The sequence below is a fragment of the Enterococcus sp. AZ196 genome, assembly GCF_050498845.1.
Taxonomy (GTDB): Bacteria; Bacillota; Bacilli; order Lactobacillales; family Enterococcaceae; genus Enterococcus_A; species Enterococcus_A murrayae.
Map to the genome: position 1 here is coordinate 487,672 of NZ_JBIPAM010000001.1, position 115,343 is coordinate 603,014.

Genomic DNA, 115,343 nt, shown 5'->3' on the forward strand with positions numbered 1-115,343 from the left:
TGCGGATATTGTTTTTGATCATTTTATGGGAGCTGACGAAACAGAGGTTGTTTCAGCGGTGTCCTACCAATTTGATGATCGTACTAAACCGAGTTCAGGTGAAGAGGAAATCGAAGCTTGGACAAAGTTTACTTTTCCTGGTCGAAAGGGAAAATATAACGATTATCAATGGAATTGGAAAAATTTCTCTGGGGTTGACTACGACGCTCGCGAAAAGGATCATGCGATTTTTAACTTTGCTGACAAAGGATGGGAGCCGAAGGTTGATGATGAAAATGGAAACTTTGACTATTTAATGGGCTGTAATCTGGATATGGAGAACCCTGAAACAATTGAACAATTAGACAAATGGGGAAGATGGTATCAAGAATTGACGGATGTTGACGGATATCGCTTGGATGCGGTGAAGCACATACGATTTGATTTGTTTGTAGATTGGTTGCTTCATCGTCGTGAGGAAAAAGGCGAAGAACTTTTTGTTGTCGGTGAGTATTGGACCGATGAGCTGCAAAAGCTGCAGGAATATTTGGATTCATCAGGTAATTTGATTTCGCTCTTTGATGTGCCTTTGCATTTTAATCTATTCCAAGCAGCTTCGACAATGGGAAACTATGATATGCGAGAGATTTTTTCTGGTACCTTGATTGAAACTCGCCCTGATTGGGCTGTAACCTTTGTCGATAATCATGATACACAACATGGACAAAGTTTAGAGTCATGGATAGAAGGCTGGTTTAAATTGCATGCATATAGTCTAATCTTATTGAGAAATGAGGGAACACCAGTTGTTTTCTGGGGAGACCTCTATGGGACAGAAAATGCTGAAGCAGTCGGAGACGGGCTGCTTGCTCTGATCAAATTACGAGAAGAGCTAAACTTTGGCAGTCAAGCAGATTATTTTGACGATTCAGATGTGATCGGCTGGACATTGACTGGCGATTTTGACGATGATGAGTCTGGAGCAGCGATCATTATGACCAATGCTAAAGGCGGAACGAAAGAAATGACTGTAAGCGCGGTTCATGAGGGAGAGACGTTTATTGACATACTTGGAAATAATGAAGCAAAAATAATTTTGGATGAAAATGGTCAAGGTGTATTTCCGGTGAATGATGGACAAGTATCGGTCTACATAAATGAAAAATTAGTGGAAAGAATACGTAATTGACCTAAAAGTCTTTTTGAAAAAAACTTAACAAAATGAAAGCAAACGATCAAATGACTATCAATTGCGATGGTCATTTGATCGTTTTACTTTCTACTTATTCTTTTGTATCTTTTTTTTTCTTTAATCAATTAAGGTCTTCTTTAGTATATTTTTATCAGTCTTTTATTGCTTTGTCTTGTTTTTTTGCGATTGCAGCATCAGAACGTTCACGAATCTGTACCTTGATTTTTTGTGTGTAGCCTTCATCTGTCAAAATCATTAGTAGATCACCGACCTTCATTATTGTGTCTCCATGAGTCAGTATCTCTGCAGATCCACGTCGAATTGAAATTAGCAGCATCTCTTTCGGCCAATTGAAATCCCGAACCATTGTGCCGTCCAACGTACTTTCTGCTGTAACAGGAAATTCGATGATGGTCTTATTTCCTGTTATATTGGGAATATGTCCCTTGAGCAAGCGTTCCAGTAATGATTCATATATGGGATTTCCGCCTAACAAATCGTTAATGACATATGCTGTTAAAGAACAAACTGCTAGCGGCATTAAATGAGTAATATTACCGACCATTTCAGTTACTAAAATAATGGCAGTCAAAGGCGCTTTTCCAATAGCCGTGAAATAACCAGCCATCGCAAAAATCGCAAAATCCCGAATCAATACAGAATCTAAACCAAACCATTGATGTAAAATGGTTCCATAAATTCCACCGATCAATGCACCTAAAGTTAGAATTGGCAAAAAGATTCCACCTGGAAGATTTGCACCATAAGATACCATCGAAAAGACAAAGCGTAAGATAAATAAAAAAATCAATACTGTTAAGGGAAAGCTATTTTCACCAATGGCCAAAACGATTTGGTTTCCCCCGCCCAAATAAAACGGGAAAAAGAAAGCAATTGGGATAATCAAAAGAAATGGAATAATCCCATAAAGATGGTCTGGTAAATGAGTTTTTTTATAAATTATCGGTAGTGACAGAAGAACAATCTGATATATATAACCTAGAAAGCCCAAAATAATTCCTAGCAAAACGAGTAAACCATAATATTTCAAGGGTAGCGAAGGAACATTTGCAATAAATAAAACAGGCTTTAGTCCAAAAAAATTTAATGAAACCAAGTTAGCAGTTAGTGCCGAGGTTAGAGAAGTCAGCCAAATTAAAGGAGAAAAATGATGATGTACTTCTTCGATTACAAATAGCAAACCAGCAATTGGCGCATTGAAGGCTGCGCCTAGTCCAGCCGCTGCACCGCTAGAAATGAAAATTTTCTTTTCAGAGGTAGAGGCACTAGTATATTCACTGAAGCCTTGTCCCACCATCGCTCCTAATTGAATAGATGGCCCTTCTCGACCTAGAAATAATCCTGAACCGACTGACATTATCCCACCGATGAACTTTTTCCAAAGAATGGAGAACCAATTGAGCCTGATTTCGCCTTGTAAGGCCCCTTCAACCTGCGGTATTCCACTGCCTTTAATATCTGGCTCTGATTTGATTAATGCCCCAACGACAAAAGCCGTTGTCAACATTATCAAGCCCCATGGTATTAACCAAAAAGGATTCTCTCGGAACCATAAATAAAGGGTTACTATATGTTCTGACATTTCTTCAATCAGTAAACGGAAGAGGCTGACGATAATACCCGCAATCGCTCCGATTAAGACACCTTTCAAAATAAAAATAACTTTCGTGCCATCTAGACGTTTGATTTCGTGTTCGTTTTTCATGTTTTCCCTCCATACCATTATTAAATTTAGCGCGAATTTGCGAGAAAAACAAGGTTGAATCCATGAATTCGTTTTTTTAAAATGTTGCTAGTGTCGCGAAAGTTTCTGAGATGCTATAATAAAAAAGATTGAATAAAGAAAGGACGTTTTGCATGCCAAACAAACAGGAGTTGTTAGCAGGACTAAACCCTAAGCAAAAAGAAGCAGTGCTCCATACCGAAGGCCCATTATTGATTATGGCGGGAGCAGGAAGTGGAAAGACACGAGTTTTAACACACCGTATTGCTTATTTAATAGAAGAAAAAAATGTGAATCCATGGAATATATTAGCGATCACTTTTACAAATAAAGCAGCACGTGAAATGAAAGAACGAGTCAATGCGATTCTAGGTCAAGGAGGCGAGAGTGTATGGGTCTCGACCTTTCACTCAATGTGTGTGCGAATTTTGCGTCGTGATGTAGATGCGATTGGCTATGACCGGAATTTTACGATTTTAGACGGTTCCGATCAACTAACATTGATGAAACGAATTTTAAAGGATTTAAATATTGACCCCAAAAAATATGATCCACGTTCGATTTTAGGATCAATCAGCAACGCAAAAAATGAACTGCTGACGCCCGAAACATATGCTGAACGACAAGGCTCCTTCTTTGAAGAAATAGTAGCGCATTGCTATGATGCCTATCAAAAAGCTTTACGGAACAATCAGAGTATGGACTTTGATGATTTGATCATGAATACGATTCGCTTGTTCGAAGAAAATGAGGAAGTATTGACCTATTATCAAAATAAGTTTCATTACTTGCACGTAGATGAATATCAAGATACGAACCATGCTCAATATACTTTGGTAAATATGTTGGCAGCACGGTTTCGTAATTTATGTGTCGTTGGAGATGCTGATCAAAGTATTTATGGTTGGCGTGGTGCCGATATGCAGAATATTTTAGATTTTGAAAAAGATTATAATGATGCAACAGTCATTTTATTAGAACAAAACTATCGCTCAACGAAAAGTATTTTGGATGCGGCAAATCAGGTAATTAAAAATAACAGCAATCGGCGAGATAAAAATCTATGGACAGATAATCAAGCGGGTGAACAAATCACCTATTATCGTGCTGATAGTGAACGAGATGAAGCGCAGTTTATCGTCAGCAAGATCAAAGAGAAAATTCAAAGTGATAATCGCAGCTATAATGATTTTGCTGTACTGTATCGAACTAATGCCCAATCACGTGTAATAGAAGATACATTGGTAAAATCAAACGTTCCTTATACGATGGTAGGAGGTCATAAATTCTACGACCGTAAGGAAATCAAAGATATTATTGCCTATTTGAATATCATCAATAATCCAAGAGATGGTGTTAGTTTTGAGCGGATAATCAATACTCCAAAACGTGGAATTGGTGCCGCTTCTGTTGAAAAACTAAGGAACTTTGCTGCATTACATGATTGGTCGATGGTAGAAGCCGCTCAAAATATCGATTTGGCGAATATTTCTGGTAAAGCAGGTCGCATGATCGGTGAGTTCGGAATAATGATCGCTCAGTTCCAGGAGATGGTTGCATATCTGCCGATTACTGATTTAGTTGATCAAGTATTAGAGCGAACGGGCTACTTAGATGAATTGAAAAATCAACGAACGTTAGAAGCAGAATCTCGTTTGGAAAATTTAGAGGAGTTTCGAACAGTTACGCAAGAATTCGATAAGCGCAATGAGGCGCAAGATGAAGCAGATGTACCAGAAGAAAAGTTGTCAATATTTTTAAATGACTTGGCCTTAGTATCCGATCTAGATGATTATCAAGAAGAAAGTGCACAAGTGACTTTGATGACTCTGCATGCTGCAAAGGGACTAGAATTTCCAATTGTTTTCCTAATTGGTATGGAAGAAAAAATTTTCCCACTTTCACGTTCACTAATGGAAGAGTCAGAATTGGAAGAAGAGCGTCGCTTAGCATATGTTGGGATTACTCGTGCCGAGGAAAACTTGTATTTGACGAATGCATTTTCTCGAACGCTTTATGGGAAAACACAATACAACCAGCCTTCTCGCTTTGTAGCTGAAATCGATGACAGTTTGCTGAATCCTGTTGGGATCCAGCCACAACCAAAAGCGGCTGCTTTTAATAATCCATTTAATAATAACTCGATGAAACCAAAATATCAGCATGCTACTCGTGAACCATTGATGAACAAAACGGCTTCTGGCGGTGAAAATGAAAGCTGGAATCCCGGTGACAAAGTTCAACATAAGAAATGGGGAGTTGGGACAGTCGTGAAAGTCAGCGGCAGTGCCAAGGATGTCGAATTGGATATTGCATTTCCACAACAAGGTGTTAAACGATTACTCGCAGCTTTTGCTCCAATCGAAAAAATCTAAAGCTGTGTATACAAAATAATTAGGAGGGATTTTCTTGGAACCAATGACCTTTCAAACAGCGGAAAAACGTTCTGCAGAACTCCGCGAAGAACTGAATCAATATGCCTATGAATATTATGTGCAAGATCAACCCTCAGTGGAAGATTTTGTTTACGATAAAAAGTATCAAGAATTAGTTGAAATTGAGACGGAATACCCTGATCTAATCACGCCTGAATCGCCCACTCAAAGAGTAGGAGGGAAGGTATTAGAAGGTTTTGAAAAAGTTGTGCACGATATTCCTTTATATAGTTTGAACGATGTTTTCAGCAAAGAGGAACTAATTGCTTTTGATGAACGAGTAAAAAAAGCTTTAGGGTATTCTGTTTCGTATTGCTGCGAATTAAAAATCGACGGGTTATCAATCTCTTTAAAATATGAAGACGGACTTTTCATACAAGGAGCGACTCGGGGTGATGGAACAGTTGGCGAGAATATTACAGAGAATTTAAAAACAGTCAAATCAATTCCCTTGCGGTTAAAGGAACCATTGTCAATTGAAGTTCGTGGTGAGTGTTATATGCCAAAGGCCTCCTTTGTCAAATTGAATCAACAACGAGAGGAAGAAGGCAAAGAAGTTTTTGCCAATCCTCGAAATGCGGCAGCTGGAAGTTTACGACAATTGGACACTCGTGTTGCTGCGCAACGGAACTTGAGTACTTTTTTATATACGTTGGCTGATTTTGGTCCGCTGGAATCAACAACCCAAGATCATGCTTTAAATGAAATGTCTCGTCTAGGCTTCCGGACCAACCCTGAACATCGTGTATGCGATACGATCGATGAAGTTTGGGAATACATTGAACACTTCCACGAAATGAGAGATCAGCTTGACTATGAGATTGACGGTATTGTAATTAAAGTGAATGAGTTTAAATTGCAGGATGATTTAGGTTTTACCGTGAAGGCACCGCGCTGGGCAACAGCTTACAAATTTCCTCCGGAGGAAGCTCAAACAACTTTATTAGATATTGATTGGACAATCGGCCGTACCGGGGTATTGACACCAACTGCAATCATGGAACCAGTTCGTTTAGCTGGTACAACAGTTGGGCGAGCAAGTCTTCACAATAGTGACTATATTGAGAAAAAAGATATCCGCCTGAAGGATACGATATTAGTATATAAAGCAGGAGATATTATTCCAGAAGTCGCACAAGTAATTCTAGAAAAACGTCCAGCAGATAGTCAACCATACCCGATCCCTACACACTGCCCAATCTGCGACAGTGAATTGGTTCATTTGGATGAAGAAGTCGCGTTACGTTGTATCAACCCAAAGTGTCCTGCGCAAATTAAAGAAGGTCTTAGTCATTTTGTTTCTCGTAATGCAATGAACATTGAAGGGTTAGGACCACGTGTATTAGCTCAGATGTTTGATAAAGGGTTAGTTTCAGATGTGGCTGATCTTTATGCGTTAGATAAAGATCAATTATTGACTTTGGATAAGATAAAAGACAAATCAGCCGAAAATATTTTACAAGCAATTGATGCCAGTCGTGATAATTCGGTTGAACGACTGATTTTTGGATTAGGTATTAGACATGTCGGGGCGAAAGCTGCAGGGATTTTAGCAGAGCATTTTGGCAGTCTGGAAGCGATGAGTAAGGGGACTAAAGAGGAAATTGTTGATCTAAATACTATTGGAGAAACGATTGCTGACAGTGTCGTGACCTATTTTGAAAATGAAGAAGTACATGAACTGATGCAGGAATTAGCCGAACGAGGAGTAAATCTTGAGTATAAGGGAATTCGTGCGAATCAATTAGCAGAAGTTGTCTCTCCCTTTAAAGATAAAACTGTCGTGCTGACTGGTAAGCTAGTCGATTATACTCGTGAGGAAGCTAAGGAAAAAATCCAAAATCTCGGTGGAAAAGTAACCGGCAGTGTTTCCAAAAAGACGGATATTGTGGTTGCTGGCGAGGAGGCTGGAAGTAAACTGGCTAAAGCACAAAGTTTAGGAGTTGAAGTCTGGGACGAAAAGCAAATGATTCGAGCAATAGAAGAAAGTCATACAGAGTGAGGTATTTTGTCTAGATGACTGTTGACGGTTCTATTAACGAACGAGTATTATAAATAGGCGTCAGGTCTATTAGAATAGGTCCATTTTAAATTTGTTTGAATAGAACAATTTTTCAAAAAATTTCAAGAAAAAAACGTGAATTCTAACAGAGATATGATAAAATGATTGAAAATTGACAAAAGAAAGAGGGATATTATGGCAATCAATGAAGAACAAGTGAAACATGTCGCGAAACTTGCGAAGCTTTCTTTTTCTGATGATGAATTGACCGGGTTTACTGATCAATTAGGCAAAATAATCGACATGGTCGAGCAACTTGGAGAAGTTGATACAGAAGGTGTGCCATTTACTTCCAATGTATTAGAAACAATCAATGTCATGCGTGAGGATGTAGCCGATGAGGGCTGGTCACGCGACGAGTTAATGAAAAACGTTCCGGAAAGCGAAGATGGCTTTATTAAAGTTCCGGCAATCATTGACAATGGAGAGGCTGGTGCATAATGGAAAAGTTATATGATAAATCGATTGAAGAATTACACGGTCTGCTAGTATCAAGAGAAATTACGGCGACGGATTTAACAGCAGCTACTTTTGACCGCATCAAAGAAACTGAAAAAGAAGTTGATGCTTTTATTACTTTAAACGAAGAAAAAGCATTAAAGAGCGCGAAAGCTATCGATGCAAAAGGAATCAATGAAGAAAATGCGTTGGCTGGAATTCCAATCGGGATAAAAGACAACATTGTAACACAAGGAATTTTAACGACGGCAGCATCTAAAATTTTATCGAATTTCGAGCCGATCTATGATGCGACAGTTATGGAAAAAGTCTATAGTTCAGATTTAATTCCAGTAGGTAAGTTAAATATGGACGAATTTGCAATGGGAAGTTCAAGTGAAACTTCCTATTTCAAGAAAACTAAAAATGCTTGGGATCAAACGAAGGTTCCTGGCGGTTCTTCAGGCGGCTCTGCAGCGGCTGTTGCTGCTGGTGAAGTTCCAATTTCTTTAGGTAGCGATACGGGCGGAAGTATTCGCCAGCCTGCAGCATTCAATGGCGTTGTAGGGCTAAAACCAACTTATGGTCGTGTCTCACGCTTTGGTTTAATTGCGTTCGCTTCATCGCTGGACCAAATTGGACCTTTTACTCGTACGGTTAAGGACAATGCATTAGCTTTGAATGCTATCAGCGGCTACGATCCAAAGGATGGTACCTCAGCAGGTGTTTCTGTACCAGATTTTGCGGCTGGTTTAACTGGTGATATCAAAGGCATGAGGATTGCTTTGCCGAAAGAGTTTATGGCTGAAGGAATTGAACCTGGAGTCAAAGCGGCAATTGTTAAAGCGGTCGAAACATTCAAAGCTTTAGGTGCAACAGTTGAAGAAGTCAGCTTGCCGCATTCAAAATATGGTGTTGAAGTGTATTACATTATCGCTTCATCTGAAGCAAGTTCAAACTTACAGCGTTTCGATGGGATTCGCTATGGTTTCCGTTCAGAAGATGTACAAAATCTAGAAGATGTTTATGTAAATACTCGTACAGAAGGATTTGGCGATGAAGTAAAACGTCGGATTATGTTAGGAACGTTTTCACTTTCTGCAGGGTACTACGACGCTTATTTCAAGAAAGCAGGACAAGTTCGTACACTGATTAAACGAGATTTTGATAAAGTTTTTGCTGATTACGATTTGATTATTGGACCAACATCACCAACTGTTGCTTTTGGTATTGGAGAAAATATCGATGATCCTATCACAATGTATTTAAATGATATTTTAACGATTCCTGTAAACTTAGCTGGTTTACCAGGTATGTCTGTTCCTGCAGGATTTTCGGAAGGACTTCCAGTCGGCTTGCAAATCATTGGAAAACATTTTGATGAATCAACCATGTATAAAGCAGCTTATGCTTTTGAACAAGCAACTGATTTCCACAAGCAAAAACCTGTGATTTTAGGGGGGGACAAATAATGAACTTAGAAACTGTCATCGGACTTGAAGTCCATGTGGAGCTGAAAACAAACTCTAAAATCTTTTCACCTGCGCCCGCTCACTTCGGTGCGGAAGCCAATACCAATACAAACATTATCGACTGGGGTTATCCAGGGGTATTGCCAGTTATGAATAAAGCAGCGATTGAATTTGGGATGAAAGCAGCATTGGCCTTGAACTGTGAGGTCTCAAAAAACATGCACTTTGACCGTAAAAATTATTTTTATCCGGATAATCCGAAAGCCTATCAAATTTCACAATTTGATGAACCAATCGGACACGATGGCTGGATCGAAATTGATGTCAATGGTAAAAAGAAAAAAATTCGAATTGAACGTGTTCACTTAGAAGAAGATGCCGGTAAGAACATGCACGGTATCGGCGGCTATTCATATGTCGACTTGAACCGTCAAGGGACCCCATTGATCGAAATCGTATCGGAAGCCGATATGCGTTCCCCTGAAGAAGCCAATGCCTATCTAGAAGCACTGCGTTCAATTATCCAGTTCACAGGTGTTAGTGACGTGAAGATGGAGGAAGGCTCGATGCGTTGTGATGCTAATATCTCTTTGCGCCCTTATGGACAAGAAGAATTTGGGACGAAAACCGAATTGAAAAACTTGAACTCTATCAGTTTCGTTAAAAAAGGTTTGGCCTTTGAAGTTCAACGTCAAACGAAGGTTCTTTTGTCTGGCGGAACGATCCAACAAGAAACCCGTCGTTACGACGAAGGGACAAACAAAACAATCTTGATGCGTGTTAAAGAAGGTTCAAGTGACTACCGTTACTTCCCAGAGCCAGATATCCCTCGTTTTGAAATCGATGAACCATGGATCGAAAAGGTTCGTGAATCACTGCCTGAAATGCCTGCTTCACGCCGCGAACGCTACGTGAATGAGCTTGGGTTACCAGAATATGATGCAATGGTCTTGACTATGAGTCTTGAAATGTCTGACTTCTTTGAAGAAACCTTAAAAGAAGGTGCAGACGCAAAACAAGCATCGAACTGGCTGATGGGTGAAGTATCAGCCTACTTAAACAGTGAGAAATTAGAACTAGCAGAAACTAAATTAACACCTAACAATTTAGCTGGCATGATCAAATTGATCGCTGACGGTACGATCAGTTCTAAGATCGCTAAGAAGGTCTTCCGCGAATTGATCCAAAACGGCGGAGATGCGAAAACGGTCGTTGAAGCGAAAGGATTAGTTCAATTATCTGATCCAGCTCAATTGCTGCCGATGATCAATGAAGTACTTGATAACAATGATCAATCTGTTGAAGATTTCAAAAATGGTAAAGAACGGGCAGTAGGCTTTTTAGTTGGACAAATTATGAAAGCAACTAAAGGGAAAGCGAATCCTGGAGTAGTAAATAAGTTACTTCAAGAGGAATTAGCGAAACGATAAGAATATCGATTCCAATATGAGCTTTCACTCGATTGAAGGAATGACACATAACGTGAAATAAGACTTTTTTTCGTGAGAAAATTAGTACCTTAATATGAACAAGGAGCTCGACCATGAGAAAAGCACGACTGATTTATAATCCAGTATCTGGAAAAGAGATCATGCGTAATAATTTGGCAGATATTTTAGATGCCATTGAAAGAGCAGGTTATGAAGCAAGTGCATTTGCTACGACTCCTGAACCTGATTCAGCAAAAAATGAAGCGACCCGCGCGGCTAAGGCCGGTTTTGATCTAGTTGTTGCCGCTGGCGGGGATGGAACAATCAATGAAGTTGTTAACGGTATCGCTGGGCTAACAGACCGGCCTAAAATGGCGATTATTCCAGCAGGTACGACAAACGATTATGCTCGTGCATTGAAAGTTCCGCGTAATAATGTTAAAGCAGCTGCTGAGGTTATTCAAAAGCAGCAGACTGTCAAAATGGATATCGGAAAAGCAGCAGATACCTATTTTATAAATATTGCTGCTGGCGGATCATTGACCGAATTGACTTACGAGGTACCTTCTGAGTTAAAAAGCATTTTTGGTTACTTGGCTTATCTAGCTAAAGGTGCAGAAATGCTTCCTCGGATAAAGCCGACTAAAATGCGTTTGGTTTATGAAGGCGGCGAGTATGAGGGCAATGCATCAATGTTTTTCTTAGGCCTAACAAATTCCATTGGCGGCTTTGAGACCATTGCTCCTGATGCTAAATTAGATGATGGGAAATTTTCATTGATTGTTGTCAAAACTGCGAATCTTTTTGAAATTGTTCGTTTGATAACGCTAGTATTGAATGGTGGAAAGCATGTCAATGATTCAAAAGTTTTGTATATTAAGACAAGCTTTTTGGATGCTAGCCTACTAGATACAGATAAAAAAATGATGATTAATTTAGATGGTGAATACGGCGGCGATGCACCGATGCGCTTTGAAAATCTGCACCAGCATATTGAATTTTATGCGAATACTGATGAAATCAATGATGATGCTATTTTAGGTCCGGATGATCAAAAACGCGAAGCTGGAATCGAACTTGTTAAGGAATATGAAAAAATTCAAGACGAAGATTCAGAAGAGTAAACATTGGAACGTTTCTGTCACAAGACAGAAACGTTTTTTAGTGGAATGAAGGCAAATGAATTTATCAGTATTGATTCTTACGGAAGTCTTAAGGCTAAAGCCTTTGTGCAGTCTTGCTTTTTCTATTAGAATTCATTAGAATAAGTAAATCAGCCTTGAAGGAGAATGAAATGACCACAGTAGAAAAAAATCAAACTTATACCGTTATGATCGATGATTTATCACATGAAGGATTAGGAGTCGCTCATATTGAGGGGTATCCGCTGTTTATTGAAAATGCTTTGCCAACAGAAGAAGTATCGGTCAAAGCAGTTAAAATCGGAAAGAAATTTGGATATGGAAAAGTGATTGAACGTTTCAATAGAAATCCTGAACGTCAGGAAGTGGCGGATCTAGATCTTTTAAGAAGTGGGATTGCACCTTTAAGCCATATGACCTATGATTATCAATTACGTTTTAAGCAACAGCAAGTTGAAAAGGTCCTGAAAACGATTGCGAAATTGCCGGAATTACCAGTATTACCAACTTTAGGAATGAAAAATCCTATTGAGTATCGAAATAAAGCTCAGATTCCAGTTCAAAAAGTTGATAATCAATTGATGACAGGTTTTTATCGTAAAAATTCGCATAATTTATTACCAATTGAAAATTATTTAATTCAGGATCCTAAAATTGATCAAGCAATCATCGCAGTTAGAGATATCTTGCAGCGATTTAATGTTAAAGCCTACAATGAACGCGAAAACACAGGCTTTATCCGACATATCATAATTCGTCGTGGACATTACAGTCATGAGATGATGGTGATTCTGGTGACTAGAACTGAACGATTCTTTAAAGGAATTGAAATCGCTGAGATAATCAAAGCCGAATTACCAGAAGTAGTCTCGGTAATCCAAAATATCAATCCAGAACAGACTAATGTCATCATGGGTAGAGAAGAAAAAATATTATATGGGAAACCGACCATCAACGATACATTGTTAGGTAAGACCTATCAGATCTCGTCTCAGTCATTTTATCAAGTTAATACTGAGCAGACTGAACGATTGTATCAGACTGCTATCGAATTTGCTGAGTTGAGTAAAGAAGATGTTGTTGTCGATGCTTATTGCGGAATTGGGACGATTGGATTGTCATTTGCAGAAAAAGTTAAGCATGTTTATGGAGTTGAAATAGTACCACAAGCAATTGAGGATGCCAAAGTAAATGCCAAAACAAATAATGTTGAGAATGCCAATTACGAAATCGGAAAAGCAGAAAAAATTATGTCTCGTTGGGCTCGTGAAGGAATTGAACCTAGTGTGATTTTTGTTGATCCGCCAAGAAAAGGGCTGGATGAAAAATTTATTGAAGCTTCTGTTGCTGTAAATCCTAATAAAATCATTTATATTTCATGTAACCCAGCCACATTAGCCAGAGATCTGAGAAGATATGAAGATCTTGGATATCACGCTGTGAAGGTTCAGCCAGTGGATCTGTTTCCGCAAACCTATCATGTTGAATCAGTGACTTTACTGATAAAGGCGGTGTAAGAATGAATCAAAAAGAGAAGATGTTAGAATTAATCAAGAAGAAGCAAAGTGGTGGACGTTCAAAAAAAATGGAGACGCCCAAAAATGATCGTAAGAACATGCGAAAAGGTCCAAAGATTTTTAATAAATAGAATTTAGAGAGGAGCAATCTAATTGAGAAGTATTTGGATGCAACGGCTAACTAAATTTTATCAAAAATATACGTATTCGATGCGCGGACGCTATGGTAGAGCGGATCACATCAATAAGGCGTTACTGATTGTATGGGCAGTGATGATGATTTTTGATCGTTTTCTTCCGTTTTATATCGGTAACATTTTAGCATTGGCAGCTTTTGCACTAGTACTTTATCGTTTTTGTTCGAAGAAGATATATCCGCGAAGTAATGAAAATCAACGATTTATTCAATGGATTGCTCAAGTGAAGAACTTTTTTAAGGGAAAACAGGGGACGTATCGTTATTTCAAATGTCCTGAGTGTAAGCAAAAGATGCGAGCGCCAAAGGGACGAGGAAAGATTAGAGTGACTTGTAAAAATTGTCATACACAATTCGTGAAAAAGGTCTAGTTTTTAAAACTAGGCTTTTTCTGATATTCTTACAATTAGAAGGTGAGAAGATGAAGCTAATTTTAGTACGTCATGGTGAGAGTGAAGCTAATTTTCAGAATTACTGGACTGGATGGCTAGATGTAGATTTAACAGAAAAAGGAATTGAACAGGCTAAAAATGCCGGTAAAAAAATAAAAGCTGCTGGTTTATTATTGGATGTTGCTTATGAGTCTGTTCTGAAGCGTTCAATTAAAACGGCAAAAATTATTTTGCAGGAAGCAGAGGCAAGTTTTGTTCCTGAATATAAAACTTGGCGCTTAAATGAACGACATTACGGTGCTTTAGTTGGAAAAAATAAAGATGTGATTGCACAGGACTTTGGAGCTGATCAAGTTAAAAAATGGCGAAGAAGCTTTGATGAGGTGCCGCCATTAGTAAAAGCGAACCATCTAGATCGTCGGTATGATTTGTTTGATTCCTCATTGATACCTAGAGGGGAAAGCCTGCATATGACCTCGCAGCGTGTTATTCCTCTATGGCAGGATGAGCTGGTACCAAATATGAGGGATGGAAAAACAGTATTAGTTTGTGGTCACGGAAATAGTCTGCGTGCTTTGGTTCAATTTCTTGAGGGGGTTCCAACACAGCAGGTTGATAAAATTGATATTCCTAATGCGACGCCGATGATTTATACATTTAATTCGCAGTTAGAAATTGTTCAAAAAGAGGTTTTATAAAATTATTATGTTTACTTCAGAAAGGTTCAACATGAATTATATTTGGGATTTTGATGGAACATTGTATGATACTTATCCAATTATGCTAAAGGCTTTAATGAAAACATTTAAAGAGTTTGGCATTAAAAAAAATGAAGCAACAGTTTATAGAAAAATAAAAGAAGAGTCGATTCGGCAAATGATTATTGATTGGCAGTTACCTGTGCCGGATTTTGACAACCATTATCATGCACATGAGTTGATAGATAACAAAGCCTCTTATCCTTTTGAAGAGGCCAAGGAGACTCTAAAAAAACTGCAAGAAAAAGACGGACAGCACTTTATTCTAACTCATCAAACAGTAGACTCTACTTGGAATTTGCTAAAAAGAGATGCTCTTGACTCTTTAATCGTAAGTATTATTGGAAGTGATTCAAATTATCCAAGGAAACCAGACCCATCTGCGATTAATTATTTTATTGAGGAGTATCACTTGGACCCACAAAAAACTGTGATGATTGGAGATCGTAAGTTAGATATTGAAGCAGGAAACAACGCTGGCGTTCAAACCGTTTTCTTTGATGTAGATTATTTTAAGCAAGATATTAAGGCAACTTATTTTATAAATAATTTAAAAGAAATGGTACAAATTTTTTGAGCAGAAAGCTATAATTGAGGTAAGGGTATAGTTAGTCGAATAGCTAAAAATTAAGCAAATATTTTACTATATGATTAATTATTTTAAATAAGGAGGTGCGAAATGGAATTACAACGCGATCAGGAAGTCGTAGAATCATTCAATTATGGACTTCCTCCGAAAGACCAAGTAGTAAAACAGAAATTGTTGATCAATTTCAGTCCGTTGGAAGCAGTGGATCCGGGATATCCAGCTGAAAATAGTATCATGGGTGTGCGGATTGAGTTCGTACTCCCTTTTGAAGAGTTTATTATCGGCGGTGTATTGTCACAAGTTATTCATGTGATCGGCCGACAAGTTAAACAGCAAAATGATTTAACAGAGGCTGAGGCGAATGAGATGATTCGTCCGATTTTGAGATTGATTGAACGAATGGTTTATGAGATTACAGAGATTGCATTAGATAAACCTGGAGTAAAGATTAATTTTTCTTCTAATACTATTTAAAATAATAAGTTACCTCTATTTTGAAGGACGTATAATTCACGAAATTAGCGGCTGTTCGATATAGAGGTTTTTTGTATCCATTCATGAAAGTTTCTATGTAACAATGCAAATTATAAGACAGATTATTTTATCTGCGTTATAATTTACAGGTCACTAAAATTTAGGAATCGCGCAGCTATATTTTAGGGTATTTTACTGAAGAGTGAATACCGGGAACCTTTACTTCCTTTGACAGACTTGTCATTATAGAAAGTTATTTTAAGGAGGAATACAATGACAACTCTGTTCACTGTATTAGTGATCTTAGTATTCGTTGGATTGCTTGTGGCTTTTTACCAAATGCAAAAAAAGCATGTGAAATTTTCTAACCGTGTTTTTGCGGGATTAGGTGCCGGAATTATTTTTGGCGGAATTTTACAATTACTTTTAGGTAACGGTAGTAAAGTCATTTCTCAAGCAATGGAATGGATCGGGATCGTTGGTAATGGTTATATTTCTTTATTACAAATGCTCGTTATGCCTTTAGTATTTATTTCAATCGTGGGTGCTTTTACCAAAATGAAATCGAGCAAGAAGCTTGGGAAAATTAGTGCGAATGTTTTAGTTACATTATTAGCTACAACGGCAATTGCTGCTTTAATCGGGATTTTAGCCGTAATGGTCTTTGGGTTGGATGGTGCAACCTTTACTAAGGGAGCAGCTGAAACGGCTCGAATCAAAGAATTAGCAGATCGTCAAACAATGGTTCAGAATTTCTCAATTCCGCAACAAATTCTGTCATTCATTCCCACAAATGTTTTTGCTGACTTTGCTGGAACACGTCCGACAAGTACAATTGGGGTGGTTATTTTTGCGGCTTTTGTAGGCATCGCCTATTTAGGAGTACGTCGTAAGGCACCGAAAGAAGCAGAATTTTTTGCGAATCTAATTGAAAGCTTGTATAAAATTGTCATGCGCATCGTAACTTTAGTATTGCGTTTGACGCCGTATGGTGTTTTCGCTTTGATGACAAATGTATTGGCGACAAGTGATTTTGAAGCAATTGTTAACTTAGGTAAGTTCATTTTAGCTTCTTATAGTGCATTGATTGTTGTGCTCTTAGTACATTCTCTGATTCTTTTAGGAGTCAAGGTAAATCCAATCAATTTCTTTAAAAAGGCATTTCCAGCCTTAAGCTTTGCGTTTACTTCACGTTCAAGTGCAGGAACTTTGCCAATGAATATTGAAACACAGACGAAAGCATTAGGGGTTGATGAAGCTACTGCGAATTTTGCCGGGAGTTTCGGTATTTCGATTGGGCAAAACGGTTGTGCCGGTGTGTATCCAGCGATGCTGGCAACGATTGTGGCACCAACGGTAGGAATCAATGTATTTGATTTGAAATTTATTGTTATGTTAATTGCTATTGTAACAATTAGTTCATTTGGTGTCGCTGGTGTAGGAGGAGGAGCGACTTTCGCTTCATTAATCGTGCTTGGTGCGATGAACTTACCGGTAGCAATTGTTGGTTTAGTTATTTCCGTTGAGCCAATGATCGACATGGCTCGTACAGCTGTGAATGTTAGCGGCAGTATGGTAGCTGGTGTAGTAACCAGCGAGCGGATCCATGAACTGAATCGTGATATCCTACATGATGAAAATGCTTCGATCGAAGTGAATTCTTAATTATTTGAAAGGCTTGGCTAGCGCGACCAAGTCTTTTTTGATACACTTTTTCTGATATTATTAAGGAAGAGGCAGAGTAATAGCTAATGTACATGTTGCCAATTTTTTAAAATCCCTAACAGAAATAAGGAGAGAATAAGTTGTTTAACGAACAAGTAAAAGTAATTTTGTATGCAAATGATGTGAAAAAAGCTAGTTTATTTTGGCAAAGTTTAGGTTTTGAGGTACTCAGTTTTGAAGAAGTAGATGGTTCACAGGTTGCAGAGGTTGCCATGAGTAAGAATAGTACGACACATTTAGTAATTTATGACCGCGAGTTTATTGAACAAAATGATGATGAAGCTACTGAACCTTCACCAGCTTTAATTTTTGGAAGCGATGACGTCGTAGCTTTGTACAAAAAACTGCAAAAAGTTGATGTCCAGTTGGGAGATTTGGCGCAGATCGGTGAAGAGTATGTATTTAATTTCGTTGATACTGATGGAAATTACTTTGTGGTTTCAGGTAAGTAGGCAAAGTCCTTATTGAAAGGGATGAAAAGAGATGGAGCAGGTTTTTGTGATTGGTGATATTCATGGGGAAATAGATATGTTCCGAGAAATTTTACAGAAGTTTCAGCCTGAAAAGCAACAGTTGATATTGATTGGGGACCTGAATGATCGTGGTCTTAAAAGTAAGGATTGCTGGTTATTAGGTATGGAGGTAGTAGATAAGTATCAAGCAGTTTATTTACGTGGGAATCATGAACAATACTTTTTAGATTTCATTGACAATCCTGAAGACTGGTTTCCTAGCTATCTATATAATGGTGGAAAAGAAACTATCGAAAGTTTGCTGCATAAAGGAGCTACAGATGAATATTCACCAACTGAAATTGTGATGATGATTAGGAGTCGGTACAAGAAGTTGCTAGAGTTTTTACATGAACGCCCATTCTATTACGAATGGGGTAAGTATCTTTTTGTCCATGCGGGCGTAAATTTGACTAAGGATTGGCAAAAGTCCTCATTGCAAGATTTTTTATGGATTCGTGAAGCCTTCCATGAAGGAGAAAATAAGACCGGTAAAACGATCGTTTTTGGTCACACCATAACTCCTATGCTGTATGGTGACATGCAAACCACCGCTCTATGGAGATCTGATGGGAAAATTGGAATTGATGGAGGAGCAGTTTTTGGAGGTACTTTGCATGGTGTTGTCTTTGACAAAGAAGGGGTCGTCCACGATTACGAGATACCAAATCTTAATGGTCCTTGGCAGCCGGATTTTTAATAAGGAAAGAGATTCATATTGAATCTCTTTTTTTTATTCTTCTTGCACAAACATTCACATAGTGGCATAGTATGAAAAAGGATTTGAGTTTATTTAAGTAATAATTTAATAAGATACTGAAAGGTGGCAGCTATGTCAGATATTGTAAAGGGACATTTGTCCGCGAGCTTAACGGTTATGATTTGGGCATTGACTTTTATTTCCACTAAAATACTGTTAAAGGATTTTTTACCAATTGAGATTTTATTTATTCGTTTTCTAATTGGCTTTTTTGTTTTAACACTTGCCTCAAGAAAATTGATGACGTTCAGAGGTTGGCGGGAAGAAGGCTATTATATCATTGCTGGTCTATTTGGTGTTTTTCTATATTATTATTTGGAAAATGTCGCTTTGACATTTACTCTGGCAATGAATGTTGGGATTATTGGTTCAGTTAGTCCATTTATGACGGCGTTAATTAGTCGATTTATTTTAAAACAGGGGAAAATTCCACGAGTCTTTGTTTTCGGATTTATATGTTCAATGCTAGGGGTATCTTTGATTAGTCTTTCTGGTACGCTGAACGTCAATCCTATTGGAGATGGCTTAGCATTGATTGCCACTGTTTGTTGGGCCTCGTATTCTTTATTAGTGAATAAAATCAGTGGATTTGGTTACAGTATGATCGTCACGACACAACGACTTTTTTTCTATGGCTTAATGTTTATGATTCCAGTTCTATTTTTTTCAGTAGAAACTTTTGACTTTTCACGCTTTATGATAGCTGAAAATGTTGGGAATTTGCTTTTTTTAGGTGTCGGTGCATCGGCGCTTTGCTTTGTTACATGGAATTTTTCGGTAAAAAATCTCGGAGCAGTCCGTGCAGCTGTGTACATCTATTCAATACCGATGCTGACTACTATAGCTTCAGTAATGATCCTAGGTGAAACACTGACGATCAAGACCATTTTCGGAATATTGCTGACATTAGCTGGTTTGGTTCTGTCGGAGTTGCCTAATTTTTTACGGCAAAGAAAAAAATTAAGGCAATAGGAGAACCTGATTGCTCATTGACGTGATTTGTTTCAAATGAACAGCAGAAGCAATCTTTGTAGAAGTATGATAGAATAGATAGGATTTTGGATGAAATGAGGGAATGAAATGGCAGAAGGATTAAACCAAGAAATCATTCAACTATTGAATAAGGAATTAACGGATTATCGTCCACAACAGATCAAAGTCGTTTTGAATTTGCTTAATGAAGGCAATACCGTACCGTTTATTGCTCGCTATCGTAAAGAAATGACTGGGACTTTAGACGAAGTACAAATTCGTGAGATTGAAGAACGTTACAACTACTTGGAAAATTTGGAGAAGCGCAAGCAAGAAGTTTTGCGTCTAATTGATGAGCAAGGGAAATTGACTGAAGAGCTGGCACAAAAAATCCAACAAGCAGTTAAAGTACAAAAGGTTGAAGATTTATATCGACCTTATAAACAAAAACGTCGGACGAAAGCAACAATCGCTAAGGAAAATGGTTTAGAGCCATTGGCAGAATATTTAATGAGCTTTCCACAATCAGGAGATGTTTACGCGAAAGCTGCAGAGTTTATTACTGAAAATATTATGAGTGCAGAAGAGGCATTACTGGGAGCCCATGAAATCGTAGCTGAACAAATCAGTGACAATCCAGATTTTAGAACATGGATTCGAACGTTTACTAAGAATAAGGGTGTTTACCAAAGTAGGGTAAAAGACGCGGATAAAGATGAAAAAGGCGTTTATGAAATGTATTATGAGTTTTCTGAGCCGATTAATAAGATGGTTTCTCACCGTGTTTTAGCGTCTAATCGCGGGGAAAAAGAAGACGTCTTAAAGGTAACAATCGTTGTTGAAGAAAATAAAATTTTTGATTACTTAGAACGCCAACTGGTAGTAAACAATCGTTCAATCACAGTTGAATTTGTACGGGAAGCATACAAGGATAGCTATAAGCGTTTTATAGGTCCTGCGATCGAAAGAGAAATCCGCAATGAATTGACGGAAAATGCGGATGAACAAGCTATTAACATTTTTGGTGAAAATTTGCGGAATTTGTTATTGCAACCTCCTTTGAAGGGAAAAGTCGTGTTAGGCTTTGATCCTGCATATCGAACAGGATGCAAATTGGCTGTGGTTGATGAAACCGGTAAAGTGTTGGCCATTGAAGTGATCTATCCCCATAAGCCGGCTCCACAGGCAAAACGGCAAGCTTCCGGACCTGCATTACAGGCATTGATTAAAAAATACGGTGTTGAAATGGTAGCAATTGGAAATGGAACAGCCAGCCGTGAATCTGAATTGTTTGTGGCAGAACAATTAAAGCAGGTTCAACAAGAAGTCTTCTATGTGATTGTCAATGAAGCTGGAGCCTCAGTCTATTCAGCCAGTGATATCGCCCGGACAGAATTTCCTGATTTGCAAGTTGAAGAACGGAGTGCGGTGAGCATCGCCAGACGACTACAGGATCCATTATCAGAACTGGTAAAAATTGATCCAAAAGCTGTTGGGGTTGGTCAGTATCAACATGATGTCTCACAAAAGCGTTTGTCTGAGAGATTAGATTTTGTAGTGGAAACAGCAGTTAACCAAGTTGGCGTAAATGTTAATACTGCAAGTCCACAATTATTACAATATGCATCTGGTCTAAACAAAACAACAGCACAAAATATCGTGAATTATCGTGAAGAGAACGGTGCATTTTCTTCACGTCCGCAGTTAAAAAAAGTTCCGCGCTTAGGACCAAAAGCTTATGAACAAGCGATTGGCTTCTTGCGAATTCCAGGAGCTAAAAATATTCTAGATACAACTGCGATTCACCCAGAAAGTTACGGTAGCGCAAAAGAAATCTTGGCATTAGCTGGCGTTGACTTGAAGTCATTAGGCTCTTCGGAAGCGACAGAAAAAATCAAAGCATTACAACTGGATCAATTACAAAGAGAGCTTGAGGTCGGTAAAGAAACGATCGAGGACATCTTGCAAGCATTGCTTCAGCCTGGTCGTGATATGCGTGATGAAATGTCTGCTCCATTATTAAGACAAGATGTGCTAACGATGGAGGATTTAAAACCAGGCATGGAATTGCAGGGAACTGTTCGAAATGTGATCGATTTTGGTGCTTTTGTTGATATTGGTGTAAAACAAGATGGCTTGGTTCATATTTCCAAATTGAGTAAAAAATTTGTCAAACATCCAACTGATGCCGTATCTGTTGGAGATGTAGTAACGGTTTGGGTAGAAGCTGTTGATGTGAAAAAAGGCCGTATCAGTCTGACCATGATTCAAAGTGAAAGAAATGACTAATCAAGAGTTACAGGCTTTAGTCGAAAAGGTTTCTCAGGAATCTTTTCGACAGCCGTTTTGTCATAGAGCTACCTTTAACAACCGTCTTAGAACAACTGGCGGTAGATACCATTTGAAAAGCCATGATCTAGATTTTAATCAGCTAGTATTTGAAAAATATGGCAAGGATGAACTGATCAAAGTGATCAAGCATGAGTTGTGTCACTATCACTTGCACTTGGCAGGCCGTGGCTACCAGCATAAAGATTTAGAATTTAAGCAGCTATTGAAAAAAACTGGGGGTTCTCGTTACACACCGCCATTAGCAACAGCAACTTATCAAGTTTATCAATGCCAAAAATGTCATCAAGAAGTCAGTCGGCGGCGAAAAATCGATACGAAACGTTACGTGTGCGGAAACTGTCAAGGAAAACTAAAATTTTTGAAGACGATTGAATCCTAAGCAGAACCGAGTAGTATGGAGAATAAAAGATTGCTATTTTTGTGGATTTATATGATAATGTGAACCGCAAACAATTATGTACATACAAGGAAGAGGATTAAATGAATAATAAGGATACACTTTATCATTTTGTTGGAATCAAGGGCTCTGGAATGAGCTCGTTAGCTTTGGTTTTACATGAAAAGGGCTATGATGTACAAGGTTCTGACGTCGAAAAATATTTTTTTACACAACGAGACCTAGAAAAAGCCGGCATTACGATTTTGCCGTTTAGCGAAGATAATATTAAAGAGGGCATGACAATCATTCAAGGGAATGCTTTTCCTGATACTCATGAAGAAATTGCTCGGGCGAAGGAATTAGGCTTAGAAATTATACGTTACCATGATTTCATTGGTCAGTTTATCCAGCCTTATACCAGTATTGCTGTGACGGGATCACATGGCAAGACAAGTACCACAGGATTACTGGCCCATGTTTTAAATGGATTAGCACCAACCAGTTATTTAATTGGAGATGGTACAGGCCATGGTGTTCCTGATGCGAAGTTCTTCGCATTTGAAGCGTGTGAGTATCAGCGTCACTTTTTAGCTTATGCGCCAGATTATTCAATCATGACGAACATCGACTTTGACCACCCAGACTATTTCAAGAGTATTGATGATGTATTCGAAGCATTTCAAACGTTGGCTTCACAAGTTAAAAAGGGCATCTTCGCTTATGGCGATGATGAATATTTGCGTAAGTTAAAAGCTGATGTGCCGATTTATTATTATGGGCTATCTGAAAATGATGATATCCAAGCCCGTAACATCGTTCGTACTACGAATGGTTCCGCTTTTGATGTGTATCATAATGAGAAATTCATCGGCCGATTTGCTGTTCCTTCATTTGGTAAACACAATATCTTAAATGCGTTATCAGTAATCGCAGTCGCTTATTTTGAAGGATTAGATATGGATATGGTCAAAGAAGAGATGTTGACGTTCTCTGGAGTAAAACGACGCTTTACTGAAAAGAAGGTTGCTGACATGATCATCGTTGATGATTATGCGCATCATCCGGCTGAAATCAAAGCGACAATTGATGCTGCCCGGCAAAAATATCCTGAGAAGGAACTGATTGCGGTCTTCCAACCTCATACCTTTACTCGGACGATTGCTTTGATGGATGAGTTTGCTGAGGCTTTAGATCGCGCTGACAAAGTTTATCTTTGTGATATTTTCTCGTCGGCTCGTGAGACAGCTGGCGATGTAAAAATTGAAGATCTAGGAGATAAAATTCAAAAAGGCGGACAAGTGATTAAAGAAGAAAACATGTCGCCATTATTAGACCACGAAAATGCAGTAGTGATCTTTATGGGCGCTGGTGATGTTCAAAAATTCGAACGTGCTTACGAAAATCTCCTAAGCAATACTACACGCAACGTATTATAGATAAGAAAAGAAGGGTTCTGACAAAAATGTCCGAACCCTTCTTTAATGAATGATTACTAAGGTTCTGGGACTCAAACATTGATTTAGAAATCTTTATCAGAAAGTATGTACAAACTTGTGTTTTACTTGCTTTCTGATAAAATAATGAGTAGAACACATTACGGAGGGAATGACTTTGTATAATATGAAGGCTCGGAAAATAGGCAAAACGATTGACGAAATTGAGGAAGGTGACTCGTTATCGTTAACGGAATCGATCGAAGATAATCAGATTCTTTTATATTTAGGTTTGACAAATGATGCCAATCCTTTGTACATTCAGCATGATTATGCGAAAGAAACTGAGTATGAACAACCACTTGTGCCATCTATTATGTTGATGGGTATCATAACAAGTGCGATTTCTAAACATTTACCAGGACCGGGTTCTCACGTTGTGAACTTCTCGATCAATTTTATTGATCCGGTTTTTCACTATGAAACATTGACCTTTGAGTTTGAAGTAATTAAAGTGGATAAAATGAAGGATGTCGTTACTATCTCTGTTGAAGCAGTAGAAGCTACTGATAACGAAGAAAAGCGCATCTTGGATGCTGTGGTAATGGTCAAACCGCCACAGACGCAAATAGGAGATGATTTAGATGAATAATCAAGAAACACGTGTATATGGCTTGAATCGCTTTTATGGTAAGATTTATGCTTTTCTCGCTTTAGGTATCGGAATCAGTGCAGTAATTTCTTACCTGTCTTTAAATGCTTGGAGCTATCAAGTCGCTAACTTTATTAATAATTTCCCGCTAGGCTTTTGGGGAATCTGGATTGCAGAAATCGCACTAGTGGTTTTTCTAGGTGTGAAAGCCCAAAAGAATCCAACGTTGGCAATCGGTGGATTTATTGTATACTCTGCACTAAATGGCTTAACCTTAGCTGTTACTTTAGCTATATATGATTTGGGAACAATTACTCAAGCATTTGTCACTGCGTCGGCAACATTTTTAGTAATGTCGCTTGTGGGATCATTTACTAAACGCGATTTATCTGGAATCGGGCGCGCAGCACTAAGCTGTTTGTTGGGAATTATCATCGCGATGCTGTTGAATGTTTTCGTGCTACACAGTAGTGCAGTTGATTTTTTTATTTCCATTTTAATGGTAGTAATTATGTCAGGAATTACAGCCTATGATAACCAAATGATTCGGAAGATCTATCTTGGATCAAATGGAGAGGTTGGAAATGGTGTTGCTGTCTTCATGGCACTACAACTTTATCTAGACTTCATCAACCTGTTCATTTCATTCTTACGAATTTTTGGAAACAGCAAATAGAGGCGGATACTCGCCTCTATTTTTTCTGTTCTGTCTTTAGAACAAGAATACTGGGAAAATCAGCTCCATTCTTTTCATTTCACTTCATAGTTTGTTAAAATGAAGCGGGGAAGCGTGATCAGTAGATAGTACCTTTGTTTGTTTTTTTAGTAATCAAGCAGACTGTTAACACGATGAGAAATAAATACATTAATAGGAATTAGGAGTCGAAGACATGAGTGAGAATAAATTATTATTAGTAGACGGAAATAGTGTGGCTTTTCGTGCCTTTTTTGCCCTGCATAATTCTTTAGAGCGTTTTAAAAATAAGAATGGCTTACACACAAATGCGATTTATGCTTTTAACAATATGTTTGAAAATGTAATGGACCGGGAAAAGCCAACCCATGTCTTAGTAGCTTTCGATGCAGGAAATACCACTTTTCGGACTGCGATGTATTCTGAATATAAGGGCGGCCGTTCTAAAACACCAGGCGAATTCCGCGAACAGATGCCCTATTTACGTGAATTATTAGTTGGCTTGGGTGTGAAACACTACGAACTAGACAACTATGAAGCGGATGATATCATTGGTACATTGGCGCATCGTGCGGCTGAAGAAGGTTTTGAGGTTGTCGTATTATCTGGTGATCGCGACTTGACACAATTAGCAACAGATAAAATAAAAGTAGATATCACAGTAAAAGGTGTTAGTGAAATTGAATCATACACACCTGAACATGTGGCTGAGAAATATGATGGATTGACGCCAAATCAGATCATTGATATGAAAGGACTTGCTGGGGATACATCCGATAACTATCCGGGTGTCACAAAAGTTGGCGAAAAAACAGCAATCAAATTATTGAAGCAATTTGGCAGCGTCGAGGGCGTTTATGAAAATATTGATGAGCTGAAGAAAAGTAAAATGAAAGAAAACTTAATCAATGACAAGGATCAAGCTTTTCTTTCAAAAGAACTGGCAACCATCAAGTTAGATGCACCTGTCGATCTTTCGATTGATGAGCTAGTTTATAGTGGAAAAGATTTAGATAAGCTGATTCCCTTTTTTAAAGAAATGGATTTCAAAGGCTTCTTAAGCAAACTGAATGTTGAAGAAGAGGAAGTCGAATTGGAAGATATCAAGTTTGAAGTAGTTACAGACTTCAGGAAAGAAATGTTTGATGCCGATTCAGCTTTATACGTTGAGATGTTAGAAGATAATTATCATTTTTCTGATATTGTAGGTGTCGCATGGGGAACAAAAGATAAAATCTATGTAACAAATGAATTAGCTTTATTTGAAAGTATTGATTTCAAAAAATGGCTAGAGTCAGCGAACGGAAAAAAAGTCTATGATGCGAAACGTACGTATGTTGCATTAAATCGCTATATTACCAGAACCGAAGGGATTAACTTTGATGTCTTATTGGCCGCTTATCTGTTAGATACTAATGATAATAGCAACGATATCGCTGGTGTGGCACAATACTATGGTTATTCTGAAATTCAAACAGACGAACAGGTTTATGGAAAAGGGGTTAAAAAAGGTCTGCCAGAGGATGACGATGTTTTCTTTGGACATTTAGCTCGTAAAATCAAAGCGATTCATTTCTTGAATGACAAATTAGTAAATGAACTAGAGGAAAAGAAACAGGACAAGCTGTTCTACCAGATGGAACTACCGTTGTCACGCATCCTGGCGGAAATGGAGATTGCTGGAATCACTGTAGATGCCACGCGGTTACAAGCGATGCGTGGAGAGTTTTCAAAACGTCTGCAGGATATCGAGAAAAAAATCTATCAGGAAGCTGGCGAGGAGTTCAACATCAACTCACCTAAGCAGCTAGGTGTGATTTTATTTGAAAAAATGCAGTTGCCAGTAATTAAAAAAACAAAGACGGGTTATTCAACTGCTGTGGATGTTTTAGAGCAATTACGAGAGCAAGCACCAATCGTGGACCACATTTTGAATTATCGACAAATCGCTAAAATTCAATCAACATATGTAGAAGGATTATTGAAGGTTATTCAAAGCGATAATAAAATTCATACGCGGTATATCCAAACATTGACACAAACAGGTCGTTTGAGTTCTGTTGATCCTAACTTGCAAAATATTCCTATTCGTTTGGAAGAAGGGCGCAAAATTCGACAAGCTTTTGTTCCACGAGATGAGAACTGGTTGATCTATTCTTCAGATTACTCTCAAATCGAGTTGCGTGTTTTGGCACATATATCGGGAGATGAGCATTTGAAACAGGCGTTCCGTGATGGAATGGATATCCATACAAGTACTGCTATGCGTGTTTTTAATGTTTCAGAAGATGAGGTAACGCCGAATATGCGCCGGAATGCCAAGGCTGTTAATTTTGGGATCGTTTATGGTATCTCTGATTATGGACTTTCGCAAAACTTAGGAATCACACGTAAAGCGGCACAAGAGTATATTGACACTTATTTTGAAAATTATCCAGATGTGAAACGATATATGGAAGAAAGCGTACGTGAGGCAAAGGATAAGGGTTACTCTGCTACCTTATACAATCGTCGCCGCTACCTGCCAGATATCAATGCTCGCAATTTCAATCTACGTTCATTTGCGGAACGAACTGCTATTAATACACCGATTCAAGGAAGTGCGGCAGACATTTTGAAATTAGCGATGATTGAAATGGCAAAACGCTTGAAGGAGGAGAAGCTTCAAGCGACTATGCTGCTGCAAGTTCATGATGAACTTGTCTTTGAGGTCCCGGAGAGTGAGTTAGAACAATTAGATCAATTAGTTAAAGAAGTAATGGAAAACACAGTCCAACTAGACGTTCCATTATTGACGGATAGTAATTGGGGAAAAACTTGGTACGAAGCAAAATAAAGTAAAGGCTGGAAGAGATTCCAGCTTTTTTGCAAGTGTACCTGCCAGACTGAAGACATTCAAAATACTGTTAACATAAACTAGTTATCACCTCACATTTGTTCTGTTTTTGAATGAAGTCGTTGGTAATTTGTTGTATTTAGGAAATAATTAATAAGAGTTAGGATGATAGAGATGCCAGAATTGCCAGAAGTTGAGACAGTCAGAAAAGGCTTGATATCTTTGGTTAAGGGGAAAACGATCGCCAAAGTAGATGTATATTGGCCGCGAATTATTGAGTTTCCTGAAATCGAAATTTTTCAGCAGCAATTGATTGGTGAGACCATTGAAACTGTTGATCGACGCGGGAAATATTTGATTTTTCATTTTACTCATTATGAAATGGTTTCACACTTACGAATGGAAGGGAAATATGAATATTTTGATCAACCAAGACCATTGGATAAACATAGTCATGTGCGCTTCATTTTTACAGATGGAACAGAGCTAATTTATCACGATGTGCGAAAATTTGGACGTATGGCCTTATTAAAAAAAGGTATGGCGAAAGAGTATAAGGGTTTATTGCAATTGGGTCCTGAACCAATCGATGAAGATTTTGATTTGTTGAATTTCAAACAACAGTTAAAAAAATCTTCAACGATGATTAAGCCATTATTATTGAATCAAAAAATTGTGGCAGGTTTAGGAAATATTTATGTCGATGAAGTTTTATGGTTAGCAAAAATTCATCCGGAGCAGCCTGCTGATACGTTGAGTGCGCAAACAGTTCGTCGCCTTCGAGTAGCAATCATTGAAGTGATTGCTAAGGCTAAAGAAGCTGGGGGAACGACGATCCGAACGTACTTAAATGCATTAGGAGAGGCCGGCCATTTTCAACAAGAGCTGCATGTATATGGTCAAACGGGCATTCCTTGCTCACGCTGCGGAACTCCTATCATAAAAATCAAAGTCGCCCAAAGAGGGACGCATCTTTGTCCTCATTGCCAAAAATTAAAGAAGGTGTAAGAATGAGTTTTGTTTTAGGTGTTACTGGAGGTATTGCCAGTGGAAAATCAACAGTTGTAGATTTTTTCAAAGCAAAAGGGTTTCCGATCGTTGACGGTGACATTGTGGCACGTAAAGTGGTGGAGCCTGAGACAGAAGGATTAATGGCATTGAAAAATACTTTTGGTCAGACCATCATTGATGAAAATGGTCAATTAAATCGAAAAAAACTAGGCAGTATCATTTTTCATGATGAGAAAAAAAGAGCATTGCTAAATAAAACACTTGATCCATTTATTCGAGGTGAAATCCAACGTCAAACAGAAGAAGCAAAACTATCAAGTGATTTGGTAATCGTAGATATTCCTCTCTTGTATGAAGGAAATTATGAGACGATGATGGATAAGGTAGCGGTTGTTTATGTCACGCCAGAAATTCAACTAAATCGTTTGATGGCAAGAAATCACTTGAATGAAGAGGAAGCGATGGAGCGCATCAAAAGCCAGCTTTCTTTGAAAAAAAAGAAAGAACGGGCAGATATTATTATTGATAATTGCCATTCTCAAGAAAAAACGCGCCAGCAGGTTCTTGATTGGTTGCAAAAAAATAAATTTGTTTCTTAAAGATTTCTGCGTCGTAGCATTACGACGCTTTTTTTAGCCAGCTGGTTATGGTAAACTCATGTTATATAAACAAATATACCTTTTGTTTCTGCCAGCTTTTATTTAAAAAAAGTTATTCTATATAACAAAATAGATTTCACGTTTAATAGGTGAATTTAGTTAATATTAAGAAAGTGTGGGTGAAATTATGCGTTGTCCAAGATGTAATCATAATAATTCTCGAGTAATTGATAGTCGACAAACAGACGATGGGCGAGCGATTCGCCGTAGAAGAGAGTGTGAGAGCTGTGGTTTCCGATTTACGACCTTTGAACGTATCGAAGCTGCTCCTTTATTAGTTGTTAAGCGAAACGGTGATCGTGAAGAATTTAGTCGTGATAAAATTTTACGTGGCTTGATTCGATCTGCAGAAAAGCGTCCAGTAGCAATGGAGCAGATGGAGCAAATCGTGGATCATGTTGAAAATCGTGTACGTAGTATGGGAGAAAATGAAATCCCGACCAGTCAAATCGGAGAATTTGTCATGGAGGACTTGATGGAGGTCGATGAGATTGCCTATATTCGTTTTGCCAGCGTATATCGACAGTTCAAGGACATGTCAGTATTTTTAAAGGAATTACAGGAGATCGTTGACAAAGCAAAGTCAACGGATGAAGAGTAGGAGGCATTTTAGTGGCAGAAGAGCTAAAACCCAGTACCTTTTATACGGTCTATGGTGAGCCACAGCTTGATCAAAGTAAACAAAATGCTTTACTGTACCTATATCAGCCGATCGTTGGAAGTGTTGCACTAAGCTTATATCTAACCTTAGTAAGTGATATCACATTGGAAGGCAAAAGTCCCAGTCTGATGCACACAGATTTGTTAGCAGCAGTTGATACAGGACTGATGAATTTAGTAAAAGCACGTGAGCATCTTGAAGGGATTGGATTGCTGGAAACTTATGAGAAGACAGATGATGAAATCGGCATGAGCTTGATTTATCAATTACGTCTGCCGCTTGGACCAGAAAAATTCTTTCAAGATCCATTGATGGCTTACCTGCTGATGGATAAAGTCGGGAAACGTCGGTATGAGCGATTGGTTGAACGCTATAAGCCAAAGAATTTTGACAGAGAATCAATAAAAAAAATCACAAAACGTTTTCGGGATGTTTATCGATTGGATGAAACTGCGTTTACCAGCTATAGTGAGGCTTTAGAACAAACACAGGAAGAGTTTGCCGACAGATCAGATTTTGATTGGTCATTATTTACTCAACAGTTAAAACGATTCAGTCTGGTTTTGACCTTTGAGGAACGTGAGAAGCTGCAAACATTTCAGACCCTATATGGCTTAAATGAGTTAGATCTAGCAGAATTCGTGGCTAAAGCCAGTGCTGGCGAAAGAGCAGGGTTAAACTTCAATTATTTGCGTCAGCTGATCAATAAAGAAAAACGACCAAAGGTTTCTGCGGCCCCAAAACAAGCGTTGACAGAAAACCCTTCAAACGCCAGCAATTTTTCACCTCAGGAGTTAGAAATTATCGCACAGAGTAAAAAAATTGCACCAGTCACTTTTTTACGTGCGATTAAACGGGAAAAGGGCGGTTTCGAGACAAATACAGAAGTTCGCTTATTAGAAGAGCTGATCGGTCGAAATCTATTGCCAAAAAGCGTGATCAATATTATCATCAATTATATTTTGGTGATCCAAAACCAAGCTGTAATCAACGCGAACTATTTAAATGCTATTGCCAATGACTGGGCGCAAAAGAAAATCAGCACACCAGAAGCGGCAATCACTCATGTGCGAGAAAACAATCAAAAATTAGTACGCAAGCCTCAAGCATCTCGTCCCAATTATCAAAAACGAGGGACTGGACGTAAAGAAGCTTTGCCTGAACATATCAAACAACCGCCAAAAGAAATGAAACTTACACCAGAAAAAGAGGCAGAACTGAACCGTAAGTTAGCAGAATATTTAAATAAAGAAGGTGACGATTGATGGAAGATGTAGGAAAAGAATTGAATCGCATCATTAAGAGCCGCGGGGTCGATGGTCGTTACCGCCAAATGATGGAAGAGATTTTGGCTGACCCAGATGTTCGGCAATTTATTGAAGAGCACAAAGCAAAGTTAACGCAAGAAGATATCGAGAAATCTTTTGCAAAGTTGTATGAGTTTGTTCAAGAGAAGAAAAAATATTTAGCCTCAGATCCTACCATGATCGCACCTGGTTACGAGCCGCAATTGAGTTTGAATTTTCATTTTATCGATGTAACTTATGTTCCAACGGACGAGCTATTGCGATTGAAGCGTGAAGAAGAGATTCGCAATCGCGTGAATTCTTTAGACATGCCTAAGGATATTCGGAAAGCTTCTATTAGGACTTTTGAAGTAACTTCTGGTCGCAGCGAAGCATTAGAGGCATCGTTGGATTTTATCAATCAATATGAAGCAAGTCCAAAAATGTTTCATAAGGCCTTGTTTCTTGTTGGCGATTTCGGTGTTGGGAAAACTTATTTATTAGGTGCTGTTGCGCATGAGCTAGCTGTTAAGGGATTTGAAACGACGCTGTTGCATTTTCCAACCTTTGCTGGAGAAATGAAACAAGCGATATCGAATGACAAGGTTGGACCTAAACTGGATGAGGTCAAACGTGCACCGATTTTGATGATTGATGATATCGGAGCTGACTCTATGAGTGCTTGGATTCGTGATGAGGTTCTAGGCGTGATCTTGCAGCATCGGATGCAGGAACAATTACCGACATTCTTTTCTTCTAATTTCAATATGGATCAACTGGAACAGCATTTATCCGTTACACAACGTGGTGACGAGGAACCATTGAAAGCCAAACGGATCATGGAACGTGTCCGTTACTTGAGTAAAGAAATTTGGGTGATTGGTGAAAATCGCCGAAATGGTTAAAAAACGAAAAGTTTCTTAGAAAAAGGAAAACGCCCTATTAAAAAGCGCTATCATTTAGCTCTTTTTTAGGGGCGCTTTTTTTAAGGAGTGTTATAATCAATTTTAGGATGTGAAAAAATGAACGCCAAAGATTTATCGCTTCGTCTACAAAAAGCTGCGGAGTTTGTACCGCAGGACGCTCGTCTAGCTGATATTGGCTCTGACCATGCGTATTTGCCGGTGGCTCTGATATTGCAAAACAGAATTTCTTATGGGATTGCTGGTGAAGTCGTGGAAGGTCCCTATAAATCTGCCAAGAAACAAGTTGCTAAAAATGGCTTAGAAAATAAAATCGATGTTCGTTTAGCTGATGGACTTGAAGCTGTGGAGTTAGCAGATGAGGTGTCAGCCATTACTATTTGCGGTATGGGCGGCGTGTTGATTCGTGATATTTTACAACGAGGCAAAGAAAAAAATCGGTTATCAGGCAAAGAGCGCCTGATCCTGCAGCCGAATGTTGGTGAACGCCAATTACGCCAATGGTTGGTTAACGAGAAGTATACCATCACTGATGAAGCAATCATTGAAGAAAACAATAAGATCTATGAAATCATTGTAGCTGACAAGTATTCAGAGGTGCTTGATTATTCTGCTAAAGAGCTCTTGTTTGGCCCACACTTATTGATTGAAAAAAGCCCTGTCTTTATTGAAAAATGGCAGCATAAGTTAAATAAGAGTAAAAAAATACTAACTAGTCTGCATCAAAGTGATCAAGATGTCACAGAAAAAATTCAAGAAGTCGCACTAGAAATCGAATGGATCAAGGAGGTACTTGCAGATGCAGGGAAATGAATTTATCCAACGCTTTAAACAATATTGTCCTGAATGGTTAGCTGAAGAGGGCGATCCAGTTGGGCTTCATATCGGAACTTTGAACAAGAAGGTCGATCGAATAATGATGAGTTTAGATGTTCGACCGGCAGTTGTAGAAGAAGCGATTGCTAAAAAGATTGATTTATTGATCGTTAAGCATCCACCAATATTTCGACCAGTTTCACGATTAACGACCGACGATGTTCAAACGAAAATGTATGCTGATTTAATCAAGCACGACATTGCGGTCTATGCTGCTCATACTAATATGGATATTATCCACAACGGATTGAATGATTGGTTTTGTGAAGAATTAGATGTTTTTGATACAGATTACCTAATTCATACCCATACCATCAAAATGAAAAAAATAGCTGTTTATGTGCCGCAAAATGATGCGAAAAAAATGCGTAATGCATTAGCTGAAGCAGGTGCAGGAGAGCAAGGAAATTATACTGCTACTTCTTTCACTGTAAATGGTACCGGCCGATTCACACCGAATGGTGAAGCAAATCCAACCATTGGATCGTTGAATAGACCAGAACAGGTTCAGGAAAGCAAGGTTGAGATGATTTTCCCAGAAACGAAGCAGGCAGCTGTTGTTGCGGCGATGCTAGCAGCTCATCCGTATGAAGAGCCGGCATATGACATTTACCCGCTTGATAATCTAGCTGAAAATTATGGAATTGGCCGTGTCGGCGAGTTGAAAGAAGCAATGACGACTGAAGAATTTATAGTAAAAGTGAAAAAAACTTTCGATTTGGAAGGTTTGCGGGTCGTTTACCCTCATATTGTAAAGGAAAATATTAAGCGTGTGGCAATTTGTGGAGGAAGCGGAGAGAAGTTTTATCGCGAGGCTTTAGCCGCAAATGCTGATGTTTATATTACCGGAGATGTCTATTATCATACTGCTCATGATATGCAGGAAACAGGCATGTTAGTCATTGACCCGGGACACTATATTGAGTCATTGTGCAAAGAAAAAATGGTGACTCTTTTTAACCAATGGAAAAATGAAGAAGGCTGGAATGTTGATTTCTTTGTGTCTGAGACTTCCACGAACCCTTTCTCATTTAAATAAATAGCATTAAAGGAGAGAGTAAGATGTACGAAAATTTATTACCGCGTTTTTTAGACTATGTTAAGACAGAAACTCGTTCTGATGCGACAAGCACCACAACCCCCACAACTCAAACACAGGTAGCATTTGCTCATGAGCTGATGAAAGAATTAGAACAAATCGGCATGAAAGATATTTCTTATAATGAAAAAAATGGCTACGTGATTGCAACTTTGCCAAGCAACCTTGACAAAGAAGCGCGGACTATCGGATTCATCTCTCACATGGATACTGCAGATTTCAATGCGACAGGGGTCAATCCTCAAATCGTTGAAAATTATGATGGTGAATCAACGATTAAATTGGATGAAGCTGGGAAATATACATTAAACGTAAAAGATTTTCCTAACTTAAAGAATTATGCTGGTCAAACATTGATTACAACGGACGGTTCGACACTACTAGGCTCTGATGATAAATCTGGGATTGCTGAAATTATGACAGCGATGGAATACTTGATCAAGCATCCCGAAATCAAGCATGGTGAAGTGCGTGTCGGCTTTGGTCCCGATGAGGAAATCGGAATCGGTGCGGATAAGTTTGATGTGAAGCAATTCAATACAGATTTTGCATACACAATGGATGGCGGACCGATCGGTGAACTACAATACGAAACATTCAGCGCAGCTCAAGCCGAAATTACGATGCACGGTAAGAATGTTCATCCAGGTACAGCCAAAAATACGATGATCAATGCTTTACAAATGGCAATCGATTTCCATAATCAATTACCAGAGGCTGATCGGCCAGAGAAAACAGACGGCCGTGAAGGGTTCTTCCATTTATTAGCTCTAAATGGAAATGTCGAAGAAGCGAAAATGACTTACATTATTCGAGATCATGACCGCGCTAAATTTGAAGAACGCAAACAAATGATTACTGAGCTTCAAGCAAAAATGAACAGTCAATTTGATCAAGAGCGTGTGGAAATCAACATGTATGATCAATACTACAATATGGGTGAGATTATTGAAAAGGACATGAGTGTCATCGATCTAGCCAAAGGTGCGATGGAAGAAGTTGGTGTAACACCAATTATCGAGCCAATCCGCGGAGGTACTGACGGATCTAAAATCTCATTCATGGGTATTCCAACGCCAAATATTTTTGCTGGAGCAGAAAATATGCATGGACGCTTTGAATTTGTTTCATTGCAAACAATGGAAAAAGCCGTTGATGTAATCGTGAAAATTATTGAAAACAATGCTAAATAGTTTTTTTCTGAAAAAGCTTTGAGGAAACTTGAAGCTTTTTCTTTTTTTGCTCATTCGCATGTGGTAGGCTATAGCAATAAAGAAAAAATGAGTCTATAGACAATATCAGTTCCGTTTTCCCCAGTTTATTTAAGATGTGGAAAATGAGTACAATGAACTAGGAGTTAAAAAAAAATGAACCTTTCGATCAATCGTAAATTGATTCTAAATATCTTGTTGTTTATAGTAATGATCGGTGTGATTATCTTTGTCATCCGCGACTCGTTAAGTGATATTTTTACTGAGCTTGGGAGAACCTCCTTGCCAGTACTCTTAGGGGTTACAGGATTAGGCGTAATCAGTCAGATTATTGAGGGATATACCATAAAAAATATTGCCGGGGAGTTTAATCCCAAATTTACTGTACGAGATGGCTTTTTTGCTTCGGCATATGCGACCTTTTATCGAGTAATTACTTTTGGAACAGGCTCAATCGTATCTGAGGTGATCTACTATCATAAGAAAGATCTGAGATACTCAGAAGGAACAGGCACCAGCGCTTTGCGAATGGTCACGTATAAAATAGCATTGATGATTTGGGCATTGTTTTTTTTGATCGTAAAAGGCAATGCGATCCAAGAACATATCGCTAATGGTATCTTTTTAGTTCTCGCAGGAATACTCGTGACCTTGCTGATCATTTCGACTTTATTGGTCCTAAGCTTGAATATCAATGCTCAGGTTTTACTGGTGATTATTTGTAATCGGCTGTTCAAAAGACAAAAGCTGCGAGATATTGTTGATCAGGTGAACAATCAGGTCTACTCTTTGCGGGGAGCGATCAAAACGTTCATTCGGGATCGTAATGCGGTTATCCGTGTTTTCTGCTCCAATATGGCAAAATTGGTTGTGTGGTATTCGTTGCCGTTTTTTATTTTGATAAAAGATTACCCTGAAATCGATCTTTGGTTAACGGTTGCATTGATTAGCTTTACGGTGATTCTTGGGGGAGTTTTACCGGCACCAGGAGGAATCGGCGGGTTTGAATTTGTCTATGTACTATTGTTTCGACATGTTGTAGGAAAAGTCGATGCCGTATCATCCCTGCTTCTTTACCGCTATGCGACGTATCTATTGCCATTTTTGATTGGAATGATCTATGTTCTATTTAACAAGCAGCGTCAAATAAACCATGAAATTAAAGAGGCTAAAAAGGAAGTTAACGACTGATTTCGTTAACTTCCTTTTTTAATAATGTACAACCAGCTTTCCGATCATTTTATTTTCTTCGATAAACTGATGCGCTTGATAAAAGACCTCTGGGGAAAAGCCAGGAATAATTTTGGTCAAAGTGCTTTTAATCTTTTTTTCCAACAGCAATTGAACGAGCAATTCTAATATTACTCCTTGTGAGGCAACATTATAGTCAAAGTCCGTCTTAGCGAACATATACTCCCAATCAAAGCTTCCGGATTTATTTTTCAATTTGGCCAAATTCAAATCTTTACTTGATCCGACTATTGAACCAAGATGACCAAAGGGTTCAAGCAGATCGCTCATCTCTTCGAAGTAGCGGTCTGTAGAATGAAGAATCAAAATGTAAGGTAATGATTTATAGCCGATTTTTTTAAGTTGTTTAGTCAAATCCTTATGGTGATCGATGATATGATCAGCCCCCATTTTCTCAGACCATTCTTTGCTTTCTTTACGTGAAGCAGTCGTAATTACAGTTAGGCCAGCCCATTTAGCTAATTGAGTGGCTACTGAACCGACACCGCCAGCCCCATTGATAATCAAAATCGTTCCTTCATTTTGCTTTTCTTCAGGGATCAATCTCATTTTTTCAAACAACATTTCATAAGCAGTAATAAAAGTTAAAGGCATTGCAGCCGCTTCATCAGTTGAAATTCCGTTTGGTAATTTTGCAACGATTCGAGAATCAACGATTTGGTTCTCACTGTAACTTCCAAATCTTTTCGTTGTACCAGCAAAAAAGACTCGATCACCAATCTCCATATTTTTCACTTCACTGCCTAGCTGAGTAACAATACCGACGCTATCAAATCCTAAGATATGCGGTTGAGGAGTCCCTTTGCCGCTTTGTCTTAGTTTTGTGTCTACTGGATTGATTGAGACAGCCAAATTTTTAATGACTAAATCAAATTTATTTAATTTTGGAAGCATCACTTCATATGTTTCAAAATGGTTTCCTTCCGAAAGTGGAAACCCCTTTTCAAATCCGATCACGCGAGAAATCATCAAATCACTCTCCTTGTCCATACTAAATCACTCATTTTCTTGGTGAAAGATGAGCTTGATTTTCACGTCTTATCATTTTCTAGTCAGCATTTGGCTCATTAAAAAGAGTCAGATGAAAAGCTAATAGGCTAACTAGTACCTTATTAGTAATGAGAGAATTGTAGCATTATTTCGAATTTCTTCATAATAATAAACGTCGAATTTGCTGAGTTTAATGTTTGACCTTTACTGACCAATGTTATATACTGATACTTGTAAAAATTAATTATGTCGGAGGTATGTTTATGAATATCGAAAAAATGACGACAACTTTACAAGAAGCGGTTGCTGAAGCTCAGCAAATTGCGGTTACAAGACATCATCAAGAAATTGATATTGCTCACTTATGGAAAATTTTTTTACAGCCAAATCATTTTGGCCGAAATTTTTATACCGACGTGGGAATTGACGTTGAACAGTTTGAGCGAGAAGTGGATAGGGTATTAGATGAGTATCCCACTGTTAGTGGCGGTAATGTTCAATATGGTCAAAATCTTAGCCAAAATCTATTTAACCTTTTGAGTGAAGCAGACAAATTACGAGAAAAATTTCAGGATGATTTTTTATCTACAGAAATTGTCATTTTAGCGTTGATGAAATTAAAAAATTATTCATTGACGAAGTATTTGATTCAGCAAGGGTTGAGTGAAAAACAACTACAGAAAAATATTGAAGAAATGCGAGGAGGGGATCGAGTGACCTCACAAAATCAAGAAGAAACTTATAAAGCATTGGAGAAATACGGCGTTGATTTAGTTCAGCAAGTTAAAAATGGCAAGCAGGATCCGATTATTGGTCGTGATGAAGAAATTCGTGATGTTATCCGAATTCTTTCTCGAAAAACAAAAAATAATCCAGTGTTAATTGGTGAGCCGGGTGTTGGTAAAACTGCCATTGTGGAGGGATTGGCACAACGGATTGTACGCAAAGATGTTCCTGAAAATCTAAAGGATAAAACTGTTTTTTCTTTGGATATGGGATCATTGATTGCTGGAGCAAAATTTCGAGGTGAGTTTGAAGAACGTTTAAAGGCAGTTTTAAAAGAAGTCAAAAAATCAGACGGCAGAATTTTATTGTTTATCGATGAAATTCATAACATTGTTGGCGCTGGAAAAACAGAAGGCAGCATGGATGCCGGAAATATCCTTAAACCAATGTTGGCTCGTGGCGAGTTGCATTTGATTGGCGCTACGACTTTAGATGAATACCGTCAATATATGGAAAAAGACAAAGCACTGGAACGTCGATTCCAAAAGGTTTTAGTGAAAGAACCGACGGTCGAAGATACGATCAGCATTTTACGTGGGTTGAAGGAGCGATTTGAGATCCACCATGGTGTAAATATCCATGACAATGCTTTAGTAGCTGCAGCGACGTTATCAGATCGTTACATTACAGATCGTTTCTTACCTGATAAGGCGATCGATTTAGTTGATGAAGCTAGTGCCAGTATTCGAGTGGAAATGAACTCGATGCCAACAGAACTTGATCAAGTAACTCGCCGGTTGATGCAATTAGAAATTGAAGAAGCCGCTTTAAAAAAAGAGAGCGATGATGCAAGCAAAAAACGTTTAGAAAACCTGCAAGAAGAACTGGCTGATCTTCGCGAAGAAACTAATGCAATGAAATTACAATGGGAAACTGAAAAAGAAGAAGTCAATGTCGTTTCCAATAAACGAGCGGAAATCGATCAAGCTAAACACGAGTTAGAGGATGCAGAAAACAATTATGACCTCGAACAAGCAGCTGTACTGCGTCATGGCACGATTCCAAATTTGGAGAAAGAGTTAGCTGAGCTTGAAGAAAAAAATCAAAAAAATGACATCAAAATGGTTCAGGAAGCGGTAACTGAAAATGAAATTGCGCAAGTAGTCGGCAGATTAACCGGAATTCCGGTAACCAAATTGGTAGAAGGTGAACGAGAAAAGTTATTGAGTTTGAACAGCACCTTGCACAAACGTGTGATTGGTCAGGATGAAGCAGTGGACGCTGTAAGTGATGCGGTCTTACGGTCACGTGCAGGTCTGCAGGATCCTAATCGTCCCTTAGGATCATTCTTATTCTTAGGACCGACGGGTGTTGGAAAAACCGAACTCGCTAAAGCATTAGCAGAAAATCTATTTGATTCCGAAGATCACATGGTACGCATCGACATGAGTGAGTATATGGAGAAGCACTCAGTATCACGACTTGTTGGGGCACCTCCAGGCTATGTTGGCTATGAGGAAGGCGGACAACTGACAGAAGCCGTTCGAAGAAATCCATATACGATTATCTTACTTGATGAAATTGAAAAAGCGCATCCGGATGTTTTCAATATTTTACTGCAAGTGTTGGATGATGGACGCTTGACAGATTCTAAAGGTCGTTTAGTTGATTTCAAGAATACAGTATTGATCATGACTAGTAATATCGGGTCACAAGTATTACTGGATGGTGTAACAGTTGATGGGAAAATTCCTGAGACAACAAAAGAACAGGTGTTAAGTATGTTGCGAGGTCATTTCAAGCCGGAATTTTTGAACCGAATTGATGATACCATCTTATTTACACCGTTGAGTTTGGATAATGTAAAAGGCATTGTCGAGAAAATTGTGCAACACTTGTCTCATCGTTTAGAGGAACAAGAAATTCAATTAGAGATTACAGAGGATGCTAAAAGTTGGATTGCTGAAAAAGCCTATGAACCACAATATGGTGCGCGTCCACTGAAACGATTCATTACACGGGAAGTGGAAACACCTCTAGCAAAAGAAATTATTGCTGGACGAGTAATGCCGAAAACCAGCGTTTCTATCGAATTACTAGATGATCAATTGGTTTTTCAGAATCAGCCAATTAATGAATAAATTAATTATGTAAATAAAATATAATCTAAAATCAAGAGTGGAATGACAGAAATATTTTTCTGGTTGTTTCACTCTTTTTGAAATTCTCAAGAAAATAAACCTTCGAGAAAAAATCAAGTCTTTTTAAAGTGAAACATAACAACTTTTTCATTACGCATGTTACGAAGTAATGACAAATTAGTGAATTTGTGGTGTTTAAATTGTTTGTTAATTGTTAATGGATTATACTTTTAAAGTAAGTAAAAATGAAGAGCTCTGTAGAGGTTTCTTGGAGGTATATAATGAACCAATTTAAGACCCGCATCGAAAAATACAATTATTTAAAAACGCAGCAAAAGGAAAAACGAATAAAGACGGCTAAAAAAACTGTCCCTTTGTTAGGAACGGCGATGATTCTTTCGCCAGCTGTTTTGACTATGAATACAGTAAGAGCCAGTGCGGCTGAAACTGCTCAGGTTCAAAATCAATCTGCATTTATCGAACAATTAGGCGCTTCTGCAATGCAGGTTTCAGCGTCAAGTGATCTTTATGCATCAATCATGGTCGCTCAGGCTTTAGTTGAAACTGGTTTTGGTACCTCTCAATTATCAGCAGCACCTTATTATAATTTATTTGGTGTAAAAGAATATAGTGGCGGACCATCAGTAACTATGAGTACACAGGAGTATCTAAATGGACAATGGGTAACAATGAACGAACCATTTGCCGTTTACAGCAGTTATGCGGAATCATTTCAGGCTCATGCTAGTTTGTTAGCTAGCTCTTATTATGCGGGCGCGTGGAAAAGTCACACAAATAGTTATCAAGACGCAGCGGTTTATCTAACGGGTCGTTATGCTACAGACCCTGGATATGCCAGTAAATTAATCTCATTAATCCAAAACTATAACCTGTCTCGTTTTGATACACCAGGAGCAGGTACAGCAGTTCAATCGACTGAGGAGACTCAAACTGTTTCTGAACAAACTACAACTGTGCAGCAAACAGCTCAAGCGAGCGGCCAATCTTACACTGTTCAATCCGGTGATTCGATCTGGGGCATCGCCGAGAAATTCGGTATCAGTGTCGATCAATTACTAGCGGATAACGGTTGGAGCTCAGATTCAACAATCATGCCAGGCGATACGATTGTCATTTAACTTCTTAAAGATGGAGCGATTTGCTCCGTCTTTTTGTTGATGCAATTTTTCGCAGATACAAGAGCGGCTGTCAGCTTTTTATATTAATTGGTATAATAAGAACTACGCTTCACTCTAGATGGAAGAAGAAAAACTTAAGAAATGGCTATCTATCCATTTTTAAAGTCGAAATTCTCGCATCTTTTCTCATTATTCGTTAATATAACTTACATAAGGTAAGGAATGGAGCGAGGTAAAATGACAAAAATCTACAATTCAATTTTGGATACAATTGGCGAAACACCCATCGTAAAACTAGGACGTATAACAACAGATGATATGGCACAAGTGTATGTTAAGGTGGAATCATTTAATCCTGGCAGCAGTGTAAAGGATCGAATTGCATTAGCGATGATTGAGGATGCAGAAAAAAACGGCAAGTTAAAAGCTGGGATGATGATTATTGAACCAACGTCTGGAAATACAGGAATTGGTCTAGCAATGGTTGGAGCAGCAAAAGGCTACTCTGTGACTTTAGTAATGCCAGAAACTATGAGTATCGAGCGTCGTAAGTTAATGCAGGCTTATGGTGCCAATCTTGTTTTAACGCCTGGAGCAGAGGGAATGAAGGGCGCTATTGCGAAAGCAAAGGAACTAGCAGAAGAAAAGAATGGGTTCATACCATCGCAATTTGATAACCCGATTAATCCGAAAGTTCATGAAAAGACGACAGCCAAAGAAATCGTAAACGCATTTGAAAAGAATGGGTTAGATGCTTTTGTGGCTGGGGTAGGTACTGGCGGTACTATCACAGGTGTCGGAAATGAATTGAAGCGCATGTATTCGGACATCAAGATTTATGCGGTAGAACCAGAGGAATCACCTGTCTTAGAAGGCGGTCAACCGGGGCCGCATAAGATCCAAGGAATTGGCGCGGGATTTGTGCCAAGCATTCTAAATACTGAGGTATATGATCAGGTTTTACCGGTAAACAGCAGCGATGCAATGGAAACTGCTAGAGAAATTGCAAAAAAAGAAGGGATTCTAGTAGGAGTATCTTCAGGTGCTGCCTTATTTGCAGCGATGGAGGTAGCAAAAAAGATGGGTCCAGATCAAAAGGTATTGGTTTTATTGCCTGATAATGGGGAGCGCTACTTATCCACTGAGTTATTTCAATTTAACCAATAAGTTTATGAAAAATTTTAATTTTTGAATCCAACTAGTATTTCCCCTCAGATAATAGTATCATTTTAATATAGAATCCAATTAGGAGGGGCTTATATGGTAAATGAGGCAGTCGATCGAGCGGTCAAAGAATTGAAGGCCGGTGGAGTCCGAATTACGCCACAACGTTATGCCATTTTAGAGTATTTGATCCAGTACCGTAATCATCCAACAGCTGATGAAATTTTTCGTTCACTAGAAAGCCGCTTCCCAAATATGAGTGTGGCTACCGTGTACAACAATTTGAGGAAATTCGTTGAGATTGGTATCGTGCAAGAAATGAACTATGGCGATGCGGCAAGTCGATTCGATTTCACGAATCAGCAGCATTATCATGCAATTTGTACGGAGTGTGGAAAAATCGTTGACTTTTTCTATCCCGGACTGGAAGATGTTGAAATGGCATCAAGCAAATTGACAGGTTATCAGATTAATAAGCATCGCTTAGAGGTGTATGGCTTGTGTCCTGATTGTCAAAAAAAGGCTGAGGAATAATTCCTCGGCCTTTTTCATTTAACATAACAAAAAGTATATTTTTATTAATGAGAATGATCACATAATTTTGTGGCAGCGTTTGCTCATTTTTTTATTAAAAGAACTTTTTTAAGAGAAGCAAAAAATATAAAATGAAAATACTCTTATCTGATAATGCTGTTATGACAGTGTTATCAGATATTTTTTTTCAATTAAATGAAGAGACTATCAAGATAAATGAGATATCAATAACACTTAGAGCGTGTTCGTTGCTTATAAAAAGCATTGTGATATATTAAACTTGTTCCGAAGTTAAAGAACTTTGATAATAATTTTATAGGAGTGATTTACTGTGAAAATTGGCGTAATTAAAGATCCAAAACAAGGTGAGGCACGTGTAGGCATGACACCTGAAAATGTTAAAATCTTAGTAGAGGCAGGAAATGAAGTACTAGTTGATAACAATGCTGGGGCTGGTTCTGGTTTTACTAATGATCAATATATAGAAGCAGGCGGTAAAATTGTTGATACAGATACTGCATGGACTGCCGATCTGATCGTGAAAGTGAAAGAACCAATGGAAAGCGAATATCACTATTTCAAAAAAGGACAAATTATTTGGGGCTTTTTACATTTGGCAGCGAATAAAGCGTGTGTGGAAAAAATGATGGAAGTCGGCGTAACAGCTTTGTCAGGTGAAAATATTTCCATCAATGGTGTCTTAGAACTATTAAAACCAATGAGTGCTATCGCTGGACGCCGTGCAGTAAACTTGGGTCAGTATTATTTAGAAAAACAACATGGCGGCGAAGGAATCTTACTTCCAGGAATCGCTGGTGTCGAAGCCGGGACAGTCGTTATCTTAGGGGGCGGAAATGCAGCTGAAAATGCAGCAGATATGGCAGTTGGTATTGGCTGTCACGTAATCATTCTTGAAGTAAATGAAAATCGAATCAAACAACTTCAGGATCGCTACAAAGAGCATAACGTTGATGTGCTTATTTCAAATACTGAAAACTTAGAGAAAAAAATCAAAGAAGCAGATGTTTTCATTTCCACCGTTTTAATTCCGGGGGCTAAACCACCGAAATTGGTCAAGGAATACATGGTTGAATCAATGAAGCCTGGATCTGTGATTGTTGACATTGCCATCGACCAAGGTGGGACAGTTGAAACGATTGATAAACCAACCAATCATGCAGATCCTGTATTTATCAAACATGATGTCATTCATTATGCTGTTCCTAATATGCCGGGAGCTACACCAAGAACAGCGACGATTGCGTTGGCAAAAGGAAATATTTCATTTCTTAAAGACGTCAGTGTAAAAGGACTAGAGGATGCGTTGAGATCTGACAAGTCATTATTATCTGGTTTAAGCGTTTATAATGGAAAGGTCGTTTCTAAAGCATTAGCAGATTCAATCGATGTTGAATTTACTGAAATAGGAGATGTTCTCTAATGACCGATACAATGACAAAGTTACCTGTATCCATTGAAGATATCCATGAAGCTAAAAATGTTGTCAAACAATATGGTCGTGTAACTCCATTGATTCAATCGATGTTTCTAACTGCTAAAACGGGTGGACAAGTATTTTTGAAATTGGAGAATATGCAATTAACAGGTTCATTCAAATTTCGAGGAGCCTTTAACAAAATCGCCCATTTAACTCAAGCAGAAAAAGATAAAGGCGTCATCGCTGTTTCAGCCGGCAACCATGCTCAGGGAGTGGCGTTAACATCAAAATTATTAGGAATTCAAAGTACGATCGTAATGCCGGAAACTGCGCCAAAGGCTAAAGTAGAAGCAACTGAAGGTTATGGTTCAAAAGTAATTCTGCATGGAGCTGGGTTTGATGACGCAAAAGCTTATTGTGAGAAGATCGTTGAAGAAACTGGCGTGACCTATATTCCTCCATACGATGACGAATTTGTAATGGCCGGGCAAGGAACGATTGGTTTGGAAATCTTAGATTCAATCTGGGATGTCGATACTGTTATCGTACCCGTTGGCGGCGGTGGATTGATCGCTGGAATCGCCGTGGCAATGAAGACATTCAATCCAAATATCAATATTATTGGTGTTCAAGCAGATAACATCCATGGAATGACAGCATCATTTCGCGCTGGACATAAAGTGGGCTATAAAAAAGCTGCGACGATTGCAGATGGTTGTGCGGTAGAATTTCCTGGAAATCTTACTTTCGAAGTTGTAGAAAATTTGGTAGACGACATGGTAACTGTCTCTGAACAAGAAATCGAGCTTGCCATGAAGGATCTGATTCAACGGACAAAAATCGTGGTTGAGGGAGCTGGCGCTTTAGCGACGGCAGCGATTCTTTCAGGTAAAGTGAACCAATATGTTAATGGTAAAAAAGTCGTCGCTGTTGTATCTGGCGGAAATGTTGACTTAAATCGTATTACTGATGTCATTGGTCATTTTTCAGTTGCAAATGAATTAAAATAGATTGACAAAAAAATAATGATTCGAAAGTCTTTTTGAAAAATACTTAATAAAAAGAAAGCGAACGCTCGTATTACCATCAATCACGATAGTATATGAGCGTTCAATTTTTATTTATCCCATTTCATTGTTTCTTTCGATTAATGTAATTTCTTTTTTGAGTGAGCATTCTTATTTGATTGTAGCTCGAGAGCTGAATGTTCAATAAACGTTAGGCGTCGTAATCCTTTTTGAATAGATAAACACCGCTAACTATAGAGACGATTAAAGCCAATAGAACAACCATAATCGAACCAATCTCAGAGTCACGCCATAATAATCCACCCGTATTGATCCCCCAAAGGCTGAAAATCAAAGTTGGCAATGCAAGCAAAAGTGAGGCTGTATTGAGAAATTTCATCAGCTGATTCAAACGATTGTCCATCATACTGTCAATTAATCCACTGATGGAGCTTAGCATTTCACGATAAATCTGAACAGATGTTGTAGCCTGTTTGGTTTGCAGTTCGATCTCGATAGCCAAATCACGGTCAGATGCGACTAGGCTAGAATCTAGAAGCTGCGTAATCGTTTTGCGCTGTTCTTTTAAAAGATTATCGATGTACACTAAATTTTTTTCAGTATTTGTGGTTTTCTCTAAAATAGACTTGTTTGAGCCAGTTGATGTCACCTGACTGATTTCTTCAATCGTTTTACGCTGCTTTTTCAAAAAAATTAGATAATGCTCGTTAATGATTTGCAAAGTGTGCAGAATCAAGCCTGCTTTAGTAAAAATTTCAGATTTGTAATTGTCTAAGACTTCATCCATCAACTGTCCTTTACTGACAGTGATTAACACATCTTCTGTTAGAAAAACGGTGACGGCTGACGATAATGATTCTGGCTCATCAATAGATTGGATATTGATAAAGAGCATTAGACAAAGCGTTTTTTCATTTTCTATTTGATATCTCTTAAAAAAAGAAACATTGGAGTATTTTTCCCCTAAAGAAAAGAAATTTTCAGGCAATTCATAGGATTGATGCAACTGCTCCTTTTCATCCGCAGTAGGATTGGAAACGGATACCCAAATTCCGCTATGATTCCTGTTTTGTACACCTTCATTTGAAATAGAAAAGAATTCAATCAACGACAAGAACCTCCTTATCTTCACGTAGTAATATATACAATCATCTCAAATAGGCAAGTAATTGCCAAATTTTTTGAATCATGAAATTTGTGAAAAAGGAAGTCTTGTCTATATAGTAAGCAAAGGTTCACTGAAAGTGAGACAATCATTTAATTCAGCTATAATTCTTCTCATTTGGAATAATTCTAGTTTACAGACAATTTCTATCTGATATAATAGGCTTCATATTTCATAAACTCTAATGAAAATTTTCATTGGAAGTAAACTTATATATCGTCATAATATGGATGACAGTTTCTACCTTGTGCCGTAAACGCAGGACTATAAGTAAAAATCGTACGGTTACGTATCTTTTTTGCTTTGCAGATAAGGTGCGTTTTTTGTATTAATCAAAAAACGACAAGAAATAAAAAGGAGAAGAGTATAATGAAAGAATTGACAGATCGTATCAAGGATAATGGCCGTGTTTTAGGTGAAGGTGTACTAAAAGTTGATGAATTTATCACACACCAAGTAGATCCTGATCTGATGGACATTATGGGTAAGCGTCTAGCAGAAGTGTTTGCCGACAAAAATATTACTAAAGTAGTGACTATCGAAGCTTCAGGAATCGCACCTGCAGTTTACGCAGCGCAAGCTTTAAAGGTGCCTATGATCTTTGCTCGTAAGTCCAAAAGTCTTACAATGGATGAAGAATTATTGACGGCTTCTGTCTATTCCTTTACTAAACAGGTGACAAGTACTATTTCTATTTCTCGTAAATTCCTTTCTGCAGAAGATAATGTCTTATTAGTCGATGACTTTTTAGCAAACGGTCAAGCCGCAAAGGGATTGATTGAACTATGTCAACAAGCTGGTGCTAATGTTGCCGGGATTGGAATCTTAATTGAAAAATCTTTCCAAGATGGACGTCAGCTGATTGAAGACATGGACATTCCAGTCGTTTCCCTAGCAAGAATCTCTTCCTTACATGACGGTAAAGTGACATTTATCGAGGAGGACGCATAGAGTGACAAGTGAGACAGGAAATGGAAAATCAGCAGTATTAGGTTTGCAGCATCTTTTAGCAATGTATGCAGGCGCAGTAGCAGTACCATTATTGATTGGAACAGGCTTGGGATTCAACGAGACCCAAATGACGTATTTGATTTCCATCGATATTTTTATGTGCGGTATTGCAACACTCTTGCAATTGACAGTCAATAAATTCTTCGGAATTGGCTTGCCGGTTGTTTTGGGTTGCGCCATTCAAGCAGTGGCTCCTCTGATCTTGATTGGACAAACTCAAGGGGTTGGAACTGTGTATGGATCAATTATTGCCGCAGGAATATTTGTTGTTTTAATTTCAGGCTTCTTTTCTAAGGTAGAAAAATTATTTCCGCCGATTGTTACGGGGACAGTAATCACTACAATTGGATTGACACTGATTCCAGTTGCTACCACAAAAATGGGTGGAGGCGATGCAGCTGCTAAAACCTTTGGAGATACTACGAATTTATTATTAGCTTTTGTAACAATCTTTTTAATCTTAGCCGTTCAAGTATTTGGCCGAGGGTTTGTTCGCTCAATCGCAGTTTTGGTTGGATTAGTTGGCGGAACTGTTCTTGCAGCTATTTTAGGAAAAGTTGACTTAGCTGCGATTGGACACGCGCCGTTGTTCCATGTCCCTCAACCGTTTTATTTCGGAACACCCAAATTTGAACCATTCTCTATTTTGTTAATGATCATTATTTCTATCGTGAGCATGGTAGAATCGACTGGTGTTTATTTTGCATTAGGCGATATTGTGGGTAAGAAAGTAAAAGAAGACGATTTGAAGCGAGGCTATCGTGCAGAAGGTTTAGCTGTGATTTTGGGTGGGATATTTAACACGTTTCCATATACCGGCTTTTCACAAAACGTGGGTCTTGTACAATTATCGGGAATAAAAACGCGTCGACCAATCTATTTTTCAGCAATTTTTTTGATTATTCTAGGGCTATTTCCAAAAGTAGGTGCCTTGGCTCAAATTATTCCTGAACCTGTTTTGGGCGGAGGCATGCTGGTAATGTTCGGCATGGTGGCTGTGCAAGGAATGAAGATGTTGTCAAAAGTTGATTTTAATGATGAAAAAAATCTGTTGATTATTGCAATTTCAATCGGCTTTGGCCTTGGTTTTAACGCAATGCCAACGCTGTTTGCCAAGTTGCCAGAAACACTTCAGATGTTTACTGGAAATGGTATTGTAATGAGCAGTTTGTCAGCTATTATCCTGAATCTTTTGTTTCATGGATATAAAAAAGAACTAAAATAAAAAAGGAAGTGCGGCTTGGTTAGCCGCGCTTTTTTCATTGCAATAAACACGAACGTTAAGTTAGAATTATCTGTTAATATTCGAATTATGCTTTGACTTAGCAGAGTCGGCTTGCTAAAATAAGTTTGATTAAGGGTATACAGATTAACGATTGGCTTGATTAAAAAAATTAAGTCTTTTATAGAAGAAGGGAGCATTTTATGAATCCAGAAGTAGCAATTATCATGGGGAGTACTTCCGATTGGGAAACAATGAAACATGCATGTCAAAGTCTTGATGAATTGGGTGTTGCTTATGAAAAACGAGTCGTTTCGGCCCATCGAACACCAGACCTAATGTTCGACTTTGCTGAAAAGGCTCGCGGAAGAGGAATCAAAGTCATTATTGCAGGAGCTGGCGGTGCAGCACACTTGCCAGGAATGGTAGCAGCAAAAACTACTCTGCCAGTAATTGGAGTTCCTGTTCAATCCAAGGCATTGAATGGACTGGATTCTTTATTATCTATTGTACAAATGCCCGGAGGAGTTCCAGTGGCTACCACAGCAATCGGAAAAGCTGGTGCAACTAACGCAGGATTACTTGCGGCACAGATGCTTTCCATGTATGATAAAAAAGTAGCTGAACGCTTAGAAGAAAAGCGCCAGCAAATGACACAATCTGTATTGGAAAGTAGTGAGCAACTTGGTTAAATCGTTAAAACCAGGCTCTACGATTGGTATCGTAGGCGGAGGACAATTGGGCCGTATGATGGCTATCAGCGCTAAGGAAATGGGTTTTCGTACGGGAGTGATCGATCCGACAGAAGATTGTCCAGCTGCGCAAGTTTCGGATTGGCACATTGTGGCTGATTACGATGATCAAATGGCTTTGGAAGAAATGGCCCGCAGATCACAAGTAATTACTTATGAGTTTGAAAATGTTGATGTTGATACGATCAACCATATCCAGCATATCGCGAACATACCTCAAGGCACCGACTTGTTGGCCATCAGTCAAGATCGATTGATGGAAAAATCTTTTTTAGAAAACAACAATATCGTAATCGCTCCTTACGCGACGATTATCAGCCCAACGGATATTCAAGATGCAATCGAAGGTATCGGCTATCCATGTGTATTGAAAACAACCCGTGGAGGGTACGATGGTCATGGACAATATGTCTTGAAAAGCACAGCGGATTTAGCGCCTTCTATGAATTTACTGCGTCAAGGAACGTGTGTTTTAGAGGCGTGGATTCCTTTTGAAAAAGAATTGTCTGTTCAAGTGGCCGGCAATAATATTGGAGATTACGTAACATTTCCAGTAGTGGAAAACATTCATCGCAATAATATCCTTCATGAGACAATTGCTCCAGCAGGAATCGATGCTGCAGTAGCAAAAGAAGCAGCTCGTATCGCGAAGGTAATCGCTCAAGGAGTCGATTTAGTTGGAACACTTTGTGTAGAATTTTTCTTAACAAAAGCAGGTGCATTGTATGTGAATGAAATTGCTCCACGTCCGCACAACTCAGGACATTATACGATTGAAGCTTGTAATATGAGTCAATTTGATGCGCATATTCGCGGAATTTGCGGGTGGCCGTTGAGTGAGCCCAAATTATTGTCAAATGCTGTAATGATCAATGTCTTAGGTGAAAATCTTTTGAAGACGTACGAATTGATTGATTTATGGCCAGACTGGCATTTCCACTATTACGGAAAAGCAATGCCAAAAAAGGGTCGAAAGATGGGCCACGTGACTATTTTGACAGAAAGCATCCAACGAACGTTAGACGACGTCAAGAAAACCGAAACTTGGGATTAGCGAAAAATGTCAAGCTCGCTTTTCCTGTTGAATGGCGAAAAAATTGTACTGATATATAAAAGAAATTTTTCTTTTTCAAAATTTCTATATTAAAGGAGAATACGATGATACCTCGATATACAAGAGCTGAAATGGGCAATATTTGGAGCGATGAAAATCGTTATAAAGCATGGTTAGAAGTTGAAATCTTAGCAGATGAAGCTTGGGCAGAATTAGGTGAGATTCCTAAAGCTGACGTGGAAAAGATTCGTGCGAACGCTGGATTTGATATGGATCGTATTTTAGAGATCGAACAATCAACGAAACATGACGTGGTGGCCTTCACCAGAGCTGTTTCTGAAACTTTAGGAGAAGAAAGAAAATGGGTCCATTATGGACTGACTAGTACCGATGTGGTAGATACTGCCTATGGCTACTTGTATAAACAAGCGAATGATATTTTGCGTCAAGACTTGCAAGATTTTCTAGTGATTATCGGTGAAAAGGCCAAAGAACATAAAAATACAGTGATGATGGGACGAACTCATGGTGTTCATGCAGAGCCGACAACGTTTGGTTTGAAACTGGCCACTTGGTATTCAGAGATGAAACGGAATATTCAACGTTTTGAACATGCTGCTAAAGGAGTAGAAGCAGGCAAAATCTCAGGAGCAGTTGGCACATTTGCTAACATCCCTCCTTTTGTTGAAGAATACGTTTGTGAAAAACTGGGGATTCGTCCGCAAGAAGTTTCTACACAAGTGTTGCCTAGAGATCTACATGCAGAATATTTTTCAAGTCTGGCTTTGATTGCAACTTCGGTCGAACGTTTTGCTACAGAAATTCGAGGGTTGCAAAAATCAGAAACTCGTGAAGTTGAGGAATATTTCGCTAAAGGTCAAAAAGGATCCTCTGCAATGCCTCACAAACGCAATCCAATTGGTTCCGAGAATATGACGGGATTAGCTCGTGTGGTACGCGGTCACTTGATTACCGCTTTTGAAGATGTAGCTTTGTGGCATGAACGTGATATTTCTCATTCATCCGCTGAACGGATCATTACCCCCGATACTACAATTTTAGTGGATTATATGCTGCATCGTTTCAGCAACATTGTTAAGAATTTGACAGTCTTCCCAGAAAATATGAAGCGCAATATGCAAGCGACCTTTGGGTTGATATACAGTCAACGTGTAATGTTAAAGTTGATCAATAAAGGTATGACTCGCGAAGAAGCCTATGATTTGGTACAGCCTAAAACAGCTTATGCTTGGGATAACCAAACACAATTTCGACCTTTGCTTGAAGAAGACGAAAGAATCACTAGCGTTTTGTCATCAGCTGACTTGGATGACGCATTTGACTATAACTATCATTTGAAAAATGTTGATAACGTTTTTGAACGTGTTGGTATCAAATAGAAAAACCTCTTGCCAGAAGGCAAGAGGTTTTTTCTTATGCGTAAGAATAAACATCCACGAAACAACTTTCAGTAAGCTGCTCCAGTAAGCAATTAATCAATCGATAATCGTAGCTCTGTGAATTTAACAGAATTTCGATTCGATAAGAATTTTTCAGAAAAGAATGCTCTTTCAGCTGACGAATAATTAGATCATCTTGAGCCGTATTAGAAAAACGCAATGATTGCATTGCCTGAGACTGTTTCGGATGTAGCAGTTTTTTTAAATTACGATAGGAGTAAAAACTTGTGTCGCGGTTAAGATTGTGGGTTGTATCTAATCCTAATAAGGCATTTAGTAAACGTTGTCTATCGGTTTCATTCATTGAATTTAGAAAATTTTGAGCTGCTGCCGATGCTTCTAACATAATCAATTCCCCCATATATTTCGTTCGAATTAAATATAGCACCATTTCTATAAAATGTAAACGCTGTCTTTAGCGGCGTAGATTTTAATACAAATGACAATTACAATAAACACGAACATTAGAGAGAGTCTTTCATTATAATATCCGATAAAATGTTGAAATATTTTTTTTCTGTTGTTACACTGAAGGTGAATTTGAAAAACGAACGATTTTTGAAGTATTTTTTAGAATGTTCATTAAAAAGGAGCGTTATGACGTGGAAAAAGGAACTTTATTGTATGAGGGGAAAGCAAAACAATTATTCCAGACAGATGATCCAGAAGTTATTTGGGTGGAATATTTGAATCAAGCGACTGCTCTAAATGGTGCAAAGAAAGATCAAATTAGCGGTAAAGGCGAACTTAACAATCAAATCACAGGATTGATTTTTGATTTCTTAGAAAGTAAAGGAATTAGCAATCATTTTATCAAACAGCTTTCCACAAATGAACAGCTGATCCAAACAGTCGATATTATTCCTTTAGAGGTAGTGGTGCGAAATATCGCTGCAGGCAGTTTTTCAAAACGTTTAGCCATTCCAGAAGGGACCCCTTTGAAAACACCCATTGTTGAGTTTTATTATAAGAAGGATGAACTGGATGATCCAATGGTTGTTGATGATCATATCCGAACATTAGAGCTTGCAACGACAGATGAAATTACTCAATTACGTCAAATGGCCTTGGAAGTAGATGATGCGTTGATCGAATTGTTTGATTCAATTGATATCAGACTAGTTGATTTTAAGTTGGAATTTGGCCGTCAAAAGGACGGTACGATTTTATTGGCAGACGAAGTTTCGCCAGATACTTGCCGTTTATGGGACAAAAAAACCAATGAGCATTTAGATAAAGATATTTACCGTCGTGATCTGGGCGACATTATTCCGGTGTATCAAGAAGTTTTAAATAGATTAGAAAAGCGAGGAGAATAAGCATGTATTTTGTAAAAGTTTATGTAACGTATAAGGATTCTGTATTGGACCCGCAAGGAGAAGCAGTGAAAGGTGCTGTTCACCGTTTAGGCTATGATGAAATCGAGAATGTTCGCATCGGAAAATATTTTGAAATTAAGGTGGCTAATAGCGATCGTCCAGTTGAGGAAATGATTGAAGAGGTTTGTGACAAATTATTAGCCAACGTCAATATGGAAACCTATCGTTACGAAATTTTAACATCGGAGGAAGTTTAACATGAAATTTGCGGTCATTGTGTTTCCTGGCTCAAATTGTGATTTAGATATGTACTGGGCGATGAAAGAAATCATGGGAGCTGATTGTGAATATGTTCGATACGACGCAGACAGTCTAGATGGTTTTGACGGGGTGTTACTGCCTGGCGGATTTTCTTATGGTGATTATTTACGTTGTGGAGCAATTGCGCGCTTTGCCAATATCATGTCCGAAGTCATTCGTTTTGCTGAAGAGGGGAAGCCAGTTTTTGGCACATGTAATGGATTTCAGATTTTGACGGAAGCCGGATTATTACCGGGGGCATTACGTCGGAATGAGTCATTAAAATTTATCAGTAAAATCACACCGCTAAAAGTTGTGAATAATCAAACAAAATTTACTTCTGAATATACGTTGAATGAGGTAATTCAAATTCCTGTCGCTCACGGTGAAGGAAATTATTATTGTGATGATGAAACACTAGCTGATTTAAAAGCTAATAATCAGATCGTTTTTACTTATGAAGGTGAAAATATTAACGGCAGCGTGGAAGGCATTGCGGGTATTACAAATAAAGCAGGAAATGTTTTAGGAATGATGCCTCATCCGGAACGAGCAATGGAAAAATTGTTAGGGTCTGATGATGGCAAAAAGTTTTTCGCTTCTATCTTAAATAATTTTGGAAAGGTGACTGCAAACTAATGATGAAAGTAGAACCAACGGCTCAAGAAATCAAAGATCAGCGTGTTTACGCTGGATGGGGTTTGACCGATGAAGAATATCGTTTGATTTCAGAAGACATTCTTGGTCGCCTGCCAAATTATACAGAAACAGGACTTTTCTCAGTAATGTGGAGTGAACATTGTTCATACAAAAATTCAAAACCAGTATTACGCAAATTCCCAACGGATGGGCCACAAGTTTTACAAGGTCCTGGTGAAGGCGCTGGAATCGTTGATATCGGTGATGGCCAAGCAGTCGTTTTCAAGGCAGAAAGTCATAATCACCCTTCAGCTGTAGAACCTTATGAAGGAGCGGCTACAGGAGTTGGCGGAATCATTCGCGATATTTTTAGTATGGGAGCACGCCCGATTGCTGTTTTAGACTCTTTACGTTTTGGCGAGTTGAATACTCCCAGAACTAAGTATTTATTAGAAGAAATCGTAGCGGGAATCAGCGGTTACGGAAATTGTATCGGGATCCCGACAGTTGGTGGTGAAGTAGCATTTGACCCGTGTTATGAAGGAAATCCTTTAGTCAATGCTATGTGTGTCGGCTTGATGGACCACAAGGACATTCAAAAGGGTCAGGCTAAGGGTGTTGGAAACTCCATTATGTATGTTGGTGCAAAAACTGGTCGTGACGGGATTCATGGTGCGACCTTTGCTTCTGAAGAGTTCGTTGAAGGAGAAGAACAACAGCGTTCTGCCGTTCAAGTGGGCGACCCATTCATGGAAAAATTATTGTTAGAAGCTTGTCTTGAATTGATTCTGGATCATTCTGATATTTTGGTGGGTATTCAAGATATGGGAGCAGCTGGCTTGGTTTCGTCTAGTTCGGAGATGGCTTCTAAAGCTGGATCTGGTTTGAAGCTATATTTGGATGATGTTCCTCAACGTGAAACGAACATGACTCCTTATGAAATGATGTTATCAGAATCACAAGAGCGTATGTTGATTTGTGTTGAACAAGGGCATGAAGCCGAAGTAGTTGAGTTGTTCAAACGCTATGAATTAGATGCGGTGACTATCGGTGAAGTTACGGACGATGGTATGTATCGTTTGTACCATCATGGAGAAGAGGTAGCGAATTTACCAGTTGATGCACTCGCTGAAGATGCTCCAGTATATGAAAATGAGAAGAAGGAACCAGCCCGTATCCAAGAATTTGCGGCTATGTCAGATTTTACGCCTGAAATAAAGGATGCATCTGAGACCTTACTAGCATTATTGCAACAACCAACAATCGCTTCAAAAAGAATGATTTACGAAACCTATGATTCACAAGTTCGTACAAACACTGTCGTCCGACCGGGAAGTGATGCAGCGGTGATGCGTGTTCGTGGAACGAATAAGGCATTGGCAATGACAACTGACTGTAATGCTCGTTATCTCTATTTGAATCCAGAGATCGGCGGACAAATCGCAGTGGCAGAAGCAGCACGAAACATTGTTGCATCAGGAGGCCAGCCTTTAGCGATCACGGATTGTTTAAATTATGGTTCGCCTGAAAAACCAGAGGGATTCTGGGAATTGTGGACTTCAGCAGATGGTATTTCTGAGGCCTGTCGTACGCTAAATACACCAGTTATTTCTGGAAATGTTTCAATGTATAACGAAACAAATGGTAAAGCGATCTACCCAACACCAATGATCGGGATGGTGGGTCTGATCGAAGACTTGACTCATATTACGACACAAGAGTTCAAGCAAGCTGGTGATTTAATTTATGTAGTCGGAAAAACGCATGCTGACTTCAATGGTTCTGAGATTCAAAAAATGCAAAAAGGTTTGATTGAAGGAAAACTGATGAATTTCGATTTAACCGTTGAAAAGGAGAATCAAGATTTGGTTCTTTCAGCAATTAAGGCAGGGTTAGTGACCAGTGCTCACGACTGCGCAGAAGGTGGACTAGCTGTCGCTATTGCAGAATCAGCATTCAATAATCAACTAGGCGTTGAGATTAATATAGAGATGCCGATTGAAAATCTATTTGCTGAGACACAATCTCGTTTTGTACTATCTATTACACCTGAAAATCAAGCTGCTTTCGAAGCTTTAGCTGGCGAAAAAGTAGTGAGAATCGGGAAAACGACGAACACTGGAGAAATTAAATTAACTGCTACTGGCGGTGAGATTATAGTTGCAACTAAAAAGGCAGAAGAATTATGGGAGGAAGCCATTCCATGTCTAATGAAGTAAAAAGTTTAAATGAAGAATGTGGCGTATTTGGCATCTGGGGACACCCGGATGCTGCTCGCGTCACTTATTTTGGCTTGCATAGCTTGCAACATCGGGGGCAAGAAGGAGCTGGGATCGTCAGTAATGACGGCGGAAAATTGTTCAGTACTCGAGGCTTAGGTTTATTATCGGAGGTCTTCAAGAACGAACGACAATTAAATCAATTGACCGGTCAAGCAGCGATTGGTCACGTTCGTTATGCTACAGCTGGAACCAGCAGCGTTGATAACATCCAGCCTTTTTTGTTCAATTTTTACGATGGCGATTTTGCTTTAGCACATAACGGAAATTTGACGAACGCTAAAAGTTTACGTAGAGAGCTAGAGATTGATGGAGCTATTTTCCATTCCAACTCTGATACAGAGATTTTGATGCATCTGATTCGTCGCAGCCAAAAAGAAACGCTATGTGATCGAATGAAAGAAGCGTTGAACACTGTCAAAGGTGGATTTGCTTATCTTATGCTGACAGAAGAATCAATGGTAGCGGCTCTTGATCCGAATGGGTTCCGGCCATTATCAATTGGTCAAATGGTCAATGGTGCTTATGTAGTAGCTTCAGAGACGTGTGCGCTAGAGGTTGTTGGCGCAAAATTTATTCAAGATGTAAATCCTGGGGAAATCATTACTATCAATGATGAAAGATTAAAGGTCGAGCATTTTACTGAAGAGACACAGCATGCGATTTGTTCAATGGAATATATCTATTTTGCACGGCCAGATTCTAATATCGCAGGAGTAAATGTGCATAGTGCGCGTAAAAATATGGGGCGTATTTTATCACAAGAAGCGTCAATTGAAGCAGACATGGTCGTGGGTGTTCCTAATTCTTCGCTTTCAGCCGCTAGTGGTTATGCCGAGGAATCTGGTATCCCCTATGAAATGGGATTAGTAAAAAACCAATATGTTGCGAGAACCTTTATTCAACCGACGCAAGAACTACGCGAACAAGGTGTACGTATGAAGCTTTCTGCAGTTCGTGGAGTAGTTGAAGGAAAACGTGTCATTATGGTAGATGATTCAATCGTGCGGGGGACAACAAGCCGCCGAATCGTAAATCTATTAAAAGAAGCTGGAGCAAAAGAAGTTCATGTCCGGATAGCTTCACCTCCTTTGCGTTATCCATGTTTTTATGGTATCGACATTCAAACGCGTAAAGAATTGATTGCAGCTAACCATTCAATCGAAGAGATTCGTGAGATGATTGGAGCAGATTCGTTGTCCTTTTTGAGTGAAGATGGATTGATCAATGCAATTGGATTAGACTTTGATGCACCGTATTCAGGATTGTGCATGGCTTATTTTAATGGCGATTATCCAACACCGCTGTATGATTACGAGGCGCATTATCAGGCAACACTAAAAGAAAAAACTTCATTTTATTAGAAGGTAGAATAATAGCACAAGCTGTGTTTTAACAGAATAATGTATAGCATGAGACTTAATAAATCAATAGGAATGAGGAACGAATCGAGTGGGAAATGCATATTCCAAAGCTGGCGTCGATGTAGAGGCCGGTTATGAAGTAGTTGAACGCATTAAAAAACATGTGAAAAGAACCGAACGTTTGGGTGTTATGGGAGCAATCGGGGGATTTGGCGGCTGTTTTGATCTGAGTCAATTTCAATTGAAAGAGCCTGTTTTGGTTTCTGGAACTGACGGCGTAGGAACCAAATTAATGGTTGCGATCCAAGCGGATAAGCACGATACGATTGGAATCGATTGTGTCGCAATGTGTGTAAATGACATTGTAGCGCAAGGAGCAGAACCGCTTTACTTTTTAGACTATATTGCAACAGGTAAAAATGTACCAGCGCGTCTAGAGCAAGTAGTCGCAGGAGTTGCTGAAGGCTGTGTCCAAGCAGGAGCTGCTCTGATCGGTGGAGAGACAGCGGAAATGCCCGGTATGTATGGTGTTGATGACTATGATTTAGCTGGCTTTACAGTTGGGATCGCTGAAAAAAGTCAGATAATCACTGGAGAGAAAATCAAAGCTGGTGACGTACTGGTTGGGTTACCTTCATCAGGAATCCATTCGAACGGTTATTCTCTAGTTCGTAAAATATTTTTCGAAACAAATAATTTTTCGAATGATGAACAGTTACCTGAGTTAGCAGGAAAACTTAGTGATGAGATTTTGACTCCAACAAAGATTTATGTCGACGCTTTAATGCCATTGATTAAAAAGGAACTAGTTAATGGAATTGCTCATGTGACCGGTGGAGGTTTTGTTGAAAATTTACCACGGATGCTGCCAGAAGGTTTAGCTTGTGAGATCGACTTGGGTACGTGGCCAATCTTACCGATCTTTGATGCATTAGCTAAGTATGGCGAAATTCCAGAAATGGAGATGTATGAGATTTTCAATATGGGGATTGGTATGGTTTTAGCAGTATCACCAGAAAAATTGGCAGATTTGCAAGCTGATTTGAACGAACGGAATGAAGCCTCATACATTATTGGAAAAGTGATTGATAAGCAAGAATCGCCAATTGTTTTCAATGGGGCAAACGCATGAGGATTGCGGTTTTAGCTTCAGGCAATGGGTCAAACTTTGAAGTGATCGCTCAGGCGGTTAAAGACAAAAAGATCGATGCAGAATTAGTACTATTGTTTTCAGATCATCGTGATGCCTATGCACTGAAACGGGCAGAAAAATTTGAGATAACCTGCGAAAGTTTTGAGTTGAAAGAATTTACAAACAAGAAAAATTATGAAACTGCGTTACTATCCCTATTAAAAAAATATGAGGTGGAACTTGTCGTTTTAGCGGGCTATATGCGGATTATTGGGAAAGATTTGCTAGCGGCATTTCCTAATCGTATTGTCAATATTCATCCTGCACTGCTGCCGAATTTCCCAGGGTTGCATGGAATCAAGGATGCATACGAAGCTGGTGTTGAGGAAACAGGTGTTACGATTCATTATGTTGATAGTGGTGTAGATACTGGTCCGATTATTGCACAAGGCAGAGTACAGGTGTCAAAGGATGATAGTCTAAGCGATTTGGAAACCAAGATCCATCAGGTGGAGCATGAGCTTTATCCAAAGGTTCTTGCGGAAATCGTAAGAGAAGTTAATTCAGAAGTCTAAAAATATTATTTTGTCCAACTTTACCAACTACTCTTTATAGATTGTTGTAGTGAAAAGAATACTAGAGAATTAATCTATTGCCAAGAATAGGCATGTAGACCATTCTTTCACAGTTTATTAAAGCTTGAATAAAGCAATAGATAGTGCAAATTTAGAAGAGTTATGTTCGATTGGATGATACACACGGCGAGCATCAAACTTATTTTTTCGATTTTTGAAGAAGTAAATAGTGAAGAACGAGATAGGAGTGTCAGGATGACAAGAGCATTAATCAGTGTTTCAGATAAAACAGGAGTTGTAGAATTTACTAAAGGGTTAGTTCAGGTGGGAATCGAGATCATTTCTACTGGCGGAACTAAAAAAGTCTTGGATGAAGCAGGCATTCCAACATTAAGTATCGATGAGGTAACAGGTTTCCCTGAAATGATGGATGGTCGAGTTAAAACTCTACACCCGAAAATTCATGGTGGGTTATTGGGTCGACGTGACTTAACAGCCCACATGGATGCGATGAACGAACACAATATACAGCCAATCGATTTCGTCTGTGTGAATTTATATCCTTTCAAAGAAACGATTTCCAAACCAGAAGTGACTGAGGAAGATGCAATTGAGAATATTGATATCGGCGGACCTAGTATGCTGCGCTCTGCTGCTAAAAACTTCAGCTCGGTAACTGTAATAGTAGACCCTGAAGATTACGCACTTGTTTTAGCAGAAGTAAAGGAAAATCAAGCGACCTCTTTGGAAACACGCAAACGCTTAGCTGCAAAAGTATTTCGTCATACAGCAGCATATGACGCGTTGATCGCGGATTATTTAACAAAGAGCGTTTGTGAGGTCGAACCAGAAAAATTAACATTAACTTATGATTTGAAACAGACCTTGCGCTACGGTGAAAATAGTCATCAAACAGCAGCGTTTTACCAAAATGCTTTGCCTGTGTCTTATTCGATTGCGAGTGCTCATCAACTTCATGGAAAAGAACTGTCATACAATAATATCAAGGATGCGGATGCAGCGATTCGTATCGCTCGTGAATTTACTGAACCAACAGTCGTGGCACTGAAGCATATGAATCCATGCGGGATTGGAAGTGGACGCACGATTTCGGAAGCCTACCAGTTTGCCTATGAAGCAGATCCAACATCGATTTTTGGTGGGATTTTAGTTGCGAACCGTGAAATTGATCTGGAAACAGCGGAAGAAATGCATAAATTATTCTTAGAAATCATCATCGCACCAAGCTTCAGTAAAGAGGCGTTTGATGTGTTATCTGATAAGAAAAACTTACGCTTGATGACTTTAGATTTTAGTGACCAAGCAAGTAATCAGCCAGAAGTTGTTTCTGTACTTGGGGGGTTACTAGTTCAGGATCAAGATGTCGTTGAAGAAATACCTGAAGAATGGGAAGTTGTAACAGATCGGAAACCGTCAGCAGACGAACTAAAAGCTCTAGCATTTGCTTGGAAAGCAGTAAAACACGTAAAATCCAATGCAATTGTTGTAGCAAATGAACATCAAACTGTGGGAGTTGGTGCAGGACAGATGAATCGTGTTGGTTCGGTCAAAATCGCTTTAGAAGAAGCAAAAGGTCGAATGGATGGAGCTGTTTTAGCTAGTGATGCATATTTCCCGATGGATGACAGTGTGGAATATGCTGCTCAGCACGGTATTAAGGCGATCGTTCAACCAGGCGGAAGCATTAGAGATAAGGATTCAATTGCTATGGCGAATAAATACGGTGTGGCAATGGTCTTTACGAGCATTCGTCATTTCAGACACTAATTTGAGGAGGACGCAATGAAGGTATTAATTATTGGGAGCGGCGGACGTGAACATGCGATCGCGAAGAAAATGTTGACTAGTCCGCAAGTGACAGATGTTTTTTGCGCCAAAGGAAATCCTGGGATGAAAAACGACGGAATCCAACTAGTGGATATCGCTGAAGACAATCATATAGATTTAATTTCTTTTGTTAAGGAGAGGGGAATCGATTGGACATTTGTTGGTCCTGAGATTCCTTTGCTGAATGGTATTGTAGATGATTTTGAAGCTGCAGGACTTAAGATTTTTGGACCAAACAAAGCAGCTGCTATGATTGAGGGCTCGAAAGAATTTGCTAAGAAAATCATGGTAGACAATGACATCCCGACAGCTGACTATGAAGCTTTCACTGATTATCAGAAGGCTTGCGATTATGTAAAAGAAAAAGGTGCACCGATTGTTATTAAAGCAGATGGCTTGGCTGCAGGTAAAGGTGTGACAGTTGCTATGACTTTAGAAGAGGCACTGCATGCTTTGAAAGAAATGATGACAGATCATCGCTTTGGTGAAAGTGGGGATAAAGTTGTTGTAGAAGAATTTTTAGCTGGTGAAGAATTCTCACTTCTTGCTTTTGTTAAAAATGAAAAAGTGTATCCAATGGTAATTTCTCAAGATCACAAGCGCGCTTACGACAAGGATCAAGGGCCAAATACCGGCGGCATGGGTGCTTATTCACCAGTTCCCCAGATTTCAACAGAAATAGTCGATGCGGCAGTAGAAAATATCTTGAAACGGGCTGCTAAGGGTATGATGAACAATGATACACCATTTACAGGCATTTTATATGCTGGCTTGATTGCAACTGATTCAGGGGCAAAAGTTATTGAGTTCAATGCTCGCTTCGGAGATCCAGAAACACAGGTCGTTTTACCACGATTGGTAAGTGATTTGGCACAGATTGTTGATGATCTGTTGAATGGTTATGAACCTGATTTGATTTGGAGTGAACAAGCAGCAGTTGGTGTTGTTCTAGCTGCAGAAGGCTATCCTAATGATTATCAAAAAGGGATGTCAATTCCATCTTTTGATGATCAAGTAACAGTCTATTATGCTGGAGTAGCGGATGATCAAGGAATGACAGTAGCATCAGGTGGAAGAGTGCTTTTAGTTGAAGCCGAGGCTGATACGATTGAAGATGCTCAAGCAAAAGTTTACCGAGCTTTAGAGGGTGCTGCTACTGAAGGATACTTCTACAGAAAAGATATTGGTGCAAAAGCAATAAAATAAGCAAAAAAAAACGACTCTGAGGTCGTTTTTTTTTGTTCAAAATACGCGAGATTTTAAAAATGACAGCTTTGATTAAAAGTGGTAAACTAAATATGAAAATAGCGTTAAAAAAACATATGAATTCGAAGAAAAATAAAAGGAATTTAACTCATACAGGCAATTGCATTAGTTAGAATTATTTTTCGTTTCAAAGTGTATTGAAAGAGGCGAGGACCATGGAAAGGAAACGATCCAAAGCTGATGGTGAGAAACACGAATTGCAGACAATCTTGTCTGGATTACCGAATTCTCAGTATTTAAAAATTTTATTGGCCCAAATCATGAGACATTATGATCCTAAAATCAAATATATTTTCCAAAAGCAAATAGGATGGCAGCTAGTTATTGAGCAATATGATGGATTGCTTTGCCGCATCAAGATTCATAAGAATTATTTTTCAGTAGTTACGCCCTTTCCAGATTTTGGAATGAGTTATTTGACTCCAATGGTCAAAGTGATGTCAACTGAATTTAAGGAAAAATTTGAAGATGTTTCAAAGAATACTCAACAGATTGAAATGAAGGTGACGAATGAAGAGGAAATGGAAGATGTTATCTTTTTAGTCAGTCTTCAAGCGAAAAAATTAAGGAACGCGTTAGTGTAAAAAGAAAATGTTCGTGTTTTTTACCACAAAATTCAAAATCAGCTTGCTTTTTAAGTAAATATGTTGTAAATTACATAGGGCGATAGTGCCCTATGTTTTTTATTAGTCACATTTTTCTTAGTTTGAGCAGTACAAAGAAAAAATTGTCGGCCTAGTTCAACCTGACAGCATATGTGACAAGAATAAAGTCATTCTTCTACTTTTTTGAAAAATGATCATATTAAAATGAGATAGCTATCTTATTCATTGGAGGCCATTATGAAAGTATTTGATTATGAAGATATTCAGTTAATTCCGAACAAATGTATTGTGAACAGTCGATCAGAGTGTGATACGACTGTCCGATTAGGGAAATTTAGTTTCAGGATGCCAGTGGTACCAGCCAATATGCAAACAATCATTGATGAAAATATTGCAGAGTTTTTGGCGGAAAATGGTTACTTCTATATTATGCATCGTTTTTATGAAGAAGAACGAATTCCTTTCATAAAGAAAATGCAGTCTCGAGGTTTGTTCACATCGATCAGTGTCGGCGTAAAAGGTTATGAATATGATTTTGTAAAACGATTGTCAGATGAAAATTTGAAGCCTGATTTTATTACAATCGATATCGCCCATGGACATTCAGACCCAGTTATTAATATGATTAAGCATATCAAAAAATACTTGCCTGATACGTTTGTCATTGCGGGAAATGTTGGTACTCCCGAGGCAGTACGGGAATTAGAAAATGCCGGAGCAGATGCGACAAAACTTGGAATTGGACCTGGAAAAGTGTGTATTACAAAAATCAAAACTGGTTTTGGAACTGGCGGCTGGCAGTTAGCTGCATTAAGCTGGTGTGCAAAAGCTGCACGCAAACCAATCATTGCCGACGGTGGAATCCGCACGCATGGTGATGTTGCAAAATCGATTCGTTTCGGTGCAACAATGGTTATGATTGGGTCTTTGTTTGCAGGCCATGAGGAATCGCCAGGAGAAACGATGGTAGAAGATGGTGTTGTGTATAAGGAATACTTCGGCAGTGCCTCTGAGTTTCAAAAAGGCGAAAAGAAAAATGTTGAAGGAAAGAAAATCTGGATTCCTTATAAAGGTTCTTTAAAAGACACTTTAGTTGAGATGCAGCAAGATTTACAGTCATCAATTTCTTACGCCGGGGGAAATGATTTAGAAGCCCTCCAAAAAGTTGATTACGTGGTTGTTAAGAATTCAATTTTTAACGGAGACACGATTTAAAGATTTTTAGAAAACTTTTAAAACTCATTCCAATTTTTGGAATGAGTTTTTTCGAACTTAGAAAGATGATTTGCAGCCATGGTTGACAGACAAAAATAATTGGGTTAGCGTTGAGCCATCCAATAATAAAATGAGGGGATATTATGTGGGAGCTATCAGATACAAAAACGACACCAATTTATCAGCAGATCATGGAGCAAATTATTACCTATATCCAAGATGGAACGTTACAACCTGGGGATAGATTGCCAGCTGAACGGAAATTAGCTCAGTACTATAGGGTGAATCGTTCTACAGTGGTCCATTCTTTAGATGAATTAGTTAGTCTCGGATGGGTATTGCGAAGGCAAGGAAGCGGAACAATCGTAAATGAGGGAAACTGGGGAAGAAGTACGATACCTCGAGTTGACTGGCGCAGTCTATTCACGCAAGAAACACATCCTAAAGAACCTTTCTTAGAGAGAGTTCAAGAATTATTAAATGCATCAGAGTCTCTAGATCTTTATTCTGGAGAATTACCGCTAAACTTGATACCTGATTTTCGTTTTCCTTCCTATACATGGGAAGAATTATTACTGGAGGAGCGAAAGCAAAGTCCTTTAGGTTATCGGCCGTTGCAACAGGTGATTTGTCAGCGAGTCAAAGCAGAACAAAAAATTGATATTTCGTCCGACCAAGTTTTGATTACGTCTGGTGCTCAACAAGCGATGTTTTTGCTACTTCAGGTTATGCTGCAAAGCGGAGATAGTGTAGCAATCGAAGATCCATCATTTTTATACTCTTTACCAATTTTTGCGACTGCTGGTATCAAACTTTATGGTGTGAAAATGGATAAGGAAGGGATGCGGATTGATAAGCTTGAGCAGTTAATTCTAACGAAAAAAATCAAGTTGATTATTCTTAATCCCACTTTTCAAAATCCGACAGGATCAACAATGTCAACTAAACGCAGAAATGAATTGATCGAACTTAGCCGAAAATATCAGTTGCCGATCGTAGAAGATGAAGTGTTTAGTGAAATGAATTTTAGTGAAAATCCGTCTTCATTGAAAGAGCTTGCTCCGCATCAAGTGATTCATTTGGGATCATTATCGAAAATCTTTGGTTCGTCGATCAAAATTGGTTGGATTGTCGCAGATCGAAATTTGATTCAACGATTGTCTGAAGCTAAACAGATGATGGATTTTTCTATTAGTGTTTTTCCTCAGGTTATTGCCCATACGGCTTTGACTGATCCGCTTTTTGAAGAAAATCAAAAAGAGTTAGTCCTTGCATTGAAACAAAGGGCAGCAGCATTCAATGTTGCTGCACAAACTGTTGCCGAAGATTGGCAGATATCTGAAATTGATGGAGGAATCTATGCTTATTTCACTTGGCGTCATCAAAAATTGACTAGAAAAGACTGGGAAATTTTTCTGAGAGAAAAATTATTGATAGCCCCCGCATTTTTGTTTAGTAATGATACAATGGCAATGAGAGTGAATTATACTCGGTTAACAGAACAAACACGAAAACATTTTTTTGCAAAGCTGCAGGCTATTTCAAAGGAACTAAGGAGGAGCTAGATGGAAGCGTTAGAGGTTATGAAGAAGCATCGAACTTATCGGAATTTTGATGAAAATTATCAGTTATCTGATGGTGAGCTGAAAAAAATTTTGCAAGCTAGTCGGCAAGCGCCGAGTTGGATGAATGGACAAATGTACAGTATTATTGTGATAAAAGATCGTGAGATACGTGAAAAGCTCGTGTCTTTAAATCCTGGAAATCCTCATATGCTGCATAGTTCAGTTTTTCTAGTTTTTGTGGCGGATTTGAGACGAACACAAAAGATTGCCGAACATTATGGTGTAGATTATCCTATCAGCGAAGGGACCGATCCATTGATTACAGCTGTGACAGATGCTGCTTTGGCTTTGGAAAATGCAGTGATTGCAACAGAAGCGTTAGGATTAGGTTCTGTAGTAGTTGGTTCAATTAGAAAGGATATTGTGGAAGTCAGTAAACTTTTGAACCTGCCTGAACAGGTGTTGCCAATTGCTGGATTAAGTATCGGAAAACCTACTGTAGAAATGAGAGTTAAACCACGCTTGCCTGAAATGGCGGTCATTCATTATGACACATATCAAGATTATGATTATCAGTTAATTGCAGATTATGATGATACGATGGAAAAATTTGCAGAAGCTCGTGAAACAAAAATTTGGAGTAAAAAATTCGCGGATTATTTTAGTAATAGACCAAATCAAGAAGTTGATAAATTTCTGAAAATGAATAAATTTTTCAAGTAAATGTTTGACACTGAAAGGTAAGTAACATATAGTATGGATGTAAATAAGAATAATTGTTAGGTGAGGCTCCTATATGGACACAGGCTGCTGCCCAAAAATGTCGAGAGACGCCAATGGGTAGAACAGGGATCATCGTGAAGGTGATTCATAACGTAGCTGACAGATTTTGTCTACGCCCTATAGTGCTAAAGCTCGACGATGGACATGAATGGATTTTCGCGCGTGCTCATTTTCGAGTGCGCGCTTTTTTTCTGGTTTCAGCAAGTAGAAAAATGATTTGTCTGGTGAAAATCAAATTTATTTTTCGCAATCTTTTAGAAATGTTTTCTCAATGAGAGATTAGCTGCTAGTCGTAAAGCCAGCCCAACAGTGACCGCAACAAACCAGTGAGAGGATGTGAGGAAGATGGATCATGAGGATAGTCGACCGAAAAATAAATATAACGGGACGACGATGGTTGTCTTGAATTTTAGGAGGAACAACTATGATGAACAAAAAAAACCTTCTTGCTCGCAAAATCAACAAAGATCAAGAACTAAAAAAATTGGCGATTTTATCTGATCGCGATCTTTTCCTAAATTTGCGAACTTCTTTGCATGGGTTATCGGAAGAGGATGCACAAAGTCGTTTGGAGGAGTATGGTCCGAATGAAGTTTCTGCTCAAAAGCCAACACCTGGAATTCTATTGTTTTTACAAGCATTCAATGATCCATTTGTCTATGTTTTAGCACTTTTAGCAATTGTTTCATTGTTGACAAATGATCTTGAGGCAGCAATTGTAATGACGATCATGATTTTAGCCAGTGTTCTAATTACTTTTATCCAAGAATATCGATCACAAAAAGCCAGTATTGAGTTAAAAGAAATGATTGAAAATACATCAGCGATCACTCGTAATGGAGAAACAAAGGAAATTCCGATGGATGAGGTCGTGCCTGGTGACATTTTGACGTTAGCGACTGGCGATATGATTCCGGCAGATGCGGTTTTGATTTGGACGAAGGACCTTTTTGTCAACCAATCATCGCTAACGGGAGAATCGATGCCTGTCGAAAAGTATCTTGCGAAAGAGGTAAAGCTGACCGAAGATATGACGGCATTGGACTTAACTAACCTCGTATTTATGGGAACGGATGTATTAAGTGGTCAGGGAAAAGCAATTATATTAAAGACAGGACAGCAAACTTTTTTTGGTGATATCGCGAAAAATGCGACATCGAAGCGTGGAAAAACGTCCTTTGATATTGGTTTGGCCAAAGTCAGTAAATTATTGTTAAGAATGGTAATGGTATTGTTTCCACTTGTATTTTTGATTAACGGTTTGACGAAAGGGGATTGGAGTAGCGCCTTTTTCTTTGCTATTGCAGTAGCGGTTGGATTGACCCCTGAAATGCTGCCGATGATCGTGAGTTCTAATTTAGCTAAAGGAGCTTTGACTCTTTCAAAACATAAAGTCATCGTAAAAGAGCTGGCTTCGATCCAGAATTTAGGCAGTATGGATGTTTTGTGTACAGATAAGACCGGGACAATCACGGAGGATCGAGTTGTGTTAGTACAACATCTAGATCCGTTAGGGCACGAAAATGAACAGGTCCTAGATTTGGCTTTCATGAACTCGTCATATCAAACTGGTTGGAAAAATCTGATGGATATTGCCGTAATTAATTATTTCGAAGAACAAGATCGCAGATTACCTTTTCAAACGGTTCAAAAAATTGATGAAATCCCGTTTGATTTTTCTCGGCGTCGTCTGACTGTCGTAATGAAAACCGATGAGCATCAATTGATGATTACAAAAGGGGCCGTCGAAGAGATGGCAGCAATTTGCAAATACGTTGAAATTGATGGAGAAATTTTAGAGCTAACACCAGAAATCCGTCAACAATTGCAAACAGTCAATGAAAAAATGAATCGGCAAGGGATGCGAGTTATTACTGTAGCTGTTCGTCGTGATGCCCATGATGAAGCGATATATTCGACTGAGGATGAAAAAGATATGACATTGATTGGCTTCATGGGATTTCTCGATCCTGCGAAAGCTTCGGCTAAACCAGCGATTAAATCGCTGCAGCAACATGGTGTATCAGTGAAAGTTTTAACGGGTGACAATGCTATTGTCGCTCAAAAGGTTTGCCAAGATGTAGGAATCCCTGCAGACGATTATGTTTTAGGGAATCAAATAGATAGAATGACTGATGACGAGCTGTATCAAACAGCTGAAAAAATCAATTTATTTGCAAAGTTGAATCCTATGCAGAAATCTCGAATCATTGAATCTCTGCAAATCAAAGGACATACGGTAGGTTTCATGGGAGATGGAATCAATGATGCGCCAGCTCTACGCAAAGCAGACGTGGGAATATCAGTAGATACTGCAGCAGATATCACAAAAGATGCCAGTTCGATTATCTTATTGGAAAAAAGCTTGAGCGTTTTGGAGAACGGGGTAATTGAAGGTCGCCGTGTATTTAGTAACATGATGAAATATATCAAAATCACTATCAGCTCCAATTTTGGAAATGTGTTCTCGATTTTGGTTGCTAGTGCCTTTTTGCCATTTCTACCGATGCTGTCGCTTCAGTTGCTTTTACAAAATTTAATCTATGATATCGCCCAGTTGACGATTCCATGGGACAATGTAGACGATGAAGAATTACAAGTACCTACTAAATGGGAAACAAAAGGTCTACTTAAATTTACCGTATGCATCGGACCAATCAGTTCCATTTTTGATATTGTGACGTTCTTAGTAATGTGGTTTGTCTTCGGTGCTAATACTGTTGGAGCACAGAGCCTATTCCAAACGGGCTGGTTTATGATTGGCTTGACGACACAAGCTCTAGTTGTTTTAATGGTTCGAACAAAGAAAGTTCCTTTCTTTCAAAGTAGACCAGCACCACAGGTTTTTATCAGCTTACTGTTAGCCGTAGCAGCAGGTGCTTTAGTCGTTCTGACCCCACTTGCGGAACAATTTGAGTTTGTTCATCTACCAAACACTTATTGGTTCTGGTATGTTGGGATTGTCGTTTCCTATATGTTGGCAACGCAATTAGGGAAAGTGTTATATATAAAAATAGCAAAGGAATGGATCTGAACTATAACAGAATGGCCTGTGTTGCCATTCTGTTTCTTTTTTTGTGAAAAGCCGTAACAATTTTTTAGATTGAACAGTTGCACAACGAATCTTTTTTCTTGATTTTGTCATAAATTAGGCGAAATAATTGAAAGATTGCTAATTTTGAAGATAATTATTCTTCTCAATTTGACTAGTAAAAATCGCTTACAAGGCTTGTGCTGCGAGTGTTTTCACAAGTGAAAAAAGTGAAACGCTTTATTTCGTTCAGAATTGGTGAGCAAGTTTGTTGTCAATTGAATATAAAAATGCTAATTTAGAGAAGAAGGGGCAATAGCAATAATACAGATTGACTTGCTGTTGCACTGATAACAAGACTTAATTAACCTAAGAGAGGAAAGTGTGACACCATGGCAGAAAAAGAGTTAACGATTGATTTTGAAGCCTTACTAAAAGATGTAAACGCGGATTTCCCCGTGTACCAAGCGTTGGATGAGAACGGAAAAATTATAAATGAAAATTTGGTTCCAGACTTATCTGATGAAGAACTTGTGGAGTTGATGACTTCAATGGTTTGGTCACGTGTGTTAGACCAACGTTCAACAGCATTGAACCGTCAAGGTCGTTTAGGATTTTTTGCACCAACTGCTGGACAAGAAGCTAGTCAATTAGCCAGCCATTTTGCATTCGAAAAGGAAGATGTATTATTACCTGGCTATCGTGATGTTCCACAATTGATTAAACATGGCTTACCCTTAGCGGAAGCGTTCTTATGGTCTCGCGGGCACGTTGCTGGAAATAACTATCCTGCTGATTTACAAGCTTTGCCGCCACAAATCATTATCGGAGCTCAATATGTGCAAGCAGCCGGCGTGGCTTTAGGCTTAAAGAAACGTAACAGTAAGAACGTTGTTTTCACATATACAGGTGACGGCGGCTCGTCCCAAGGTGATTTTTATGAAGCAATCAATTTTGCTGGGGCATATCATGCAAACGCTGTATTTTATATTCAGAACAATGGCTTTGCAATTTCAACACCTCGTGAAAAACAATCAGCTGCTAAAACACTAGCGCAAAAATCGGTTGCTGCTGGAATTCCTGGTATCCAAGTAGATGGTATGGATCCACTAGCGGTTTATTATGTATCTAAGAAAGCACGTGAATGGGCAGCAAACGGCAATGGCCCAGTATTGATTGAAACATTAACTTATCGGTATGGTCCACATACATTATCAGGCGATGACCCTACTCGTTATCGTTCTAAAGAAATGGATGATGAATGGACGAAGAAAGATCCATTGGTTCGTTTCCGCAAGTACTTGACAGAAAAAGGTTTATGGTCAGAAGAACAAGAAGAAAAAGTAATCGAAGCAACAAAAGAAGAAATCAAACAAGCAATTACAGATGCTGATCGCGTACCAAAACAAAAGGTTTCTGATTTCTTGAAAAACATGTACGAAGTTCAACCACAAAATATCAAAGAACAAATTGAATTCTATGAAGCGAAGGAGTCGAAATAATCATGGCACAAAAAACAATGATCCAAGCAATTACAGATGCCTTAGCTCTGATGCTTGAAAAAGACAAAGAAGTTTTAGTTTTCGGTGAAGACGTTGGTAAAAACGGCGGGGTTTTCCGTGCGACTGAAGGTCTTCAGGAAAAATTCGGTGAAGATCAGGTGTTCGATACACCGCTAGCTGAATCTGGTATCGCCGGACTTGGCTTTGGTCTTGCTTTACAAGGCTTCCGTCCAGTTCCAGAAATTCAGTTCTTTGGTTTTGTGTTTGAAGCAATGGACGAAATCGTCGGTCAAATGGCTCGTACACGTTACCGCATGGGCGGTACACGTAATTTACCGATCACTGTCCGTGCACCATTTGGTGGCGGTGTTCATACTCCAGAATTACACTCAGATAACTTAGAAGGTTTGATGGCGCAATCACCTGGTTTACGTGTCGTGATTCCTTCAAATCCTTATGATGCAAAAGGTCTGCTGATTGCATCAATCCGCAACAATGATCCAGTCGTTTTCTTAGAACACATGAAGCTTTACCGTTCCTTCCGTGAGGAAGTTCCAGAAGGAATTTATGAAGTACCCTTGGACAAAGCAGCAGTTACTAAAGAAGGGTCTGATGTTTCAATCATCACATATGGAGCAATGGTTCGCGAAGCGATCAAAGCGGCAGACAATTTAGCTAAAGAAAACATCAATGCAGAAATTATTGATTTGCGTACGGTAGCGCCACTGGATGTAGAAACGATCATAAAATCAGTTGAAAAAACAGGCCGTGTCGTTGTTGTTCAGGAAGCGCAAAAACAAGCCGGAGTCGGTGCACAAGTCGTTTCAGAAATTTCTGAACGGGCGGTTCTTTCATTGGAAGCACCAATTGGCCGTGTTTCTGCTCCAGATACGATTTTCCCATTTGGACAAGCGGAAGGTATCTGGTTGCCAAACGCAGCAGATATTGAAGCAAAAGTAAAAGAAATCGTAGAATTTTAATCAGTAAGAAAAAGGAGCGAAAACTAATGGCTTACCAATTTAAATTGCCAGATATCGGTGAAGGCATCGCAGAAGGCGAAATCGTCAAGTGGTTCGTTAAAGTGGGCGATACCATTAATGAAGATGATACATTATTAGAAGTACAAAATGACAAATCAGTGGAAGAAATTCCATCTCCAGTAACAGGAACGATTAAAAAAGTCCTTGTAGACGAAGGAACGGTTGCCAATGTCGGAGATGTTTTGGTAGAAATCGACGCACCAGGACATGAAGACAACGAAGGTGATTCAGGAGTTGCTGCGGAATCGCAGACACCAGCGGCTCCAGCAGCTGAACCAACTGCTGAAAGCGGCAGTTCGAATGCTGGCGGCGTTTTCCAATTCAAATTACCAGATATTGGTGAAGGGATTGCAGAAGGCGAGATCGTTAAATGGTTCGTGAAAGCCGGCGACAAGATTGAAGAAGATGATACGTTACTAGAAGTTCAAAATGATAAATCAGTAGAAGAAATTCCGTCTCCAGTAACCGGGACGATCAAGAAAGTCCTTGTAGACGAAGGAACGGTTGCCAATGTCGGAGATGTTTTAGTAGAAATCGATGCACCGAGTCATAATGATTCCAGCGCTTCTTCTTCAACAGAGTCAGCAGCACCAGCGGAAGCACCAAAAGCTGATGCAAAAGGCAGCTCTTCAGTGGTTGAAGCAAGCAATCCAGACAAACGTGTGTTAGCGATGCCGTCTGTCCGTCAATATGCACGTGAAAAAGATGTGGATATCACACAAGTAACAGCAACAGGTAAAGGTGGACGTATCGTAAAAGAAGATATTGACGCTTTTGTATCTGGCGGTGGTCAAGCAGCACCAGCAGCGAAGACAGAGGAAAAATCAGCGGGCACAGCAGCAACTTCAAGCGCAGCTCCTGCTAAAGCAGAAAAACCAGCTCAACCATTTACTTCTAACATGGGCGAAATGGAAACCCGTGAGAAGCTGACACCAACACGTAAAGCAATCGCTAAAGCGATGGTCAACAGCAAACATACTGCTCCGCATGTAACCTTACATGATGAAGTAGAGGTTTCTAAGCTTTGGGATCACCGTAAGAAATTCAAGCAAGTGGCTTTGGATAATGGCACGAAATTGACCTTCTTACCATACGTAGTGAAAGCTTTGACTGCGACAGTGAAGAAATACCCAGTCTTGAATGCGTCCATTGATGATGCCGCACAAGAAATTGTTTATAAAAATTATTACAACATCGGTATTGCAACAGATACTGATCATGGATTGTATGTACCGAACGTTAAAAATGCTGATACTAAAGGCATGTTCAAGATCGCAGACGAAATCAATGAAAAAGCAGCGTTGGCACATGACGGCAAATTAGCTGCTGATGATATGCGTAACGGCACGATCACGATCTCAAATATCGGTTCAGTAGGCGGCGGCTGGTTCACTCCAGTTATCAACTACCCTGAAGTTGCGATCCTTGGTGTCGGAACGATTGCGCAACAACCAATCGTGAACGATGAAGGCGAATTAGCGGTTGGCCGTGTGATGAAACTTTCATTAAGCTTCGACCATCGAATCGTTGATGGCGCGACAGCGCAAAAAGCCATGAACAATATCAAGCGTTTGTTGGCTGATCCAGAATTATTATTAATGGAAGGATGATAAAATCATGGTAGTTGGAGATTTTGCCATTGAATTAGATACAGTTGTAATCGGTGCTGGACCCGGCGGCTATGTTGCCGCCATCCGCGCCGCTGAAATGGGACAGAAAGTAGCGATCATTGAACGAGAATATATCGGCGGTGTTTGTTTAAACGTCGGCTGTGTTCCGTCAAAAGCGTTGATTTCTGCTGGACATCATTATCAAGATTCGCTTGATTCATCGATGTTTGGTGTAACTAGTGAAAATGTAAAGCTAGACTTTGCTAAAACCCAAGAGTGGAAAGAAAACGAAGTCGTTAATAAATTAACGACTGGAGTTAAATTCCTGTTGAAGAAACACAAAGTAGAAATCATTGAAGGAGAAGCTTTCTTCGTAGATGACAAAAACTTACGTGTAATTCATCCTGATTCTGCTCAAACTTATTCTTTCAATAATGCGATCGTCGCAACAGGTTCTCGTCCAATAGAGATTCCTGGCTTCAAATTTGGCGGACGTGTGTTAGATTCTACAGGCGGATTAGCGTTAGAAGCTGTTCCGGAAAAACTTGTAATTATTGGCGGAGGCGTTATCGGTGCTGAATTAGGCGGTGCATATGCCAACCTAGGTGCTGAAGTAACGATTCTTGAAGGAACACCACAAATTTTACCGACTTACGAAAAAGACATGGTGCAACTTGTAGAAAAAGACTTCAAACAAAAAGGCATTAAAGTCGTTACCTCTGCGATGGCCCGTGAAGCTGTTGATAATGGCGATAACGTGACCGTTCGTTACGAAGTTGACGGAAAAGAAGAAACAATCGATGCAGATTACGTAATGGTAACAGTTGGGCGTCGTCCAAACACAAACGACATGGGCTTGGAGCAAGCTGGTGTTGAAATGACAGACCGCGGTCTGATTACAGTTGATAAACAAGGACGTACAAACGTACCTAGCATCTACGCAATCGGTGATATCGTTCCTGGTGCTGCTTTAGCTCATAAAGCCAGCTACGAAGCTAAAATCGCTGCTGAAGCGATCTCTGGCAAGAAAGTTGCCGTTGACTATAAAGCTATGCCAGCAGTTGCCTTTACTGATCCAGAATTGGCAACTGTCGGAATGACAATCAAAGATGCGAAGGAAGCCGGATTGGAAGCGAAAGCCTTCAAATTCCCATTCTCTGGTAATGGTCGTGCACTATCATTAGGCAAAACAGAAGGCTTTATTCGGTTGGTAACAACGGTTGAAGACAATGTTATCATCGGCGGTCAAATCGCAGGTGTTGGTGCCAGCGACATGATTTCTGAATTAGCCTTAGCTATCGAATCAGGCATGAATGCGGAAGATATCGCTCTAACGATTCATCCACATCCATCGTTAGGTGAGATCGTAATGGATGCTTCTGAGTTAGCATTAGGGATGCCGATCCATATTTAAAGCCAAAAGCCAAAATCCACTTAACAGGGATTTTGGCTTTTTTTATGGTCAAATACTTAACACTTTCAGCAAACTATCCTTTAAACCACCGTGATTGCCACCAGTGCCCCCATTAGCCAATCTACCTGCGAGATCATTACTTGCGTTTGTTTGGCTACAGGATCACCTTTTACTTCCTTTATTTTCGCTTCCAGCATTTTTCGTTCTGGCTTTTCAATGTATTTTTTCAAGTAAGAGGATTTCTTTAACAGGATTACTAATTTTAGTCCATCATAATCTAAGCAATTTAAATTCTCTAGACGAGCCACTAATTGCGCAATGGTTTTTTCCTTTGCTAAATAAGAAAGCGTATTTCCATCTGTTTCGACAGTAATTTCTCTAAGGTCAATTAATGAGTTGCGAGTTTGAGCGACCAACAACTTCAAGTCTTTTTCGAAAAAGGTTGTACCGTATGCAACTGCTAATTTGTCGATGCGTTTCTTTTTTAGCTGGGTGATCTTATCAAATAAGCATTTCAGATATTCTAGTTCCTCCGGCAGTTGATCCGTTAAAATGATAATTTCCTTTTGATCAAGCTCGATTACCTGTGCTTCTTGCAAATCAAGCAGTCCTGCCATAACTAGGCACATGCCAACATAATAATTAATAGAAGAAATCTTTCCATTTCGATTCATGGTGAAGAGCAGGTATTGTTGTGATAAACTTAAATTTTTCATCGTTTTGCTCCTTTATTCTTTTGATCCAAGTATAAGCTAGGAGTGAAAATATCTAGTTTTTCGAAACAATATTTTCAAAATTCTGATTTTTTCGCTTTTTTTTCATGGTATCCTAAGAATGCAGAAACAAAAGTTTCCTTTTTTACTAGCTCAATCTGCCAGCAAGAGAATAATTAATTGAAAAAAGCGACAAGGAGATGAATCCAATGACTGGGAAATTTTTCCAAGAAATCAGAGAAAAGAAAAACCAATCAATCATGAATACGTCTGAGGGGATCGTAACACCTCAGTTTTTAAGAAAATACGAACGGGAAAATGGTGATATTCGTTTTTCGAATTTAGTCCAGTTATTAAATCGACTGAATACTACCATCGACGAGTTCATCTTTGAGATTGAAGAAAGCTTGGATATTTGGTTATATGAAATCGAAGAAGAAATTGATCAAGCCTATCATGCCGGAAATTCATTTTCTCTGAAGAAATTTGTGCAAAAACAAGAAAAACTCTATCAGCAAACAAAGGAGGAACGCTTCCTGTTTGCGGGGCTTATCGGCAAACGCTTCTATAATTATATATTTTTACCAAGCTATACAGTTGATTTATCGCCGATCACCAATTATTTAAGAGAGACGGAGACGTGGGGGAAGTTTGAATTTTTCTTGGTCACTTATAATAGTGATCTTTTCGAGCCGGAAGAAGCTTTTTTTTACGCCAATCAGTTAGTAACACAACAGCATGGCAGCTTTGAAGCTCGAAAGTGGCGCTTCGATGCTGTCCTGCATCTTGTACGTTATTTAATTGACGAGAATCAATTGGCTTCGGCAGAAAAAATAATGTTAGCATATTTAAAAAACTTGACACCGAATCGTGATTTGAAATATCTTCATCATGACCTGTACGCTAAATTTGTCTATGGGCTGCTTTTGATCAAAAAGAATGATCCAAAAGGAGCACGACAATGCGAGCGAGTCATTGAAATATTTGTAGAGGATTGCGGTTATTTAAACTATGGCAATCGACTGAATATTGTTTATCAATCAACTTTAGCGCAAGCTAAGCAGTCGTAATAAGCGAGGAGCAGATATATGAATGAAATTTTAGGTTTTGAAGCATCAAGATCAGGTGAAATGTATGATGACCTTTCGCCTGTATTTAGCGAAATGCGGAAGCAAGCAGTGAAGGCGACGACTGAATACAATGCCCTGTATGGAAAGGATGAGCAGAAGAGAGAAGCGATCTTGCGAAAACTTCTAGGCTCAGTGGGCGATTCCCCCTTCTTCGAACCGGATTTTCGTTGTGAATTTGGAAAAAATATCCATCTTGGGGATCGTTTTTTTGCTAATTTTGACTGCATCTTGTTAGATGGCGGAGAAATCAGGATTGGCAATGATGTATTATTTGGTCCACGGGTAGGGATTTTTACAACGAACCACGCGACTGATCCTGAAGAACGAGTGGCAGGTGGCTGTTATTCGAAAAATGTCGTGATAGAAGATAATGTTTGGGTAGGTGCCAACGTTACCATCAATCAAGGCGTGACGATTGGAAAAAATACAATCATTGGTTCTGGCAGCGTGGTAACCAAAAATATCCCGGCCAATGTAATCGCAGTCGGAAATCCTTGTCGTGTGTTAAGAGAGATCACTGAACAAGACAAAACGGGTTATCAATCTAAACGTACGTTAACTTAAAAGTGGTTTTCACCAGCGCATGTATAATTCTATGGTAAACTAATTTCGAATGGAGTGTGGATCAATGGCAAATTATGGTTACCCAATCGATGAGGATTGGACACATGAGGAGATCACGACCGTTATCAATTTCTTCAATTTAGTCGAGGAAGCGAACGAAAATGGTGTAGATAAAGAAGCTTTTTTAATCGGATATAAAAAATTTAAGACAATAGTCAAAAGTATCGGAGAAGAAAAACGAATCGGTCGAGAATTTGAAGCGGTCAGCGATTATTCAATCTATCGCACGGTACAAAAAGCTAAAGCAACGACAACGAAACGTTTTAAAATGTAAATTTATTAGCTATTGGTAAGAAGAATCAGACTTATTAGGAGAGATTAGGATGGAAAAAGAAATTATTGGCTGGATCTATGAGGCGGCTGAGAAAATCAAATCAGGACTAGGAGATGCGCTGAAGGTCGATCAGAAAAACGGACGGACGGATTTAGTGACGAACGTGGACAAAGAGGTCCAAGACTTTATCGTCGGAAAAATCAATGCTTATGATCCAGATGCATTGATTTTAGGCGAAGAAAATGGTCAGGACCAGACTCCAATCGATAAAGGGCGTGTTTTTGTCATTGATCCGATTGACGGGACGTTGAATTTTGTAATGCAGCAAGAAAATTTTTGTATCATGATCGCTGTCTATGAAGAGGGCGTAGGCCAACTAGGGTTTATTTATGATGTGATGCAAGATGAGCTTTTCTGGGGCGGACCTAAAGTCGGAAAAGTCTTCCTTAACAAGGAAGAACTTGCGGCTCCTGCAAATCAATCGTTAAGTGAAGGCTTAATTGGTATGAACGCTGCCCTTTATCGCAAAAATTTGTATCATGCTCAAGAAATTGGTCAGACATCGATGGGTATCCGGGTATTAGGCTGTGCCGGACTGGATTTTATCGCTATCATCAAGGGGACGCAAATTGGCTATGTCAGTATGCTGAGTCCATGGGATTACGCTGCCGGCATGATTATGATGGAACAGTTAGGAATGACTGTTATCGGCAAAAATCAGCAGCCGTTAAGCTTCCGAGGACGGGAGTTTTTCATTGGTGCAACGCAGGCTGCGATGGCTGATATTCAAGCGTTTGATAAAGAGAATCTTTAAGAAACTACTTTTTCTGAAAAAATGAAAATGTTTTACTAACACTCTTACTGATTTTCTGTTATAATTGTCAATCGAGTGAGTCTCGCGTTACAAGAAAAGGAGCAATTAAAATTGAATTACAGAGAAGATATCCGCAACGTGGCCATTATTGCCCACGTCGACCATGGTAAAACAACACTAGTTGATGAAATGCTGAAACAATCCGATACCCTTGACAGCCACGTAAGCCTGCAAGAGCGTGCGATGGATTCAAATGCAATTGAAAAAGAACGTGGAATCACGATCTTAGCGAAAAATACCGCTGTTAACTATAAAGACTACAAAATCAACATCATGGACACTCCAGGACACGCCGATTTTGGTGGTGAAGTGGAACGAATCATGAAAATGGTTGATGGTGTATTGTTAGTCGTAGATGCTTATGAAGGTACGATGCCACAAACGCGTTTCGTATTGAAGAAAGCGTTAGAACAACATTTAACACCGATCGTAGTCGTAAATAAAATCGACAAACCTTCTGCACGTCCAGAAGAAGTCGTAGATGAAGTTTTAGAACTCTTTATTGAATTAGGTGCAGATGACGATCAGTTGGACTTCCCAGTGATATATGCGTCAGCAATTAATGGAACATCTAGCTTATCAGATGATCCAGCAGAACAACAACCGACAATGGCTCCTGTTTTTGATACGATTATTGAAAAAATTCCAGCTCCTGTTGATAATAGCGACGAGCCTTTGCAATTCCAAGTTTCTTTATTGGATTACAATGACTACGTAGGGCGTATTGGTATCGGCCGTATCTTCCGCGGAAAAATGAAGGTCGGCGACCAAGTATCTTTAATGAAGCTTGACGGTTCGATTAAAAATTTCCGTGTAACAAAAATCTTTGGATTCTTTGGCTTACAACGCTTAGAAGTTGAAGAAGCAAAAGCAGGTGATTTGATCGCTGTTTCTGGGATGGAGGATATCTTTGTTGGGGAAACTGTTACACCAGTGGACCATCAAGAAGCTCTACCGATCCTGCACATCGACGAACCTACTCTGCAAATGACGTTCCTAGTGAATAATTCACCATTTGCTGGTCGCGAAGGTAAATACGTGACTTCACGTAAGATTGAAGAACGTTTGATGTCAGAATTGCACACAGATGTGTCATTACGCGTTGAAAACACAGATTCACCTGACGCTTGGACGGTTTCTGGTCGTGGGGAATTACATTTATCGATTTTGATTGAAAACATGCGTCGTGAAGGTTACGAATTACAAGTTTCTCGCCCAGAAGTTATCGAACGTGTTGTTGATGGTGTGAAATGCGAACCATTCGAACGTGTACAAATCGATACTCCAGAAGAATATATGGGTAGCGTGATCGAAGCATTAGGTCAACGTAAAGCCGAAATGCAAGACATGATTCACTCTGGTAACGGACAAATACGTCTGGTTTTCTTAGCACCAGCGCGTGGTTTGATCGGATTCACAACTGAATTCTTGTCAATGACTCGAGGTTATGGAATTATGAACCACACCTTCGATCAATATTTACCAATGATCCAAGGTGTGATCGGCGGACGTCGTAACGGGGCATTAGTTTCTGTTGATACTGGAAAAGCAACTATGTACTCCATTATGAGTGTTGAGGAACGGGGAACTGTCTTTGTTGAACCAACTACTGAAGTTTACGAAGGAATGATCGTCGGCGAAAACAGCCGTGACAAAGACCTAGGTGTTAACATTACCAAAGCTAAGCAAATGACAAACGTTCGTTCAGCTAACAAAGACCAAACGTCAGTCATCAAAAAGCCACGTATCTTAACGCTAGAAGAATCATTAGAATTCCTGAATGACGATGAATACTGTGAAGTAACACCAGAAAGCATTCGTCTACGTAAACAAATTCTAAACAAAGCAGAACGTGAAAAAGCAGCGAAGAAACGCAAAGTTGCTGCTGAATAAAGACTATTTAAGAGATCGCATGAATCTATGCGGTCTCTTTTTATGGAAAAATTTTGTCAACCACCAAATTGCTTATAACAAGGTGAAATAATTATTTTATCTTTAATTAGCTGTTATTAGCAAAGAACAACTCTTATTTTAAAATTATTTTTAAAAATTTGGATTAGAATTTTTGAGAATTATCGTTTATGTTTGATTTGGGTTGATGAGGGATCGGTGCTTGATTGGGTGATTGAGGATAAGACTGCTGTTTTTTGTGACTGATAACATGCACTTTGAATAAATAGAATCAAATGGAAAAGGAGGAGTTTTAATGGATGAATATGGCTTAAGCTGTAAGCAGATTTTTTCGTTAAAGCGTAAAACATTAGAAAAACGCATTAGCAATTTCTATAACGAAACGAATGACAGCGACAGCGCGATCAGACTTTTGGTAGCGCTTCAAGTAAGAGAAGAACTAGACTTGGCAGATTTTTCATTTATGTTAGCCGATTTAGTGCATTATATTTTTATGAAAACCAAATCCAATGCGACCCTGCGCCGCTTTTATATATTCTTTGAGGAGTATTTTGATAAGAAGGAGTGGCGTGTGCTGCTAATCAAATTATTTCCGGCGAAAACGTATATCGCTGAAAAGCTGAAAACATTATTTACGCAATTTATCAAAGAACCTCTAGCAGGATTAGTCGGTTCATGAATAAGGAAAAATAAAGAGCAGGAAGAAAATTAAACGAAGGGATTAAAAAAATGACAACAGTATTAGACGTAGAATTTGAGAATAGTAATGGAAAAGAGCAGCATTTGCGCTTGAAGAATTTTAGTATGCGTAAATCTGCCACAGAACTTAAAGCAACTTTAGAGAAATTCACGCTGTTGAATCTATTTGAAAAAGATGGCGTAGATTTATATAAGAAATTGAAGCATGCAACAATTATCGAAGAAATCGAAAGTCCAATCTTTGATATAGAAGCTGATGAAGAAGCACCAGTATTAGATGCTCAACTAAGCAAAGAAGAAGCACTATTGCAAGTAGAAACAACTGCGGAGGAATTAAATAAGATCAATATACCAGAGGATCTAGTGATCATAGAAGAAAAACCGGAACCGGGTATTCTGATCCAAACGATTGGATTGCCAGAGGGGATTAATCCAAGTGAATTAACGGAAAGTCAGGCAATGATAATTATTAGCGCCTGTATGCCGGCTGATGCTCGACTAGAAGATATACGGATCGAGAATAAGACAAGTCCGGCAAAACTGGTTTTGACCGAGAGAATCGACGAAGAAGAGTCTCCTCCGGTGATTGTCCAATCACCGCCAGAAAATGTTAAAAGGAAACGAAAACGATTACTCGATCGTATCCGGAAACGAGAGTAAGCAGCTGTTTTTGTCTCATCGATAAATCCAACGTTGGTATGAGACAGATATTCACTGTATTGCTGGATTAAACAAACTGAATCAAATTTTTAGCCTGCTGGATCCGCAGGCTATTTGTTGTGGACAAAATGTGCGGCTAATGAGATAAAGGCTAGAGTTTATCCATTTCAAACAGCCTTTAATCGCTGATTTTTCCGATGTCTTGTATGACGGTGCCGAAAACCATTATGTTTCATATTATGCATTTGTTTCACGACGAGAATTGTAAAAAGAATTGATTTTTCGCGTTTTTATATAAAGTTTTTGCATTGTAATCTCTTTGTAATATTCTCCAAGCTGTGTAAAAGTCAAAATCCGAACAAAGAGTTTAGAAAAAGCTTAGTCTCACGGATTTTTTCCCTTTTTAAATTTTTTCTATGTTATAATGTTGAAATCAAGATAGGAGGGAAGCAAAATGGAAAATATTTCTTCTGATTTTGCCATTAAAGTGTTGCAAGAAGATGCAGATCGGATCAAGCTGTTGATTCGCAATCAAACGAATAGTTTATGTATCTCTCAATGCAAAGCTTTTGAGGAAGTCGTTGATACACAAATGTATGGCTTCTCACGCCAAGTGTTCTTTGCTGAAAAGGTAGGTATCTTGAAGCGAGGAGAAGGACAGCAAATGCTTAGTGATTTGGAAGCTGAGTTAAATCGTTTATATACGGAATTGTACGAAACTCGTCAGGATATGACGGATGCCGGCTGGGAGGCTTAACCTTGCCCACGAAAATAAAGAAACGTCATTTTTTAGATTATAGTATTTTGATTCCATATTTGATTTTGACTGTGATTGGTTTGATATTTGTATACAGTTCAACTTCCTATTTATTGATCACAAATAATGCGAACCCAACAGGCTTAGTAATGAACCAAGGGGTCTTTTGGGTTTTAAGTTTGATCGTAATTAGTTTGATGTATAAAATGAAGACAGATGTCTTAAAAAGCCAGCAGCTGATCATTTTTGTGACATATGTGATTTTTATTCTATTGATTATTGTATTGTTTTTTGGTACTGAACGTAATGGTGCTAAAGGGTGGATCGATATTGCTGGTTTTACGATGCAGCCAGCAGAATATTTAAAAATCATGGTTGTTTGGTACTTGTCCTATATACTATCAAAACGTCAAGAGACGATCCAAGATAATTTTGTTACCGACATGAAACGTCCATTAATGCTAGTTTTTGCTATGATTTTTTTAGTAGCGGTACAACCTGATATGGGGAATGCGGCGATTATTACATTATTAGCATTGATTTTGCTATTGGCTAGCGGAGTTAACTGGATTTACAGTTTAATCGTTGGAGGTATCGGTGTTGTCGGAAGTTTTCTTGTTATTGAATTCTTGACACATTTTGGTAAAGCTATTTTCCCAAAGAAGTTAGCATATATTTTCAGTCGATTTGAGAGCTTTAAAGATCCATTTAAATATGAATTAGACACGGGACATCAAATGGTCAATGGCTATTATGCAATGTTCAACGGCGGCTGGTTTGGGCGCGGATTAGGGAACAGTATCGAAAAAAAAGGTTTTTTAAGTGAAGCTCATACGGACTTTATTTTTTCTATTGTAATAGAAGAAGTCGGTTTGATCGGTGCTTTGGTTATATTAGCAATTTTAATTTTTTTAATCGCACGAATCTACTTGGTTGGGATTCGTTCGAAGAAGCCTTTCAATTCATTAATTTGTATCGGAATTGGAAGTTTGTTGTTATTACAAGTTTTTATTAATCTTGGTGGTATTTTAGGAATTATTCCATTGACTGGGATCACGTTCCCATTTTTGAGTCAAGGAGGAAACAGCTTACTTGTATTGTCAGTGGGTGTTGCATTTGCGCTGAATATCAGTGCAGATGAAAAGCGGACGAAACTTGCGATCGAGTATGAATACTTAAAAAGTCAGGAGTGAAGTGCATGAAAAAGGTATTGGTAGCAAATAGAGGTGAAATTGCAACACGGGTGTTTCGCGCGTGTAGTGAGTTAAACATTAAAACAGTGGCGATCTTCGCGGAGGAAGATCAATATTCGGTTCATCGCTTTAAATCAGATGAAGCGTATTTAGTCGGAAAAGGGAAAAAACCGATCGATGCGTATCTAGATATTGAAGACATTATCCGCGTGGCGAAAGAAGCAAAGGTGGATGCGATTCATCCAGGCTATGGCTTCCTTTCTGAAAATTTAGAATTCGCGAAACGCTGTCGTGAGGAAGGGCTTATTTTTGTTGGTCCTGAATTGCATCACTTAGATATTTTCGGCGATAAGATCAAAGCCAAAACAGCCGCCTTAGAAGCTGGGATTCCGTCAATCCCTGGTTCAGATGGTCCAGTTGATACAATCGAAGGTGTTTTGGCTTTTGCTGAATCGCACGGTTATCCTATCATGATTAAAGCGGCTTTAGGTGGCGGCGGTCGTGGTATGCGTGTTGCTCATGATGAAAAAGAAGCACGTGAAGGTTATGAGCGTGCCAAGAGTGAAGCGAAAGCCGCCTTTGGTAATGACGAAATCTATGTTGAAAAATATGTTGCCAATCCAAAGCACATTGAAGTTCAAATTTTGGGAGATAGTCATGGAAACGTGCTGCATCTCTATGAACGCGACTGTTCTGTTCAACGTCGTCATCAAAAAGTTGTGGAAGTGGCGCCGTGTATTTCCTTAAATGATGAACAGCGAGAAAAAATCTGCCAAGCGGCTGTTCAGCTAATGAAACATGTTGGTTATGTTAATGCTGGAACAGTGGAATTCTTAGTTGAAGGAGATAATTTTTATTTCATCGAAGTTAATCCTCGAGTTCAAGTAGAACATACGATTACTGAGCTGATTACTGGTGTGGATATCGTTACTTCACAATTAATGATTGCACAAGGAAAAGATTTGCATAAAGAAATCGGGTTGCCAAAGCAAGAAGACGTTCAAATGTCAGGAGCAGCTATTCAATGTCGGGTGACAACAGAAGATCCGTTGAATGGTTTTATGCCGGATACAGGGAAAATCGACACGTACCGTTCACCAGGTGGTTTTGGTGTACGTTTAGATGTAGGAAATGCTTATGCTGGTGCGACTGTTACACCATATTTCGACTCATTACTAGTAAAGGTATGTACTCATGCGTTGAATTTTGATCAAGCAATTGAAAAAATGCAACGTTGCCTGATTGAATTCCGTATTCGCGGTGTTAAAACCAATATTCCTTTCATGCATAATGTAATCAGTCATCCTGTTTTTCAAAGTGGAGAAGCAAAAACGACATTTATTGATAATACACCTGAGCTGTTTGAATTCCCACGTGTTAGGGATCGCGGTAATAAAACTATGCGCTACATTTCAGAGATTACTGTAAATGGCTTTCCTGGAATAGAAAAACAAGAGAAACGTTATTTTGAAACACCTCGAGCACCAAAAATCGAAAAAAGAGAATTAGTTACAGCTAAAAATATTTTGGATAAAGAAGGCCCTGAAGCAGTAACAGAGTGGATTAAAAAACAAGATTCAGTTCTATTAACTGACACGACCTTCCGTGATGCTCATCAAAGCTTATTGGCTACACGAGTTAGGACACATGATTTGTTAAATGTTGCCCAAGCAACAGGTGAAGGAATTCCTGAATTATTCTCAAGCGAGATGTGGGGCGGTGCTACATTTGATGTGGCATACCGTTTCTTGACTGAAGATCCATGGAAACGACTAAAATTAATACGAAAAGCCATGCCAAACACTTTATTGCAAATGCTTTTCCGCGGTTCGAACGCAGTTGGCTATTCAAATTATCCAGATAATGTATTGGAAGAGTTTATTAAGGAAGCGGCTTACCATGGTATCGACGTCTTTAGAATTTTTGACAGTCTGAACTGGCTGCCACAAATGGAAAAAAGTATTCAGTATGTTCGCGACGCAGGAAAGGTTGCTGAAGCAGCGATTTGCTATACAGGTGATATCTTAGATTCAAGCCGGACTAAATATAATGTTCAATACTATAAAGATATGGCGAAAGAATTGGAAGCTCTGGGAGCCCATGTGATAGCGATCAAGGATATGGCTGGGCTTTTGAAACCTCAAGCTGCCTTCCATTTAATCAGTGAGTTGAAAGAAACAACAGATCTTCCGATTCATTTGCATACACATGATACTGCTGGAAATGGGATTATTACTCTGTCTGCTGCTGTTAAAGCAGGTGTCGACATTGTAGACGTCGCAACGAGTGCAATGAGTGGTGCGACGAGTCAACCGAGCATGAGTAGCTTGTACTATGCTCTTCAATACGGCGATCGCGCGCCTGATTTGAATTTGAAGAATGTTCGTCAGTTAAACCATTATTGGGAAGATGTTCGACCATATTATTCAAGCTTTGAGAATGGTATCATGGCAGCTCAAACAGAGGTTTATAAACACGAGATGCCTGGAGGACAGTATTCAAATCTGCAGCAACAGGCCAAAGCTGTTGGATTGGGTGAAAAATGGGATGAAATTAAGGAAATGTATCAAACTGTCAATCTGATGTTTGGAGATATCGTAAAGGTTACACCATCTTCTAAAGTGGTAGGAGATATGGCACTGTTCATGGTGCAAAATGAATTAACTGAAGAAGATATCTATGATCATGGGAATGAATTAAGCTTTCCTGATTCTGTCATCAGCTTTTTCCAAGGTGAGTTAGGCCAGCCAGTTGGCGGATTCCCAGAAAAACTGCAACAGATTATCTTACAAGGACGTCCGGCCATGCAAGAGCGCCCAGGCAAATTTGCTGAGCCTGTTAAATTTGAAAAGGTAAAGGAAGAATTGCAGGAATTGATTGGCTTTGAACCAAGTAAAACAGATGTTTTAAGCTATTTGATGTATCCGCAAGTATTCTTGGATTATCAAAAATCATATGGTCAGTTTGCAGATGTTACGTTGTTAGATACGCCAACCTTCTTTAGTGGTATGCGTCTTGGTGAAACAATTAACGTCCAAATTGAAAAAGGTAAGACTTTGATTATTCGATTGGATGAGATTGGTGAAGCTGATGTCGAAGGAAACCGGACATTATTCTTCAACTTGAATGGGCAACGTCGTGAAGTCGTTGTAAAAGACGCTTCTATCAAGAGTGCCGTTCAAACTAAGCGCAAGGTTGAACCAACAAATCGTGAACAAATCGGAGCAACAATGACTGGTTCGGTATTGAAAGTCCTAGTCGAAAAAGGCGATCATGTTGAAAAAGGTCAACCGCTACTGATTACTGAGGCGATGAAGATGGAAACATCCATTGATGCTCGTTTTGCTGGAAAAGTTTCTCATCTATACGTTGAAGAAGGTGAAAGTATTTCTTCTGGCGATTTATTGATTGAAGTAAAAGAAAAATAGAAATATATTTCTTAGATATGCCAAGTATAGGCCTGAATCAGGGATCCTTAAAACTCTAATTTTGAGTCAAAATATTAGGGGAGTAATATTAGAAAATTGTCTGTTTACTTTTAGTAAAGCTGGATTTTTTTGTTGGGGCCTTTGTATCATTTACTTGAAAAAAATTTTATTAGTATGATTTAGGAGCGTTGTTGTGTGAAGAGAGTGATTGGTTTTCTTAGTATTCTATTTTTAGTTTTGATTGGTTACTATTTGCAACCAGTCCTCTTTCCACCGACACAAGGGAAAGCTCCAGTTACATCAACAAATCAAGTGGTTCGACACAAAGCCTTAAAGCATCAAACAATCAAATCGGAAGGGTTTGCGGACTACGTTACACAGCCAATTGAAGCTTTTGAGCAGAAATTTGGACGACCGACGAAAATTGAAGACAGCGGATTTTTCTTTCAAACTCGTGACTATGCGTTAGATCAAGGAATATTGGAAGTGAATGTAGAGGCTGGAAAGGTCAGTACAATAAAAGTAATGGCGAAAAAGGCGGATATTCAGCCTTTTAAATTCAGTATGACTAGCAAACAACTAGCGGATCAAATCAATTTGTCTGCGGATTTTGCTTTAAGTTATGATGAGGAACCAGTACAGATCGAGCTAAGCGAAAATGACATGCGATTTCGTCCATTGATCGCTTTTGATAATGACACGTTTGCAATGCTCTTTTTTAACGGAAGTAATGAGAAAATGATTGGCGCTGTTTATTTGGATATGGAAAATTTATTACGATTGATGCCATATCAAATCAACAGCGGTAATCCTTTAGCCAATCGTGTACAAGAAAGTAATCTTGATTGGAATATCTTAAACCAACAAAAGCAAGAACGTGCGATTAATGTAATTAATTTTTATCGGGGATTACGTAAATTGGAAAAAATCCCCACTACTGATTCTTCGATGAATGACAGTAAGAGGCTGTTAAAAAGTTTTTTAACAGCTCCTAAAAAAGTGCTGGACAATGAGCGTTTAGAAGAGTGGCAAACGGGGCAAGGAGCACATTTAAGCAACTTATCTTTTGAGCTTTCTTCAACCGAATTTAAAGACTTGGCCAAAAATTCCAAAATTGATTATGAAAACGGCTTTTTCTATTCACCGATGATCGATCCATTATTTAATCTTTTTGATTGGGTCAGTCACGAGCATTTGAATGAAGCGATTATGGCAACAGAGACAGAGCTTGGCGTTGCAATTGATCAAGAAAGTGTGCTAGTCTTGTTACAAGAACCAGAAAAAACAAAGGATAGTGAATAGGTTGATTATAAATGATGCTTTCTTTCAGTTAGAGGATCAAAATCAACTGTTGATTCAAGAAATTTTAGCGAGTAAAAGCTACAAAAACTATCTGCTGGCAAGGAAACAAATGAATGATTGTTTAGAAGTAGCGAAGCTGAAAAAAACGTTTCAGACCGAAAAAGACAAATTCGAACGAATCGCGGCATATGGAGAGTATGCGCCTGATTATCGCCAGCAGCAGCGTAAAGTTCGCATAAGTAAGCGTGCGCTTGATTTGAATGAAAAAGTTGCTGCTTTTCGGCTAGCTGAAACCGATTTTCAACAGTTGTTGGATGAAATCGGCATCCGTTTGGCACAAGTGATCTCATCAGAGATTAAGGTCGATGCAGGAAATCCTTTTTTTGAAACAGGGAATCATAGTTGTAAGGGGAATTGTCATGGATAATACTGAGTTTGTAATGCAAAAAAGACGAGGGATAATCGTTTGGGTCTATTCTTTGAAGCAATTAAAGACCTTGAAACGATTTGGTTTGATTCACTTTGTTTCAAGAAAAATGAAGTATGTTGTTTTATATGTAAATGAAGAGGTCGTAGATGAAACAGAAGAAAAGCTGCAAGGATTGCATTTTGTACGTCAAGTAGAGCGATCCTATCGACCAGATATTGAGATGAATTTTGCGGATCGGATCGGAACGAAGGCCGCTTATCAAGTAAAAGATGACGATGAGTTGGATGTCGTAGAAGCCAATACAAAGATTCGATTAGCTGAAACAGTCTAAGTAAGGTGAAAAATGTCTGATTTGTTCAAACATTTTTCATCTTTTTCTTTGATAATAAAGAAGTCAGATCAGCTATGTTTATTTTACGAAATTTGAAAGCCAGAAGTGTTACATAATAAATAGAACATAAGGTATTTAGCTAACATGATTAGTAATGAGAGGGGCATGGGCAGCATGCGAGTGGTTGCAGGTGAATTTGGCGGTCGCAGATTAAAAACATTAACTGGAAATAATACACGGCCTACGACTGATAAGGTAAAAGGAGCTATTTTCAATATGATTGGTCCGTATTTTGATGGAGGTGCTGTCTTGGATCTATTTTCTGGCAGCGGCTCTTTAGGAATTGAGGCTGTTTCACGTGGGATGGACCAAGCTATACTAGTTGAAAAGAACTTTCGTGCAATGGAGGTTATTCGTGACAATGTCGCTGTGACTAAAAATGAAGAAGCATTTCAATTAATGAAAATGCCTGCAAACCAGGCGATTCAGCAGTTGGCTAGCAGTAAAAGACAATTTGACTTGGTATTGCTAGACCCGCCTTATGCAAAGCAGGAAATCGTAAAGCAGATTGAAATGCTTTTGCAGAATAATTTGCTGACGAACACTGCAATTGTGGTATGTGAAACTGTCAAAGAAGTCGTACTACCAGAGTCGATTGGTAAATTAAAAGAACGTAAGCGTAACGACTATGGGATTACTGCCGTAACGATTTACGATTGGGAGGATTAAGATGAAAAAAATTGCGCTTTTTCCTGGCAGTTTTGATCCATTGACTATGGGACATTTAGATACAATCGAGCGTGGAGCGAAACTGTTTGACGAGTTAATTATTGGCGTTTTCGTCAACACGAATAAGAAAAGCTACTTTACCTCAGATGAAAAGATGGCTATCGTAAAGAAATCTGTTGCTCATATCCCGAATGTACGTGTGATCACTCAAGAAAATGAATTGACGGTAACGGTCGCAGAGAAGCTGGGAGCAAAGTTCTTATTGAGAGGTATTCGCAGTATCAAAGATTATGAGTACGAAAAAGAAATTGCTCTAATGAATCGGCACTTAGATCGTGATTTGGAGACAGTCTTTTTATTAGCTGAACCGAAATATAGTCATATTAGTTCCTCGATTTTGAAGGAAGTTTGGACTTTTAATGGTGATGTCAAAGAATATCTGCCCGAAGCAGTCTATCGGGCGTTGGAAGAGAAGCGTGAGAATAGTGAAAAATAACAAACTTGTCAAACGATTACTACTTGTATTTATAGCTCTAGCTGCAATAGCTTGCGTGATAGTGCCTATCCCATATTACATCGAAGAACCTGGAGAGACGATCAATTTGAAAGAATTGATCACAGTTAATGATAAAAAGGATGAGAATAAAGGATCATTCAGTTTAACTTCGGTTGGTATTCGAAGGGCAACAGTTTTAATGGCTTTGAAAGCGAAGGTCGAGCCTTTCCATGAAATCATTTCTGTGAATGAGTTAACTGGTGGTGCCAGCGATGATGAATACATGCAAATCCAAAAGTTCAACATGGAAACTTCCCAAAACTTTGCGATCGAGCAGGCTTTAAAATTGGCGAATAAACCCTATAAAATGGAATACAAAGGTGTGTATGTCTTGGGGGTAGAAAAGAAATCAAATTTTGCTGGGAAAATCAGTGTCGGCGATACTGTAACCAAGGCAGATGGGAAAACCTTTACCAGCAGTGAGGATTTCATGAAGTATGTGAAATCACAAAAGGTCGGACAAAAGATGAAAGTGACCTATATTCATGATGGCAAAACGAAAGAAGCTACTGAAAAACTGATTAAACTTCCAACAGATAAAAAGCCGGGAATTGGTATATCACTGACCGATCATACAGAGATTGACTCTCAGGACAAGGTCAAAATAGATGCTGGTGATATCGGTGGTCCATCGGCCGGCTTGATGTTTACCTTGGAAATTTATGAACAACTAGTGGATAAAGATTTGCGTCATGGCGAAAAAATTGCGGGCACTGGTACGATCGGTTCTGATGGCGAGGTGGGAAGAATCGGTGGTATCGACAAAAAAGTAGCCAGTGCAGCTGCTGACAACAACAAAGTATTCTTTGCTCCAGATGATGAGATTACAAAGGAAATGAAGGAAGCACAACCAGGAATTAAATCAAACTATCAAGAGGCCAAGGCAGCAGCTAAAAAGCTAAAGACAGACATGGAAATTGTTCCAGTGAGAACTGTTAAGGATGCGCTGGATTACTTGGGAAAAATGAAATAAGTTCACTTAAGAGTGCTAGTCAGCAATGTCTAGCACTCTTTTTATATCCTTTTTTGAGAAAGCATAGCCGCGTTTCAGGGATAGCTGCGTATCTTAATGAAAAGGAGGATTTTATGAAAGCGTATTTGAAGAAATATCCATATTTGATCGTACTGCCAATAGTCTTGGCCATCGTTGGATTCTTTTTTTTAACTAGAGAGCCGGAAGAACAAGAGATGGATCCGGTACTTTTCTCAACAACTAACACCACAAAAGAAACGAATGAATCAAGCAGTAATCAAGATTGGTACGTTGATGTAAAAGGTGCGGTCAAAAGAGCAGGTATGTATCGAATCACACAGGGCATGAGGCTAATGGATGCAATTGATTTAGCTGGCGGGTTTACAGAGGAAGCGGATCAAAACCAAGTTAATTTTTCCAAATTACTGACCGATCAGGAAATTATCTATGTACCAAAAAATGGTGAAGAAATTCCGACGATTAACGAAAACTTCCAGCAGGTCGCCGGAACAACGGATTCTGATAGTAAAAAAATCAATATTAACACGGCAGATGTGAATGAGTTACAAGAGTTATCAGGAATTGGTGAAAAAAAGGCAGCGGACATTATCAAATACCGTGAAGAAAATGGCAGTTTTCACTCAGTAGAAGAGTTGACTAAAGTATCAGGAATCGGTGAAAAGACGCTTGAAAACTTGAAGGATTCTATTACAATCTAGGTAAAAAATTTTCAAAGATTATGGACAAAGTGGAGTTATATTAATTTGAATACTTTTTATGGTTCAGAAATTCGTGGATTTTTTTACTGAACAGCATACAGATATTTGTATGCTTTTTTTATTTGAAAAGGAGTTGATCAATCTATTTTTTTCTTAACTGTTTACTATTTGTTGATTGATAAAACAAAAGATGAATTGAATTAAGATTGAAGGTTGAATGCGCAACTATTATATTTTGATTAGGAGCTGAGGGAAATGATTGATAGTCAAGATTTAGCGATACTTCATGAAATTGCTTTTAGAAATCAAAGAGACACAGAAGATTTGGAAAGTAAATTTCTATTAACAAGAAGGCAAATTACTTATTCAATACGGAAAATTAACGATGTGCTTTCCAATGGTAATAATGATCTGATTACAGTGTGCAGTAATGAACTGAAGCTGGACAGTGAGGCTGAAAAAGAGTTGCAGACTTACTTGTTAAAAATGGAGTTCTTTTCAGATGTTTATCATTCAAAAGAAAATCGGCAGCTGATGATTCTATTGACTCTATCCTGCTCATTAGAATATTTGTCTTTAGACCATTTGATCTTTATGTTAGACAGTAGTCGTTCAACAGTTGTCAGTGATTTGAAGGAGGTGAAAAGAAAACTTATAAAAAATAATATAAAAGTTGAATACACACGAGTGAAGGGATACTTTCTAACTGGTAACGAGGCAGATATTCGTTATTTAGTAATGAAGACAGTGATTACATTTTTTTATCAGGATAACGGAGAACTCTTCCTTGAAAGCTATTTAAAGAAACAGTTGAACATCGAGTACTCGAAAGTTGAAGATTACATTCTTAGTGCTAGTCAAAAACATAAAATTTCATTTTTTGAGAATAAACTAAAGGAGTTTACCTATTGCTTCATTTTATTAAGTCAGCGTTTCAAGAATGAAAAGATCAATCATGCTAACAATGATTTTATTGATTATCACTCCAATGAGTATCAATTTAGTCTCAGTATCTGTCATTTTTTTAAGATCGATCTTTCAGAGAATATTTACTATATAGCTGCATGGGTTTTAGGGTTGTCAGCTGGAAATATTGATAAGGCTACTTCAGATAGATCAACGATAAAAAAGATTATCCAACGTTTGATTGCGAGATTTGAGAGTTTATCAGGAATACGTTTCTTAAACAAAGATGCTGTAACACGTAGATTATACGAGCATTTTCGCCCTAGCTATTATCGGTTGCTTTATCATTTGCCGATTGTTAATCCATTAGCAGCAAAAATAAAAAAAGAATATGGTGAAATGTATGCACTTGTGAGTGAAGCAATTCGTCCGTTACAACCGTTATTCAGTAGCGAACTTCCAGTAGATGAGATTGCTTTTTTAACGGTTCATTTTGCAGCATCAACTTTTGAGGAACAAGAGGAGCAGATTAAAAGAAATCGGGGATTAATTCTATGCCCTAATGGTATCGGGACTTCCATAATTCTGCAAAAAGAACTGGAATCACTATTTCCCAGTATTGATTTTATCGTACAAGACTATCAAAAAAAATTTGAACCTAATTGTTTTGATATTGTTTTTACAACCACAATCACACCTAGCATCTTAAGTATAGATTCGTCATTTATTGTTGTTAATCCTATCATGACGTCTAAAGAAAAATTCGAGCTAATCGGTCGAGTGTATGATTTATTGAATGATGAAGCGTTATTAGATCCAAGACTGGTTGATATTCTAAAAATCGTAAAGAAGCATGTAACCTATGAACAATATGAAAAAATTGAAAATGAGCTGCTTATCCAAGCAGATAGCAATCATTCTAGAATTGTTATTGAAGAAGGAGGTGAGTATCCGTTGTTAAGCGAAATTACCAATATAGACTTGGTGAAATTACAAGTGGAGGCTGATAATTGGGAAGACGCCATTCGTAATTCTACAGATGTCTTAGTTAATACAGGGATTGCTAAACCTAGTTATATAGATGGGATGATTCAAGCTACAAAAGAAACTGGTCCTTATATTGTTATTACAAAACATGTTGCATTACCGCATGCGCGTCCTGAAACTGGGGCGGAAAAGATCGGCATTAGTATTGCTACACTAAAAAGACCAGTAGTATTCGGCAACAAAGAAAATGATCCTGTAAAGTATATATTCGGTTTAAGTGCTTTGGATAATCAAACTCATTTAACGGCTATGTCAGAGTTGGCAGAATTATTAGATCATAAAGCATTTTATCAAGTGTTGGACAATGCCCAAAAACCAGAAGAAATTATTGATTTTATCACAAGCTTTGAGAAAGAGAGGATGCAGAGATGAAGAAGAAAGCATTGATTGCCTGTCGAACAGGAATGGGTTCAAGCATGATGTTAAAAATTAAAGTTGATCAGGTAGTACGAGCGTGTCAGTTTCCGTTAGAGGTACAGCATAGCACATTGGATGATGTCAAAAGTTTTAATGGTGATTTGTTGATTACGATGGCAGACGTTGCAGAGGAGTTAAAGGGGCAAGTACCGTATATTATTGGAATTAATAATTTGATGGATAAAAAAGAAATTGAAACAAAATTGCAGACATTTTTTGACGGTCAAGATTAATACGAGGAGGAGAGATAATGGGGGTATTAAAGGTAGTGGTGTTTGACTTACTGTCTTCAGCACCTATTTTAGTTGGTATCATTGCTTTAACAGGATTGTTGCTGCAAAAGCAGCCTGCCGATAAAGTGATCTCGGGTACATTAAAAACAATTGTGGGATTCTTAGTTTTTGGTGTCGGATCGGCAGCCGCAGTAACATCGCTGGATAGCTTCCAAGCATTATTTGCAGAGGGATTCGGCTTGAAGGGAGTGCTGCCACTAGCAGAGGCAGTGACCGCACTAGCTCAAGATAAGTTTGGTACGACAGTTTCTTTAGTCATGTTAATTGGTTTTTTATGTAACTTGCTAGTAGCAAAGTTTACACCATTAAAGTACATCTTTCTGACAGGACAGCATAATCTCTATCTAGCAGCTCTGCTTACGATCATGTTCAAAGCTTTAGGTATGAATAATTCATTGACTATCGGTTTTGGAGGAATGATTCTAGGAATTTGTGCTGGACTATTTCCAGCGATTGCTCAACCTTATATGAGAAAAGTTACAGGTGATGATGAGCTTGCAATGGGACATTATGTGACTGTTGGATATGCTATTTCAGGGTGGATCGGATCAAAAGTTGGTAATCCTGAAGACAGTACTGAAAATCTGAATTTACCTGGTTGGTTAACGATGTTTAAAGACTATGTCGTAGGTGTATCAATCACAATGATTATTTTTTTCTACATTGCGGCGATTGCTGCAGGGAAAGGGGCAGTAGAAGAATTATCTGGTGGGGTAAATTGGTTAGTTTATCCGTTATTTCAAGGATTGGGATTCTCTGCGGCACTGTATGTAATTATTACAGGAGTACGACTGTTTCTGGGAGAAATTGTCAGTGCGTTTGTTGGTATCTCAGAAAAATTAATCCCTAACGCACGACCAGCTTTAGATTGTCCGGTGGTTTTTCCATTTGCTCCAACAGCTACTGTAATTGGCTTTCTAGCAGCTTATGTTGGTGGATTGGTTACCATGATTATTATGGGACTACTAGGAGCGATTGTAATCATTCCAGTAGCGGTACCATACTTCTTTATTGGTGCAACCGCAGGCGTGTTTGGTAACGCTACCGGCGGTTGGAAAGGTTGTGTGGCAGGCTCCTTTGTTGTAGGCATATTAATTGCTGTTGGACCAGCATTAATCTACCCAATCATGGAAAATATCGGTCTAACTGGAACATCGTTCCCAGAAACAGACTTTAATATTGTAGGACTACTCATCTATTATATCGGACAATTATTACAAAGTATATTTTAATTGACGAATAAATTATTGGAGGAAATATAAATGAATGAGATTGATAAAAAATCAATTGCAGCAATTCGGAATTTAGTTGTAGATAGTGTAGAAAATGCGAAGCATGGACATATGGGAGCTCCTTTAGGTGCTGCTCCTATGGGATATGAGTTGTTCAGGTATCATTTAAAACATAATCCTAAAAATCCAAACTGGTTTAACAGAGATCGTTTTGTTTTAACATCAGGCCATGGCTCGATACTGCTGTATTCTTTACTACATCTATCAGGTTATGATTTATCTATGGAAGATATGAAACAATTTCGTAAGCTGAATAGTAAAACTCCAGGACATCCGGAAGTATTTCATACGCCGGGAGTTGAAGCTACTACAGGACCATTGGGTCAAGGATTTTCTATGACAGTTGGTTTGGCAATTGCCGAGGCGCACCTGAGGGATCGTTTCAATCAAGAGGAGTATCAAATTATCGATCATTTTACTTATACGATTTGTGGAGATGGCGATTTGCAAGAAGGCGTTGCCTTAGAATCAGCGGCTATTGCCGGAAAATTAGGATTAGGCAAATTGATTGTATTATATGATTCAAATGATATCACCTCTGACGGACCTTTGAGTTGCTCATCTCACGAGAATGTTCACAAAAAATTTGAAGCAATGAATTGGCAAACACTATTAGTAAAAGATGGAAATAATACTACTGAAATTTCTGAAGCTATCAAACAAGCACAATATGAAACAGATAGGCCAACTTTGATTGAAGTTAAAAATATTATTGGATTTGGTTCCAGTTTACAAGGCTCAGAGAAAATCCATAGCAATCCAGTTGGCGTAGAAGAGGCACAAAATATCAAAGCGACTATTGGATGGGAACATGGTGAGTTTTTTATTCCAGAAGATGTGAAAGTGAATTTTGATTCTATTATCTCTGAAGGAGAATTAGAAGAGAAAAGCTGGAACCAACTTTTTACAGATTATAAAAAAAATTATCCAGCTAAAGCTGCTGAACTTGAAAGAGCAATTGAAGGGAAATTTCAACTTAGTATAGAGGCTACTCAACCCTTCAATAATGAAGACAATATGGCAACACGTACAGCCAGTGGAAAGATGCTAAATCGTATATATAAAGATTTGCCATTTTTTGTAGGCGGCTCAGCTGACTTAGCTTCTTCAAACAAGACAACGATTGAAGAGTATCCTTTCATGGATGAAGAGCATCATGAAGGACCGAATATTCATTTTGGTGTAAGAGAATTTGCAATGGCTTCAATCTGTAATGGAATCACGCTGCATGGGGGATTAAGGGGGTATTGCGGAACATTTTTAGTTTTCTCTGATTATATGCGCTCAGCTATTCGTCATTCAGCGTTAATGGGTGTTCCAGTAACCTATATTTTGACCCATGATAGTCTACAGGTAGGGCAAGATGGACCGACACACCAGCCTGTCGAACATCTGGTATCATTAAGAGCTGTGCCTAACTTGATCGTCTATCGCCCAGCAGAAGCAAATGAAACCATTGTTGCTTGGAAACTGGCAACTGAATCAAAAAATACACCATTCGTCATTGCTTTAGGACGGCATGATGTTCCTGTTATTCCAGATGTAGATGCTAAAAATGCTGAAAAGGGCGGGTATGTCCTTTCGAGTGATTCAGAAACTCCGGATATTATTCTGATCGCTACTGGTTCTGAGGTAGAAATGGCCTTAAAAGCAAAAGAACAGTTGAATCAATACGAGGTAAATGTCGTATCACTTCCTAGCTGGGAGTTGTTCGATTCACAAACTGATGAGTATAAAGATTCCGTTTTACCGCCGTCAGTTGAGAATAAATTATCATTAGAGCTTGGTACTACCTTAGGCTGGTCCAAATATATAGGTGCGAAAGGAAAGTCCATCGGCGTAGAACAATTTGGTAAATCCAGTTCAGCAAATGAGCTTTTAGAAGCATATGATTTTACAGTGGAACGAATTGTCAAAGAAGCAATGAATTTGATGAATAAGAACAGTCAGGGTTATACAAAATAGAAGTTCTTTTTAGTGAAAATAGTTGTTGAGAATAAGATAAACGAATTATAAAGGAAAGAAGAGTTGTCACTTGAAAAGGCAAGTCATCTTTCTTTTATTCTTTTTATAAACCAACATAGAGAAAAATTTTGGTTTTAAATAAAGCAATTCTTTTACTATGCGTAATTTAGTTTAAACCCCAAATTTATTGCAGCAGAATTTATTCTAATTATCAGGAAATGGCGAGAAACAGTACCGGATACTATCAAATACTGTGAAGAAAATGGCAGTTTTCGCACGGTAGGAAATCTAATTAAAGTATCAAGAATCGGTGAAAAGGCGCTTGAAAATTTGAAAGACTCGATTACAATATAAGAAAGATCGAAAGAGAGGCGAAGAATTTGACTACTGAAAGAATACCTTGGGATCAATATTTCATGGCGCAAGCCGTTTTATTATCATTAAGGAGCACATGTACACGCTTAGAAGTGGGAGCAACGATCGTACGGGACAAACGAATTATCGCTGGAGGTTATAACGGTTCTGTCAGTGGTGATGTTCATTGCGTGGATGACGGCTGTTATGTTGTTGACGGACACTGCCTGCGAACAATCCACGCAGAAATGAATGCTCTTTTGCAATGTGCCAAGTTAGGTATCGCTACAGACCAAGCAGAAGTGTACGTAACTCATTTCCCTTGTTTACAATGTACCAAAGCATTGCTGCAGGCTGGGATTAAAAAAATACATTATCTTAAGGATTATCGTAATGACCCATATGCAATCGAGTTGATTAATCAAGTGGGGGCTAGCGCTCACCAGGTTCATTTAGAGAGCAAATACTTCACCAAACTTCAATTAGGAGAAGATGCTGCCACATTGCCAGAAAGATAGCTTCTGTTCGTAATTACTTGATATTGCCGATCCTGACGGCGATTCTATTTGCAACGTTGATTTATCAAGTCAATTTTTGGCTGACGTTGCTGCTGAGTGTTCTATTGATTCGAACCTGCTGCATGAAAAGCCGCAAGATTTTATTGCTGGCTTTTTTATGCAGCCTTTTTATTGGTTTACGGACTTATTATTATGTAAACTATATTAGAGCTGTTCCTGAAACGATAACTAATCAAACTATAACGATCCAATCAGACTCAGTTAAACTTGATGGAAACTTGTTAAAACTAACAGGAAAAGTCAATGGTAAGAAGTATTTAGTTTATTACTCATTGAAATCATCGGAAGAAAAAGATTTTTGGAGTCAAAAGAGTATACCAAATAGTGCGATTATTAGTGGAGAAACAGAGACGTTTGATCCAGCTAGAAACTTGAATGGTTTTGATGCAAAGAAGTATTATCACAGTCTAGGAATCAGTCGAATCCTCCAAGCTCAGAGATTTAGTTCATTTCAGCGGAAGAGGTCGGGACTTAGTGGTTTTCGGCAGCGCTTGATTTGGTCTATCGATAGGCATTACTCGAAACGTTTGGCTAGTTACATTAAAGCGCTAGTGATCGGTTATAAAGATGCCGAGTTCGCAGAATATTCAGCTGCATATAAAATGACGGGACTGCTCCATTTATTTACTTTATCCGGATTACATATTCAGTTTTATTTGGGCGGTATTCATCTATTGCTGAAAAGGCTCGCTTTGACTAGAGAAACACGGTTGATTCTGTTGAGTATAATTGGTTTTTTGCTGATTTACTTGACTGGCGGTGGTTTTAGTACGATTCGGGCAGTTCTAAGCTTTCTGATCGGTTTTGTATGTTTGACCTTTGATATCTTATTTTCAAAGCTTGACCAATGGAGTTTAATGCTGCTGCTATTAATTATATGTTATCCGTTGGCCCTATGGTCGGTAGGTGCTCAATTGAGTCTGTATTTTGCTTTATTATTATTGTACTTGAATGATTTAAGAATCAACGTTTGGCAGCAGACTATTCTTTTTTCTATTTTATCGTTACCCTTGCTAATCTTCAGTTTTAGCGAATGGACTATAATTGGAGGACTATTTACATTATTGCTGTTTCCCATTTTTGAATGGATAATTCTTCCAGGCTGTCTACTGCTTTTCTTTGGTTGTTTTTTACCTATCCCGCAGTTAATTGAATATTTGATGGAGTGCCTCTTTATACTACTGGAAAAATTTCTGACATTCGCTGCTTTTCCGAACTTAACAATTGGTAAGCCCGGATTTCTAATATTTCTATTTCTTCTGTTAATAGTTCTTTTGATTATTGATCGTTTAAAGTATCGCCAGAGGATTTTTTTTCTGTTAGGGATAGCCTTCTTTTTGATTGTTTCAATTTCTCTTTCAGCCAACGGCCTGATTGCTTTTGTAGACGTCGGACAGGGAGACAGTATTTTTATCAAATTACCTTTTAAACAGGAGACTTTTTTGATCGATACTGGAGGACGCTTGAACTTTAAACAAGACAAATGGCAAGTTAGACAGACAAAGCGGATATCTGACTATAATTTATTGCCTTTAATGAAATCACTAGGGTGCCACAAGATCGACCATTTGCTCGTGACTCATAATGATGCAGATCACATGGGAGAATTAAAAAATGTCATGAGAAAGGTAAATGTGAGAAATCTTTATTTAGCTGATGGTTCGCAAATGGAACTGCGCAACTTGCTGAGGAAAGTACGAGGAACTAAAGTTCATTTGGTAAAACGAGGCGATACCATTGGCCGATACTTAAAACTGCGAGTACTTTCCCCTGAGAAGAGTGAAGGTGAAAATGATGATTCACTGGTTACTTATTTCCAATTGAATCAACAGCGTTTCTTATTGACTGGGGATCTAGAGACTACTGGCGAAGAAGAACTGATGAAAAATTATCCGCAACTGAGAACAGATTTTTTAAAGATCGGCCATCATGGCAGTAATACCTCAACCGGTGAAGAGTTATTAGAAAAAACCAAACCTAAATATGGTATTATTTCCGTAGGCAAAAAGAACCGTTACGGACATCCTACTGATGAAACTCTGGAAAAATTAAATAAATACCAGATTAAGATTTTTCGAACGGATCAGCAGGGAATGGTCTATTACCAATGGTCTGAGATAACTAAACGTGGAAAAATCAAAGTGCTGATAGATTTTATTGAGTAATCGTGGTAGCATGGAGAGTCAGGTTTAACAAGAATAAGCAAGTATATAAAGCTGTTTTTAGAATTTTTATGAGTTAGGAGCAATCACATGAATACACAGGAAGCCCTTCAGCAAATCAGGAATGCACCATTAAAATCAGTCTATCTAGTCACGGGGACAGAAGATTTTTTGATTCAGGAGATTCGACAGGCGTTCTTAGACCGAATGAAGAAGGATGACTTAGAGGAGTTGAACTTTATGTCATTTGATATGGAGGAAAGCGGCCTAGGAGCAGTCATTGATGAAGCAGAAACGCTTCCTTTTTTCGGTGATTATCGCTTGATTTTTGTGGAAAAACCTTATTTTTTAACGGGAGAAAAGAAAAGTAATGTACCTGATCAGGATGTCGATGGCTTGATAGATTATTTGAAACACCCGTTAGATACATCGATAGTTGTCTTTTGGGCGACATATCCCAAACTCGATGCTCGCAAAAAAATTACCAAGGCTTTGAAGAAAACAACTGTTGTTGATGCAGCACCTTTACAGGAGCGGGACTTACGCAGCTTTTTGCAGCGTTATATCAGCAACGCAAATGTGAAAATATCAAAAGAAGCATTTGATCTTTTTTTGCGTCTGACTGATTTTGATCTGTCTAAAGCGATGAATGAGATCGAAAAATTACTGTTACTGGCAGGTGAGGGTGGCACTATCACGCTTCGACTAGTAGAGGATTTAGTACCGAAAACGCTTGAACATAATATTTTTGAGTTAACGGAACAAATTCTTAAGGGGGATACGGCAAAGGCTTATCAAACATATGAAGAGTTACATTTACAGGGTGAGGAAACAATCAAACTGACTGCGATTTTGATTAGTCAAATTCGATTATTACTGCAAACAAAAATCTTGCAAAAAACTGGCTATCAACAGGCTAACATTGCTGAGACACTAAGTATCCATCCTTATCGTGTGAAGTTAGCGATGCAGCAAGTAGCCAAATTTCCTCTAGAATTATTAGTATCTATGTATGATGAGTTAGTAGAGAATGATTATGAGGTGAAGACTGGTCAGGCCGAAAAAGAACTAAATTTTCAGTTATTCATTTTGAAGACGACCGAAAAAATAAAAAAATAGAATTGTAGCCACAATAATTTCCTTTTATGAAAAGCCGACAGACAAAATATTTTTGTCCTGTCAGCTTTTTTATTTATAGTTGAGCAATACAATGCTTTTTTTCATCAAAATTACAACTAATCTGCTTGTGATATGTAGGGAAATTAAAAAAACACGTTGAAGGAGTGGTTTATCGAAAAATTAGAATAAAAATCTCTCAGCAATGTTTAATAATTCACATTTTTAAGGTATGATAATACAAAGGTGACAAATACCTAAAGCGATGTGCCAGAAGGGATTTAGTGAGAATTAATCTCAATTAGCAGGTCGGAATTTATGAGAGCCATTTAGTCATTAATTGTTCAAAATTTTATTCCAAAACGATAATAGTCAGCTTGTTCTGGCTTTATATATGCACCACAAATGTATAAACCTATAAAAGAAAGGATGAAAGAAATGACATTAGCAAAAATCGTTTATGCAACTAACACAGGAAACACAGAAGGAATCTCTGAAATTCTGGAGGATGCTTTTGAAGAAATCGGCGTTGACGTAGAACGCGTTGAAGCAGATGATGCAGAGGCAGATTTTTATGAAGATGCGGATATCTGTGTTCTAGCTACTTATACTGATGGAGATGGTGAACTACCGTTTGATTTGGAAGATTTACACGAAGAGCTGCCAGATGTAGATTTATCAGGAAAAATTTATGGTGTAGTTGGAAGCGGAGATAGCGAATTATATCCTGATTATTTCTGTCAAGCTGCGATTGCTTTTGATGAAGCCTTTGCAAAAACAGGTGCAAAAAAAGCAGCAGAAACAGTGAAAATTGAAAATGAAGCTGATGATGAGGATGAAGAAGTATTGAAAGCATTTGTGAAAGCTTTAGTAGAAGCAGCGGAATAAGAGTCACATTGGAAGAATGGAGTGAGATTTTGTTTAAAGTATTAGAACGTAAGGAACTGGCGCCAACGGAATATGAGATTCTGGTTGATGCGCCACGAATTGCCAAAAAGGCACAACCAGGGCAGTTTGTGATCTTGCGAATCGACGAACAGGGTGAGCGGATTCCGCTGACAGTCGTGGATACAGACAAAGAAGCGGGTTGGGTACGCTTAATCTTTCAAGTGATCGGCAAATCGACTGCCCAGCTCGCTACTGTTATGGCCGGCGAAGCCCTGATGGATATTGTTGGTCCTCTTGGTAAAGCAACTGACATTGAAAATTATGGTACCGTTCTCTTGGTAGGTGGCGGCGTGGGTATCGCCGCGCTGTTCCCGATCGTCAAAGGACTGAAAGAAGCGGGCAATCATGTAATCACTATTCTTGGAGCAAAAAATAAAGATTTATTGATTCTTCAGGAAGAATGTGCCAAATATTCTGACGAACTGATTTTAATGACTGATGACGGTTCGGTTGGACAAAAAGGGCTAGTTACTCAAGCAATGGAGGATGTTTTTAAACGCGAGGAAATCTCGATGGCTTGGGCAATTGGACCGAGCATTATGATGAAGTTTTGTACAATCACTGCGCAAAAACATGATGTATCGATTTATGTTTCCTTAAATCCAATTATGATTGATGGAACAGGAATGTGCGGAGGCTGTCGTGTGACGGTGGCTGATTCTATTAAATTTGCCTGTGTTGACGGTCCAGAATTTTTAGGTGAGGAAGTCGACTGGGATGAGTTTGTTAATCGAATGCAGCAGTATCGTCCAGAAGAATTGACGGCTAATGAAAGATATGAAAAGCAGGTGAGTTCAAATGGCTAAACGCAGTTATACAAAAACACCCATGAGAGAACAATCGCCTGAGATTCGAAATCAGAACTTTGATGAAGTTGCTTTAGGTTATAGCTTGGAAGAGGGACAGTTAGAAGCAAGTCGCTGTTTACAGTGTAAAAATGCTCCTTGTATTACAAATTGTCCTGTAATGATCGATATTCCGGGGTTCATCAAGGCAATTGAGGAGGGGGATATGCCCCTAGCCTATGAAATTTTAAGCCGATATACTAATTTACCGGCAATATGTGGTCGAGTATGCCCTCAGGAAAAACAATGTGAGATGGTTTGCCGTTTAGGCCGCTCGAAAAAATTTGAACCTGTGGCAATCGGAAAACTAGAACGACTTGTTGCGGACTGGGCTCTAGAACAGCCGATTGATTACAAAGAGGTAACTGGTGACAAAGGTCGAGTAGCAGTAATTGGTTCAGGACCTTCTGGCTTAACGGCAGCTGGTGACCTTGTGAAGTTAGGTTATGATGTGACAGTCTATGAAGCGCTGCATGCGCCAGGCGGAGTATTAACCTACGGTATTCCTGAATTCCGCTTACCAAAGCGCATTGTCAAAAAAGAGATTGACCGCATCGTCGCTCAAGGCGTGAAAATCGAAACGAATGTAGTTGTCGGAAAGACAATCACAATGGATGAAATCATCACTGATTTTGATGCTTGCTACTTGTCAGTTGGAGCAGGAGCGCCAAGATTTCAAGGAATCAAAGGAACGTCATTAAATGGTGTTTATTCATCTAGTGAGTATTTAACTCGGGTCAACCTAATGCACGGCTATCAATTTCCGGAATATGATACACCAGTTCAAAAATCTAAAAATGTAGTTGTCATCGGAGGCGGAAACGTCGCGATGGATGCGGCACGTTCGGCTAAACGTTTAGGAGCGGACAAGGTGTCGATTGTCTATCGTCGCTCGTTAGAGGAGTTGCCAGCTCGTGAGGAAGAGTATCACCATTCTGTAGAAGAGGGGATCGAATACCATTGGTTGAGCAATCCGATTGAATACATAGATGATGGCGAGGGACGTTTGAAAGCTGTTAAATGTGTTCAGATGGAGTTAGGCGAACCAGATGAGTCAGGGCGTCGTCGACCGATCGTGATTCCCGGCAGTGAATTCATCATCGAAGCTGACACGGCAATCGAGGCAATTGGTCAAGGGGCTAATAAAGTATTATTAGATACGTTCCCAGAGTTAGCACTGAATAAATGGGGCTATATTGATGCAGATGAAGAGACAAGCGCGACTTCGATTCCTGGTGTGTTTGCCGGTGGCGATATCGTAACAGGTGCCGCGACGGTCATTTTGGCAATGGGCGCCGGAAAAATTGCAGCAAATGAAATTGATCAATACATTCAAAAGACAAGGCAGGAGCAATTGGTCTAAGCGAGGTGCAAATGATGAAAACAATGAAAACAATGGATGGAAACACCGCAGCGGCGCATATCTCTTATGCATTTACTGAAGTTGCCGGAATCTATCCGATCACGCCTAGTTCAACAATGGCAGAGGTCGTTGACGAGTGGGCAGAGCAGGGTCGCAAAAACATTTTTAATGAGACAGTTAAAGTAGTCGAAATGCAATCAGAAGCAGGTGCTGCAGGAACGGTTCACGGTTCTTTGAAAACAGGCGTTTTAACTACGACTTATACAGCTTCACAAGGATTATTGTTAATGATTCCTAATATGTTTAAAATTGCTGGTGAACTACTACCGACTGTGTTTCATGTAGCTGCTCGAGCAGTGTCTACTAACGCCTTGAGTATTTTCGGGGATCATAGTGATGTAATGGCTGCTCGCCAAACAGGTTTTTGTATGTTGGCAGAAGGTGGCGTTCAGGAAGTTATGGATTTGTCAGCTGTTGCTCATTTAGCGAGTATCGAAGGCAAATTGCCATTCATGAATTTCTTTGATGGATTTAGAACAAGTCATGAACTGCAAAAAATTGAAGTCATTGATTATGAAGACTTGAAAGCAATGATGAACTGGGAGGCATTAGCTGAATTTAGAAGATTGGGTATGAATCCGAATCGACCTAACGTATCAGGTACAGCGCAAAACCCAGACATTCATTTTCAACAAAGGGAAACAGTCAACCGCTATTATGACGAAATGCCTGCAATCGTTCAGAAGTACATGGGGAAAATCAATGAGCTGCGTGGTACAGATTATGATTTGACCAATTATTACGGTGATCCAGAGGCGACAGAAGTGATAATCGCGATGGGCTCTGCTTCACCAACAATTCAGCAAACAGTGGACTATCTAAATGCCAATGGCCGTAAAGTCGGTTTTATCGACATTCATTTATACCGTCCATTCCCAGCCGAAAATCTATTGGCGAAATTACCGACAACAGTGGAAAAAGTAGCAGTACTTGACCGAACAAAAGAACCTGGATCAGATGGTGAACCTCTATTATTAGATGTTCAAAGTGTTCTTTATCGACATACAAACCGTCCAATCGTTATTGGCGGCCGTTATGGAATTGCATCAAAAGACGTGACACCAGATCAGATCGTTGCTGTTTTCGATCAGATGCTCTTACCCGCAACTGAAATGAAGCAACGTTTCACTGTCGGAATCAAAGATGACGTAACGAATCTATCTTTACCTATGAGCGATGTTTTGGACCTAACACCAAAATCCACCTTCCAAGCAAAATTCTGGGGGTTGGGTTCAGATGGTACTGTAGGAGCAAACAAACAGGCGATTAAGATTATTGGGAATAATACAGATTATTATGCTCAAGCTTATTTCTCCTATGATTCCAAGAAATCGGGCGGCTTGACGAATTCTCACTTACGTTTTGGTAAAGAGCCGATACTTTCTACCTATAATGTTGAAGCGGCAGATTTTGTCGGCTGTCATAATAGTGCATACATTCATCAATATGATTTGGTGAAAGGCTTGAAAGACGGCGGAACCTTCCTGCTGAATACTGTTTGGGACGAAGAGAGAGTCAAAAAATTACTGCCGAATCGGATCAAGCGTTATTTAGCTGAACATAATATCAATTTCTATATTATCAATGCGATGGAGATTGCACAAAAAACAGGTCTAGGTGGTCGGATTAACCAAGTGATGTCAACAGCTTTCTTTGAGCTAACGGATATTATGGATCACGAAACCTACTTGCCACTGTTAAAAGCAGAGGTCGATGCGGCCTATGGTAAGAAATCTAGAACAATAGTTGAACGTAACTGGCAAGCGATCGATGCGACTGTAGCTGAGTTGAAGAAAATTGAGATACCAGCTGAGTGGGCAGCGATAGAAGTGAAGCCGCTTGTAAATGCGGATGATTCAAATAAACCAGCGTACATTCGAAATATTCTTGACCCAATCAATCGTCAAGAAGGAAATCAGCTTTCAGTCAATGATTTGATTGAAAACGGCATGTTAGGTGGAGTAATGCCTTCTGGCACTGCAGCTTATGAAAAGCGTGGAATTGCTTTGGAGGTTCCTGAATGGATTCCTGAAGCATGTACGATGTGTAATGAGTGTGCCTTTGTTTGTCCTCATGCGGCAATTCGACCATTTCTGGCGGATGAAGAAGAGATGGAGGCAGCACCTGAAGGCTTTATCACTCGTGATATGCGCGGAAAAGATGGCTTTAACTATCGCATTCAAGTTTCATTGGAAGATTGCACGGGCTGCGGTCTCTGCGTAGAAGCATGTCCGGCGAAAGAAAAGGCGCTAGTTATGAAGTCTTACGAAGATCAAAAAGAACAAGCTGTAAACTGGGCGTTTGCAATGACTCTGCGTCAAAAAGAGAATCCAGCGAAGAAATTCTCGGTGAAGGGTTCACAATTTGAGCAACCATTGCTTGAGTTCTCTGGCGCTTGTGCAGGTTGTGGAGAAACTCCTTATGTGAAGCTATTAACTCAGCTGTTTGGTGATCGAATGATGATTGCCAACACTACCGGTTGTTCTTCTATCTGGGGCGGATCAGCACCAGCAACGCCATATACTGTCAACAAAGATGGCAGAGGACCTGCCTGGAGTAATTCTCTGTTTGAAGATAATGCAGAATATGGTTTAGGAATGCATATGGCAAATCTGACAAAACGAAACCGTCTGGCCAATAAAGTACTGACGGCTTTGGAAAAGGGCATTGGTTCTGAAGATACAAAAGCTCAATTGCAGGATTGGTTGGACCATATGACTGAAGGCGAAGGCAGCCAGCAACGTGCGGCTAAACTACGCGCTACTTTAACTGAAGAAGCTAATGAAGAATTGCAGGCAATCTTAGCCGACAATGAAATGTTTGCGAAACCAAGTCAATGGATCATCGGCGGGGACGGCTGGGCCTACGATATCGGCTTTAGCGGTATCGATCATGTGCTGGCTTCTGGTGAAGATGTGAATATCCTCGTTATGGATAACGAAGTGTATGCCAATACGGGTGGTCAAATGTCGAAAGCAACACCATCAGCTGCTATTGCGAAATTTGCAGCCGGCGGTAAGAAGACGAAGAAAAAGGATCTTGGCATGATCGCGATGACTTATCGTGATGTTTATGTAGCACAAGTGGCGATTGAAGCCAATCCTACTCAAGCGTTGAAAGCTATCCAAGAGGCAGAAGCTTACCCAGGGCCTTCATTGATTATCGGTTATACTCCTTGTATCAACCACGGGATTCGTGGCGGTATGAGCCAATCAATTGAAGAGTCGAAGAAAGCGGTAGAATCTGGTTACTGGCCGCTTTATCGCTATGATCCTGTTCGTGCACAAAAAGGAAAAGATCCAATGCGTATCGACTTTAAGAAAACTGATTTCAGCAAGATGAATGCCTTCCTTGAAGGACAGACTCGTTTCTCTGCTTTGCATAATATTAAAAAAGATGATGAGTTAGTAGAAGAAATGCTGAATCAAACAGTTGAAGATATGGAAGAGCGTGTGAAAAGTTATACAGAATTAACAAATAAGTAGGAACGACAAATAGCGTTGATACAAAATTGTATCGACGCTATTTTTTATTGTCTTAACTCCTTACTCGAAAAGGCAGCCATCAATTTGAACAAATAAAAAAACCGATCAAAAGATCGGTTTTTATTATTTAGCTAATTTTTTTGCAAGACGCGCTTTATCACGGTTTGCTTTGTTTTTGTGAATCAAACCTTTTGATTCAGCCATATCGATTGCTTTAGCAGCTTCTTTGTAAAGGTCGTTCATATTTTCAGCGCCAGCAGCAGCAGCCTCTTCAAATTTTTTAACAGTAGTACGCATTGCGCTCATTTGTGATGAGTTTTTAGCGTTAGCAGCTTCGCTAGTGCGAACACGTTTGATTGCAGATTCAATGTTTGGCATGGATTTCACCTCCGAATTCAGTCTTATACGGTTTTTGCCGTACAATTCAACATTACTCATTATACATAAAGCCGCTTTTCAATGCAATAAAATCGTGACAAGTTTTTTTCCTTAACAGAAAATAAGTTGAAAAACAAGTGATTAAAGAGTAAATCGAATCAAAAGAAATCACCACAATAATTATTCAGACTTTGTGGTGACCAGACTTTTTACTGGGCTGCTTTATAGAGCGGGCAGGTCGTGCATTTTGTTTCATCAAGCTTTATGAGCTCTTTTAACGGAATCAGCATTCGTAAGCCATTCAAAATTACGAGAATAGTACTGCCTTCATGGCCGACTACACCCAGTGGAAGTGTCAGAAACTGCAAGAAGTTGCTTGCAATCAGCAAAACGATCACACTTAAAGAAAATACAATGTTTTGCCGAACGATCCGTTTCATTTTCTTTGCTAAGCGATGACTGTACATCAACTTAGTTAGATCGTTTTTCATTAAAACCATATCAGAGACTTCCATCGCGACATCCGTTCCTTCACCCATGGCGATGCCAATGCTAGCAGTTGCTAAAGCGGGAGCATCGTTGATACCATCTCCAACCATCGCATTGATACTATAGCCTTTTTGCTGTTGCTTCACTAAGTCTGTTTTATCCGCAGGAAGACAGCCTCCGTGAAAGTCATTCAGTCCTAATTGCTGAGCGACATATTTGGCAGCACCAGGATTATCACCCGTAAGCATGACTGTTTCCACATTTTGAGCTTGGAAATAACCGATAACTTCTTTGGTATGAGGTTTTGGCAGGTCCATCAAAGCTAGTAATGCAATAATTTGTTCATTTTTACTAAGGACAACAACCGTTTTCCCTTCCTCATGCCATTGTTCGATTAAGGGGTGGCATTGCGCTTTCGTCGGTTTACCAAGCTGCCAAAGCTGATCCTGATAAGTTGTTTCTAAACCAAATCCGGCGCGTTCCTCTACTTGAAGCTCTAAGGCTTCTTCGTCTTTGAAAAAGTTAGTAATTGCTACAGCCAATGGATGTGTGGACTGACGTTCCATCGAGTAGAACAATTGCGGGATCAATGGATCATTAGAAAAAGTTTTATATTCAGTTACTCGTGGTTTTCCTTGGGTCAACGTTCCAGTCTTATCAAAAGAGATTGCCCGCAGATCAGCAAGTTTTTCTAACGTTTTCCCGGATTTGAATAAAATACCTTTCTTGGCACCATTGGAGATTGCCGCTAAAGTAGCAGGTGTAGCAGAAGCTACTAAGGCACAAGGGGAGGCAACGACTAGTAAGACCATTCCGCGGTAAAAACTCTCAGTAAAGCTCCAGCCTAATAAAAAGTGTGTTAATAAAATCATCAAAGGGACTGCTAGTAAAACAATTTTCACATAGACATTCTCAATTTTTTCAATGAACGTTGCAGTGGCACTTTGTTCATTTTGCGCGTTCTCAACTAGTCGTAAAATTTGCGCGAATAAAGTATCGCTGCTGTTTTTGGTTACTTCTAGAGTAAAAGCTTGTCCTAAGTTGATTGTTCCTCCGAAAGCTTCGTCATTGACTGCTTTTTCCACTGGTACAGATTCACCGGAGATTGCCGACTCATCAATCGAGGAAGCACTAAGCATCCGACCATCAATCGGGACCGCTTTTCCTTTGGGTACAAAAACAAAATCTCCCAATTTCAACTCTTCAACAGGAACAGTGACATGTTCACCATCAATAATTTTTAATGCTTCATTTGGCGCCACATTCATCAAAGCAGTAATTTCTTTGGTACTTTTATTAGTAGCGTATTCCTCTAAAGCACCGCTTAAACAAAAGATAAACGTCAGCATTGCACCTTCAAACCAATTTCCAATTAAACATGCGCCAATCGCCGCTAAGGCCATCAGCAAGTCGACATTCAACGTATGGTCATGGACTAATTCATTGATACCTTCATAAGTCTGTTTCCAACCGCCGCTAATGATCGCTAAAACGAAAAATACGGGATAGATGGGCTGGGAAAGCCCGATTAGAATTTTACCAATAACTAAAAACAATAAACAGAAAAGGGTAGAGAGAAAAGCATTACGTTCTTTCTTACTCATCACTTTTCCTCCTTTCTTAATTATAAGGGCTCCTTTTTTCATTGCTCATGGGTAATTAGGACTTGCAAAATGAAAGTGTCGTCCTTTCACTATCATAGTATCACATTTATGCATGTAATTGATAATCAATTCGTCTAATTGAGAACGAAAGTGATTATCAATTAGTGTTGAGAATGACTATCATTAGTATTTACAAGAGAGAAAGGCAATAAATTAAGGAGAATCACGAATGCTTATCAGTATTTCAATTTATAATTAGTATTGTTAAATTTAGGCAATAAAAAAAGATCTGCAAAAGATGCAGACCTTACATAGCAATCAGCCAATAGCCGATCAAGATGATTCCCAAAACGATTCGGTACCAGCCAAAAGCGGTAAAATCATTTCGTTTGATGTAATCCAATAAGAATTTAATTGCGATGATCGAAACCACAAAGGCTGTGACCATCCCAACGAGCAGAACAACGATTTCAGCGCCTCCAAAGGAATTGCCCTTCAGTAAAAATTTAACGATTTTCAGGCCACTGGCACCAAACATTACTGGTATCCCAAGGAAAAACGAGAATTCTGTCGCTACATAGCGTGAACAGCCGATAATGATCGCACCTAGAATCGTAGCTCCTGAACGTGATGTCCCAGGAATTAACGAGAGCAGCTGGAACGCTCCAACGATCAAGGCAGCTTTATAAGTAAAATCGTTTAGGCTTGTACATTTTGGCGCCTTCGTTTTATTGTGCCGTTCAACAACGATAAACGCAATCCCATAAACGATCAACATGATCGCTACTGGCAAGAACTTGTGAAAATGAGCTTCTAAAAAATCATCTAATGGAAGTCCGATCACAGCTGCTGGCAGACAAGCAATGATTACCTTGAACCATAATGTCCAAGTATCCTGCTTTTCTTCGTGAGTTTTACTGGGAGCGAAGGGATTCAATTTAGTAAAATATAAAACCACGACTGCTAAAATCGCACCTAACTGAATCACGACATTAAACATTTCAATAAAGGCAGGGGACATGTTTAGTTTGATGAATTCATCAGCTAAGATCAAATGACCAGTAGAAGAAATCGGAAGCCACTCGGTTATTCCTTCAACAATCCCAAGAATAATTGCTTTAAAAATATTGGCAATAAGCATTAAGTATACGTCCTTTCAAGTTAATAACAATAATCAGTATACCGTTTCACCTTTGAAAAGACCATCGAAAAAAAGCTAAGCTTTTTTTAAGAAAAAAAACTGCCAGCAAAAGCTGACAGTTGAAGTTCTATGCATCTGTGTGATCTGAGATTGTTTTCCCACGTTCCATATAACTGATATCATTGATTGCACGAATAGAAAATTCGCCATTTTCATAGCGGAGACGGTTGATACTACCGTTTAATAAATTTGCACGAACCGGTTGTTTTGAATCGATCAAACTCAGTAAGAATGCGATGGTCAGACCGTGAGAAACAATCAGTACATTTCCTCCACCTTGCTTTTCGCGATTTTGTGCGATATCTTCAAAGCCGCTCCAAACACGGTCACGCAATTGTGAATAAGATTCAGCCCAGTTTGCTGTGTCCGCACCTTCAATAGCGTTGGCAATCTCCTCGAAACTGACATCAGTTGCAAATAAATCATCTTCTGTTTTGAAATTCAATACGCGTGGTAAAACACCCCACATTTCCGCATCATACGCACCTTCTAATGAACCAAAACACCATTCACGAATGCGTGGATCCACGTGATAAGGAATATCTTTTCCCTCAGGATGCTCACTTAAAAGGATGCGCATTGTTTCAATAGCTCTGCCAGAATCACTTGAATAGGCTTCTTCAAATTTCGTATCTTGCAAACCTAAACCTACATAATGGATACCTTCACGACCACTCTTGGTCAGTGGTGTATCACACCAGCCTTGTACCCGTGCCAACGTATTGAACATCGTTTTACCATGTCGAACAATATAAAGATTTGTTTCTGCCATATTTAAAACCTCCAAAAAGTTGATTAATTAAAGAATGGATTTGTATCGATCTCGCGACCGATCGTTGTTGCTTCACCGTGACCTGGATAAGCCGCAAGCTCATGAGGAAGGGTGAACAAATAAGTTTTGATGCTGTAAAGCAATTGCTGCATGTCCCCAGTATATAAATCAGTGCGCCCAATACTGCCTCTAAACAATGCGTCACCTACAACGACAAAATCATCAAAGATGAAGCTGACACTGCCAATCGAATGGCCTGGCGTTGGAACGACTTGGAAAGTCATGCCCCCAACCGTGTATTCTTTCATTTCAAATTCATACTCTGCCGGCTGCACGATTAAG

100 protein-coding genes and 2 riboswitches (2 of these 102 only partly in view) are annotated in these 115,343 nt (G+C 39.0%); of the genes, 90 read left to right on the forward strand and 10 right to left on the reverse strand.

Annotation, left to right across the window (positions count from 1 at the left end; genetic code table 11):
- Positions 1-1,168, forward strand: partial view of an alpha-amylase gene (locus IGI67_RS02360; RefSeq protein WP_429956622.1) — the 3' portion only. Its footprint begins 293 nt before the window's first position; 1,168 of the gene's 1,461 nt are visible here — the last part of the coding sequence; the start codon falls outside the window, past its left edge; the stop codon is at positions 1,166-1,168.
- A gap of 154 nt (positions 1,169-1,322) precedes the next feature.
- On the opposite strand, the gene IGI67_RS02365 is transcribed toward IGI67_RS02360, so the two are convergent.
- Positions 1,323-2,897, reverse strand: a complete 1,575-nt coding sequence (locus IGI67_RS02365; RefSeq protein ID WP_207109213.1) for a ClC family H(+)/Cl(-) exchange transporter — start codon at positions 2,895-2,897, stop codon at positions 1,323-1,325.
- A 152-nt stretch (positions 2,898-3,049) separates the two neighbouring features.
- Here IGI67_RS02365 and pcrA point away from each other — a divergent pair, with 152 nt between their 5' ends.
- From pcrA to IGI67_RS02520, 31 genes are all read left to right on the forward strand, one after another.
- The gene (gene pcrA, locus IGI67_RS02370; RefSeq protein ID WP_429956623.1) at positions 3,050-5,290 is read left to right on the forward strand and encodes a DNA helicase PcrA; all 2,241 of its coding nucleotides are present in this window, start codon (positions 3,050-3,052) and stop codon (positions 5,288-5,290) included.
- Between the two features lie 43 nt (positions 5,291-5,333).
- Positions 5,334-7,352 (forward strand): NAD-dependent DNA ligase LigA, encoded by a 2,019-nt coding sequence (ligA, locus tag IGI67_RS02375; RefSeq protein ID WP_207109264.1) that lies wholly within the window; start codon positions 5,334-5,336, stop codon positions 7,350-7,352.
- Between the two features lie 195 nt (positions 7,353-7,547).
- The gene (gene gatC / locus IGI67_RS02380) at positions 7,548-7,853 is read left to right on the forward strand and encodes an Asp-tRNA(Asn)/Glu-tRNA(Gln) amidotransferase subunit GatC (RefSeq protein ID WP_010744987.1); all 306 of its coding nucleotides are present in this window, start codon (positions 7,548-7,550) and stop codon (positions 7,851-7,853) included.
- On the forward strand, positions 7,853-9,322 hold the full coding sequence (gatA, locus tag IGI67_RS02385) for an Asp-tRNA(Asn)/Glu-tRNA(Gln) amidotransferase subunit GatA (RefSeq protein ID WP_207109216.1): 1,470 nt from the start codon (positions 7,853-7,855) through the stop codon (positions 9,320-9,322). The genes gatC and gatA overlap by 1 nt, the downstream gene beginning before the upstream one ends.
- Positions 9,322-10,752: an Asp-tRNA(Asn)/Glu-tRNA(Gln) amidotransferase subunit GatB gene (gatB, locus tag IGI67_RS02390; RefSeq protein WP_429956624.1), complete on the forward strand. Its 1,431-nt coding sequence runs from the start codon at positions 9,322-9,324 to the stop codon at positions 10,750-10,752. Before gatA ends, gatB begins: the two co-directional genes overlap by 1 nt.
- Before the next feature lie 113 nt (positions 10,753-10,865).
- Positions 10,866-11,876, forward strand: coding sequence for a diacylglycerol kinase (locus IGI67_RS02395; RefSeq protein WP_207109218.1), 1,011 nt, complete (start codon positions 10,866-10,868; stop codon positions 11,874-11,876).
- A 170-nt stretch (positions 11,877-12,046) separates the two neighbouring features.
- Positions 12,047-13,411 carry a 23S rRNA (uracil(1939)-C(5))-methyltransferase RlmD gene (gene rlmD, locus IGI67_RS02400; protein WP_429956625.1) on the forward strand — a complete coding sequence of 455 codons (1,365 nt, stop codon included), beginning with the start codon at positions 12,047-12,049 and terminating at the stop codon, positions 13,409-13,411.
- A gap of 2 nt (positions 13,412-13,413) precedes the next feature.
- Complete coding sequence (locus tag IGI67_RS02405; protein ID WP_277988943.1) at positions 13,414-13,542, forward strand: hypothetical protein; 129 nt, start codon at positions 13,414-13,416, stop codon at positions 13,540-13,542.
- A 37-nt stretch (positions 13,543-13,579) separates the two neighbouring features.
- Positions 13,580-13,978 (forward strand): hypothetical protein, encoded by a 399-nt coding sequence (locus IGI67_RS02410; RefSeq protein ID WP_207109265.1) that lies wholly within the window; start codon positions 13,580-13,582, stop codon positions 13,976-13,978.
- 50 nt (positions 13,979-14,028) lie between these two features.
- Positions 14,029-14,697: a 2,3-bisphosphoglycerate-dependent phosphoglycerate mutase gene (locus tag IGI67_RS02415; protein WP_429956626.1), complete on the forward strand. Its 669-nt coding sequence runs from the start codon at positions 14,029-14,031 to the stop codon at positions 14,695-14,697.
- Between the two features lie 31 nt (positions 14,698-14,728).
- Positions 14,729-15,334: an HAD-IA family hydrolase gene (locus tag IGI67_RS02420; RefSeq protein ID WP_429956627.1), complete on the forward strand. Its 606-nt coding sequence runs from the start codon at positions 14,729-14,731 to the stop codon at positions 15,332-15,334.
- A gap of 102 nt (positions 15,335-15,436) precedes the next feature.
- Positions 15,437-15,820 (forward strand): DUF1149 family protein, encoded by a 384-nt coding sequence (locus IGI67_RS02425; protein WP_207109222.1) that lies wholly within the window; start codon positions 15,437-15,439, stop codon positions 15,818-15,820.
- A 273-nt stretch (positions 15,821-16,093) separates the two neighbouring features.
- The gene (locus tag IGI67_RS02430) at positions 16,094-17,485 is read left to right on the forward strand and encodes an L-cystine transporter (protein ID WP_207109223.1); all 1,392 of its coding nucleotides are present in this window, start codon (positions 16,094-16,096) and stop codon (positions 17,483-17,485) included.
- Between the two features lie 140 nt (positions 17,486-17,625).
- On the forward strand, positions 17,626-17,997 hold the full coding sequence (locus IGI67_RS02435; RefSeq protein ID WP_429956628.1) for a VOC family protein: 372 nt from the start codon (positions 17,626-17,628) through the stop codon (positions 17,995-17,997).
- Between the two features lie 31 nt (positions 17,998-18,028).
- Positions 18,029-18,757 (forward strand): metallophosphoesterase family protein, encoded by a 729-nt coding sequence (locus tag IGI67_RS02440; protein WP_429956629.1) that lies wholly within the window; start codon positions 18,029-18,031, stop codon positions 18,755-18,757.
- A gap of 132 nt (positions 18,758-18,889) precedes the next feature.
- A complete protein-coding gene (locus IGI67_RS02445; protein ID WP_429956630.1) occupies positions 18,890-19,789 on the forward strand; it encodes a DMT family transporter in 900 nt (299 codons plus the stop codon).
- 108 nt (positions 19,790-19,897) lie between these two features.
- A complete protein-coding gene (locus IGI67_RS02450; protein WP_429956631.1) occupies positions 19,898-22,078 on the forward strand; it encodes a Tex family protein in 2,181 nt (726 codons plus the stop codon).
- Positions 22,071-22,520 (forward strand): SprT family protein, encoded by a 450-nt coding sequence (locus tag IGI67_RS02455; RefSeq protein ID WP_429956632.1) that lies wholly within the window; start codon positions 22,071-22,073, stop codon positions 22,518-22,520. Before IGI67_RS02450 ends, IGI67_RS02455 begins: the two co-directional genes overlap by 8 nt.
- 101 nt (positions 22,521-22,621) lie before the next feature.
- On the forward strand, positions 22,622-23,956 hold the full coding sequence (gene murC, locus IGI67_RS02460) for a UDP-N-acetylmuramate--L-alanine ligase (protein ID WP_429956633.1): 1,335 nt from the start codon (positions 22,622-22,624) through the stop codon (positions 23,954-23,956).
- Between the two features lie 169 nt (positions 23,957-24,125).
- Positions 24,126-24,605 (forward strand): MaoC family dehydratase, encoded by a 480-nt coding sequence (locus IGI67_RS02465; RefSeq protein WP_207109230.1) that lies wholly within the window; start codon positions 24,126-24,128, stop codon positions 24,603-24,605.
- Positions 24,598-25,281, forward strand: a complete 684-nt coding sequence (locus IGI67_RS02470; protein WP_207109231.1) for a Bax inhibitor-1/YccA family protein — start codon at positions 24,598-24,600, stop codon at positions 25,279-25,281. Before IGI67_RS02465 ends, IGI67_RS02470 begins: the two co-directional genes overlap by 8 nt.
- Positions 25,282-25,495: 214 nt before the next feature.
- Positions 25,496-28,135, forward strand: coding sequence for a DNA polymerase I (polA, locus tag IGI67_RS02475; protein WP_429956634.1), 2,640 nt, complete (start codon positions 25,496-25,498; stop codon positions 28,133-28,135).
- A 174-nt stretch (positions 28,136-28,309) separates the two neighbouring features.
- Positions 28,310-29,143: a DNA-formamidopyrimidine glycosylase gene (mutM, locus tag IGI67_RS02480; RefSeq protein WP_207109233.1), complete on the forward strand. Its 834-nt coding sequence runs from the start codon at positions 28,310-28,312 to the stop codon at positions 29,141-29,143.
- 2 nt (positions 29,144-29,145) lie between these two features.
- Complete coding sequence (gene coaE, locus IGI67_RS02485; protein WP_429956635.1) at positions 29,146-29,745, forward strand: dephospho-CoA kinase; 600 nt, start codon at positions 29,146-29,148, stop codon at positions 29,743-29,745.
- Between the two features lie 187 nt (positions 29,746-29,932).
- Complete coding sequence (nrdR, locus tag IGI67_RS02490) at positions 29,933-30,406, forward strand: transcriptional regulator NrdR (protein ID WP_010744965.1); 474 nt, start codon at positions 29,933-29,935, stop codon at positions 30,404-30,406.
- Positions 30,407-30,417: 11 nt separating this feature from the next.
- On the forward strand, positions 30,418-31,731 hold the full coding sequence (locus IGI67_RS02495) for a DnaD domain protein (protein WP_429956636.1): 1,314 nt from the start codon (positions 30,418-30,420) through the stop codon (positions 31,729-31,731).
- Entirely contained in the window at positions 31,731-32,657 is a 927-nt protein-coding gene (gene dnaI, locus IGI67_RS02500) for a primosomal protein DnaI (RefSeq protein ID WP_207109236.1), read from the forward strand. The genes IGI67_RS02495 and dnaI overlap by 1 nt, the downstream gene beginning before the upstream one ends.
- Positions 32,658-32,774: 117 nt before the next feature.
- On the forward strand, positions 32,775-33,488 hold the full coding sequence (locus IGI67_RS02505; protein ID WP_429956637.1) for a tRNA (adenine(22)-N(1))-methyltransferase: 714 nt from the start codon (positions 32,775-32,777) through the stop codon (positions 33,486-33,488).
- The gene (locus IGI67_RS02510; RefSeq protein WP_429956638.1) at positions 33,469-34,590 is read left to right on the forward strand and encodes a Nif3-like dinuclear metal center hexameric protein; all 1,122 of its coding nucleotides are present in this window, start codon (positions 33,469-33,471) and stop codon (positions 34,588-34,590) included. The genes IGI67_RS02505 and IGI67_RS02510 overlap by 20 nt, the downstream gene beginning before the upstream one ends.
- A gap of 23 nt (positions 34,591-34,613) precedes the next feature.
- Positions 34,614-35,843: a peptidase T gene (pepT, locus tag IGI67_RS02515; protein WP_429956639.1), complete on the forward strand. Its 1,230-nt coding sequence runs from the start codon at positions 34,614-34,616 to the stop codon at positions 35,841-35,843.
- Between the two features lie 174 nt (positions 35,844-36,017).
- Positions 36,018-37,052 carry a lysylphosphatidylglycerol synthase transmembrane domain-containing protein gene (locus tag IGI67_RS02520; RefSeq protein WP_207109240.1) on the forward strand — a complete coding sequence of 345 codons (1,035 nt, stop codon included), beginning with the start codon at positions 36,018-36,020 and terminating at the stop codon, positions 37,050-37,052.
- Between the two features lie 18 nt (positions 37,053-37,070).
- On the opposite strand, the gene IGI67_RS02525 is transcribed toward IGI67_RS02520, so the two are convergent.
- The gene (locus IGI67_RS02525) at positions 37,071-38,102 is read right to left on the reverse strand and encodes a zinc-binding alcohol dehydrogenase family protein (RefSeq protein WP_429956640.1); all 1,032 of its coding nucleotides are present in this window, start codon (positions 38,100-38,102) and stop codon (positions 37,071-37,073) included.
- Positions 38,103-38,365: 263 nt separating this feature from the next.
- Between IGI67_RS02525 and clpB the strand changes: the two genes are divergently transcribed.
- The 6 genes from clpB to tdcB all read left to right on the forward strand — a co-directional run bounded on the left by clpB (position 38,366) and on the right by tdcB (position 46,254).
- Complete coding sequence (clpB, locus tag IGI67_RS02530) at positions 38,366-40,969, forward strand: ATP-dependent chaperone ClpB (protein ID WP_429956641.1); 2,604 nt, start codon at positions 38,366-38,368, stop codon at positions 40,967-40,969.
- A 281-nt stretch (positions 40,970-41,250) separates the two neighbouring features.
- On the forward strand, positions 41,251-42,108 hold the full coding sequence (locus tag IGI67_RS02535; RefSeq protein ID WP_429956642.1) for a glucosaminidase domain-containing protein: 858 nt from the start codon (positions 41,251-41,253) through the stop codon (positions 42,106-42,108).
- Positions 42,109-42,345: 237 nt separating this feature from the next.
- Entirely contained in the window at positions 42,346-43,275 is a 930-nt protein-coding gene (cysK, locus tag IGI67_RS02540) for a cysteine synthase A (protein WP_429956643.1), read from the forward strand.
- Positions 43,276-43,368: 93 nt separating this feature from the next.
- Complete coding sequence (locus IGI67_RS02545; RefSeq protein WP_207109245.1) at positions 43,369-43,806, forward strand: Fur family transcriptional regulator; 438 nt, start codon at positions 43,369-43,371, stop codon at positions 43,804-43,806.
- Between the two features lie 331 nt (positions 43,807-44,137).
- On the forward strand, positions 44,138-45,247 hold the full coding sequence (gene ald / locus IGI67_RS02550) for an alanine dehydrogenase (protein ID WP_429956644.1): 1,110 nt from the start codon (positions 44,138-44,140) through the stop codon (positions 45,245-45,247).
- Complete coding sequence (gene tdcB / locus IGI67_RS02555; RefSeq protein ID WP_429956645.1) at positions 45,247-46,254, forward strand: bifunctional threonine ammonia-lyase/L-serine ammonia-lyase TdcB; 1,008 nt, start codon at positions 45,247-45,249, stop codon at positions 46,252-46,254. Before ald ends, tdcB begins: the two co-directional genes overlap by 1 nt.
- A 208-nt stretch (positions 46,255-46,462) precedes the next feature.
- Here the strand turns inward: tdcB and IGI67_RS02560 are convergent, their stop codons facing one another.
- Complete coding sequence (locus tag IGI67_RS02560) at positions 46,463-47,380, reverse strand: magnesium transporter CorA family protein (RefSeq protein ID WP_207109248.1); 918 nt, start codon at positions 47,378-47,380, stop codon at positions 46,463-46,465.
- Between the two features lie 246 nt (positions 47,381-47,626).
- Positions 47,627-47,724, forward strand: a riboswitch (purine riboswitch).
- Positions 47,725-47,806: 82 nt separating this feature from the next.
- Between IGI67_RS02560 and IGI67_RS02565 the strand changes: the two genes are divergently transcribed.
- From IGI67_RS02565 to purB, 5 genes are all read left to right on the forward strand, one after another.
- Positions 47,807-48,388 (forward strand): xanthine phosphoribosyltransferase, encoded by a 582-nt coding sequence (locus IGI67_RS02565; RefSeq protein ID WP_207109249.1) that lies wholly within the window; start codon positions 47,807-47,809, stop codon positions 48,386-48,388.
- Between the two features lies 1 nt (position 48,389).
- Positions 48,390-49,673 carry a solute carrier family 23 protein gene (locus IGI67_RS02570; RefSeq protein ID WP_207109250.1) on the forward strand — a complete coding sequence of 428 codons (1,284 nt, stop codon included), beginning with the start codon at positions 48,390-48,392 and terminating at the stop codon, positions 49,671-49,673.
- Positions 49,674-49,873: 200 nt separating this feature from the next.
- Positions 49,874-50,362, forward strand: coding sequence for a 5-(carboxyamino)imidazole ribonucleotide mutase (purE, locus tag IGI67_RS02575; RefSeq protein ID WP_207109251.1), 489 nt, complete (start codon positions 49,874-49,876; stop codon positions 50,360-50,362).
- Complete coding sequence (gene purK / locus IGI67_RS02580) at positions 50,355-51,476, forward strand: 5-(carboxyamino)imidazole ribonucleotide synthase (RefSeq protein ID WP_207109252.1); 1,122 nt, start codon at positions 50,355-50,357, stop codon at positions 51,474-51,476. The genes purE and purK overlap by 8 nt, the downstream gene beginning before the upstream one ends.
- Positions 51,477-51,580: 104 nt before the next feature.
- On the forward strand, positions 51,581-52,876 hold the full coding sequence (purB, locus tag IGI67_RS02585; RefSeq protein ID WP_429956646.1) for an adenylosuccinate lyase: 1,296 nt from the start codon (positions 51,581-51,583) through the stop codon (positions 52,874-52,876).
- Positions 52,877-52,910: 34 nt separating this feature from the next.
- On the opposite strand, the gene IGI67_RS02590 is transcribed toward purB, so the two are convergent.
- Positions 52,911-53,282, reverse strand: a complete 372-nt coding sequence (locus IGI67_RS02590) for a hypothetical protein (RefSeq protein WP_429956647.1) — start codon at positions 53,280-53,282, stop codon at positions 52,911-52,913.
- A gap of 256 nt (positions 53,283-53,538) precedes the next feature.
- Here IGI67_RS02590 and purC point away from each other — a divergent pair, with 256 nt between their 5' ends.
- From purC to lpdA, 18 genes are all read left to right on the forward strand, one after another.
- A complete protein-coding gene (gene purC / locus IGI67_RS02595; protein ID WP_429956648.1) occupies positions 53,539-54,255 on the forward strand; it encodes a phosphoribosylaminoimidazolesuccinocarboxamide synthase in 717 nt (238 codons plus the stop codon).
- A gap of 2 nt (positions 54,256-54,257) precedes the next feature.
- Complete coding sequence (gene purS / locus IGI67_RS02600) at positions 54,258-54,512, forward strand: phosphoribosylformylglycinamidine synthase subunit PurS (RefSeq protein ID WP_429956649.1); 255 nt, start codon at positions 54,258-54,260, stop codon at positions 54,510-54,512.
- 1 nt (position 54,513) lies between these two features.
- Positions 54,514-55,194, forward strand: coding sequence for a phosphoribosylformylglycinamidine synthase subunit PurQ (gene purQ, locus IGI67_RS02605; protein WP_429956650.1), 681 nt, complete (start codon positions 54,514-54,516; stop codon positions 55,192-55,194).
- Positions 55,194-57,413 carry a phosphoribosylformylglycinamidine synthase subunit PurL gene (purL, locus tag IGI67_RS02610; protein WP_429956651.1) on the forward strand — a complete coding sequence of 740 codons (2,220 nt, stop codon included), beginning with the start codon at positions 55,194-55,196 and terminating at the stop codon, positions 57,411-57,413. The genes purQ and purL overlap by 1 nt, the downstream gene beginning before the upstream one ends.
- Positions 57,398-58,837, forward strand: coding sequence for an amidophosphoribosyltransferase (purF, locus tag IGI67_RS02615; RefSeq protein WP_429956652.1), 1,440 nt, complete (start codon positions 57,398-57,400; stop codon positions 58,835-58,837). Before purL ends, purF begins: the two co-directional genes overlap by 16 nt.
- 88 nt (positions 58,838-58,925) lie before the next feature.
- Positions 58,926-59,969 (forward strand): phosphoribosylformylglycinamidine cyclo-ligase, encoded by a 1,044-nt coding sequence (purM, locus tag IGI67_RS02620; protein ID WP_429956653.1) that lies wholly within the window; start codon positions 58,926-58,928, stop codon positions 59,967-59,969.
- The gene (gene purN / locus IGI67_RS02625) at positions 59,966-60,544 is read left to right on the forward strand and encodes a phosphoribosylglycinamide formyltransferase (RefSeq protein ID WP_429956654.1); all 579 of its coding nucleotides are present in this window, start codon (positions 59,966-59,968) and stop codon (positions 60,542-60,544) included. The genes purM and purN overlap by 4 nt, the downstream gene beginning before the upstream one ends.
- A 255-nt stretch (positions 60,545-60,799) precedes the next feature.
- The gene (gene purH / locus IGI67_RS02630) at positions 60,800-62,332 is read left to right on the forward strand and encodes a bifunctional phosphoribosylaminoimidazolecarboxamide formyltransferase/IMP cyclohydrolase (RefSeq protein ID WP_429956655.1); all 1,533 of its coding nucleotides are present in this window, start codon (positions 60,800-60,802) and stop codon (positions 62,330-62,332) included.
- Positions 62,333-62,347: 15 nt separating this feature from the next.
- Entirely contained in the window at positions 62,348-63,598 is a 1,251-nt protein-coding gene (gene purD / locus IGI67_RS02635; protein ID WP_429956656.1) for a phosphoribosylamine--glycine ligase, read from the forward strand.
- A gap of 215 nt (positions 63,599-63,813) precedes the next feature.
- On the forward strand, positions 63,814-64,242 hold the full coding sequence (locus IGI67_RS02640; RefSeq protein WP_429956657.1) for a DUF3788 family protein: 429 nt from the start codon (positions 63,814-63,816) through the stop codon (positions 64,240-64,242).
- A 258-nt stretch (positions 64,243-64,500) separates the two neighbouring features.
- Entirely contained in the window at positions 64,501-65,478 is a 978-nt protein-coding gene (gene guaC / locus IGI67_RS02645) for a GMP reductase (RefSeq protein ID WP_429956658.1), read from the forward strand.
- A gap of 143 nt (positions 65,479-65,621) precedes the next feature.
- Complete coding sequence (locus IGI67_RS02650; RefSeq protein WP_207108518.1) at positions 65,622-67,043, forward strand: PLP-dependent aminotransferase family protein; 1,422 nt, start codon at positions 65,622-65,624, stop codon at positions 67,041-67,043.
- On the forward strand, positions 67,044-67,766 hold the full coding sequence (locus IGI67_RS02655) for a nitroreductase family protein (RefSeq protein WP_207108517.1): 723 nt from the start codon (positions 67,044-67,046) through the stop codon (positions 67,764-67,766).
- 45 nt (positions 67,767-67,811) lie between these two features.
- Positions 67,812-67,976: riboswitch (M-box (ykoK) riboswitch) on the forward strand.
- 277 nt (positions 67,977-68,253) lie between these two features.
- On the forward strand, positions 68,254-70,860 hold the full coding sequence (mgtA, locus tag IGI67_RS02660) for a magnesium-translocating P-type ATPase (RefSeq protein ID WP_207108524.1): 2,607 nt from the start codon (positions 68,254-68,256) through the stop codon (positions 70,858-70,860).
- A 389-nt stretch (positions 70,861-71,249) separates the two neighbouring features.
- Positions 71,250-72,359: a pyruvate dehydrogenase (acetyl-transferring) E1 component subunit alpha gene (gene pdhA / locus IGI67_RS02665; protein ID WP_207108516.1), complete on the forward strand. Its 1,110-nt coding sequence runs from the start codon at positions 71,250-71,252 to the stop codon at positions 72,357-72,359.
- 2 nt (positions 72,360-72,361) lie between these two features.
- A complete protein-coding gene (locus tag IGI67_RS02670; protein ID WP_207108515.1) occupies positions 72,362-73,339 on the forward strand; it encodes an alpha-ketoacid dehydrogenase subunit beta in 978 nt (325 codons plus the stop codon).
- A gap of 26 nt (positions 73,340-73,365) precedes the next feature.
- Complete coding sequence (locus IGI67_RS02675; protein WP_429956659.1) at positions 73,366-75,009, forward strand: dihydrolipoyllysine-residue acetyltransferase; 1,644 nt, start codon at positions 73,366-73,368, stop codon at positions 75,007-75,009.
- A gap of 7 nt (positions 75,010-75,016) precedes the next feature.
- The gene (lpdA, locus tag IGI67_RS02680) at positions 75,017-76,423 is read left to right on the forward strand and encodes a dihydrolipoyl dehydrogenase (RefSeq protein ID WP_429956660.1); all 1,407 of its coding nucleotides are present in this window, start codon (positions 75,017-75,019) and stop codon (positions 76,421-76,423) included.
- Between the two features lie 80 nt (positions 76,424-76,503).
- Here the strand turns inward: lpdA and IGI67_RS02685 are convergent, their stop codons facing one another.
- Positions 76,504-77,139, reverse strand: a complete 636-nt coding sequence (locus tag IGI67_RS02685; RefSeq protein ID WP_207108512.1) for a GPP34 family phosphoprotein — start codon at positions 77,137-77,139, stop codon at positions 76,504-76,506.
- A gap of 206 nt (positions 77,140-77,345) precedes the next feature.
- Between IGI67_RS02685 and IGI67_RS02690 the strand changes: the two genes are divergently transcribed.
- The 29 genes from IGI67_RS02690 to nifJ all read left to right on the forward strand — a co-directional run bounded on the left by IGI67_RS02690 (position 77,346) and on the right by nifJ (position 110,557).
- Positions 77,346-78,206: an Rgg/GadR/MutR family transcriptional regulator gene (locus IGI67_RS02690; protein ID WP_429956661.1), complete on the forward strand. Its 861-nt coding sequence runs from the start codon at positions 77,346-77,348 to the stop codon at positions 78,204-78,206.
- 18 nt (positions 78,207-78,224) lie between these two features.
- The gene (locus IGI67_RS02695) at positions 78,225-78,830 is read left to right on the forward strand and encodes a sugar O-acetyltransferase (protein WP_429956662.1); all 606 of its coding nucleotides are present in this window, start codon (positions 78,225-78,227) and stop codon (positions 78,828-78,830) included.
- A 64-nt stretch (positions 78,831-78,894) separates the two neighbouring features.
- Complete coding sequence (locus IGI67_RS02700; protein WP_429956663.1) at positions 78,895-79,164, forward strand: UPF0223 family protein; 270 nt, start codon at positions 78,895-78,897, stop codon at positions 79,162-79,164.
- 49 nt (positions 79,165-79,213) lie between these two features.
- A complete protein-coding gene (locus tag IGI67_RS02705) occupies positions 79,214-79,978 on the forward strand; it encodes an inositol monophosphatase family protein (protein WP_429956664.1) in 765 nt (254 codons plus the stop codon).
- Between the two features lie 111 nt (positions 79,979-80,089).
- On the forward strand, positions 80,090-81,931 hold the full coding sequence (gene typA, locus IGI67_RS02710) for a translational GTPase TypA (protein WP_429956665.1): 1,842 nt from the start codon (positions 80,090-80,092) through the stop codon (positions 81,929-81,931).
- A gap of 313 nt (positions 81,932-82,244) precedes the next feature.
- Positions 82,245-82,628 (forward strand): hypothetical protein, encoded by a 384-nt coding sequence (locus IGI67_RS02715; RefSeq protein WP_429956666.1) that lies wholly within the window; start codon positions 82,245-82,247, stop codon positions 82,626-82,628.
- Positions 82,629-82,678: 50 nt separating this feature from the next.
- Positions 82,679-83,308 (forward strand): DUF2922 family protein, encoded by a 630-nt coding sequence (locus IGI67_RS02720; protein WP_429956667.1) that lies wholly within the window; start codon positions 82,679-82,681, stop codon positions 83,306-83,308.
- A gap of 454 nt (positions 83,309-83,762) precedes the next feature.
- Complete coding sequence (locus IGI67_RS02725) at positions 83,763-84,065, forward strand: YlaN family protein (protein WP_207108505.1); 303 nt, start codon at positions 83,763-83,765, stop codon at positions 84,063-84,065.
- 2 nt (positions 84,066-84,067) lie between these two features.
- Positions 84,068-85,258, forward strand: a complete 1,191-nt coding sequence (locus IGI67_RS02730) for an FtsW/RodA/SpoVE family cell cycle protein (protein WP_207108504.1) — start codon at positions 84,068-84,070, stop codon at positions 85,256-85,258.
- Positions 85,259-85,263: 5 nt separating this feature from the next.
- A complete protein-coding gene (locus IGI67_RS02735) occupies positions 85,264-88,686 on the forward strand; it encodes a pyruvate carboxylase (protein WP_429956668.1) in 3,423 nt (1,140 codons plus the stop codon).
- Positions 88,687-88,881: 195 nt separating this feature from the next.
- Entirely contained in the window at positions 88,882-89,988 is a 1,107-nt protein-coding gene (locus IGI67_RS02740) for a CAP-associated domain-containing protein (RefSeq protein ID WP_429956669.1), read from the forward strand.
- A gap of 1 nt (position 89,989) precedes the next feature.
- Positions 89,990-90,415 (forward strand): YlbF family regulator, encoded by a 426-nt coding sequence (locus IGI67_RS02745; protein WP_207108501.1) that lies wholly within the window; start codon positions 89,990-89,992, stop codon positions 90,413-90,415.
- Positions 90,402-90,749, forward strand: a complete 348-nt coding sequence (locus IGI67_RS02750; protein ID WP_207108523.1) for a DUF2129 domain-containing protein — start codon at positions 90,402-90,404, stop codon at positions 90,747-90,749. The genes IGI67_RS02745 and IGI67_RS02750 overlap by 14 nt, the downstream gene beginning before the upstream one ends.
- Positions 90,750-90,893: 144 nt before the next feature.
- Positions 90,894-91,478, forward strand: a complete 585-nt coding sequence (gene rsmD, locus IGI67_RS02755; RefSeq protein WP_207108500.1) for a 16S rRNA (guanine(966)-N(2))-methyltransferase RsmD — start codon at positions 90,894-90,896, stop codon at positions 91,476-91,478.
- A 1-nt stretch (position 91,479) separates the two neighbouring features.
- Complete coding sequence (gene coaD, locus IGI67_RS02760; protein ID WP_207108499.1) at positions 91,480-91,974, forward strand: pantetheine-phosphate adenylyltransferase; 495 nt, start codon at positions 91,480-91,482, stop codon at positions 91,972-91,974.
- Positions 91,955-93,007: a SepM family pheromone-processing serine protease gene (locus IGI67_RS02765; protein ID WP_429956670.1), complete on the forward strand. Its 1,053-nt coding sequence runs from the start codon at positions 91,955-91,957 to the stop codon at positions 93,005-93,007. Before coaD ends, IGI67_RS02765 begins: the two co-directional genes overlap by 20 nt.
- Positions 93,008-93,120: 113 nt before the next feature.
- Entirely contained in the window at positions 93,121-93,726 is a 606-nt protein-coding gene (locus IGI67_RS02770; protein ID WP_429956671.1) for a helix-hairpin-helix domain-containing protein, read from the forward strand.
- A gap of 255 nt (positions 93,727-93,981) precedes the next feature.
- Positions 93,982-96,051 (forward strand): BglG family transcription antiterminator, encoded by a 2,070-nt coding sequence (locus IGI67_RS02775; protein ID WP_429956672.1) that lies wholly within the window; start codon positions 93,982-93,984, stop codon positions 96,049-96,051.
- Complete coding sequence (locus IGI67_RS02780; RefSeq protein ID WP_429956673.1) at positions 96,048-96,329, forward strand: PTS sugar transporter subunit IIB; 282 nt, start codon at positions 96,048-96,050, stop codon at positions 96,327-96,329. Before IGI67_RS02775 ends, IGI67_RS02780 begins: the two co-directional genes overlap by 4 nt.
- Before the next feature lie 17 nt (positions 96,330-96,346).
- Positions 96,347-97,621 (forward strand): PTS ascorbate transporter subunit IIC, encoded by a 1,275-nt coding sequence (locus IGI67_RS02785; RefSeq protein WP_429956674.1) that lies wholly within the window; start codon positions 96,347-96,349, stop codon positions 97,619-97,621.
- A 30-nt stretch (positions 97,622-97,651) separates the two neighbouring features.
- Positions 97,652-99,646 (forward strand): transketolase, encoded by a 1,995-nt coding sequence (gene tkt, locus IGI67_RS02790; protein WP_429956675.1) that lies wholly within the window; start codon positions 97,652-97,654, stop codon positions 99,644-99,646.
- Positions 99,647-99,937: 291 nt separating this feature from the next.
- Positions 99,938-100,000: a hypothetical protein gene (locus tag IGI67_RS02795; RefSeq protein ID WP_429958602.1), complete on the forward strand. Its 63-nt coding sequence runs from the start codon at positions 99,938-99,940 to the stop codon at positions 99,998-100,000.
- A 26-nt stretch (positions 100,001-100,026) separates the two neighbouring features.
- Positions 100,027-100,518 (forward strand): ComE operon protein 2, encoded by a 492-nt coding sequence (locus tag IGI67_RS02800; protein WP_207108496.1) that lies wholly within the window; start codon positions 100,027-100,029, stop codon positions 100,516-100,518.
- Positions 100,519-100,541: 23 nt separating this feature from the next.
- Complete coding sequence (locus tag IGI67_RS02805) at positions 100,542-102,743, forward strand: DNA internalization-related competence protein ComEC/Rec2 (protein ID WP_429956676.1); 2,202 nt, start codon at positions 100,542-100,544, stop codon at positions 102,741-102,743.
- An 87-nt stretch (positions 102,744-102,830) separates the two neighbouring features.
- Entirely contained in the window at positions 102,831-103,859 is a 1,029-nt protein-coding gene (holA, locus tag IGI67_RS02810; RefSeq protein WP_207108495.1) for a DNA polymerase III subunit delta, read from the forward strand.
- Positions 103,860-104,294: 435 nt separating this feature from the next.
- Positions 104,295-104,744, forward strand: a complete 450-nt coding sequence (locus tag IGI67_RS02815; RefSeq protein ID WP_207109606.1) for a flavodoxin — start codon at positions 104,295-104,297, stop codon at positions 104,742-104,744.
- A 29-nt stretch (positions 104,745-104,773) separates the two neighbouring features.
- Positions 104,774-105,610, forward strand: a complete 837-nt coding sequence (locus tag IGI67_RS02820; RefSeq protein WP_429956677.1) for a sulfide/dihydroorotate dehydrogenase-like FAD/NAD-binding protein — start codon at positions 104,774-104,776, stop codon at positions 105,608-105,610.
- Positions 105,603-107,012 (forward strand): NADPH-dependent glutamate synthase, encoded by a 1,410-nt coding sequence (gene gltA, locus IGI67_RS02825; protein ID WP_207109608.1) that lies wholly within the window; start codon positions 105,603-105,605, stop codon positions 107,010-107,012. The genes IGI67_RS02820 and gltA overlap by 8 nt, the downstream gene beginning before the upstream one ends.
- Before the next feature lie 11 nt (positions 107,013-107,023).
- Complete coding sequence (gene nifJ, locus IGI67_RS02830; protein ID WP_429956678.1) at positions 107,024-110,557, forward strand: pyruvate:ferredoxin (flavodoxin) oxidoreductase; 3,534 nt, start codon at positions 107,024-107,026, stop codon at positions 110,555-110,557.
- Between the two features lie 123 nt (positions 110,558-110,680).
- On the opposite strand, the gene rpsT is transcribed toward nifJ, so the two are convergent.
- The 5 genes from rpsT to IGI67_RS02855 all read right to left on the reverse strand — a co-directional run.
- Positions 110,681-110,935 (reverse strand): 30S ribosomal protein S20, encoded by a 255-nt coding sequence (gene rpsT / locus IGI67_RS02835; RefSeq protein ID WP_010744899.1) that lies wholly within the window; start codon positions 110,933-110,935, stop codon positions 110,681-110,683.
- A 209-nt stretch (positions 110,936-111,144) separates the two neighbouring features.
- Entirely contained in the window at positions 111,145-113,028 is a 1,884-nt protein-coding gene (locus IGI67_RS02840; RefSeq protein ID WP_429956679.1) for a heavy metal translocating P-type ATPase, read from the reverse strand.
- A 307-nt stretch (positions 113,029-113,335) separates the two neighbouring features.
- Complete coding sequence (locus IGI67_RS02845; protein WP_429956680.1) at positions 113,336-114,169, reverse strand: undecaprenyl-diphosphate phosphatase; 834 nt, start codon at positions 114,167-114,169, stop codon at positions 113,336-113,338.
- Positions 114,170-114,296: 127 nt separating this feature from the next.
- Positions 114,297-115,001, reverse strand: coding sequence for a histidine phosphatase family protein (locus tag IGI67_RS02850; protein WP_429956681.1), 705 nt, complete (start codon positions 114,999-115,001; stop codon positions 114,297-114,299).
- A gap of 23 nt (positions 115,002-115,024) precedes the next feature.
- Positions 115,025-115,343, reverse strand: the 3' portion of a protein-coding gene (locus IGI67_RS02855; protein WP_429956682.1) for an MBL fold metallo-hydrolase. It continues 308 nt past the right edge of the window; only the last 319 of its 627 coding nucleotides appear in the window; its start codon lies off the right edge, out of view — the gene reads right to left on this strand; it ends in the stop codon at positions 115,025-115,027.

Bases quoted from the DNA above. Each gene is read 5' to 3' on its own strand.
- IGI67_RS02365 (WP_207109213.1), bottom strand. From the start codon at position 2,897: ATGAAAAACGAACACGAAATCAAACGTCTAGATGGCACGAAAGTTATT.
- pcrA (WP_429956623.1), top strand. From the start codon at position 3,050: ATGCCAAACAAACAGGAGTTGTTAGCAGGACTAAACCCTAAGCAAAAA.
- ligA (WP_207109264.1), top strand. From the start codon at position 5,334: ATGACCTTTCAAACAGCGGAAAAACGTTCTGCAGAACTCCGCGAAGAA.
- gatC (WP_010744987.1), top strand. From the start codon at position 7,548: ATGGCAATCAATGAAGAACAAGTGAAACATGTCGCGAAACTTGCGAAG.
- gatA (WP_207109216.1), top strand. From the start codon at position 7,853: ATGGAAAAGTTATATGATAAATCGATTGAAGAATTACACGGTCTGCTA.
- gatB (WP_429956624.1), top strand. From the start codon at position 9,322: ATGAACTTAGAAACTGTCATCGGACTTGAAGTCCATGTGGAGCTGAAA.
- IGI67_RS02395 (WP_207109218.1), top strand. From the start codon at position 10,866: ATGAGAAAAGCACGACTGATTTATAATCCAGTATCTGGAAAAGAGATC.
- rlmD (WP_429956625.1), top strand. From the start codon at position 12,047: ATGACCACAGTAGAAAAAAATCAAACTTATACCGTTATGATCGATGAT.
- IGI67_RS02405 (WP_277988943.1), top strand. From the start codon at position 13,414: ATGAATCAAAAAGAGAAGATGTTAGAATTAATCAAGAAGAAGCAAAGT.
- IGI67_RS02410 (WP_207109265.1), top strand. From the start codon at position 13,580: ATGCAACGGCTAACTAAATTTTATCAAAAATATACGTATTCGATGCGC.
- IGI67_RS02415 (WP_429956626.1), top strand. From the start codon at position 14,029: ATGAAGCTAATTTTAGTACGTCATGGTGAGAGTGAAGCTAATTTTCAG.
- IGI67_RS02420 (WP_429956627.1), top strand. From the start codon at position 14,729: ATGAATTATATTTGGGATTTTGATGGAACATTGTATGATACTTATCCA.
- IGI67_RS02425 (WP_207109222.1), top strand. From the start codon at position 15,437: ATGGAATTACAACGCGATCAGGAAGTCGTAGAATCATTCAATTATGGA.
- IGI67_RS02430 (WP_207109223.1), top strand. From the start codon at position 16,094: ATGACAACTCTGTTCACTGTATTAGTGATCTTAGTATTCGTTGGATTG.
- IGI67_RS02440 (WP_429956629.1), top strand. From the start codon at position 18,029: ATGGAGCAGGTTTTTGTGATTGGTGATATTCATGGGGAAATAGATATG.
- IGI67_RS02445 (WP_429956630.1), top strand. From the start codon at position 18,890: ATGTCAGATATTGTAAAGGGACATTTGTCCGCGAGCTTAACGGTTATG.
- IGI67_RS02450 (WP_429956631.1), top strand. From the start codon at position 19,898: ATGGCAGAAGGATTAAACCAAGAAATCATTCAACTATTGAATAAGGAA.
- IGI67_RS02455 (WP_429956632.1), top strand. From the start codon at position 22,071: ATGACTAATCAAGAGTTACAGGCTTTAGTCGAAAAGGTTTCTCAGGAA.
- murC (WP_429956633.1), top strand. From the start codon at position 22,622: ATGAATAATAAGGATACACTTTATCATTTTGTTGGAATCAAGGGCTCT.
- IGI67_RS02465 (WP_207109230.1), top strand. From the start codon at position 24,126: ATGACTTTGTATAATATGAAGGCTCGGAAAATAGGCAAAACGATTGAC.
- IGI67_RS02470 (WP_207109231.1), top strand. From the start codon at position 24,598: ATGAATAATCAAGAAACACGTGTATATGGCTTGAATCGCTTTTATGGT.
- polA (WP_429956634.1), top strand. From the start codon at position 25,496: ATGAGTGAGAATAAATTATTATTAGTAGACGGAAATAGTGTGGCTTTT.
- mutM (WP_207109233.1), top strand. From the start codon at position 28,310: ATGCCAGAATTGCCAGAAGTTGAGACAGTCAGAAAAGGCTTGATATCT.
- coaE (WP_429956635.1), top strand. From the start codon at position 29,146: ATGAGTTTTGTTTTAGGTGTTACTGGAGGTATTGCCAGTGGAAAATCA.
- nrdR (WP_010744965.1), top strand. From the start codon at position 29,933: ATGCGTTGTCCAAGATGTAATCATAATAATTCTCGAGTAATTGATAGT.
- dnaI (WP_207109236.1), top strand. From the start codon at position 31,731: ATGGAAGATGTAGGAAAAGAATTGAATCGCATCATTAAGAGCCGCGGG.
- IGI67_RS02505 (WP_429956637.1), top strand. From the start codon at position 32,775: ATGAACGCCAAAGATTTATCGCTTCGTCTACAAAAAGCTGCGGAGTTT.
- pepT (WP_429956639.1), top strand. From the start codon at position 34,614: ATGTACGAAAATTTATTACCGCGTTTTTTAGACTATGTTAAGACAGAA.
- IGI67_RS02520 (WP_207109240.1), top strand. From the start codon at position 36,018: ATGAACCTTTCGATCAATCGTAAATTGATTCTAAATATCTTGTTGTTT.
- IGI67_RS02525 (WP_429956640.1), bottom strand. From the start codon at position 38,102: ATGGACAAGGAGAGTGATTTGATGATTTCTCGCGTGATCGGATTTGAA.
- clpB (WP_429956641.1), top strand. From the start codon at position 38,366: ATGAATATCGAAAAAATGACGACAACTTTACAAGAAGCGGTTGCTGAA.
- IGI67_RS02535 (WP_429956642.1), top strand. From the start codon at position 41,251: ATGAACCAATTTAAGACCCGCATCGAAAAATACAATTATTTAAAAACG.
- cysK (WP_429956643.1), top strand. From the start codon at position 42,346: ATGACAAAAATCTACAATTCAATTTTGGATACAATTGGCGAAACACCC.
- IGI67_RS02545 (WP_207109245.1), top strand. From the start codon at position 43,369: ATGGTAAATGAGGCAGTCGATCGAGCGGTCAAAGAATTGAAGGCCGGT.
- tdcB (WP_429956645.1), top strand. From the start codon at position 45,247: ATGACCGATACAATGACAAAGTTACCTGTATCCATTGAAGATATCCAT.
- IGI67_RS02565 (WP_207109249.1), top strand. From the start codon at position 47,807: ATGAAAGAATTGACAGATCGTATCAAGGATAATGGCCGTGTTTTAGGT.
- purE (WP_207109251.1), top strand. From the start codon at position 49,874: ATGAATCCAGAAGTAGCAATTATCATGGGGAGTACTTCCGATTGGGAA.
- purB (WP_429956646.1), top strand. From the start codon at position 51,581: ATGATACCTCGATATACAAGAGCTGAAATGGGCAATATTTGGAGCGAT.
- IGI67_RS02590 (WP_429956647.1), bottom strand. From the start codon at position 53,282: ATGTTAGAAGCATCGGCAGCAGCTCAAAATTTTCTAAATTCAATGAAT.
- purS (WP_429956649.1), top strand. From the start codon at position 54,258: ATGTATTTTGTAAAAGTTTATGTAACGTATAAGGATTCTGTATTGGAC.
- purQ (WP_429956650.1), top strand. From the start codon at position 54,514: ATGAAATTTGCGGTCATTGTGTTTCCTGGCTCAAATTGTGATTTAGAT.
- purL (WP_429956651.1), top strand. From the start codon at position 55,194: ATGATGAAAGTAGAACCAACGGCTCAAGAAATCAAAGATCAGCGTGTT.
- purF (WP_429956652.1), top strand. From the start codon at position 57,398: ATGTCTAATGAAGTAAAAAGTTTAAATGAAGAATGTGGCGTATTTGGC.
- purN (WP_429956654.1), top strand. From the start codon at position 59,966: ATGAGGATTGCGGTTTTAGCTTCAGGCAATGGGTCAAACTTTGAAGTG.
- purH (WP_429956655.1), top strand. From the start codon at position 60,800: ATGACAAGAGCATTAATCAGTGTTTCAGATAAAACAGGAGTTGTAGAA.
- purD (WP_429956656.1), top strand. From the start codon at position 62,348: ATGAAGGTATTAATTATTGGGAGCGGCGGACGTGAACATGCGATCGCG.
- IGI67_RS02640 (WP_429956657.1), top strand. From the start codon at position 63,814: ATGGAAAGGAAACGATCCAAAGCTGATGGTGAGAAACACGAATTGCAG.
- guaC (WP_429956658.1), top strand. From the start codon at position 64,501: ATGAAAGTATTTGATTATGAAGATATTCAGTTAATTCCGAACAAATGT.
- IGI67_RS02650 (WP_207108518.1), top strand. From the start codon at position 65,622: ATGTGGGAGCTATCAGATACAAAAACGACACCAATTTATCAGCAGATC.
- IGI67_RS02655 (WP_207108517.1), top strand. From the start codon at position 67,044: ATGGAAGCGTTAGAGGTTATGAAGAAGCATCGAACTTATCGGAATTTT.
- mgtA (WP_207108524.1), top strand. From the start codon at position 68,254: ATGAACAAAAAAAACCTTCTTGCTCGCAAAATCAACAAAGATCAAGAA.
- pdhA (WP_207108516.1), top strand. From the start codon at position 71,250: ATGGCAGAAAAAGAGTTAACGATTGATTTTGAAGCCTTACTAAAAGAT.
- IGI67_RS02670 (WP_207108515.1), top strand. From the start codon at position 72,362: ATGGCACAAAAAACAATGATCCAAGCAATTACAGATGCCTTAGCTCTG.
- IGI67_RS02675 (WP_429956659.1), top strand. From the start codon at position 73,366: ATGGCTTACCAATTTAAATTGCCAGATATCGGTGAAGGCATCGCAGAA.
- lpdA (WP_429956660.1), top strand. From the start codon at position 75,017: ATGGTAGTTGGAGATTTTGCCATTGAATTAGATACAGTTGTAATCGGT.
- IGI67_RS02685 (WP_207108512.1), bottom strand. From the start codon at position 77,139: ATGAAAAATTTAAGTTTATCACAACAATACCTGCTCTTCACCATGAAT.
- IGI67_RS02690 (WP_429956661.1), top strand. From the start codon at position 77,346: ATGACTGGGAAATTTTTCCAAGAAATCAGAGAAAAGAAAAACCAATCA.
- IGI67_RS02695 (WP_429956662.1), top strand. From the start codon at position 78,225: ATGAATGAAATTTTAGGTTTTGAAGCATCAAGATCAGGTGAAATGTAT.
- IGI67_RS02700 (WP_429956663.1), top strand. From the start codon at position 78,895: ATGGCAAATTATGGTTACCCAATCGATGAGGATTGGACACATGAGGAG.
- IGI67_RS02705 (WP_429956664.1), top strand. From the start codon at position 79,214: ATGGAAAAAGAAATTATTGGCTGGATCTATGAGGCGGCTGAGAAAATC.
- IGI67_RS02715 (WP_429956666.1), top strand. From the start codon at position 82,245: ATGGATGAATATGGCTTAAGCTGTAAGCAGATTTTTTCGTTAAAGCGT.
- IGI67_RS02720 (WP_429956667.1), top strand. From the start codon at position 82,679: ATGACAACAGTATTAGACGTAGAATTTGAGAATAGTAATGGAAAAGAG.
- IGI67_RS02725 (WP_207108505.1), top strand. From the start codon at position 83,763: ATGGAAAATATTTCTTCTGATTTTGCCATTAAAGTGTTGCAAGAAGAT.
- IGI67_RS02735 (WP_429956668.1), top strand. From the start codon at position 85,264: ATGAAAAAGGTATTGGTAGCAAATAGAGGTGAAATTGCAACACGGGTG.
- rsmD (WP_207108500.1), top strand. From the start codon at position 90,894: ATGATTAGTAATGAGAGGGGCATGGGCAGCATGCGAGTGGTTGCAGGT.
- coaD (WP_207108499.1), top strand. From the start codon at position 91,480: ATGAAAAAAATTGCGCTTTTTCCTGGCAGTTTTGATCCATTGACTATG.
- IGI67_RS02770 (WP_429956671.1), top strand. From the start codon at position 93,121: ATGAAAGCGTATTTGAAGAAATATCCATATTTGATCGTACTGCCAATA.
- IGI67_RS02775 (WP_429956672.1), top strand. From the start codon at position 93,982: ATGATTGATAGTCAAGATTTAGCGATACTTCATGAAATTGCTTTTAGA.
- IGI67_RS02780 (WP_429956673.1), top strand. From the start codon at position 96,048: ATGAAGAAGAAAGCATTGATTGCCTGTCGAACAGGAATGGGTTCAAGC.
- IGI67_RS02785 (WP_429956674.1), top strand. From the start codon at position 96,347: ATGGGGGTATTAAAGGTAGTGGTGTTTGACTTACTGTCTTCAGCACCT.
- tkt (WP_429956675.1), top strand. From the start codon at position 97,652: ATGAATGAGATTGATAAAAAATCAATTGCAGCAATTCGGAATTTAGTT.
- holA (WP_207108495.1), top strand. From the start codon at position 102,831: ATGAATACACAGGAAGCCCTTCAGCAAATCAGGAATGCACCATTAAAA.
- IGI67_RS02815 (WP_207109606.1), top strand. From the start codon at position 104,295: ATGACATTAGCAAAAATCGTTTATGCAACTAACACAGGAAACACAGAA.
- gltA (WP_207109608.1), top strand. From the start codon at position 105,603: ATGGCTAAACGCAGTTATACAAAAACACCCATGAGAGAACAATCGCCT.
- nifJ (WP_429956678.1), top strand. From the start codon at position 107,024: ATGATGAAAACAATGAAAACAATGGATGGAAACACCGCAGCGGCGCAT.
- rpsT (WP_010744899.1), bottom strand. From the start codon at position 110,935: ATGCCAAACATTGAATCTGCAATCAAACGTGTTCGCACTAGCGAAGCT.
- IGI67_RS02840 (WP_429956679.1), bottom strand. From the start codon at position 113,028: ATGAGTAAGAAAGAACGTAATGCTTTTCTCTCTACCCTTTTCTGTTTA.
- IGI67_RS02845 (WP_429956680.1), bottom strand. From the start codon at position 114,169: ATGCTTATTGCCAATATTTTTAAAGCAATTATTCTTGGGATTGTTGAA.
- IGI67_RS02850 (WP_429956681.1), bottom strand. From the start codon at position 115,001: ATGGCAGAAACAAATCTTTATATTGTTCGACATGGTAAAACGATGTTC.